Below are 115,343 nucleotides of genomic sequence, written 5' to 3'. Positions count from 1 at the left end.
CGTCAAGTAGGTTGTAGGCGTGCTGACCACGATATTCATCCAGCGTTTCGGCCACCTTATGTTTGGCCGGAGTGACAATGTTGTGCCAGGTGGTACCGTCTGGCAGCGCGACGCGCTCTTCTAGCGGGCCGTCAGCGTAGATGGTGTCTCCGCTATGCAGGAAAAAGTCAGGCTGAACGCGGCGCATCGTTTCATAGATGCGCATGCCGCCTCGTGATTCATCAATGCCCCAGCCTTGGCCCACGTTATCGCCGGACCATACAAAGCGTACGTTCCGCTTTGTCTGCGGTGGCAGTCGCAACTGGCCACTCAGTGGGGCGCTGAAGATGCCGGGCTCTTCCAGCGATTCGAAACGAACACGGTAGTGCAGAGGACCATCACCTTGCAGGCGATGGCGCACGTCGAGCTTGCCGGTGAAGTCGCTTGCCTTGAGTACATCGGGGCCGGCTAACGTCAAGGCGCCCTTGAAATCGGGGCGCTCGGCGATGTCGACCCACATTCGCGCTGGACGGTCGGCGCGGCTCCAGAGGATCGCACCGTCGGTACGCATGTCGCCGCTCATCACGCCTTGGGCGGTAATCGGGCGGCGCGACTCGGCGATGACGATTGCCGGGGCTCCCAATAGCGTACCAGCACTCAAGGCGGTACTTGTCCAAAGGGCTCTGTTAAGAAAATTGCGTCGGGTCATGACCACGGCAGCGCATCCTTGCGGTTATTGTATTGCTCAGCACTCTAGCGAGGCTATATGACATTGCGCTGACAGTTCATTGATCCCCTCCTGGGCCTGAACTGTTTCGTACACGTTCTAACAGACAAGATGTTTTTGGGGTTTTACGTTCAAGCTTCTATGCTGAAAGTGACGCAGCGATCAAAGGCTGGGTTAACGGTCATTGCGCAGGGAATGCGAATGGCAAATAAAGGGAATGCGCCCAAACGGCAATGGGAAAAGGAGATAAGCGATGAGCTTTATTTTATGGTTGATTATTGGTGGTCTCGCGGGTTGGATTGCCGGCAAAATCATGCGCGGCGGTGGTTTTGGTGTCATCGGTAACATCATTGTCGGTATCGTTGGCGCAGTGATCGGTGGGGCAATTTTTGGTTTGCTGGGGCTTTCAGCCAACGGCAGCATCATTGGTTCGCTGGTTACGTCCGTGGTGGGGGCGGTCGTGCTGCTCTGGATAGTTTCCCTCATCAAAGGTAAAGGAAAGGTCTAGCGTGCGGTGATGAGCTAAATTTTTGCCGCTAGGCTTGTAAAAACGCCCGCTTCAGAATTCTGAGCGGGCTTTTTTATATTGACAAGCAGGCTCAATATAAAAGCTATGGAATTTTTATTCCTGATTATTTTCTTTAATGAATATCTTCAATAATCCAGATATGACGAACCAATTATTTTTCCTGCTAGAGCCGATATAGAGTGTCGCTCGCCCACGATCAAGGCTTATTAGTAGAGGAAAAAATGGCCGAAATCATTCGTTATACTACCGCTAACGGCGCACCCGTTCCCAACGACAATACCAGCATCACTGCCGGCCAGAATGGCCCGTTAACTTTTGACAACTGGCGCCTGTTCGAGAAGCTCGCCCATTTCAACCGTGAGCAGATCCCTGAGCGTGTCGTGCATGCACGCGGTAGCGCCGCTTTCGGTACCTTTCGTCTGACGCGTGACCTGTCTGATCTGACCATCGCCAAATTTTTGCGTGGTGTAGGCAAGGAAACGCCGGTCGCACTGCGCTTCTCGACAGTGGCGGGCGGCCAGGACTCTGCGGACAATATCCGCGACGTGCGTGGTTTTGCCGTCAAGTTCTATAGCGAAGAAGGCAACTTTGATCTTGTCGGCAATAACACGCCGGTCTTCTTTATTCGCGAGCCGAGCAAGTTCCCCGACTTCATCCATACCCAGAAGAAGGATCCGCGCTCTAATCTGCCCAGCCAGCAGAATCAGTGGGAGTTCTGGGCCAACCACCCGCAGTCCTTCCATCAGGTCACGATCCTCAAGTCCGACCGCGGCATTCCCTACAGCTACCGCACCATGCACGGCTTCGGCTCTCACACGCTGAGCCTGTACAACGACGCGGGCAAGCGGGTATGGGTCAAGTGGCACTTCAAGACCAACCAGGGCATCCGCAACATGACGGCCGAGGAGGCGCAGGCGCTGCCGGCCAACCATCACCAGGCCGATCTGTTCACCCATATCGAGCAGGGCGACTTCCCGAGCTGGACGGTCAAGCTGCAGGTCATGAGCGAGGAAGAGGCGCGCAACTACCATATCAATCCGTTTGATCTGACCAAGATCTGGCCGCACGCCGACTTCCCGCTGCTGGAGATTGGTCAGCTCGAGCTTAACCGCAACCCGGACAACTATTTCGCCGAAGTCGAACAGCTGGCCTTCAGCCCGTCCAACTTCGTGCCGGGCGTCAGCGCCTCGCCAGACAAGGTCCTGCAGTCACGCCTGTGGTCCTATGCCGACGCGCATCGCTATCGCTTGACCGTCAACTACCAGCAGATTCCGGTCAACCAGCCGAAGTGCCCGGTTAACAACTATCAGCGTGATGGTTTCATGGCCGGTACGCAGCTCGGTGGTGGACAGGGTGGTCAGTATTCACCGACCAACTTCTACCCCAACGACCGTATCGAGCAGGGCGCACCTGCACCCGATGCCAGCGTTATTGAACCACCGATGCCGCTTGAGCAGGACGCTTGGGTTGGCTATTACGACAACGCCGAAGAAGACAACTTCTCACAGGCTGGCAACCTCTACCGGTTGTTCGATGAAGGTGAGCGTGATCGCCTCACCAGCACCATCGCCGCCGACCTGAGCGAGGTGAACGAGAGCGTGCGTCAGCGCATCATCGCCCAGTGCTATGCCGCAGATCGTGATTATGGCGAGCGCGTCGAGACCAAGCTCAAGGCGTTGACTGCCTGATTAGGCAATCCTGATAAGGCAATAAGAAGGGAATAAAACAGGCGGAATTGACCATCCGCCTTGTTTGGAAAATAGAAGCCGCCGGGTAAATACTCGGCGGCTTTTTTATGTGCAGAAGAAACTAGGGGAATTGCAAGAACCGAAACGGAGTGTCTACCTTAAACAAATGATAAGAAATCATCATACAAGTGATGTTAGAGCATCATCACGCATTGGGGTGAAGCGAAGTTGCCATGACGTTTAGAAGAATACCGCACGGATAGCGCTGACTAAGGCCGGGGACTAGCGGCGCTGAACGAGCCACATAATATAAATCAAGGAGTACGATCAATGGCAGATAAGCCCATCACTCCATCCAACCGTGATGAAGCGCACGACACAGAGTTCAAGACCAACGAAAATAGCAAGGTAGACGGGCTCGACAAGTACCGCAGTGATGCTACCGGCCATGACTTGCGCACTAACCAGGGCGTGCGTATTGCTGATAACCAGAACTCGCTTAAGTCCGGCGCGCGCGGCCCGACGTTGCTGGAAGATTTCATCCTGCGCGAGAAGATCAACCACTTCGACCACTAACGCATCCCTGAGCGCGTCGTCCATGCCCGTGGTTCCGGCGCACACGGCTATTTCCAGCCTTACGAGAACGCGGCGCAATACTCCAAGGCTGGACTATTCCAGGATCCCAACAAGAAGACGCCGACCTTCGTGCGTTTTTCCACTGTTCAGGGGCCGCGCGGCTCCAACGATACAGTGCGCGATGTACGTGGCTTCGCGACCAAGTTCTATACCGACGAAGGCAACTGGGATCTGGTCGGCAATAATATACCGGTATTTTTCATTCAGGATGCGATCAAGTTTCCCGACTTCGTTCACGCGGTAAAGCCTGAGCCGCACAACGAGATACCGCAGGGGCAGTCGGCCCACGACACCTTCTGGGACTTCGTGTCTCTGGTGCCTGAGACGGCCCACACTGTGCTTTGGACCATGTCCGATCGTGCTTTTCCGCGCAGTTATCGTTCGATGGAAGGCTTCGGCATCCACTCCTTTCGTCTGATCGATCGGGAGGGCAAGTCGCGCTTCGTCAAGTTCCATTGGAAACCGGTCAGCGGCACCTTCTCATTGCTGTGGGACGAGGCACACAAGCTGTGGGCGGACCCCGACTATCACCGCCGTGACTTATGGGAGGCGATTGAGAAAGGCGATTACCCTGAGTTTGAGTTCGGCATTCAGGTCATCGAGGAGGAAGACGAGCACAGCTTTGATTTCGACATTCTCGACCCGACCAAGATCATTCCCGAGGAAATGGTGCCGGTCATTCCCATCGGCAAGATGGTGCTCAACCGCAATCCGGATAACTTCTTCGCCGAGACCGAGCAAGTAGCGTTCTGTCCGGCCCACATCGTGCCGGGTATCGATTTCTCCAACGATCCGCTGCTGCAGGGACGCCTGTTTTCCTACAACGATACCCAGATGTCACGTCTTGGCGGGCCCAACTTCCACGAAATTCCCATTAATCAGCCCGTCTGCCCGACTCACAACAACCAGCGCGATGCGCTTCATCGCCAGACGATCAACACTGGGCAGGCGTCTTATGAACCCAACTCGATCGACGGTGGTTGGCCGCGTGAAACGCCGCCTGGGCCGGAAAATGGCGGGTTTGAATCCCATTACGAGCGGGTAGATGCCCACAAGGTACGCGCACGCAGCGATTCCTTTGCCGATCATTTTTCCCAAGCGACCCTGTTCTGGAATAGCCAGACCGATGTAGAGAAAGAACATATTATCGAGGCCTACAGCTTCGAGCTTTCCAAGGTCAAGCGGCCGTGGATTCGTGAGCGGGTGATCAAGGAAATCCTGCCCAATATCGATCTTGAACTGGCGCGTCGGGTAGGCGAGAACCACGGCATCGAGGCACCGACGCAGCCTACAGCGACGCCGGCTCAGCTTGGCAAGAGTTCATGCCAGGACTCGCCAGCGCTGAGTTTGATCCGTGCGCGTAAGCCCAAAGGTATCAAGTCGCGCAAGGTAGCGATTCTGATCGCCGACGGCGTTGATGGTGAGCAGGTCGAGGCGCTGCAGCGCAAGCTCAAGGACGAAGGTGCCGAGGGTATATTGATTGCGCCAAAAATGGCGCCGATCAAGACACTGAATGGCACAACATTAACGCCCGATGAACTGTTGAGTGGTCAGCCTTCGGTAGCGATGGATGCCGTTTTCGTCCCGGGCGGTCCTGATAGCGTTAGAGCGCTCTCTGCCGCTGGGCTCGGGCGTCACTATGTCCAAGAGGCTTATATGCACCTCAAGGTAATTGCTACCTTGGGAGAAGGACGCCAGCTCCTGGCCGATGCTGGTCTGCCGACAACAGAGGAAGGGATACTTAACGGGGCTTCTGCGGACGATATCTTTAGCGAATTCGTCGAGGCGTTGTCTCAGCATCGCATCTGGTCACGTGAAGCTCAGGCGGCAAGCATATCTGCCTGATTGATATAGGTCAGTAGAACGAACCCCGGCTATCAGCCGGGGTTTTTGCGTTTATAGGGGATTGGATGAGATAGCCTTTATTGCGAGTAACGGCGCAATCGGAGTGGACGAAAAGACATCATCTAAGTATGTTGCAACCTCAATGCCATGATCCACATAGGATGTTGGCTGAGCGGCAACACTGAAGGATATCCATTATTCGGGCATATGCCTTTTAGGCTGTTCCGAATGATCACAGAGCGATAATAAGTAGATTAGACGCTCAATGATTAGAGAGCGCCCTATGGCAGTAGAACAACCAGTGGCAGCAGCCAACGTGACAGCAAAAAAAGAACGTTTCATCGGGCTCGAGTGGTTGAGGTTCGGTCTCGGCCTTTACATTGTTATCTTTCATACTCTGCATAATTATCCGCAGGTGCGAGGATGGTCGCACTATGTCACCGACGTGGGATTCTTTTCGACCAGTGCCTTTTTCGTGCTGTCGGGGTTTCTGTTGACGCATGTCTATCTCGACGCCAACAAGCAGCTGCGCGAGCCTGCCCATCATTTTCTGATCAAGCGCTTCTCCAACCTGTATCCGATACATGTTGGCTCATTTCTGCTGACAATTATCGTCATGACGGCACTGCCATGGCTGGCCATCACACCGGACGATGCGGCAACTTCATTTCGCTTTGTGATCTATGACGTCAACAATGGCATGGGGCAGGCCGATCCTAAAGTGTTGCATCATATGCTCGATAACGGTGAGCTGGCGCTCAACTTGTTTTTGAACCTGTTCATGCTGCACGCCTGGAACCCGCTTTATCTGACCTTTAATCCACCGTCCTGGTCGATCTCGGCACTGTTTTTCTTTTACTTGACCTTTCCCTTTCTAGCACCACGGCTGACGCGGCTGAAACAGCAGATCCCATGGATTGCTCTGGTCAATGTCATCTACCTGATCCCGGTGCTATACGTGATTGCAACCACCGATTATGGCATGCCGGAAACGGGTATCTTGCATCGCAATCCGATTATTCGTCTGCCCGAATTCATTGCCGGTATCCTGCTCTGCTCGCTGTATGCCCACCGCCGCGATGCCGGCAAACGTTTGACATGGGGCGGTGCGCTGGGGTTGATTGCATTGATTGCGGTCGGTATTGGCGCCGCCACCTATGCATTGCCGCGCGGGCATGAGTGGTACTACCTGATGCATGATGGCCTGCTATTGCCGTGTCAGCTGGCGCTGATTTATCTATGCGTATTTATTCCGTCGCCGCGTAGTGCAGGCTGGCGACGCTGGGCCGGGCGGCTAGGGGGGGCGTCGTTGCCGATGTTCGCGCTACATGTGCCGCTATACATCATCTTCTCGCGCATGGAGATGGTGCTGTCGGGTAATCCTGCACAGTGCTTCAGCGACTTCCGTGGCTGCCTCGACGCTGCAAACGGTATTTCTGTTGCCTGGTACCCGCTGTTTCTTTTACTGACCGTCGCGTTTTGCATCGTCTTTCAGGAGCAGTTTGTGGTGCGCCTTCGTAAATGGCTGCAGGCCACACTGATCAAGAAGCCGTATCGTGCGGATCATACCGAGAAGATGGAAAGGGCTGAGCCGCGCAGCTGAGGTCTAGCCTTGATGCGCGAATGAAAAAAAGCCCCGGTTTTGGCCGGGGCATTTCATTACATGGCTATGCCGCGATCAGAGCGTCAGTTCTGCCAACGACGCTTCTATAATGGCAAGGCCTTCCTCGAACACACCATCGGATACGGTCAGCGGGACCAGGATACGAATCGTATTGGCATAGAAGCCGCAGGACAAAAGGATCAGTCCCTTTTCGGCGGCACGCTGGGTCAGCGCTTTGGTCAATGCTGCTTCTGGCTCGTTACTTGTGCGATCCTTTACCAGCTCAAACGCTGCCATGGCGCCGACGTGGCGGCCGTGAGCAACGTTGGGGAAACGCTCTTCCCAGTGTTTAAAGCGTTCAGCCAGGCGTTCGCCGAGCGCGACGCTCTTGGCAAGAATATCTTCTTCTTCTATCGCCTCGATCACGGACAGTGCCGCCGTGCAGGAGACCGGGTTGCCACCGTAGGTGCCGCCCAGCGAACCAGGGCCGGAAGCATCCATGTACTCGGCCTTGCCCACCACAGCGGCGAGAGGCATGCCGTCGGCGAGGCTCTTGGCGGTGGTCAGCAGATCAGGTACGACGCCGGTATGTTCAATAGCAAACAGCTTGCCGGTACGTGCGAAGCCGGACTGCACCTCGTCGGCGATCAGTAGAATGCCGTGCTCGTCACACAGTGTACGCAGCGCCTGCATGAAAGCGGGTGAGGCCTGGTAGAAGCCGCCTTCGCCCTGAACGGGTTCGATCAGAATCGCAGCGACGCGGTGGGCGGGCACGTCGGTCTTGAACAGTTTATTCAGTGCATTGAGGCTGTCTTCATCACTGATGCCATGATAAGCATTGGGGAAAGGCGCGCGAAATACATCGCCCGGCATCGGCCCGAAGTCGTGCTTGTAGGGCAATACCTTGCCGGTCAGCGCCAGCGTCATCATGGTGCGACCATGAAAACTGCCGTCGAAGGCGATCACGGCACTGCGGCCGGTGGCCGCACGGGCGATCTTGACCGCATTCTCAACCGCTTCGGCACCAGAGTTGACCAGCAGAGCGCGCTTTTCACCTGCGCCGGGTACCCGCTCGCACAACTTCTGACAGAGCTGAACATAGGGCGCATAGGGAATAACGGTGGCACAGCTGTGCATCAGCTTATCGATTTGCGCATGTACCGCTTCGACTACCTTGGGATGGCGATGGCCTAGATTCAAGACGCCAATACCGCCGGCAAAATCGATATAGCGGTTGCCCTCGACATCCCATAGTTCGGCATTCTCGGCGCGCTCGGCGAAAGCCGAAATCATGTGGGGGGCACCTTTCGCGACGTAGCGTGCCTTCAAGTCACTTAGTTGTTGATTGTTCATGCCACCTCTCCTTTGAAAAGACAGGGCGCCAATGCCGTGGCATCATGCCAGCCCGCCGAGACAGACGTATTGCTGTTTGTATCGAAGTCAGCGCGGTGAGCTCATCACATCAGGGAGAGAGGGTCCATGGCTCTCTGTGTCTGTGAGCTACCGAGTCGTGCCGGTGTGGTTGGGTTCAATCTTTGATTGCCCGCATCCACGCCATATTCGTGATGTGACAGATGCTTTATAACCGCAGGCCTGCAGACGGATGCAAGTTCAAACGTAAGGACCTTGCCGTTTAACGTAAAGGCTTGTCATGCTCTTTTTATCATAAGGGCACAGCGACGTCAGGGACGCGCTTATGTTCAATCTTCTAGACATGATATTGATTATTTAAAACGAACGAGATTGTGTGGCGCAAGCGAAAACAGCCGTGAACGCTTTAGGTTCAAGGGAAGAGTTTTAGCTACAATAAGTGGCCGTTTCTACAGAAGAGGTGAGGTTTGGACGATGCGTTAAGGGCCTGGTGGGCTCATGAGCTGACGTTTCTCGGCTGGGAAGGGCACGACCCGATACGCGCATTGACGTCCGTGCGCGCGAAGGCGCGTCTGAAGCGTTTCGATATTGGTGATCGTGGTGAGCTAGCCTGGCGTTTGATCGAGATGGCTAATGATCCCCGCTGTCGCCGAGAAACACTCGAACTTCTTGCGCTGGGCGGTTGTGTGGGCTGGCTCAGCGAAACGCGCATTGTGTCCTGGCTCAACTATCTTCGATATAAACAGTCCGCGAGCGAGACGCTTTGGCCTGACGCACCGGTCTGGCGGGCTCGTGCGGCGTTTGCTCCTATGATCGAAAATTCATGTGACGTTCAATTCGATTGGCCCGACGTGCAGAACTGGCTGATTGACGTGTGGGATATTCGTGAACGTGATGAACTGATTCGTATCCTTTTGTGGTTGGCATCGCAGGGCCATCGCTATGGCTGGGATATCGACGCTGAGCGACTCAAACGCAGCGATGAGAGGACCCGGCTGGCTTGGCTCTCCAATCAGACCGATGGAAAGGCGTATGGCCATATCCTGCTCGATTATATCAAGCAGGAACAGCCTCTTGATTGGGCCGCGTGGGACTGGTTGCGTCTGGTTGATCTCGCCTTTGCGGGGCTGGTGCAGGGTTGGCTGAATGATGATGAAGCCTATGCTTTTGCAGCGCATGGCGTGGAGTTGCTCCAGCAGCGTTATCCCGAATGGAATGACGTCGCGATCGCCTATCAGCGCGGACGCAGCCTGTTTGAAGGGCGTGATCACCTGGCTTCCTTCGATGATGATTGGGGATTATTGCTCAAGGCGGAGACAAGTCCGTGGGCGATGCCATTAAATAAGTTGCTCGATGAGGCGACACGTGAGGCATCACATCAGCTGATAAAGCAGTGGCGTGCTTCTTCCTATCATTGGCTACTGGCGATAGCGTCAGTGCGTGAACCGGATCTGCTGTACCGTCAAGGTATTGCCATAGTTCCTGACCAAGCCCGTCAGGAGGATGTACGCACCTACCTGAGCGAGAATCTTGAGTGGGAGCTGGAGGAGGGCATTGCCGGTCTTGCACGCTTTTGGTTGCCGGGGCAGGCGCATCATCTTAACCAGCTGGCGGCCGATGCCTCTCGCCAGGTACTACCTACGCTGAAGACACCGTTCGGTTCGATGGATGATGGCGTGGCGATTGCCGTACGCGATGGCTTAAAGCGCTGCGCTTCTCATGCAGCAACGATTTACATGGCGGAGAAGTATGCTTTTTATCTGCTCATGATCAGTGATAGCCGAGCCTATCCCGAACAGGACCTGACGCCGCTTTTTGATAAATTAGCTAGTGTGTTGAGCCGCTTTTACGGCTCGTCGCATCGGATGCTTGAAGCCTGGGTGACTTGGGAGATGGCCCTTCCCGATAGCGAAAACGATTCTTTAGTGGCCGATATCCTTTGGCATCTCGACGATCCAGGCAGTCTATTTCACTGGCTAGACTGGCATGTGGCCGGTTGGGAGGAGCCTGGACCTCGACCGTCGCTTTCCACGTTCACGGCGTTGGCATTGGTTGGCCCACTGAATGCTCCGGTCTGGGCTGAGCCTATGCCTCAGGCGGGGAAGCAGGACGAGGAAATCAGGGAGTGGCTCGATAGTCACTATGCGTTGCATACGCCTCATAGCCTCAAGTCGTTTTTGGACTTTTTCATTGAGGCCGGTGATCGTCAGGAGTATCAGATCAATTACGCGCCCTATACGCTCAACAAGCGCCGACTTGAGGAGGAAATCGCGATACTGGAATCCGGCAATCGCAGTGAAGATGAGCAGGTGCATCTCGAACGCCTCAGGCGCGTCCGTGATAATGATACTCACTGCAACGATACTGATATGGCCGCCTGGGATATTGCCCAACTGGTCGATCTTGCTGTTGCCGGGCGTCAACTTGACTGGCTTACCCCTGAAGAATTTCATGCCTACCTTGAGCATGCACTGGCGCTGACGAGAAGACATTATGGCGGCTGGCATGAATACGCCCGTGGGCTCTATACAGGCTATGCGTTTTTCATGATGGATATGCCAGACCGAGCGCGCATCCTTCATGAGTTCAGGCAGGCTCTGAAATCGTGGTTAAGCGGGGCTCCGCCACTCTCCGGCGCGTGGTCAACGCTCGATTTTCCCGGCGCCCTGGCCAGCCGTTGGCCGCCTGTGCACATCGATATGCTACCTGGCGATGCAAGGACATTGCATTAATCCTACCTTTTGTTGAGAAAATTAGTTTTTGTGTTTTGCCTTTCTCATCTTATGATGCTCGACTTAAGTGCTAAGTAACTGAACTGGGTCGAGTTGATGAACTGCTTTTAGCGACATCAAGAAGCCGGTGGGGAAGCACACCCTATGCTTCCATTAATAAAAAAGGTAAAGCAATAATGCGCCGATTTTATGGCTGCTGCCTGCTTCTGTTGTTGCTGTCAGGCTGTGCAGCCCAGCAACCGGATATGCAGAACGATTATTACGCGGTAACAATGCCTTCGCTTTCGACGCTCAAGACGTCGAAAGCGAAGGCCAAAAGACAAACCCCGACCCTGCAATCGCTCAACGACACGGGGTCAATGAGAGATATTCGCAAGACACTGCTGAGTGAATTTGATGCTTGGGCAGGTACGCCTTATCGCTTGGGTGGCCAGTCCAAAGTCGGTGTCGACTGTTCGTCGCTAGTGCAGCAAGTCTATCGCGATGGGTTTGATATCGAACTGCCGCGCACTACGACAGGTCAGGTATTGCAGGGCCGGCGTATCGATAAAGCGGCTTTAAAGCCAGGGGATCTTGTCTTTTTCAAGCCCTCTCGACGCTACCGCCATGTGGGAATTTATGTAGGAGAGGGCTATTTCCTGCATGCTTCCAGCTCGCAGGGCGTCAAGCTTTCACGACTCGATAATCCGTATTGGAGTCAACATTACTGGCAGTCGCGGCGGCCTTTGGATCAAACGGAGCTGGCGATGCGCTCCCTGGCACAGAACGATTCCTAAAGCTCATCCAGCCAAGCTCTAACAACGCCCATCGGCTACATTGATGGGCGTTTTTGATAAAGGGGGCAGGCGCTGGTGGATGCAAAAGCACAACTTTCAGTTCACGTATTGTGCTGAGAGGCTAATTCCCGTCTACAAGGCATTGCTGTAGGCCTTTATTGCCGCAGTGGGATTGCACGCTGGCAGGAAGGTAATTTGCTGCAGCGCTAGCCTTCCTCCAGCTTTTATATATGCGCTACTTATCTGATTCGCCCTTTCCCGCTAAGTAATATTTTCAGCGTGTTACCGATTCGCTAGCGCGTAGGATTACGAGGAGCTTCTGAATGCTGGATAAATGGTTTAATCATCTCTTCCAGCCGTTTCTGCGTTTGCTGGCGCGCCATTCAATCGCGTGGCGTATCACGCCAACCGGCGTCACCATTACGGGGTTTTTTATTGGAATGGCGGCTTTGCCACTGTTGATATTTGATTATTATCAAGCGGCTCTGGCGACTATTCTGGTCAATCGCTTCATGGATGGGCTCGATGGTGCGTTGGCACGAATGCTCGACCGTGCCAGTAACGCAGGCGGCTTTCTTGATATCTGCCTCGATAATATCTTTTATGCCTCAGTCGTTACCGGGTTTGCATTGGCTAATCCGATGCATAATGCACCTGCAGCAGTAATTCTGCTTGCTGCGCTCATTGGCACCTCAAGCACGTCACTCGCTTTTTCAGCGTGTAAAGTACGTTGGCTTGAACGGCCAAAGCTCAGCTATCGAACGCTTCATTACCTGGATGAGTTGACACGAGGAACGGGGAAAATCGCTTTCTTGATAGCCTTTTGCCTATGGCCTGCTTACTTTGTTCAGATTGCCTGGGGATTTTCTGCGCTCTGTGGGTCCGTAATCGTGGCACGGATTATTGGTGGGTACCGCACGCTAGTAAGAATTGACCTTAAAGGACTGAAGTAAAGTGAATGCTCGTGGCAGCGATTGGTGAAGTAATGCATGCAGGATGATGGGCAATAGTGCAGAAGAGCATAGGGCATACATAATAAACAAAAAAGGCAACGCCGCAGCGTTGCCTTTTTTTATCTATCTAGCCATCACGCTTAGTGATGATGACCGTCTGGACCATGAACGTGGCCATGCTCCATTTCTTCCGGTGATGCTTCACGAACTTCTTCAATACTGACATCAAAGTTCAGCGTTTCACCTGCCAGCGGATGGTTGCCATCGACAGTAACCGTATCACCTTCCAACTTGGTTACCGTGACCAGCAGCGGGCCACCTTCGGTTTGGGCTTGGAACTGCATACCGGGTTGAATCTCTTCAACACCCTGAAACGCATCACGCGGTACTTCCTGTACAAGTGCGGGCTGGATCTCGCCATAGCCTTCGGCGGGTTCAACGCGCACCTGAAGCTTGTCTCCACTCTGACGACCGGCCAGTTCCTTTTCCAAACCTGGAATAATATTGCCCGATCCGTGCAGGTAGGCGAGCGGCTCGCGGCCTTCAGAGCTGTCCAGCACTTCGCCTGCTTCGTTAGTCAGGGTGTAATGGAAAGCGACTACGGCATTTTGAGCAATTTGCATAACTGGGCCTATCAAGATGTGCATGTAATTTAAGGGTAGCGCGTTAACGCCAGGGTTGTCAGGGCATCGCTATCAAATAGTAGTCGATTTGGTACCTTTGACTGGCCCTTCCAAGCGCATTGCCTATGGAGATGGCTCCGCCAGACTATTTTTCAAGGGTAGGGCGCTTTAAAATTTTAAAATCATCTAAAAATAGCGCTGCTGCCTGTCATGTCACCAGACGTGATTGAGGTTGCACGCCGATATGAGGCGCAGGTAATCTTTCTTGCTGGCATCCTTATGAATGGAGCAGCTCTCGGCTAAATAACATGAATTATGAAATACTTACTGTCACGCCGTTCGCCCAGAACTGTACGCTGCTCATCTGTCCTGAAACAAAAGACGCCGCCATCTTCGATCCCGGTGGGGATGTGGAAAGTATTCTCGCCGTGATACGAAAAAAGGGCGTAAACGTTACGCAGATTCTGCTCACGCACGGGCATATTGATCATGTTGGCGGTGTAGTCGAGCTTAACGAATACCTGCATGTGCCCGTTATTGGCCCTCATCGCGATGATGCGCCACTGATCGAAGCCCTTGCCCAGCAGGCAAGTATGTTCGGCTTTCCCATGGTAAAAACCTTTACGCCCGATCGTTGGTTAGAGGAAGGGGATAGCATCAATGTCGGTACACGTCGTCTTGAGGTGTATCATTGCCCGGGCCATGCGCCTGGGCATGTGATCTTCTTCGATCGTGCAGCCCGGCTGGCGCAAGTGGGTGATGTACTGTTTAACGGTGGCATTGGACGTACTGACTTGCCTGGCGGCGATCATGCGTCACTGTTACGTTCCATACGGGATAAGCTATGGCCATTGGGCGATGACGTTACCTTTATTCCCGGCCATGGCGCTATCTCGACGTTTTGTGAAGAAAGGCGCAGCAATCCATTCGTCTCGGACTCTATACTTGGCCCAGGACGATAGAAATTACCTTACTATAAGCATCCTAGTGTGTTTGGAGACGTGAAATGACAGTAGCTCTAGTGTGGATTATCGCTTTTGCAATTTTCTTCTTTCTAGCCCTCAAGGGATGGGAAGGTGGCTTTGGCCATTTCGTTAAAAGCCGCATTCCGGCGGCACTCCAGGTCGATGATAATGACCGCTGGCTGTGGAGTGCAGCCGTCGGGGTGCTTGGCGCCACGCTTATCATCCGTCCTGTCTCGATGATCCTGACACTGATCCTGATTGCTATCATTGCTTTTGTTGTGAAGCTGGTCATGACTTGGGCGCTGAAAAAGATTCACTAAGCGTAACGTTACGCTCGCCAGCTTTGATCATCATAAGCTGGATAAAGAAAGCCCCGCCATTGGCGGGGCTTTCGGTTTTCTGGCGAAGTGCTGAGCGTTGATACCTCAGCGCTACCGGTTTTATTCGATGCTATCGAATTCAGCGGTAACTTCCGGTTGAGGCTCGCCGCTCACCAAGCTCACTATCACTATAGCGAGATAGGAGAAGATCACGCCGGGTACAATTTCGTAAAGATCAAAAATTCCGCCGGAAATCTGTGCCCAGATAACGACTGTCACGCCGCCGACAACAATGCCTGCCAGCGCGCCCCAGCGGTTCATGCGGCGCCAGAAGAGCGACATGATCAGAGCCGGACCGAATGCAGCGCCGAAACCGGCCCAAGCGTAGGAAACAAGATTGAGCACGCTTGAATCAGGGTCGAGTGCAAGGCTATAGGCAATGGCGGCAATCAGGACAACAGAAATGCGGCCCACCCACATCAGTTCCTTCTGCGAGGCTTGTTTGCGGAAGATTGCTTTATAGAAATCATCAGCTAGCGCCGATGAGGAAACCAGCAGCTGCGAGTCAGCTGTCGACATGACGGCGGCAAGAATCGCGGCCAGAAGGATGCCTGCGACCAGCGGATGGAAAATGGCATTGACCATCGCCATGAACACGGTTTCGCTATCTTCAAGTACACCCGGCATGTACACAAGCCCAGTGAAACCGATAGCCACGGCACTAACGAGTCCGAGAGCTGACCAGATGACGGCAATACGACGTGCCGTAGGAATATCATCGGGGCTTCGTATTGCAGAGAAGCGTGCCAGAATGTGTGGCTGACCAAAGTAACCCAGCCCCCATGCCAATGAGCTGACAATGGCAATCCAAGTCAGGCGCTCACCCGTGGCCGCGTCACGGAACCATTCGAGCAGCAATGGATTTTCCGCCTGAACGCGGGCGAAGGTAGTGGATATGCCCATTTCGCTCATGGCTACGATCGGTACGATGACCAGCGCTGCGGCCATCATCAGGCCCTGAATCAGATCGGTCCACGAGACTGCGAGAAAGCCACCGAAGAAAGTGTAGGAAATGATCGCTAACGTGCCGATGGTCAGGGCGGTAGTGTAGTCGAGTCCGAATACGGTATTGAATAACTTAGCGCCGGCGACCAAGCCTGAGCTGGTGTAAAACAGGAAGAACAACAAGATGAACAGCGCTGAAATGACGCGAATGGTATGTGAATTATCGCGAAAGCGGTGCTCAAAGAATTCCGGCAGTGTCAGCGAGTTGCTGGCAACGAAGCTATAGACACGCAGCCGGCGCGCAACGATCAGCCAGTTCAGCCACGTCCCGGCCAGCAGACCGATGCCGATCCAGGCGGCCGATAAACCGCTGATATACGCCGCGCCGGGTAGACCCAGCAGTAGCCAGCCGGACATGTCTGAGGCACCGGCCGAAATGGCTGAGGTCCAGGGCCCTAGCGAGCGCCCACCAAGAATATAGTCGGAAAGATCACTGGTGCGTTTCCAGGCATACAGGCCGATGCCCAGCATAAGCAACAGATAGAGCGCGAACGTGATGCCGATAGAAAGGCTGTTCTCAACCATTGTCATGTTCCTTCAGTTTCTTATTGTCGAGCGCCGTCATAAGACGGCGCTCCCGCTGATGACATTCAACTCGAATGTTGTCGCAGCCTCACTCAATCGCCGAGCGCGAGCAGGGACGCATTGCCGCCAAGTGCGGCCGTATTGATGGTACGAGTCTTCTCGGTGATAAAGCGTAACAGATAGTGCGGCCCGCCTGCTTTGGGCCCCGTTCCGGAGAACCCTTGACCACCGAACGGCTGTACACCCACCACCGCGCCGATGATATTGCGATTGACATAAACATTGCCAACTCTAATACGCTCGGCGACATGGCGTGAGAATGATTCGTTGCGGCTATGGATGCCGAACGTCAGCCCGTAGCCTTTAATATTGATGGTGTCGATCAGACGATCGATCTCGCTGCTCTTGAAGGTGGCGACATGCAGGATCGGGCCGAACTGCTCGGTTTCGAGTGCTTCGATGCCATCGACCTTGAACGCGGTCGGCGCGACGAAGGTACCTTGCCGCATCGTTTTTTCATCAACAGGTGTCTGATAGATCAGACTGCCGGCTTGGGTGAGCTTATCGATGTGCGCCTGCAGGTTCTTGCGTGCTTCTTCGTCGATGACAGGGCCGACATCGGTGGCTAAATCGGTTGGGTCGCCAATGCGAAGCTCGGCCATTGCCCCTTTGAGTGTTTCAAGCACGCGTTCGGCAACGTCTTCTTGAACGTAAAGCACACGCAAGGCTGAACAGCGCTGACCGGCACTTTGATAGGAAGACTCGACTACATCGGCGACTACCTGCTCGGGCAGCGCGGTGGAGTCGACGATCATCGCATTGAGGCCACCGGTTTCGGCAATCAGTGTCGGCAATGGCGCGTTGTCACGATTAGCGAGAGATCGGTTAATGATTTGCGCGGTATGGGTCGAACCGGTAAACGCAACGCCGGCAATGCGGCTGTCAGAAGACAGCACCGAGCCGACAGTAGGGCCATCGCCGGGCAGCAACTGCACCACATCACGCGGCATGCCAGCTTCATACATCAACTCGACAACGCGATGAGCGACCAGCGAGGTCTGTTCGGCTGGCTTGGCGAGCACGGTATTGCCGGCAACAGCGGCGGCGACAGTCTGGCCACAGAAGATCGCGACCGGGAAGTTCCAGGGGCTGATGGTGGCGAATACACCACGGCCTTGTAGCTCAAGTTCGTTGGATTCACCGGTGGGGCCGGGCAATGGCGTCGGCGCGCTGAACAGTTCACGCGCCCGGGCTGCATAGTAGCGGCAGAAGTCGACCGCTTCACGCACCTCGGCGATGCCATCGGTGAGTTGCTTGCCACCTTCACGTGAACATAATGCCATCAACTCGGCGATATGGGTTTCCATTAGATCGGCAAAGCGATCAAGGATAGTGGCGCGTTCATCGGCGGGAGTCGTGCTCCAGCGTGGGAATGCGTTCCAAGCCACATCAATGGCGCGTTGAGCCTGTTCCTTGCTGGCCCACTGAACAGTGCCGACGTGTTGGCTATGATCGTAAGGGCTGACCACCTGCTGAGTCAGTGCCTCGTCATCGGCGATCTCGAAGGCGACCAGCGGTTTGGCATGGTAGCTGGTCGTCATGAAGCGGTTCATATCGTCGATGAGGGGCTGGTACTGGCTGCGAATGTTCAAGTTGATCCCCTTCGAGTTCTTGCGCTGCGCGCCGTAGATATCAACCGGTATGGGAATATTGGCGTTGGCGTAACTCGCATACTGATTTAGCGTCTCGACGGGATGAACGCATAGCGTCTCGACCGGAACACGTGGATCGACCAGTTGGTGAACGAACGATGAGTTGGCGCCGTTTTCGAGCAGGCGGCGTACCAGATAGGGTAGCAAGTCCTTATGAGCGCCGACCGGGGCATAAATGCGGCAATAGGTACCCTTGGGCGTACGTGGCAGGGCTGCTTCGTAGAGCGCCTCTCCCATGCCATGCAGGCGCTGGTACTCGAAGGGGCGGTTCTTCTCGGCAGCAATCTCTACGATCGCACTGATGGTATGTGCGTTGTGCGTGGCGAACTGCGGGAAAATCCGTCCCCGGGTATTATCAGAGAGCAGGTAGGTGGCACAAACCAGGTAGGAGACGTCAGTACATGCCTTGCGAGTAAATACTGGATAGCCGTCGACACCGAGCTGCTGTGACTCCTTGATCTCGGTATCCCAGTAGGCGCCCTTGACCAGGCGGACCGGAATGGCATCGCCTTGCTGGTCGGCTACCTTGGTCAGCCATTGCAGCGCAGGCAATGCTCTTTTGGAATAGGCTTGAATGACCAGGCCGAACTTACCCCAGCCACGGGATTCCTCGGCCTCGTAAATGGCCTTGAATACTTCAAGCGATAGCTCAAGGCGGTCAACTTCCTCGGCATCGATGGTCAATGCCACGTCACGCTCGCGCGCCATTTTGACTAATTCACGCACCACGCCGACCAGCTCGTCGAGCACCTGCTCCCGACGGGCGAACTCGTAGCGTGGATGCAATGCTGACAATTTGATCGAGATTGAGGGCGCCGGGGTAGTGGCGGCTAAACGCTGGCTGGTTTCACCGACATTTTCGATTGCACGGGCATAGTCATTGAAGTAGCGCTTGGCGTCTTCACGCGTCAACGCTGCCTCGCCGAGCATATCGTAGGAATAGGTGTAGCCCTTGTCGAACAGGGGCTTAGAGCGCTTGAGGGCCTCGTTCATATCACGGCCAAGCACGAACTGACGGCCCATGATCTTCATCGCCTGCATCATCGCACTGCGGATCACCGGCTCACCCATACGGTTGACCAGGCGGTTGATGAAGTTGGCCGGTTTGCCGTCGCGAGGATGATCAAGCTTGATCACGCGCCCGGTGGTTAAAAGCCCCCAGGTCGAGGCGTTAACGAACCATGACTCGCTCTTACCGAGGTGCGCTTTCCAGTCAGCAACGCCAAGCTTATCCTCGATCAGCGCATCGGCTGTGGCCTTGTCGGGGATGCGCAGCAGCGCTTCCGCCAAGCACATCAGCAGCACCCCTTCCTGAGTATCAAGGCTGTACTGCTGCAGCAGCTCATCGATACTGTCGACGGCGGTATCCATAGCGCGTACTTCACGTACCAGTTCGGCTGCTTTCTCGCCAATACGCTTGAAATCGCGTTTGTCGACATCAAGCAATTTGACTAGCTCGCCGACGTAGGCGTTTTCATCGACGATGTAATGTTCACTGAGGGTTTTGAATTGTGTATCGAGATCGCGCTGCCATGTGGCGGCGTCCAGCATTTGCTCGTGTTTCAACATGATTGGCTTTCCCTTCGCAGCCCGCCACGAACACTCACCGCTGTGTGTAGGCACAGACGATTAAGTAATTGAGACTTTTTATAGGTCGTGTTCGTGAAGATGAGTCAATATGCCGCGCTAGGCGAGGCAAGTAATGCGAATGTAGAGCGAAGCCTTTACCGCCGTCTTGTCAAAAATACGGGATTACATGTCAAAACGGCGGATGTAGTGAAATAACCGCTAGGCGAAATGCAGCATTCTCGCTGGCTGACGTAAGGCGCTTGGTGGGTGACCGAGGTGTCGGCGAAAGGCATGCGAAAGCGCGCTTTGATTGGCGAAGCCGGTACGTTCAGCGATGGTAATCAAGGGCAGCGAGGTACTCTCAAGCAACTGCTGCGCTGCGTCCAGACGTTTGCGCAGCACGTATTGATAGGGGGACAACCCCGTCTGCTGGCGGAACACTTCACTGAAATGGGCGCTGCTTAAGCAGGCTTTGCGTGCAAGATCGTCAACGCAAAGCGGGGCGTCGAGGTGGGCCTCGATATAAGCATCGAGCATGGCAATGTCGAGGCGTGAGCTGGAGGATGTGAGGCGCTCATGCAATCGATTGTGTAAACCATTAAGTAAGGTGGTGGCGAGCAGATCACTCGACGCCGAGCAGAGGTTTTCCCGACTGAGTTCAAGCACCATGAACTGCAGATACTGGCAAAGATTGTCGTCCAGTTCGAAATAGCCAGGCTGGTCGAACAGCCGCACATGGTGACGATACAGCCCTGATAGGGCGGGTGCATCATCAGGCAGGTCGATAATCAATTGCCGGTTTTCACCAATGCCTTCATAGAAATGTTCGCTGCCGGCGGGCACGAAGCAGCCGCCACGCACTGATAACATGCCGCACTGCCCATCGATCTCGAACTCAGCCTGTCCCGTCAAGCCGATCACAAGCTGATGATGATCGTGGGCATGATGACAGCAGACGTTATCGAGGGGCGTCAAACGAATAGCACTAGTGAGAGATGAGGACATGGGCATCTCCTGAATCAAACATCGTTATTGTCTTGGCCCCGCTCAGCGCATCAGGAGCGTGCCTTGAGTGCCTGACGGGCAGCGAGATGATCGCGTATTGCGGCCAATTCCTCCAGCCCCTGGTCTGAAAGCAGCTTCTTGTTGCGTTCGTACATCCACGGCGTACCGTATTCTTCCATGATGTGCTGACAGCGGCGCCGGATATTTTCCAGATACGGATCATGACGAATCGGATAGCCGATAACCATATTCCACTGGTTTTCATTGATCTGCCTCGCAAGGACGCCATCAAGCAGGGTCAGCATATCCTTGGCTTCAGTGCGATAACGCGGCGTACGCGACAATAAAAGCGCAGCGATGGTGAAACCGCAAACTACAAGGCAAACAATGAAGGTCAGAAGATAGATCGCCATGATGTGCCTGTTTGATGAATGGTCGGCGAGTATAGCATGGCGGTTCTTTCGTCGAATCTGGACCCGCCGTATCTCTATCCCCATCAACGTGGTTGTCTGACGGGGGATAGCCTGATTCAGAGTTGTACCGAATCGTTTTTACCCTGCTGAAGCAACAGCCTTACACGCTTGATGCGATGGCGCTCAACATCACGCACTTCAAGCCGCCACGGTGGGATTTCAACACTGGCCCCGATGTAAGGCAGGCTTTCAAGCCGGTCGAGTACCAGCCCGGCAAGCGTAGTGTAATCACGCCCTGGTGGCAGGGGCTCGGGCAGTGATTGGTTAACGTCAATGATATCTTCACTGGCATCGATATCGAAGCAGCCTTCACCGACAGCGCGGATACTTGGTGCGGTAATTTCACCTGGTTCGGGCAGCTCTCCGGCGATTTCCTCAAGGATATCGCTCTTCGTTGCAATACCTTCGAGCGTGCCGAACTCGTCAACCACGAAGGCCAGAGAGGCACGTGAGACCCGAAACTGCTCGACGGCATCGACAACCGATACGTTTTCGAGCAGCACCAGCGGATGCCGAATGAGAGCTTGAATGTCTAATGTCTGCTGTTTTAACAGTGCTTCAAGCAGACTCTTTTTCTCCACCATGCCCAGCGGCGCATCGGTTTGCCCATCACGAATGACAATCAGCCGGGAATGCTCCGTACCGAGCAGAGTGGCCACCTGCTGTTCGTATGAATGATCAATGTCGAGATAGTCGATTTCACGGCGCTGGGTCATGATCGCCGTGATCGGTTTGTCTGCAAGTGACAATACACCTTGGATCATGCGCCGTTCGGCGGGATCAAATAGCACCGCCGGGTCATGGTGGGGGCCGCTCACGTTAGCCTGACGAGAGGTGCTCAGCGTAATGCCCGAACCACCGATCAGCCGCATGATCGCTTCGGCTGTGCGGGTGCGTCGACTGCCGGTCCGGTTCTGCTCCTTACGATAGTTGCGTCGTCTTAGCTCTTGCAGTGCCTCGATCATAATCGAGAATCCGATCGCACCGTAAAGATATCCTTTGGGGATATGAATGCCGAAGCCTTCGGCTACCAGGCTAAAGCCGATCATCAAGAGAAAGCCCAGACACAGCAGAATGATCGTCGGCTGACTACTGACAAATCGGGTCAAGGGCTTGCTGGCGAGTAGCATCAGGCCCACGGCAATGATCACGGCCACCATCATGACCGCCAGGTGATCGACCATGCCGACGGCGGTAATCACTGAATCGATGGAAAATACCGCATCGAGGGCAACAATCTGTGCGATCACAATGCCAAAGGCGCTATAGCCGTTTTGCTGCTGATTGCCATGCGCCGATCCGGCATCGAGATGTTCGTGTAACTCGCTGGTCGCTTTATAAAGTAAAAAGAAACCGCCAAGAATCAGAATAAGATCACGGACGCTGACAGCATGGCCAAACAGGGCGAAGAGCGGCTGTGTGAGGTTGATCAGCCAGGAGATACTCGCCAGCAGGATAAGGCGCATGCCGAGCGCCAGCGTCAAGCCGAGCACGCGGGCGCGATCCCGCTGTTCTGGCGGTAGCTTGTCGGCGAGGATGGCGATGAAAATCAGGTTGTCGATGCCGAGCACGACTTCGAGAACGATCAGGGTCAACAAGCCAGCCCAGACGGTGGGGTCCATTATCCATTCAAACATGATGGATCACCGCGGTGGCGTTACCACTCAAGGGCGCAGTCACCGTAAGGAAGGTTAACGATGTCGAGATGCGACACGGCCCTTCGAAGGAGGTAGCCAAACAGGAAGTCTCATGTAACGGGGAAGGCAATAGTGTATGAGGCAGCTCCGCTAAAAAGAAGATCACTACGCATAAAAAATATTGTTCAAGGGTTACGCAGAATACTGATCAGCATTGAGATAGGGGGCTTTTATATCTACGTACAGTTATTTCTATTTTTTGCAGGATTTCTTTGCAGGCTTGGGCAATACAGCCAAAAAAAGCGCCCGCTTGATAGCGGGCGCAGGTCGTTCAGGAATTTAGATATTAATCTTCAGTCACTTCATCGGCTGTCTTTACGCGCATACGGCGGCGCAACATGGGGCCCACGATGTAGGGGGTAATCAGGCCAATGATGGCGATTGCCCAGATGGCAATTGATAGCCAGCTGCTCCACAGCACTGCCCAGTCACCATCGGAGAGCATCATCGCGTGACGCAGATTCTTCTCCATTTCTGGCCCAAGCAGTAGGCCAAGGATGACCGGTACCAGTGGAATCTCGATCTTGCGCAGGATGTAACCCAACACACCAAAGAAGATCATGAAGTACAGGTCGAAGGCCGAGTGACTGATCGAATAGATCCCGACGATAGCGACCAGCGTGACGATCGGCATCAGGTACTTCGGCGGCACCGACAACAGCTTGACGAAGATACCCACCATTGGAATGTTCAACAGCAGCAGCAGGAAATTGCCGACCAGCAGGGCAGCGATAACACCCCAGACAATTTCGGCATGCTGTTGAAACATCAGCGGTCCCGGCGTGATGTTCAGTGATACCAGCATGGCGAGCAGTACGGCTGTGGTACCACTGCCCGGGATACCCAGGGTCAGCATCGGTACCAGCGCACCATTGGCAGCCCCGTTGTTGCCCGATTCCGGTGCGGCAACGCCCTTGGGATCGCCTTCACCGAAACGATTCTTCGAGCCGAGCATACGCTTTTCGATCGTGTAGCTCAGGAAACTGCCCAGCGATGCCCCTGCTCCCGGCAGAACGCCGGCAACAAAACCAACCACGCCACCGCGCAGACTAGTGGGGATGATCGCTAGGATCTCCTTCCATTTGATCTTCAGCTTGTTGACCTTGATGGTCTCATCGCCATCGCTGATACGACGTTCGATGAAAAACAGAAGTTCGGAGATAGCGAACAGGCCCACAATGGCAATAATGAAATCAATGCCTTCGTAGAGTTCGAGAATATCGAAGGTATAGCGTTGATTGCCGGTCGAGATGTCGATGCCGATCGTTGACATCATCAAACCCAGTGCTGCGGCGAGCAGCGTTTTCATCGGATTCTTGCCGGTAATGCCGCCTAACGTGGCAAAGGCGAGCACGAACAGGGCGAAGTAATCGGCCGGGCCAAAGGTCAGCGCAAATTTAGCCAATGCCGGCGCCAACAGAATAAGACCGATACAGGCCACCAGACTGCCAATGAACGAGGCCACAGCGGATATCGCCAGCGCCTCGGCAGCCTTGCCCTGCTGCGCCATGGGATAACCGTCGAGACAGGTCATCATCGCCGGCTCATCACCAGGAATGTTGAGCAGAATCGAGGAGATACGCCCGCCATACATGGCGCCTGAGTAGACCGCTGTCAGCATGATCAGGGCCGATTCGGGCGGTAGTCCCAACGTAAAGGCGAGCGGAATCAGGATGGCCACGCCGTTGGCCGGGCCAAGGCCGGGCAGAGCACCAATCAGCGTGCCGAGAAAGCAGCCGATGAGAGCGAGCAGCAGGTTCATGGGCGTCAACGCAACCCCGAAGCCCTGCATCAGATAATTAAGGGTATCCATGCGTTAAAACTCCAGCACGCCCAGCGGCAATGTCAGCTCAAGCCCATAGTTGAACAGCACGAATGTCACGATCGCGCTGATGAGCCCGGTCAGGAAGGCGGGAAGCAGCTTGGCGCCCATGCGCCAGCACAGCACGCCTACCATGAGTGTCGTGGCAATAATGAAGCCGACAGGCTCGAGCATCAGGGTATAGATGATCAGCGCCACGATGGCGACCACGATCTCGATCATCGTCTTGCCCCATGGCCAGCCGTTATCGGGGTCGGGACGGACGATCAGATAAAGGCTGGTCAAGCCAAGCACTATGGCGAGCACAGTAGGAAAGGTTTCAGGGCCTATCGCTTCGGCACCGCCGAACGGCTCAGGAAACTGCTGGGCCTGCCAGCCGTACGCGACCGCCAGCAGGAGCATCAGAATGCCAAAGATACGATCATTGAACGTCATGATCATTTCACCAGTCCGATTTCCTGAGACAGGCTATGAATGTCATCGACCTGCTGATGAACGTAATCGGTAAATTCCTGACCGGACTTGTGAAACGGCATCAAGCCATTTTGCGTCATGATCTGTTTCCAGGCATCGGTCTCATAGACTTGATCAAGCGTCTTTACCCACCAGCCATAAACATCATCGGATACGCCGCTAGGCACATAAAACCCGCGCCAGTTGGGCGCTACGGTGTTGATACCCTGCTCCTTGGCGGTCGGCAGGTCGGCGAGCTCCCCTGGTAGACGTTCATCTGACAGCACGGCCAGCACTTTCAGGTCGCCGGACTGGATAAAGCCCATCGATTCGGAAACATCCCCGGTAAACGCAGCGACATGGCCGCCCATAACCTGGGTAATTGCCTCACCGCCGTTGTTGTAGGAGAGGTACTTGATCTTGCGCAGGTTGTCGATGTCGGCTGCCTTGGCTACCTGGAGCACCTTGAGGTGATCCCAACCGCCAAGCGCACTGCCGCCGGCAAACGACACCGAGCCGGGATTTTCCTTCAGCGCGGCGATTAACTCATCAAGGGTGCTATAGGGCGAGTCCTTACCGACGGCGATGATGCCGTAATCCGCGCCCAGTGCTGCGGCCCACTTGACCATGTCAGCATTCATGCCGGGAAACTGTTTCTGCGCCAGGCGGGTCGTGGTGGCAGTACTGGCTGCAACGATCAGTTGCTCATCGTTTTTGCGCTTGCTGACAGTATGAGCAAACGCTACGCCGCCGCCTGCACCCGCCATGTTGGTGGTCTGCACACTGGCGGGGACCATATCCTGCTGTTCCAGTACCCGCCCAACGCTACGGCAGGTGAAATCCCAGCCACCGCCCGGGTCAGAGGGTGCGAGGCAGTCGATCTTGCCGGAAGGTTGGAAGGCAAGCGCAACGCTGGCACTTAACGTAAGGGCCGTTGCTGCAATGAGACTAAGGGAGGTCTTGGCGCGCATTTTCATTCCTCTGCGGGTCACTAAATTTATTCGCGTAAATAAACCTTACAGTTAAGTAAGCTTTATTTTTCAGTAACTTGGCTACATTCGCCTTTGAAGCGGAAAGTAAGGAGTGGCCTGCAAAGGGTCAACGGCTCCTTTAGTCTCTTAGACTAAAGTTTATAACGTTTTCAAGGGCATAGCGCTTTGTAAAAAAACGGCAGTCACATAATCAAGATGGGCAAATGCGGCTTGCTATGAATCATTGACTGAAGCCTTGTCAGTGCAAAAATGTTCGTGTCACGGCATGATGTCGAACTTTATTTAAAACCGAACAATATTTTGGAAATCCCATGCATGACTTTCTAACGCGTCTTCCCAAGATCGAGCTTCATCTTCACATTGAGGGCTCGCTTCAACCGGAAATGATGTTTGCCTTGGCTGAACGTAACGGTATCGAGCTGCCCTACAGCGACGTGGATGAGGTGCGCCGCGCCTACGATTTTCAGGATCTGCAATCGTTTCTCAATCTTTACTATCAAGGCATGAATGTGCTACGCACGGCCGATGATTTCTTTGATCTGGCTTGGGCCTATTTCCAGCGCTCCCACGCCGATAATGTACGGCATAGTGAGTTCTTCTTCGATCCACAGGCACATCTGGCGCGTGGTGTTTCACTTGATGTCCAGTTCGAAGGACTCAACCGTGCTCGTCAGCGTGCCGAAACTGAGTTGGGGATCACCAGTGCCATTATCCTCAGCTTCCTGCGTGATCAGTCAGAAGAGAGCGCAATCGAGACGCTTGAAGCCGCGTTACCGTTTCGCGAGCATTTTATCGGCGTTGGGCTTGATTCCGCTGAACGTGGCAACCCGCCTTCAAAGTTCGAACGCGTATTCGCACGAGCTGGCGAGCTTGGCCTGCATCGCGTTGCGCATGCAGGTGAAGAAGGACCGGCAGCCTATATAAAGGAGGCGCTTGACCTGCTCCATGCTGAGCGTATCGATCATGGGGTGCGTTGCCTTGAAGATGAGTCTGTTGTTGCTGAACTCGCAAAAAAACGTATTCCGCTAACGGTCTGCCCGCTATCGAATGTCTATCTTAAAGTTGTCGAACGGATGGAAGACCATCCGCTGCCGAAGCTGATCGAGGCTGGACTGTGTGTCACGCTCCACTCCGATGATCCGGCTTACTTTGGTGGTTATATGGGAGCGAACTTCACGGCCGTTCAGAACGCTTTCAATTGGCCGAATGAGACCTGGATTCAACTGACCCGCAACGCTATCGAGGCATCATTTATCAGCGATGAACGGCGTAAAGCATTGCTCGCCGAGCTGGATGAGGTGGCGCAAGACGCGGTATGAGCGAAATGAAATAATTACCTAATAGCTGCGAGTATATTCAGGGCCGCGCAATGCGCGGCCTTTTTTATCTAGTGGCACGACTTCTTTTTTGAATGTTAAAGCTGTACACGTGAATGCCGATACACACCGTTGGGGTTAAAAATTCAATGTATCGAAGGGAGAGTCATCATGGATTTAACCGTCAATGGTACGGTCAGTGAAGCATTGGCCATGCAGCAAGCTCAGACTATTGCCAGCGCACAAACGAAGGTATTGAAGATGTCCATGGATGCCCAGGCGGATCAAGTCACCCAATTGATGGCCTCGGTATCGCCCACGGCGCAGTTGGCCACAGAGGGCGCTGTCGGTACCCGTATCAATACGTTTGCCTGATCGTCTCGATGCCCTGAGTAGGTTTGATGCATATTTAAGTCGGCCATGATTGGTCGGCTTTTTTATATCTGGAGAAGTAATTATTTGACCGCACAAAAATAAAAACCCCGCCGAAGCGAGGTTTGATAGGGCTTAGATCAGGCGCTGCATTAGCTCGAAACGCCCAGCACCACATGCGAGGCCTTGACCACCGCCGTAGCCTCAGCACCCACGTGCACGCCCAGTTCATTGACGGCTTTCCGGGTGATCATGGCCTTGATTTCGCTGTCACCGCCCAGAGCAATGACCACCTCAGAGTTGACCGCACCATCCTGAACGGTTTTTACCGTGCCCTTCAGGCAGTTGCGTGCCGACAGACGAATGCCGCTGTCCTCAGTCATCACCATTACCCAAGGTGCCTTGATCAGCGCAATCGCTTCGCCACCTTCGACGATCCCCAGCTGTCGAACACTTTCCATGGTCACGATGGCCACCAGCGGCTGCCCACCGGGAAGCTCAAGAGTCACCTCGGCATTAACCGCCCCGGGCTATACGTGTCGAACGGTACCGCGAAATACATTGCGTGCGCTGATCTTCATAGTTATCTTCTGGATGAGATTTGCTCTTCGTTCCTAGCTATAAAGATCTAATTATCTGGCAGGCATTAGTATCAAATTATGCTAATAAATTTCGTATGTCCATTGATGAAAGTCATAACTTTTAGCTGATTTATCAAGCTTTTGAGAGAATTTATCAAAGAACTCTGATTAGGTATTAGGAGGCTAATACACAGTCCGTCTCGGTAGGGTTATTGGCATCCCCATCATCACTTCATATATCACTGAAAGTTCGATGGTACCGATTGTTTTCACTTCCACTTCCTTCTTCTTATCTTCTGAAAGTGAGCTGGAAGTGAGTATGTTGCCTCTATGGCACGCTGAAGCTCGAGCATCAGCCATTGAAAGGGTTAGATGTGCCTGTGCAGCCGTTATGAACTTGGCGTGATCGAAGTGATAGGATGGCTTATCGCCGCTCTTAGCCTTGGTGGCGCTCCACTGTGGCATTGACCGTAAGAGAACGCTTACATTTGCCAGAGATGAGGCCTGACATAACCAAGGTGATCGACCAACTATTAGATTCTTTAGCTTTTCTGCATTCGGACAGCGATTAAGGCTCCCATTACATGCTGAAGAGTAAGCCACCTAAAGAAAAACCGCCTCGGTGGCAGGTTAGGGCCTCTATGCAATCTACTAAGATGCATGCGCTAGGTTATCTTTCGAATAGCCGACTCCATTAGATAGCCGCGACTTCGGCTGCGCTGCGCTTTTCTTTATCCTCTCCTGTGCATGCCCATACTAGTGCAATAATCCAGCCGATAAGAGTCCATCCAAGGAAGAAGTTCAGCAGCCCGATCGCCGCCGTATTACGCTTTCCTCTCGCGTTTGCGACGATGGTTGGAATGAAAAAAATCGCCACTGTAATACCGAAATAAATCGAATCCATGCCGTTACCTCACATTTGGTAACTTGATGTTACTCTCTAAAATGTATAGGCAAAGGCGTAATTAAGACCAGTTTTCCATCGCTTCTTTGCTAGACTGCTCGGACGAGAAAAGAGCTATTTTTCTTCCGCTGCCTGAATTGCTAGATAGACGCAACGGTTGCTTCGGCCTCTTCGTGTGTTGGAGCTTCCACTTCTTTCTTCTCGGCCTCTGAAGGTGGATGTTTTGTCTCTATGGCGCGGACGTGCGACATGACGATGATCAAGTGGGACGAAATCGATATGAAACGTCGCAATCTGATTGTGAAAGGGCGCGGTACCAATAAGTCGCAAAAGGTTCTTGTCGTCTGACTAAACGAGGCAGTGATAGAAGCTTTGGAAGGAAGGCGGTCATACAAATATCAATACTGCCCTGAATCCGCCGTGGGAGTTCTGCCGGAAAAATGGCAAGTGTGTGCAGGATGTGAAGAGGTCTTTTGCTCCAGTGAAGAAGGAAGCCGGTATTACCGATTTCAGAAAGCATGATCGGTGACACAGCTTTGCATCCTGGCTTGTTCACAGCGATTTGCCGCTCACGTTGGTAAGCAAGGCACTCAATCACTTGTCGATGCGGACAACAGAACGATACTCACACATCAAGCAGAGTGCTATTCAGGACAATGTGGATAAGACCGGAGCGTCACGTGTTGGTCACGTGAGAAGGGCTGTAGAGGAAGATCAAAACATCAGCTCTGTAAGATGCTGATGAATAAGGAGAAATGGAGCGGGCAAAGGGATTCGAACCCTCGACCCTCAGCTTGGGAAGCTGATGCTCTACCAACTGAGCTATACCCGCTCGACGACGCCCATCATAGAAGGGTGTCTGAATCATGGCAAGCAGTCGTATCATCTTCCTTGCGTTAAACTTAAGAATAAGTTTTTTTGTACTTACAGGAAACTAACAGCACTTTGTCCTGTCAGAGGTAGCAAGACGTTCTTCTTCAGTCGCTGAAGTGCGCGTCTTGGTTTACTGTTCCTTATAGGCCGCTCCACGTTGGGCGGCTTTTTTATTGCCGGTAAACGAGATGGTCTTGTGTCGTTATTGACCTGCCTGTTTTCGTTGTGAGGTATGGTTGGGGTGGTTAAACAGCGTTGGAAATCTATACTCTAGAATGAAAGTAGGAAGAAGTGATCAAATGTCTCTGCCTGCTTTAACTATTTAATAAATGCTGTCCGCATTGAAGACGGCATTTTTGCCCTAATATGAGTTGTTAGGACATCACCGTCGAGGAGGGTTTGGCATGAATGCACGTGATTACCTGGCCAAGCAGGGGATCTATCTCGACAAGGAAGAAGACAAACCGAATACGCTGGAAGAGAAAGCATGGCAACGTGCTCGCAACGCTGGTCATGAGCGGCCGCGTTCAGGGACGCCTCATGACTGGGAAGACTGGGAGCAATATCATGCTAGGCTTGGAGGAGAGAGCGGTTCGTTGGAGCAAAAGTTCAATGCCGACGCTCATGGAAAAACTTCAGCCACGCGTAAAGACTGATATTGTGCGGTAGTGCACTACCAAGCATCTAGAGTTAATAAACAAGGAGGTTTACATGGATATTATTCGTATTATTTTGGCTATTCTCTTGCCGCCGGTGGGCGTGCTGATGCAGGTAGGGATTGCCAATAAGCATTTCTGGATCAACATCGTATTGACGCTGTTTGGCTATATTCCAGGCATCATCCACGCTATCTGGGTGATCGCAAAATATTGATCATCGGAAGATACTCTTTTCAGAAAACCCGGCTGACCAGCCGGGTTTTTTTATGACTGTTCGCTAGTAGTGGATGCCGCTAGATAGCGGTAATGCAATCGTTCATTTTTACGCGGCCCGGTAATGGTCCAATCAAGATGAAAGCCATCGCTATCTATGGTCAGCCGCGCTGCATACAGGTCATCAACACAGACGTGGGCCTGATCGCTGATAAGTACATCGCCATCGTTATCACTAGTAACAAGATCGAATAACCATACTGCCGCATCGGCTCCGCGTCGCTCATGATGCAATGAGACGCGGTCGGCAAAAAATGACCAGCGATAAACATTACTGAACGGTATGGTTTGACTGGGTTGCGCACTTTGCAGTGCAAAATGACCGCTTTCATAAAAGCGTACGATGTCACCGTCATGTTCGATTCTGACACTACCTTCGCCACGCCCGGCCCAGTCAGTTTTAGAGCCATCTTCTGGCGCGGAAAGAAAATAAAAACGCTGGATGGTTAACAACAGCGTCCTTAGCCGTATAATCGCGGTCAACTTAAATTCTCTTCTTGGTTGACTAATAATGGGTTATTTAATCGGCGTCACGTTACTGTGGTCGTTTTCCTTCAGCCTGATCGGCGTCTACTTGGCCGGCCAGGTTGATAGCTACTTCTCGGTACTGACGCGTATCGCGCTTGCCTGCCTGCTCTTTCTGCCATTTCTTCGTCCTAGTCTTATACCGGGCCGTATCAGGCTGGCGCTGATGGCGATTGGCGCAGTGCAGATCGGTCTGATGTATATCTCTTATTATGAATCGTTTCTGATTCTGACCGTGCCGGAAATTTTGCTTTTCACGGTATTCACGCCCATCTACATCACCTTGATCAATGATGCGCTGGTAGGGCGCTTTTCGCCCTTTCATCTACTGACGGCCTCGATTGCCGTGTTTGGCGCCATGGTGCTTAACTATCAAGGCGTTAATGAAAACTTCTGGAAAGGATTCTGGATGGTGCAGGGCTCGAATATATGCTTCGCTATCGGTCAGGTGGCCTATCGTCGTCTAATGGCGAAGGTCAAGCTGGAGGCCTCTCCTTTCAATATCTTCGGCTGGTTTTATATCGGCGCCTTGATCGTCGTCGTGCCGGCTTATCTACTGTTTGGTGACTTCAGCAAGCCCGCTACCACACCGCTGCAGTGGGGCGTGCTGCTGTGGCTGGGAATTGTTGCCTCGGGGCTGGGTTATTACTTCTGGAATCAGGGGGCCTGCAAGGTAGATGCCGGTACCCTGGCCATCATGAACGATATGCTCAAGCCGGCTGGGCTTGCTGTCAATCTGCTGATCTGGAACCACGATGCCGACCTGCCACGCCTGGCATTGAGCAGCGCTATCATCATTTTCGCCCTGGTGCTTAATGAGTGGTGGACACGCCGTTACGGGGCTTATGCCCGGCTGACGTGATTACCCTCTTCATCTTGGGTGAAATGATTAGCAGCAGCCGCACTCCTTGGCTGGAGCGCGGTTTGCGATGCGCTGGCGCAGCTGTTGAATGAGTACGCCAAGCGTCATTACGGCCAGCACGATACCAGCGCCAATTGTCAGCCAGGCGGGAATCAGCGTCTCGCTGGCGGCCAGCTCAGCACGAAGATCAATAGACCACAGCGAAACAAGCATATTGGTCAGATAACCGAACGCGACGGCGACACCAATGACACCGGTCAGATAAGCACATAGCGTACGCGTGCCCAATTCCCGACGGACAATGCCGAGCGTGGCGATATTGGTTGCTGGTCCCGCCAGTAAAAAGACCAGTACTGCGCCTGGAGACACGCCTGCCAACAATAAGCCGGCGGCAAGAGGCGTAGACGCCGAGGCGCAGATATACATCGGCACGCCAATGAGTACCATGACCAGCATGGCAGCCCAGCCATGGCTGATGCGGGCAAGGAAATCATCAGGCACGAAAGCGACGACCAGCGCGGAAAAGGCAATCCCTACGATGAGCCAGAGTGCAATATCGGCAAACAGATCATCATAGGCAAAACGAAGCCCGCGCCGAGCGCGTGAGAATACTGACGGTGCCGTGCCTACAGATGCGGTGTCTGCGTTACTGGAGCAACAAGACGAAGCAGACGCCGATGAGCCTTTTGAACTGCAACATGATGACGTCGCTTTTGCTGGGCTACCGCAGGATGCTGCTGATGAAGACTCACCACAGCAGGAAGTTGTCAGCTGAGTCGAGCCGCAGCACGATGAGCCCTTTGATTGAGCGGTCGAGGAGGTAGCGCACGTTGAACTTGTGGTTGGGGACCATGTCGCTACGCTGGCATTTGCCTTGTTCGCTGCGGGCTCCTCTTTCTGGACCGTTTCATCCTTGGCCCACCACAGCGTCAATGCAGCGGCACTCAAGGCAGAACACAGCGCGGCAGCAATGCGGATAATGGTAAGAAACGGGCCCAGCAGGGCATAGGATATGGCGATCGAATCCACCCCTGTTTCCGGCGTTGAGACCAGAAAAGAGGTTGTTGCACTCCTGGAGGCACCGGCTCGGCGTAGTCCCACCGCGGCAGGAATAACGCCACATGAGCATAATGGTAAAGGCGCACCGAGCAGTGCAGCCTTGATGCTTGGCATAAACCCACGGCCACCAAGATGGCGCGCTAGCTGAGCACTGGATACGAAACTATGCAGTGCGCCCGCAATCATAAGGCCAAGTAGCAACCAGAAGGCGGCATCCAGCCATAGCGACAAGAAGGCACGGCCGAAATCAATCAACATGGTCATGAGTCGTTTCCGGGCGAGTTTCGCCTTCGGCGAAGGCGGTAAGAATGGAGCAGTGCGCAGCCGAATACGGACCGCCACAGCAGGTCTGCGTTAACTGCGAGAGCGTATCGTGCATCAGCTGGAGTTCATGCATGCGCTGTTCAATGTCACGGCGCTTGGCCTCGGCAAAGCGTTTAACTTCAGCGCAGGTATGCGTGTCGCGTTCACCTTCAAGCGACAACAGCTCTCGAATTTCATCAAGTGTGAAGCCGACAGTCTTGGCCCGCAGGATAAAGGCAACCCGCCCGACGTTACTGGCCGGATAGAGCCGATAACCGTTATCGGCGCGCTGAGGTGCGGGCAGCAAGCCCTGGCGCTCATAGTAGCGAAGCGTTTCAACACTCACGCCGCTGTAGCTGGCCAGTTCACCGATTTTAAGCATGTCGAATTTCCAGAACTGCCAAATATGACCACAGCTTAAACCCTAAAGCTAACTACAGGGTCAAGGGGCATCTGACGCATTCTCGTATCAATCATCATGTAGTGACCGGCGCCGAGGGCGACGCCGGGGAGGCAAGGGGACAACGCTTGGCCAGCGGTCGGCCACTATCATGGCCCGGGCCATGCGCTGATGCTCATCTTCAATGGCGATCTGCACGGGAAAGTCAGCGGCGGCGAAATGAGCCTTGAGCTCATCTTCGAAGGCACCGACATCGATAAGATTTTCACGTCGAGGTAGGGCCAGCCAATGGGGTTTGTTCATCCTCACGGCGCGGCGAATGCGTTTATGACTGCGATAGGCAGGCCATGCGTGCCAAGGCAGCCAGTCGCCACGAAGGTGATGAGCTGTGGCGCCCTGCGGTGCGGCGATGTCTGCTGACGGGTTTGACGGAGGGGAGGACCATGGATAGAACAAGACGCCCAGTAACGCCAGACGTTGATGCGGCAAATCTGGCCTGTCACTTTTTTCGTCCCCGTTCCTGTCTCCAGCAATATAGTCACTCAGTGCTGGTTGAAGATAGTCGTGCCTGAGCATCGGCAACTGATGATCAAGCAAATGAACATGCTTGAGCGCGAGGCTGTCGATACCGCCAGCACCAATCCAGCGGCTTTGGGCGGTGGCTGGACCGGGGCCGTGCGGTAGGCCAAGATAAAATTTGATCGCGACTTCGAGATGCGTCGGCAGGGCGTCCTTACCTTCCCGATAGAGAATATCCAGCTCGCCCAAGGTACGTTTGCCATCGTAAACCGCTAGGTTATGCGTCAGTAGTGTACTGCCGGGGGCTTGAGAAAGTAGCACGTGCCATAATTGTTCGTGGTAATGCCCCAGCCGCCGGTTAAGGCTATTTGACAAGGTATCTTCGATCATCAGCGGATCGCTTTCCAGCGTATCGAGCCAGGCGGTAGGTTCGCTCAGGCCAAGCTCGTATGCGGTGGGGCGGCCACGGTAGCGTGTCTTGATCAGCGCCGGAGCATTGAGCAACCAGGCGAGATCGCGCACCAGTGGGTGCCGGTAGCGCTCGAGGTCGATGGAGATGCCGGTCATGCTCGTGTTTGCCCTCGATATCATTAAGTCCGCATAATGCGGGCCCACGCAGGATTTTGGAAAAGCGCATGGAGCAATTCAAGACGATCGGTTTGATTGGCCGGTTGGGTAGCGCCAAGGTCATCGATACGCTGGAGCGGCTGATTCGCTTTCTCGGCGAGCGCCAGTTGGATGTCATCATTGATGAAAGCCTGGCAGCGGCGCTGTCCGATCATGGCCTTCCCCTAGCAGAGCGCGAGGCATTAGCCGAGCGCAGCGATCTGGTGATTGTCGTCGGCGGTGATGGTAGCTTGCTCGGCGCGGCACGGACAATGTGCCGAACCGGAACGCCCGTACTGGGTGTTAATCGCGGGCGTCTGGGGTTTTTGACCGATATCTCGCCCGATGAGGTCGAAACGCGAGTGGGTGAAGTGCTCGATGGCAACTATGAAAGCGAGCAGCGTTTTCTCCTTGAAGCTGAAGTCTACCGCGATGGTGAGCTGGTCGGTACTGCAGATGCCTTGAATGATATCGTCACTCATCCCGGCAAGGTGGCGAGAATGATCGAGTTCGAGCTGTTCATTCAGAACCAGTTTGTCTATAGCCAGCGCTCTGATGGGCTGATTGTCGCCACGCCAACTGGCTCGACCGCTTATGCGCTGTCCGGTGGCGGGCCGATTCTGCACCCCAAGCTGGAGGCGATGGTGCTGGTGCCGATGTTCCCGCATACGCTGTCGAGCCGCCCACTCGTTATCGACGCTGCCAGCGAGATCCGCATTCATATCGGTGATGCCAATGAAGCCGATCCGCATGTCAGCGGCGATGGTCAAACACAGATTGTGTCGAAGCCGGGCGATGTACTGATCATTCGCCGCAAGGCACAGCGCCTGACACTCTTTCATCCTCTTGGCCACAACTACTTCGAGACCTGCCGCAGCAAGTTGGGGTGGAGCAGTCGGATGGGAGATTGAGGAGGGCTCGAAACATGACACTTGCCAGTGGCCTTGACGGCTACGATTTGATCGGTGATGTGCACGGGTGCGGGGCGACACTCGCGGTGCTGCTGGAAAAAATGGGCTACACGCAGTGCGATGGCATCTATTGTCATCCACGCCGTAAGGTGATTTTTCTTGGCGATCTTATTGATCGCGGGCCTCATGTCCGGCAGGCGCTGGCGATCGCACGGCGTATGGTAGAAGCCGATCAGGCCCTGATCGTGATGGGGAATCATGAGCATAACGCGCTGAGCTATTTTCATCGTGCCGAATCCGATGACGATGACAGTGAATGGCTGCGTCCCCATACGCCACGCAATCATCGGGTGATCAAGGAAACGCTGGATCAATTTCAGCAGCGGCCCGAAGAGTGGGAAGACTATCTGGACTGGTTCATGACCATGCCGCTATGTCTTGAGCGGGATGGTCTGCGTGTCGTGCATGCCTGCTGGGACGAGGCGCTGATCAGGCCCTTTCTGGAACGTTACCCTGACGGCCGGATTGACTATGCGTTCCTGAAATCCTCCGCCAGCAAGGGCTCCTTCGCGCATCGCGTGATGGACAGGCTTACCCGCGGCGTGCAGGTCACGCTGCCTGAGGGCGTCGTCATTCGCTCAAGCGACGGGTTTACGCGCCATGCATTTCGCGCCCATTTCTGGGCGCAGCATCCACTGACCTATGGTGATGTGGTCTTTCAACCCGACAGCCTGCCCGATGATCTCGAAGCGCGTGCATTATCTGCGCATGAGCGCTCACAGCTGAGCTATTACGGCTTGGATGAGCCACCACTGTTTATTGGCCATTACTGGTGTGAAGGCATACCCGCATTGCCGGTGCCCAATATTGCCTGTCTTGACTATAGTGCGGTGAAGTATGGCCGGCTGGTAGCCTATCGTTGGGATGGCGAAAGCAGGCTCGATGCTGACCGATTTGTGTGGGTACGTGTGATGCCTGATGAGCAGTCGCAAAAAAATTTTAGAGAATTTGATCTTTTGTAGGAACTTTTGAAAAGGGTTGCCGTCTGAGTAAGTGTTCCCTTGAATGATCCCTTGCTCTTGTCCGGCGGCCTTCCGCCGGACTTTTCTTTGTGCGTCTGTTTTGTAAGCAATCCGTTGCTTGATGGATGAGTGCAAGGATACGGTGCTTGCCGTTTTGCAGGACAAGGATTATCTATGCCCAAGGCACTACGTTTTCCACACGATCTCGATTTATCTCCCCTTCGACAGGCACTCTGGGCGCATCGGATTGGGCATCATTTTACCGATGATGACGAAGGCCAGCTGATCATTGTGCTCAGCGATGCACAGGAGGCCCAAGCGCTTGAACTCGTAGCGCGCTGGCAGCGCGGGGAGAGCCTCCAGCCAGAAGGGCCAATCGCCCGTTCGCCAGGTGTGCTCAGGTCAGCCTTTGCACGCGCGCCGGTAACAACGCTCAGTATTATCGTTTGTATTCTCTGTTTCGCCCTGACCGCCATCATAGGTGATAGCTTTCTCGCTGCGATGACCATCGTGCCGATCGGCGTCGAGGGCGAACAACTGGTCTATGGAAACTTGCCTGAGGCCTTGGCGAGTGGGCAGATTTGGCGTCTATTGACGCCGATGCTGCTCCATTTCGGCTGGATGCACCTGATTTTCAATATGCTGTGGCTATGGTATTTCGGTCGCCAGATTGAAGCCTTGCAGGGGCCTCTGCGTTTCATTTTGCTGGTTGTCATCAGCGGAATCATCGCTAATCTCGCGCAATATGCGACCGGTGTGGTGCTGTTTGGCGGCATGTCAGGCGTTGATTATGCCTTGCTGGGTTACGTATGGCTCTTTAGCCGCCTGCGCCCATCCAGTGGTTTCAATATTCCCCACATGCTGATGATCTTCATGCTGATCTGGCTGGTGTTGTGCATGACGCCGTTCGCCGATGTTATCGGTTATGGCAATATTGCCAACGAGGCCCATCTGGGCGGTTTGCTGACCGGTTTGGCATGTGCCTTGATTGCCACTCGGTTTGGACGCAATGCCGGACAGCAATGAGATGGCATGCAAGAGACAAGCATCGGATTTCGAACGTTATCAACCAGGGCGCATGGGCGCCGGACAGGAATCTTCCATGACGGATATGACCTTCGAGAAAATGATTCGGCAGATGACGCCGGAAGTCTATCAAAGCCTCAAACTGGCCGTTGAACGACGCAAGTGGCCGGATGGCCGCATGCTGAGCAGTGAGCAGCTTGAACTGTGTCTCGAAACGGTGATCAAGTATGAGGCCGAACACAAGGTGCCCGAAGAGCAGCGTGTCGGTTATCTTGATCGCCATAGCTGCGGTAGCCACGATGAGGATGGCGAGCATGACCATGCCAGCGATCCGATCAAATGGGTAAATTGATTCGTGCCACAACAGTTGATCAACGTAGCTGAAACAAGCGCACAGGGTACGCTGCAAAAAATGGCGCTTGAGGCGACTGCACCGGTCAGTTATACGCTCAGGCTTGGCACCGAGCGTATTGCCTTGAATCCCTATCTCGACCGCGTAATACATTTGAATTTCACGGGCCGTATCTTGTGTGTGAACTGCGGGCGCAAGACCAACAAGAGCTTTTCACAAGGCTATTGTTATCCATGTTTCAAGAAGCTGGCCCAATGTGATACCTGCATCATGCGCCCTGAAATCTGTCATTTTGCGCAGGGGACCTGTCGCGAGCCCGAGTGGGGCGAGCGGCATTGCTTTCAGCCTCATGTGGTCTATCTGGCTAATTCCTCGGGACTCAAGGTCGGCATCACCAAGCCCTCTCAGTTGCCAACGCGTTGGCTCGATCAGGGCGCTATCCAGGCATTGCCCATTTTTGAGGTGGATAGCCGTCAGCAGTCGGGCATGGTCGAGGCGTTGCTGCGTGAGAAGATCAGTGACCGTACCCAGTGGCAGCGCATGCTCAAGGGGCAAAATGCACCGGTCGATCTGTTAGCCGAGCGTGACGACCTGCTCCGCTATTTCGAGCCGGGCCTGGCACAGTTGCGTGAGCAGTTCGGGGCGCAGTCAATTCGTGAAATCAGAGACCAGGATGTGCTTGAACTCGATTACCCCGTGCTGGCGTATCCGACCAAGGTCGTCTCGCTCAATTTCGATAAACAGTCGCGAGTCGGCGGACGCCTGATGGGGATGAAAGGACAGTATCTGATCTTCGATAGCGGCGTGATCAACTTGCGCAAGTTCGGTGGCTATGAAGTGATGTTCGAAGCGGCCTGAGCAGAAGAGACCCAGGCCGTGTTAGGCGAGTGCGTTATCGTTTGCAGGCAAGGTTGGCGATAGCTACGCCGTGGGTATCTGCCTGCGGCGTTCTTCCATCCGTTGCAGGAACACATCCATCACCCGCGTGTAGAGCGCAGCGCCGAGCACGACGTCCTCGACGCCGACATCGAGATTAGGATTGTCGTTGACTTCGATGACCACTACGCGCTCGCCGCTCTGCTTGATATCGACCCCGTAAAGGCCATTGCCAATCAGCCGCGTTGCCTTGAGCGCGGTCTTGATTACCTTGGCGGGTGCTTCGCTGGGATCAAGCGTATCAAAGCCGCCGCTGCGTATCTTGCCGCCGCTATGGTCATAGATCTGCCAGTGGCCGCGTGCCATATAGTAGCGGCTGGCGAACAGTACCTTGCCGTCGAGTACGCCGATGCGCCAGTCGTATTCGGTCGGCATCCACTCCTGCAGCAGTAGCAACGCTGAATCTTCAAACAGCCTTTTCGCTTCACGTTCGAGCTGATCAAGCGATTCGATCTTGACGATCCCCTTGGAAAACGCGCCATCGGGCACCTTAAGTACCTGCGGAAAGCTCATATGCTGCGCTTTTTCACGCAGATGCTTGAGATCGCCCCGGTTAAGCAGCTGGCCTTCCGGTGCGGGAATACCGCGGGCGCGCAGTAGCGCATGCAGGTAGACCTTGTTGGTACAGCGCAAAATCGAACGCGGATCATCAATGACCACCAGGCCTTCATGCTCGGCACGCTTGGCCATGCGGTAGGTATGGTGGTCAAGGTTGGTCGTCTCGCGGATGAATAACCCATCAAACTCCGCCAGTCGGCCTTCATCCTTGCGGGTGATCAAGCTGACATCAATGCCCATGGCGCGTCCGGCGCGAATGAACTGTTTGATTGCACTCTTGTTGCTGGGCGGCAGCTTTTCCTTGGGATCGACGAGAATGGCAAGATCAAAGCGGTAGCGTCTTCGCGCCGCCGGTGTGCGCCACACCTTGCGTGAATGACGGTTGAGTGCCTTGGCGAAACGGTCCTCTTCGTGCCCCTTCAAAGCCGTCAGCGGTAGCGCCTTCAAGCGTGCTAAACGCCATTCATCATGTTTGCAGCTCAACCGCGCTTCCATCAGTGGGCAGGGCAGGCGTTCGAACAAACGCCGCCCCAGGCGACCAAGCCCTTCGATGTCACTTTCGCCGAAGAACAGGCGAAGGGTGATTTGCTCACCCTGCAGCGCGCCGCGTTTGGCAAGCTCGGCCATCAAGGCGTTAAGCCCATCGAGTTCAAGGTCAATCAGCGCCTTGCGTGACAACTGGCTTAGTGTTTCGACACTAGGCTGTACGCGTTGACCGCGTGCCTGGGCAAGTAACGAGACATAATAGCCGGTGCCCAGGTAGTCGAGACCGCTACACAAATTGATAACGTGCGTTGCGGCGTCGCTATTGCCGGCATTTTCAATGGCAAGGTAATCATCAGCAGTGACGACATCATCGCTGGGATAATAAGGGCGCCAATCGCTTAAACGGTCGACGACGATACGCAGGCGTGACATGGCTCTCTCGTGGGTACGTTCTAGGTCAGAAATGACAGCGTGCCAAAGGGGCATGGCTGCTCTAAATGATGGCTGCTAGCTTGAGCCGAGCAATCGCGATGAGCAAGCATTATAGCTGTCGTTACGCTAAGAAATTATCAAGGCCTGTGGCTAGGCTCACGGGGCTTTACCTGAACTGCATTGACGCTCAGAATGCTGCCGTTTGGATAGTGAGCTGAGATAATGACCAGGGTTAACGTACCGGGCCTGACGTGGAGAATGATGGGATGGCATTAATGTTAAGGCCCGCGGTGCCTGAAGACCTCGGTGCGCTGTATGCCCTTGAGAATATCTGCTTTGGGGGCGACCGTTTCAGCCGTCGCCAGCTCTCCCATCTGCTGCTTCGCGCTAATGCTTATATCTGCGTACTGTACGATGAGTCTGATCAACTCATGGGCTACGGGATGTTATTGTTTCGGCGTACCAGTCAGATGGCTCGGCTCTATTCATTTTGCGTTCATCCCGATGTGCGTGGTGGAGGCAATGGCCGTGTGTTACTTAATGCGCTGGAAGAGCAGGCCATAGCCAAGGGCTGCACGCGTATGCAGCTTGAAGTACGTGCCGATAATCGCAGCGCTATCGCCCTCTATCGCCGTCTAGGGTATCGGGTACTCTATTGGTTGGACGATTACTATTCCGATGGCTGTGCCGGCTGGAAAATGGCCAAACCGCTGGTAACGGAAGCGGCTGAGGCTTCGGCCGATGCGCCAGCCGAAATCTCTTCCTGACGCTCATTCACCCTATTTTTTCTCGTCACTGTTCTTGCTGGCAGCCTTGCTATAGAGCTTGGCGGTCAGCAGGCTGGTACTGCCGTGGATGATCACCGATGCGACCACCACCAAGGTAACGATCGGCCAGGCTATTTCGAAGCCGCCTTCCTTGTGGGCTTGTAGCGCATAGAGAAGAGCAGCGACGCCAATCGGCCCGATCCAGCCGATCCAGGCGGCGGCGGGAGTAGGGCGGAAGTCGCCAAGCAGCGGTTTGATCAGTAAAAATGCCGGCAAGCGACGCAGCACTACCACCAGTACGGCGGCAACGACGACCAGCCAACCCATGTTGACCCACTCCTGCCACGGCAGTAGCAGCCCAAGCAGAAAAAATACCGGTACGGTAAACAAACGCTCCAGAGTGGACTGGATCTCTTCCTGCTTGAGATCTTCGTTCTCCGTCACGGTATGAGACAGGCCGAGGTTGGCGATGAACACGCCGACGATCTCATTCATCTTGAGCAGGTGCAGCCCGGCGAGAATCAACAACGTAAAGGCCAGCGAGAAGGGCAGAATCGTGCTTTCAGACATCAATCCAGCATTGTGGGCTTTTTCCAGTATGCGTCCGGCAATATAACCGAGAACGTAGGCGATAATGGCGGCGAGCACGTTTTCATAGCCAACTGTCTTGAGCAGCCAATGCATGGTATCCAGCGGTGGGCCGCTGTGCAGGCTGAGCCAGATGGATAGTGCCAGCATGACCATCGGGGAGGCGAGGCCGTCATTGATGCCCGATTCGTAGGTAATGGCCTTGCGCATTGAAGCGGGCAATATCTTTTGAGCTTGTTCACCACGTACTACGGTAGACGTAACGACGGGGTCAGTGGGCGTCAGAATCCAGCCGAGCAGGAAGGCCGCAGCCCAGCCAACAGACAATACCAACTGCAACACGACGGTGGTGCTGGCAGCCATCAATATCATCCCCAAGATGACAATAATGGCCAACGCCCGTTTTTGACGGCTCAAAAAGGCCCGATCCATCTGCAGCGCGGCAGAACTCAACGCAAGCGCCATGGTAATACGACAGGCCCACTCCATCAGGGTGGTCGTGTCGCCTAACGATGAGACGGGAATCAGGCCGCTTACGGGTCCTGCCAATACACCAGCAAGCAGCGCAAACTGTACTTCGGTAGCATACCAGTTGCGTATCTTCTTGATGATAAGGCCGTTGAAGATCCAAAGGGCACTGACGCAGAGGACAATGAGCAAGATGTGAGTAGTCATAGTGAAAGCATTATTAGATGAATGAATCGACTCAGCTATCGACCAAGCTGGGCTTAATGGATACTTAATCAGTTTGGTCGGGTATGGGCTATTGTCAATTTCTCAGCCATCACAAGGCGTTATGTCCACATCACACATAGGGCACTGATAACGATAAGCAGCAGCCCCCATCGGTCGCGTCCGGTTATTTTTTCCCGTAGCCAGTGATGAGAAATCAGTAGCGTGAAAAACACCTCGATCTGGCCGAGCGTCTTGACCAGCGCGACATGTTCAAGATTGACAGCGGTGAACCAACCGATCGAGGCGAGGCAACTGGCCAGACTGATACAGAACACCAACTTGGGACGACGATAGACGCGCACCAGCGTAGTGCGGTCACGCCAGCCAAGCCAGGTGAGTAAAACCACCAGCTGGGTCGTAATGGTAAAAAACAATACCCAGGCTGAGGCGTGTAAAAAAGGCAGATCTGTGAGCTGATGTGACGCATGACGTACCCATAGCGTTGTCAGCGCGAAGAACATGCCACTGGCAAGACCAATGACAATGGTAGAGCCATCGGCGATACCCGGCGTTCGTGAACCTTTCATCAGCCAGATCGCGGCGGCGCCGATAATGACTCCAAGCCACCCCAGCGGGGAAAGTGACGCTCCGAAGAACATGACGCCAAGAATGGCGGCCAGCAAAGCCTCGCTTTTAGCAAGGCCAACGCCGGCGGCGTAGCTGCGGCGCTGAAAGAGACGGACCATCAACATGGTAGCGATGATCTGCGACAGGGCGCCGGCGACAATATCGAAGGCAAATAGCGCCGAGAAATGCGGCAATGAAACAGGCTGCCAAGCATGAAGGATTAATAAATAACCTCCCGCCAACGGCCAGGCCCAGAGGAAACGGGCCAGTGTGACACCGAGAGCGCCGACATCGAGGCTCAGCTGCTTTTGAAAGGCATTACGCCATGCTTGCATGAACGCTGCGCCGAGCGTGAAGAATATCCAACTGGACACGAGTCGAGGCCTTGGCAGGGAAAACGAGCAAGGCTATCGGATATCGTTTGGGCACACCAATGAAAAGAGGTGATGGTAATTATTACCGTTGCAACGTCCAAACGAGGTGAATTCTCATGTATAACGGTAAGCCATATGGCCTCTGGTACTTGTTCAAGAGTTTCATTAACGCGGTGTCATGGTGTATTGGCAGTATTTTCCGGGTAAGTATGCGGCCATGACGACGATAGGTGGCTTGATGAAGGACAGCGTATCGGTCGGCACGATCAATAAGCCGAAAACGGATGAAATCCCAGGTATGCGAGAAACCAAACTGGCGAAACGTAAACTACCGCGGCTATTTTGGGTAACGCTAGCGGCGCTATGTTTTGCTATTGCCATAGTGGGCATTTTCCTGCCGTTATTGCCCACCACGGACTTCATGCTGTTGGCCGTTATCTGTGCTTCGAAAGGGTCAAAGCGTTTTGAGCGTTGGATTCGCAACAATCGCCTGGCGGGGCCGATGATCTACGCGTGGGAAAGCGAGCGCGCCATACCGCTCAAGGCCAAATGCCTTTCTATCACCACGTTGATTGCCAGCATCATCATTATCTACGTGCATGTTCACTTTCACTGGTTATTGTGGCTCGCGCTGGCCATTTTGATTCCCGTGGGCATCTATATTGCGACGCGTCCTACGCCTACCGGCACCTGGCAGCGTGAAATGCCGCTTGAGAAACCGCCGAAGTAATCGTTAGCAATAGCGCTAAGAACGCCGCCGTATTGAAAACGGCGGCGTTCTTGTCATTACGTGCAGCCGGTGGATATAGCTGGCAAGTGCACCGTAGGTTCAGGGAATGAATACCGCGCGCAGACAATCGTCGCTCTTTTCCTTGAACATCGCATAACCTTGAGGACCATCCTCCAGACTCATCGGATGCGTCAACAGATAGGAAGGGTCGAGCTCGCCGTTCAGGATGTGTTCGAACAGACGCGAGACATAGCGCTGTCCCGGCTGCTGTCCCGACTTCACCGTTAGTGCCTTGTTGACGATCGCGCCCATCGGGAACTTGTCCATAAGGCCGGCATAGACCCCAAGCACCGAAACGTTGCCGCCTTTGCGGCATGAATAGATCGCCTGACGCAACGCTGCACCTCGCTCGGTATGTAGACGCAGCTGCTGCTTGGCCTTGTCGTAAACCTGTTCAAGCGTATTGTCGGTATGCGCTTCCATGCCGACACAGTCGATGCAGCGATCCGGGCCGCGTCCGCCAGTCAGTTCCAACAGCGCTTCGTGGATGTCGAACTGGGTATAATCAAGACCGATGGCACCGCCTTTTTTCTTGGCGAGATGCAGGCGATCGGCGAACCGGTCGATCGCAATGACGCGCTCTGCGCCCATCAGGTAGGCACTTCTGATCGCCATCTGACCGACGCCGCCGCAACCCCATACGGCTACGGTGTCGCCGGGTTCGATCTCGGCAATGTCCGCACCGTAGTAGCCGGTAGGCACGGCATCGGAGACGAACACGGCCTGCTCATTGGTAATACCTTCAGGCACCTTGAAGACGTTGACGTCGGCAAACGGGACGCGCACATACGTTGCGTGGCTACCCGCATAGCCACCAAAGGCGTGACTGTAACCGAAAATGCCAGCGCAGGGCTGGCCGTAAAGCACCTCCGTCGCCGTGGGGTTGGGATTGGAGTTATCGCAGCAGGAATACTCCTCACGCTGGCAATGGGCGCATTCACCGCAGCCGACAATCGAGACGGTAATGACACGATCGCCGCGGCTCAAACCGGTAACAGCAGAGCCGGTCTCCACCACCTCGCCAAGAAACTCATGGCCGATGATATCGCCGGGATGCATGGTAGGCACGTAACCATCGAGCAGGTGAAGATCCGAGCCACACACCGAAGACATCAGTACCTTGACGATAATATCGCGCGGATTGACGATTTCCGGGTCGGGAATCGTCTCGACACTAAGCTTGTTCGCACCTTGCCAAGTCAATGCTCGCATTACAGTCCTCCTGCCAGTAGCGGTTTATTCTGGGTAGCGTTGGTGGTCAGCTCACCGATTTCCATCAGCTGCTTCAGCCGCCGCAAATCGTTGCGCGCCAGCGTGCCAGGGTCTTTCTGCAAAAGCTTGGCGACCACATGCCCCACCTGACCGCCCGGCGGTTCGTAGGCCATCAGTGTTTGCACTTCAGTACCCAGCCCGTTCGGCGCGTCGCGGAAACTGACCCAGCCGCTATTGCGTATCTGCGCATTGTCGTCTGAGGCCCAAGCGATGTACTCATTGGGCCGTTCTTCTGTAACGGTGGCATCCCATTCGACACTACTGCCGGACGCATCGGTGGCAACCCAGTGCGAATGCTGGTCACCGAATACGTCGATGCGGGCAATATGCGTCATGAAAGAGGGAAGATTGGTGAAATCGCGCCAGAAGCGATAGAGCTCTTCCTTGGGCTTATTGATAGTGATGCTGCTGGAGATGGCTTTGGCTGTCTTCCAATGGTGTTCGCGTGCCACCTGCTTCTCGTAAGGGTTCGGCGTGATCATCTGTTTGGCGCTGCAGTGTCCGCTTGCACCGCGCTGAATCATCAAACCGCCCACGACGAGATGAAGCAGACCCACAAAGCCGCCTTTTCTAAATCCTTGAGTGACGCACATCGCGCCGCCGGCAATAGATGCCGCGCGCTCAAGCCCCTTGACGTTATTGTTGGATGTGGTTCGTGCTGCAACCAGCTTGCTTTCCGAACGTGAACTCGTCATGACTGACTCCTTGTCCTGTTGAGTGTGATGCCACCTGGCATCAACTCCATCACAAAGAGTTTGGCCGCCGTCGCAGATCCGTCAAGGTAGGTTTAGCCACAGGAGTATCGAAGGGCAGGCCGCGGCGTTGACGAATTTCGGCGAGTTGTCGTTGGGCCGGCCCGACTGGAAGTAAAAGAAGGAATGTTTTTGAACTCATGTTTGAATAAAGATAGCCGGGCACGACTGTGCTCCGCTCATGGGTCGCCCACGGTACCAAGGAAAATGCATGTCAGCCCGTTCGCCGTTTGTAAGAAGCCTTTATATTGCGCTGGCCGCACTCTGTTTCGCGCTTGGCCTGGCCGGTGTCTTTCTGCCCCTTTTGCCCACCACACCGCTCATGCTGCTTGCGGTGGCGCTGGCATCAAAAGGCTCGACGCGCTTTGCGCTATGGATTCGAGCCAACCGCTTCGCTGGCCCGGCAATTACCGCCTGGGAGCAAGAGCAGGCAATTCCACGGCGCGCCAAGGTCACGGCGGTTATCATGATTGTGATAAGTGCCGTGGTGATGGCGTTGATAATCGAGGCGCTATGGTTGCGCATCGGTCTGCTCGCAGGGCTTTCAACCATCGCCTTGTTTATCGTTACACGCCGAAGCCCACGCCGCCGTTAACCGCGCCTTTTGAGCATCGCCGGAAAGCGAGCGTAGAATAGGCGAAAGTTCCCCGTACGCGCTGGCAATGGACAAGGAGCCCACATGGCCGAACCGCAAGCAATCTATCTCAAGGACTATCAACCGCCGGCCTACACGGTCGAGAAGACCGAGCTCAAGTTCAATCTCGAGCCGCATGCCACACGCGTTTCGGCTCGGTTGCACATGGTGCGTCATCCCGAGCGGAAGGCAGGGCAGGCGCTCGAACTCGACGGTCATCATCTGGTATTGCAGCGTATCGCTATTGACGGACAAGAGCTGACACCGGGCGAATATAGCATCAGCGATGAGCGGCTAGTGGTCCATCAGGTGCCGGAGCGCTTTGTGCTCGACACTGAAGTGGAGATTGATCCGGCTAATAACACCGCACTTGAAGGGCTGTACGTGTCCAGCGGCATGTTCTGTACCCAGTGCGAGCCGCAGGGCTTTCGGCGCATCACCTATTATCCGGATCGCTCCGATGTCATGGCCACTTTCGTCACTACGGTGATTGCCGACAAAGCCCAATATCCGGTGTTGCTCTCCAACGGCAACCCGATCGAGCGCGGTGAACTGCCTAACGGACGTCACTTTGCCGTGTGGGAAGACCCGCATCCCAAACCGTCTTACCTGTTTGCGCTGGTGGCCGGTGAGCTTGAGAAGATCGAAGATACCTTCACCACCATGAGCGGTCGTGAGGTGACCCTGCAGATATGGGTCGAGCAGGAGAATCTGCACAAGACCGTGTTCTCGATGCAGGCGCTCAAGAAGGCGATGAAGTGGGACGAGGAGAAGTACGGTCGCGAGTATGACCTTGACCTGTTCATGATCGTCGCCGTCAACGACTTCAACATGGGCGCGATGGAGAACAAAGGGCTCAACATCTTCAACAGCGCCGCCGTGCTTGCCAATCCCGAAACGACTACGGACGCCACCTTCCAGCGCGTCGAGGGTATCGTCGCTCATGAATACTTCCACAACTGGTCGGGCAATCGTGTCACTTGCCGTGACTGGTTCCAGCTGGCGCTGAAGGAAGGCTTTACCGTTTTTCGTGATCAGACTTTCTCGGCCGATGTTAATTCGGCGCCGGTCAAGCGCATCGAGGATGTCGCACTGCTGCGTACCGCGCAGTTCGCCGAGGATGCCGGGCCGACCGCCCATCCGGTGCGCCCCGATCACTTCATTGAAATCTCCAATTTCTATACCCTGACGATCTACGAAAAGGGCGCCGAGATCGTGCGCATGCTGTGCAACTTGCTGGGCTGGGAGACCTTCCGCCGCGGTAGTGATCTCTACTTTGAGCGCTTCGATGGTCAGGCCGCACGGGTCGAGGATTTCGTCGAGTCGATGGCCGAGGTCTCAGGGCTTGATCTCACCCAGTTCATGCGCTGGTACGCTCAGGCCGGTACGCCGCAGTTGGATGCCAGCGGGGAATATGACAGCGAGACGCGTGAATACCGCCTGCGTATCAGACAACAGACACCACCGACGCCGGGCCAGCAGACCAAGCTGCCCCTGCACATTCCGGTACGCATGGGCCTGCTCAATGCCGATGGCCGTGATATTACGCTGCATATCAATGGCGAAAATTTTGGCACCGATACCGTGCTGCACCTGCGCGAAGATGAAGAGATCTTCGTGTTCGAAAACGTTGACGCTGCGCCGGTGCCTTCATTGCTGCGCGGCTTCTCCGCACCGGTCAGACTCGACTTCCCCTACACGCGCGAGCATCTGGCATTCTTGATGAAGCATGACAGTGATGGCTTCAACCGCTGGGACGCTGGCCAGCGCCTGGCGCTGGATATCATCGAGGATTTAATCAGCGCCCACCAGCAGGGCGAAGCGATGACCCTCGATGCCAGGCTGCTCGATGCCTATCGCTATCTGCTGACCACACCCACCGACGATAAGGCAGTGCTGGCGGAAATGCTGCGCCTGCCGTCTGAGGCGTACATCGCTGAGCAGCAGGAAACGGTCGATATCGACGCTATCGCTGCGGCGTGCAAGTTCGCGCTCAAGACGCTGGCTCATGAGCTTTATGATGAGTTCCTGACGCTGTACCGCAGCAATCAAAGTGACGCGCCCTATGCGCCGGACGCCGAGCAGATCGCCTGTCGTAGCGCCAAGAACGTGGCGCTCAGCTATCTGGTGGCGACCGAACGGGAGGAGGCGCTTGAACTTGCCCAGCGTCAGGTTGATGCTCAGCACAACATGACTGACGTGCGTGCCGCGCTGACGCTTTTGGCCCATTCCGATCGTGCTGATCTGGGCGACCCGGCGGTCAGAGCATTCGGCGAGCGCTGGGCTCATGACTCGCTGGTGATGGATCAGTGGTTCTCGCTGCAAGTCACGCGGCCGCAAAAGGATGTGCTCGAACGGCTGAAGTTCCTGATGGAGCATGAGGCGTTCTCGATCAAGAACCCCAACAAGGTGCGGGCGCTGATCGGGACGTTTACCAGTCAGAACCGCATTAATTTCCACCGCCTCGATGGTGAGGGGTACAAACTGTTGGCAGACGTAGTGATCGAACTCAACAGACTCAATCCCGACATCGCCGCGCGTATCATCACGCCGTTAACGCGTTATCATCGCCTCGATGGGGCGCGTCAGCAGCTGATGCGCGAGCAGCTTGAGCGTATCCGTAGGGAACCGCTGTCACGCAACGTCTATGAGATTGTCGAGAAGGCGCTGGCCTGATTCATGCCGTGATGCCATGCAAGATTGTCATGCAAGATAAAAACGCCGATCAGCTAGGCTGATCGGCGTTTTTGCACTTATTGCGCGTATAGCAGAGAGGCTATCCTTCGCTTTCGCGAACCTTGCCACGAAAGACCCGGTAACCGAAAGCGGTATAGGCAAGAATAAGCGGTATCAGCAGAACGTACCCGACCATCATAAATAGCTGACTGGAACGATGTGAGGCCGCTTGCCAAATGGTAATGTCGGGAGGAATGATGATGGGAAATAAGCTGAAGACCAAGCCGATCAAACCAAGAATGAAAATCCCGATGAGTTGGGTGAATATCAACTTTTCGTGACGCTTGCCAATCCCGCGAATAATGTTGAACGCCATTGCGCCGATCACTACCGCAACAAGACATAGCCATGGCAGAGCGGGGAAGCTGAGCCAACGCTCGCCGATCCGCTGGTTGGCCAGGGGCGTCCAGATGACAACCACGAACATGCTCAGCATGAACAGTAACAGTAGGGGCCTGAGCAGCCGGTAGCAGCGTTTTTGCAGTCGTCCTTCGGTTTTGGTGATCAGCCAGGCGGCACCTAGCACGGCATAGCCCATCACCAACGCCACGCCTGAGAACATCCCGAACCAGCTGAACCAGTCGAGTGGCCCACCGACATAGTGGCCATCCTCGACCTCTATCCCATAGATCATGCTGCCAACAATCATTCCCTGAATGAAGGTAGCTACGATCGCCGTGCCGCTGAAGCCCCAGTCGTACCAGCGCCGAGTGGGTGTCTTGAAGCGAAACTCAAATGCCATGCCGCGAAAGAACAGGCAGATCAGCATCAGGATCAAGGGCAAATACATGGCGGGCAATATAGTGGCATAGGCCAGGGGGAAGGCGCCGTAAAGTCCGGCTGCGGCGAATACCAGCCACGTTTGATTGCCATCCCAGAAGGGCGAGATGGTCGTCATCATGATATCGCGCTGTTTTTCTTCACTGATGAATGGAAACAGAATGCCGATGCCCAGGCTGAAACCATCCAGGACGACATAGAGGATCAAGGCAAAGGCGATGAGCCCAAACCAGATAACTGGAAAAAGGTCAGTGTCCATAATCTTGCTCCCTATCCTGTTCTTCTAGCCGCGCATGGACGGGCAACGGCTATATCTGAGACGGTGTTCATGGCCGATAACCTCAGGATTTATCGTCGACGCGGTGACTGAAAGGTCGCTTCGGGGGCTTGCCCTGCTTGGCCTCTTCCGTGTCTTCGTCGGTAGGCATCGCTTCGGCCGGTGCCTTCTTGACCATCTTGAAGAATAGGACAGCGCCGAGCACGAAGATCAGCGTGTAGATCGACCACAGCCCGGCGATGCTGGTCAAAAGCGTAGGTACGTCGAAACCTGAATCGCCATTCGCGGTGCGCATCAGGCCGTAAATCACCCACGGCTGTCGCCCAACCTCGGTGGTGATCCAGCCTGCCTCTATCGCGGTGAGACCCACTGGCATCGAGGCTATCATCAAGACTAGAAACCAGCGTGTCTCGTAGAGCTGCTTGCGCCAGCGTAGCCATAGTGAAATGGCGATGAGTGCAGCCATGGCAAAGCCCAGATAAACCATCAGGCGAAACGACCAGAAAACGAGGGGGACGTTAGGACGTTCATTGGGAGGAAACTGCTTAAGCCCTTGTACCTTGCCGGTTAGCGAGTGGGTGAGATAGAGGCTACTGAGATAGGGAATGTCTAACGCAAAAAGATTCTTCTCTTTCTCCATATCGGGCCAGGCGAAGGCGGTCATTGGCATGCCTGCGCGCTCAGGCTCTACTTCCCAGTGTCCTTCCATGGCGGCCAGTTTGGCAGGCTGATGATGGAGCGTATTGAGGCCGTGCATGTCGCCGGCAAAAATCTGCAGCGGGACGACGACGGAAAGCATCCATAATGCGGCCGAGAACATCTTGCGTGCGACCACGTCTCGGCGATTCTTGTACAAGTGCCAGGCCGCTACGCTGGCGACGACAAAGGCGGTTGCAATTAGAGCAGCCAGCGACATATGGACAAAGCGATAAGGCTGAGACGGGTTGAAGATGACGTGCCACCAGTTGACCGGCACGAAATTGCCTTCCTGAATGGCGTAGCCAGTAGGCGTCTGCATCCAGCTGTTTGAGGAAAGAATCCAGAATGTCGAGAGATAAGCGCCGAGCGCTACCATGCAGGTCGAGAAAAAATGCAGTTTGGGGCCGACGCGGCCTTCACCGAAGATCATGATGCCGAAGAAGCCGGCCTCAAGGAAAAAGGCGGTAATGACCTCGTAGGTCAGCAGCACGCCGCTGATTCCTCCCGCCTTGGCGGAAAAACCGCTCCAGTTGGTACCAAACTCGAATGCCATGATCACGCCGGAGACCGCGCCTGCGCCGTAGTTCACAGCGAAGTGGGGGGTCCAATAGTGATAAATGCCGTAATAAATCCTGTTGCCCGTCTTCAGCCACATCGCTTCGGCAAACGCCAAATAGGTCGAAAGCCCGATGCTTAACGCCAAGAAGATGATATGAAACATCAACGTGGTGCCAAATTGCAGGCGGGCTAGATCGACGGCATCTAAACCCAGCATAAACGGGCCCCTTCAGTCATAGTCGTTATCCCTGTCATCCCTGATTCGATGCGGCCGAAAGATCGCTACTCTGTGTTTATTCGTTAACTATTAACCGGGCGATCTGACCAGAAAGGTATTTTTAAGGTAGCTCATATCCTGAGTGTGCCTGACGCGGCCAACGGTTTTGATCCGCTGGCCGCGATGGGTGGCTATATCAGTCTTGCGTCTTCTTGCCGGTAAAATCCGAGATTGGCTTATCGACCGGCTGCTCAAGACGTGCGGCGAATACCTTAAGGCCTTCAAGAATAGGTATGATCGCTTTCCACAGTTGCTCGTCATGCAGCAGTTTCAATGCGCCGGTAACGCCAGGCGCTTCATCGCCGTGCCCTTCATCGGGGTAATTACCGATGCGCTCGAAACAGTCCTTGAGCGCAAAGGTCACCCGGTAGAACTGATTAGGCGGAATCGTGGAAAGCGCCATCATCAAGGCAGACAGGTTCTGCATCGCATTCGTCGAGCCTTCCTTGCATAGCCCGCTGACAATGACTTCAGCCACCTTGGTATTGGCGCCCACGATATCGTTGGCAAAGCGCAAGACACCATGTTCATGCAGGGTCTGCACTAGCCGCTCCAGTTCTTCATGGGCATCCGGCCCGATCTTGGGCGGTGGCGTTTTATATGAAAGACGTTCGGCCATTACGTTCTCTCCGGATGGGATTGATGTTCCGGCGGCTGGACATAATCGTCCTGAACCCACTTGATAGGCGCCTCGGGCCCCTTGTTGGGGGTGCGGTTGCCATAGCGAAAGTTGTTATACGGCAAGGGAGGCGCGCCTTTTTCCCTGGGTAATACTTCCAGCTTGACGGCGGTTTCCTTGTAAGCCGGCGTATCGACGATCGGATCGTGATGCTCGCCGGTGAGGAAATTGAGCCCTGGCTTGACATGGTGGATAGGCACGAACAGCTCGTTGCCTCTGACGCGATCGGTAACCAGCGCTCGGGTCTCGATACTGTCGCGCCGCGAGGTGATACGCACCCAGGTGCCGTCTTCGATCCCACGCTCCTTGGCGAGCTGCGGGCTCACTTCGACGAACCACTTCGACTCCTCGGCGGTGACACGCCAGCCTTGACCGGTCTGGTTGGTCGATTGGAAATGTTCCAGCAAACGACCGTTGTTCAGATTGAGATCATAGTCTGCATCGGGCTGTTCCGTGGGTTCTTGCCACTCGACGGGATAGAGCAGGGCCTTGCCGTCGTCGGTATTGAAGGTGCCATCGGCATAGAGTAGTGGCGTATCGGTACCGTCTTCCTTGACCGGCCACTGCAACGACTTCCAACCTTCGAGTCGTTCGTAGTTCACCCCGGCGAACAGTTTCGAAATACCGGCGCATTCATCCATGATCTGCGAAGGATGGGTATAACCCCAGTCGTGACCCATGCGTGCAGCGAGGTCAGTAAGAATCTGCCAGTCAGGGCGGCTATTGCCGAGCGGCGGCATGACTTCATAGAAGCGCTGAATGCGTCGTTCGGTATTGACGTAGGTGCCTTCCTTCTCGACGCTCGGGCAACCGGGCAGCACCACATCGGCGAACTCGGCGGTATTGCTCATGACGATATCCTGCACCACCATGAACTCTAGGTTTGAAAACCCGGTATGGACGTTCTTGGAGTCGGCATCGGAAACGGCGGTTTCTTCGCCAATAATCATCATCGCCTTGATCTTGCCTTGCGCGGCCCCTTCAACCATCGAGAAGTTATCTTCCCCGACTTCGGGCGACAGCTTGCTCTTGTCGACACCCCAGCCCTTGGCCCAGCGCTCGCGCGCGTCCTCGTCGGTGACTTTCTCATAGCCGGGATAGAACTGCTTGAGACAACCGAAATCACTGGCGCCTTGCACGTTATTGTGGCCGCGCATCGGGTAGCCGCCGGTACCGGGCTTGCCGTAGTTGCCAGTGACCAGCAACAGGTTGGAAAGTGCCGTGCTGGTATCCGCGCCGTGGCTGTGTTGGGTAATGCCCATAGCCCATAAGAGCGAGACACTCTCGGCGCGGCCGATCATCTCAGCGGCATCGATCAGCTGCTGCTTGGGGATACCGGTGACTTCTTCGGCGTACTCCAGCGTGAACGGCTCAAGCGACTGACGGAACTCCTCGACCTGATTGACCTTGCTGTTAAGGAACTCCATATCAGCCAAGTCGTTGTCGAACATGTAGCGCGCCAGCGCCGAGGCCCAGACCATGTCGGTGCTGGGTTTGGTTCGCATGAAGATATCGGCGCGCTCGGCCATTTCATGCATACGTGGGTCAGCGACGATCAGTTTCTGACCGTGCAGCTTATGGGCGGCCTTGATCTTCGAGGCGATGACAGGGTGGTTCTCGGCGGTGTTGCTGCCGACGATAACGATCACTTCGGCTTTTTCAAGGTCGGTGATTGAGCCGGCGTCCCCGCCATGGCCGACAGTACGGAACAGTCCCTTGGTGGCCGGGTTCTGACAATAACGCGAGGAATTATCGACGCTGTTGGTGCCGATAATCAGGCGAGCAATCTTCTGAGTCAGATAGGCTTCTTCATTACTGCCTTTACTGGAGCCGATGAAGCCGACGCTGTTGGGGCCGTATTTTTCACTGGTTTCCTTCAGGCGACGCGCGACCAGATCAAGCGCCTCATCCCAGCTGGCTTCGCGGAACTTGCCATTTTCGCGAATCAAGGGCGTAGTCAGGCGGTTTTCACTGTTGACGAAATCCCAGGCAAACTTGCCCTTGATGCAGGTCGAGATGCCATTGGCGGGCGCGTCAACCACCGGCTGTACCTTGAGAATCTGGCGATCGCGGGTCCACATTTCAAATGAACAACCAACCCCGCAATAGGTGCAGACCGTCTTGGTGCGCTTGATCTCCGGCTGACGCCAATGCATGTCCATCATCGAGATGCCGGTAATAGGCGTGGCGCCGATGGTGTTCTCTAGCGTTTTGATCATATCGATCATCGGACGCTTGAGCGTGTCGGGCATCGACGTGAGCGGGCCGGCATCGGGCTGCATGGTTTTTTCCAGCAGCGCGTTACACGGGCAGACGGTGACACAGTGGCCGCACTGTACACAGCTCGATTCATCGATCGGACTGCCGCCGTCCCACAATACGCGCGGATGCTCCATGGAGTAATCGATGGAAAGCGTCTCGTTGACTTCAACGTTCTGGCACGCCTCGACACAGCGACCGCACAGGATGCACTGATCGGGATCGTAGGTATAGAAAGGGCTGGTTGTGTCCTTTTCATAGGGCTTGCGCTTGAATTCATAGCGCTGGATGGGGATGTCCATCTCCGCCATCGTATTGTGCAGCGTGCAATCGCCGGTGTTGTGCTCGCACACTGTGCAATAGAGCTCATGCTTGGAAAGCAGGCGATCCATGCCTTCGGTGCGCGCGGCCGTGGAGTGCTCGTCCTTGCTGGATATCTCAAGCCCCTCAGCGCTGCGAATCGTGCAGCCGCGCTTGAGTTCGCCATCAATCTCGACCCAGCAGGCATCGCAGGTTTCAAGCGGACCTAAAGCACGGTGATAGCAGACATGAGGCAGGCTGATGTCGTGTTCGGCGAGAAAGTCGATGAGCGGTGTATCTGCTTTGCCGGTGACACGCTCCCCATCGAAAATGATCGTACAGTCCGTAGTCTTGGTCATTGAAGGGGTCTCTATTGATGTCCTGGCCAACGTCAGGGATCAGCCGGGTCTTATCTGTTTTGTAACCCGTCGGCCCTGCGCTGAGCCCGGCCAGACGGTGAAGTCCTTGTGAAGCGTAGTCGGGACGTTACTATTACGCCCCTTTCTCTTGTTTGAACCTTAATAAACGTAGTCAGGGCTATCTTGGCCTGCAAGGCGGGTCTGGTATCGAACCATGACATTTGTTGGCGCTAATATTGGCGGGTGGCGCAGCATGCAGAAAGCATTAGAAAGGTGGGCGTAGAGGGCTTTTAAGTAAAATTAATTAGGGCAGCTCACCTGACGGGAAGGGCGCGATCACTCAGCACTTGACGCAGCACGAAGCTGGAATGCGCGCCGGTGACGCCCTCGATGCGAGTAATATGTTGCAGTAGCAGGCGCTGATAGTCGTCCATGTCTTCTACCATGATCTTGAGCTGATAGTCAGCTTCCTGACCAGTGATTAGCAAACATTCCTGGACTTCAGGCAGGGCGGCAATTTTGGCTTCAAAGTTGGCAAAGCGCTCGGGTGTATGCATGTCCATCGAGATATGCAGCAGTGCCATCAGGCGATAGCCGAGCCGCTTGGCATCGACCAGCGCCCGGTAGCCGGTAATCATTCCCGTTTCCTCCAGTGCCCGCACCCGACGCAGACACGGCGAAGGAGAAAGACCCACCTTTTCGGCCAAGGCCTGGTTACTTATGCGTCCGTCGCGCTGCAGTACTTCAAGAATATGGCGGTCGAAGCGATCAAGGGTGGAGGCGATATCGTCAGAAGCCATAAGGGCGCAATAATCTCGCTGCAAAAAAGAGATAATGAGTGGTTTGTAGCGCAATAGTGCGGATTGAACATTGAATTGGCAATTACCTGCGCGAGAAATAGCGCTAGACTGTCACTGTCGATTATCGCCGCTCACATAAAGGTGGCGCTTTTATCACTATTCATCAGCCGTTATGGCTGACGAAACGCTTTGCCAGGATACGCTCATGACTGCCTTCGACCATCGCAAATATCGTCCCACGCCGCGTGTGCCCGCATTTGATCGTCAATGGCCTGACCGCGACCTCGAGCGCGCCCCGATCTGGGTCAGCGAGGACCTGCGTGACGGTAATCAGGCGCTGCTTGAGCCGATGAGCGTCGAGCAGAAGAAACGCTTCTGGCACTTGATCATCAAGGTCGGCATCAAGGAAGTGATGGTTGGTTTCCCCTCCGCAAGCCAGCCCGACTATGACTTCGTACGCTGGTTGATCGAGGAAAACCAGATTCCTGATGATGTCACCATTGCCGTGCTGGTTCAGGCGCGTGAACATCTGATTGAACGCACCTTTGAAGCCTTGGTTGGCGTCAAGCGCGCGATTATTCACCTTTACAATTCGACCTCGACGGTACAGCGCGAGCGCGTATTCGAGATGGACCGTGCCGGTATCACCGAGATCGCTGTCAACGGTGCGCGCTGGATCAAAGAGCAGGCTGAGCGCTATCCCGAGGTCGATTGGCGCTTCCAGTACTCACCGGAAAGCTTTTCCAGCACCGAAATCGATTTCTCTCTGGCAATCTGCGAAGCGGTAATGGATGTCTGGCAGCCGACGCCGGAGAAGCGCTGCATTCTCAATCTCCCCACGACAGTAGAAGTGGCGGGCCCTCATCATCACGCTGACCAGATCGAGTATTTCTGTCAGCACATCAGCCGCCGCGACTGCGTGATTATCTCGGTGCACACCCACAATGACCGCGGTGGTGCGGTGGCTTCGGCTGAGCTTGCATTGTTGGCGGGGGCCGAGCGCGTTGAAGGCACGCTGCTGGGTAATGGCGAGCGCACCGGCAACATGGATATCGTCACTCTGGCGATGAATCTCTACAGCCAGGGCATCGACCCCGAGCTTGATCTGGCCAACCCCGATGAGATTGTCGAGGTGGTCAATGCCTGCACCGGTCTGCCGATTCATCCACGCCACCCCTGGATCGGCGAAATGGTCTACACCGCCTTTTCCGGCAGTCACCAGGACGCGATTCGCAAGTCGCTCAAGAAGCAGCGCCCGGACGAGCCGTGGCAAGTTGCCTATCTGCCGATCGATCCGCGTGACATCGGTCGCGATTACCAGGCGGTGATTCGCGTCAACAGCCAGTCCGGCAAGGGCGGCATGGCGTTTCTGCTTGAGCGGGATCATGGCATCAGCCTGCCGCGCTGGATGATGCTGGCTCTGGCACCGCATGTGCAGGCGGCGAGCGAGCGCGTTTCCGGTGAACTTTCCAGTGATGCGATCCGTGACCTGATGTTCGAGACATTCACCCGTGAAGCACCGCTGACGCTGGTGGACTATCGTTTGGCGCGTGGTGCTGAGGAAGGGCTGAACATTACCCTGCGTGAGGGGGATGAAACGATCAAGCTCGCGGGCGAGGGGAATGGCGCGATGTCAGCATTCATGAATGCCTGGCAAGAGCATACCGGACAGCGCGTCAGCGTAATCGACTACAGCGAACATGCGCTTGGCGAAGGCAGCGAGGCCAATGCCATCGCTTTCGTGCAACTTAACGTCGAGGGCCAGCGTATCTGCGCCGTAGCCCAAGACAGCGATACCGTCAGTGCGTCATTGAAGGCGATGATTTCGGCAATCAACATTGCCCGCGACACCAGTGAGCGAGGTGAGCGCTCCGGACTGGCCGCGCTGGTCGAATAAAGCGTGATGCGCTAATGGTGATGCGCTAATGGCAAAGAAAAGTTAGGTAAAAAAAAGCCCGCTGCCACCGCAGCGGGCTTTTGTTATGACCAAAACACACAGGGTTGTAACATCAATTGATCAGGCTGCTTAACACTAGCATACCGATGATCAAGCGGATGACACCGCCAACAATGGCGCGACGCAGAAAGGCACGTACGGCGCTATAGAGAAACAGCAGCCCAATGGCCAGCGCCACCAGACTTAAAAGTGAAGAACTCATGCCCAGCGAACCGGTGAGCCCCTGAACGAAGCCATCTATGGCGCCAAACAGGTTACCGAACACGCCTGAGAACAGCCCAACGATAAAACGGATGACGTCGCCGAGCTTTTCGCCAAGCCAACTGAACGTATCTTCTGCGTACATGGACGCTCCATTGAGTGAGACGCGGAGCTCAAGAGGGCGCGAGTGCCTCCGAGCCGGTGCAGGCCTGCACGTTTAGCCAGGCGATCTCTTCTGACCAGATTTCCGGCTCGATAGTTTCGAGGATCATCGGAATGTTTTTAATCCGTGTATCGCGCATGATCGTCGTGAACGCCTCAAGGCCGATATTGCCTTGTCCCAGACTGTGGTGACGATCAACGCGGCTGCCTAGCGTGGTTTTGGCATCATTGAGGTGCATGCCGCGCAGATACTCGAAGCCGACCACGGCGCCAAACTCGTCGAGCGTAGCCTCGGCTGCCTTGTGGGTGCGCAGGTCATAACCGGCAACAAACGCATGGCAGGTGTCTATGCACACGCCGACTCGGGATTTGTCCTCGACTTGCTCGATGATTTCAGCGAGGTGCTCGAAGCGAAACCCGAGGTTACTGCCTTGCCCCGCAGTATTTTCAATTACCGCAGTAACGCCGCGGGTCTGGTCGAGTACTTCGTTAAGTGACTCAGCGATGATTTTCAGGCAATCCGACTCGCTGATCTTACGTAGATGGCAACCGGGATGGAAATTGAGAAGTGTCAGGCCGAGCTGCTCACAGCGCTGCATTTCATCAAGAAAGGCGGCACGCGATTTGGCCAGTGCCTCCGCCTCGGGATGGCCTAAATTGATCAAGTAACTGTCATGGGGCAGGATCTGCTCAGGGCCATAGCCGTACTTGCGACACTCTGCCTTGAACGCATTGATCGTCGCCTCGGTCAGTGGCTTGGCGTGCCATTGACGTTGATTTTTGGTGAACAGGGCAAAGGCTGTCGCCCCGATGTCATGGGCGCGTGCAATAGCTTTGTCGGCACCGCCGGCCGCACTGACGTGGGCTCCTACATATTTCATGGCATAGTCGATCGATGTGTTAAGCAAGGGGCCATTATGACAGGTGAGAGCGGTGGGCTCCATTAGTGCTGCGCGTTATACATGAACCAAGCCGCATTGCTGGCCGACGCCTGCCCCGTTCTGCGTAGTCTATCCTTTCATGCCGCGCTAGATTGTTTAAGCGCGAAGTCGAACGTGAAAAGCCATGATAGACAGCGGCTGGCGTCATGTCGGCTTTGGGGACATGGCCCGGCGCGATGGAAGCGAATCAACAAGGAGGGTAGGCGTGCGCGAACCCGATGGTAGTCACCGCTTGAGTGAATATGCCCGTAAGGTATGGATCTCCACCGGTATTATCGCTTTAACGGTAATGCTGTTGCTGGTGGTCTGGTTTGGCCTGGAGATACTGTTGCTGGCCTTCGCGGGGCTACTCTTGGCGCTGGCGCTTTCCCTGCCCGCCAGCTGGTTAGGCCATCATAGTTTTCTCTCCCAGCGCTGGGCACTGGTCATTGTCTTGATCGCTATCACGGGGTTGTTCACGCTGTTTTGTTTCAATTTCGCGTCCAATATCACCCAGCAGTTTCAGCTATTGATGCAGGTCTTGCCGAATTCTCTCTCGGGACTGGAACAGCAGATGCACGGCTGGCCGCTCGGCGATCAATTGCTTGATCAGGTCGAGCAGTTTCAATCCGGTGGTAACGTCTTCAAAGGCTGGTTTTCACGCTTCGAAATGGTCTTTTCTTCCACGTTCGGCGCGGCATTCAATATCGTCTTCATTCTCTTTATCGGCCTGTACGTTGCCTTCGAGCCCGGTACTTACGAGGCCGGACTGCTGCAGCTCGTGCCTGCCCGGCAGCGCAGCGGTACGGCCGACCTGCTCGAAGAGATCAAGCACAAAATGGCCTGGTGGCTAGTGGGGCGGCTCGTCTCGATGAGTGTGATCGGCGTTCTAACCGGGCTGGGGTTGTGGTGGCTGGGTATTCCCATGGCCTTTTCACTCAGTCTGCTGGCGGGGCTGTTGGTCTTTATTCCCAACGTCGGTCCGATTATTGCGGCAGTTCCGGCCCTACTGGTGGCTTTCTCTCAATCTACGAGTGCGATGTGGCATGTGCTGGTGCTGTATATCGCGGTGCAGACGTTGGAAAGCTACCTCATCACGCCCTATGTGCAGCGGCGCGTCGTTAAGATGCCGCCTGGACTGCTAATCACGCTTCAGGTCGCTCTCGGACTGGTATCCGGTGCGGTGGGACTGTTGATGGCGGGGCCGCTGCTGGTGTTGCTGATGGTGCTTATCAAGCGTCTTTATGTGGAGAACTGGCAGGGTGAAAAGATGTCAAAAGAAGGCGGATGAGCAGGAGAAAACGCCAGAGCATGACGCAACGATCTCGAACTGGCGCTGGTTGCCTGCTGATTCGGTCATGTGGGGTTATCAGGGCAGAGATACATTTCGTTAATCTTTTTCTCCGCTCTCGGCCTGTCAACACTGCCATATTTTTCTACGCTGCATAAAGCTAGTCGGCTAATGGTTGGTCCATGGCTTTATTCATCTACAAGGAGGTAGGCAGGTTATGGCGAGAATACTTTGTGTTTTATATGACGATCCCATCGATGGGCATCCCACCGATTACGCCCGTGAAGATATTCCCAAGATTGATAAATATCCTGATGGGCAGACTGCGCCTCAGCCCAGTGCGATCGATTTTACGCCTGGCGAACTGCTGGGTGATGTATCGGGTGAGTTGGGGCTGCGCAAGTTCCTTGAAGACAACGGCCATGAATTCATCGTCACCTCTGACAAGGATGGAGAGGATTCAGAATTCGAGCGTGAGCTGTCGGAGGCCGATATCGTCATCTCTCAGCCGTTCTGGCCAGCTTATCTCGATGCCAAGCGTCTCGAGAAAGCGAAGAAACTAAAGCTGGCGATCACCGCTGGTGTCGGCTCCGACCACGTCGACATGGACGCAGCGGAAAAGCACGGGGTCAAGGTGGTCGAGGTTACCCAGTCCAACAGCATCAGCGTTGCGGAGCACGTGGTAATGCTGATCCTGAGCCTGGTGCGCAATTTTGTTCCGTCCCATCAGTGGGCGGTCGATGGCGGTTGGAATATTGCCGACAGTGTAAAGCGCGCCTACGATTTTGAGGGCATGAAGGTGGGCACGCTGGCCCTGGGACGGATCGGCTTTGCGGTACTCAAGCGGCTCAAACCGTTTGACGTTGAGCTGTATTACAACTCCCATCATCGTCGCCCGGAAGACCTTGAGAAAGAGTATGGCCTGACCTGGTGCGAGAATATGGAAGAGCTGGCCAAGACCTGTGACGTGATTACGCTCAATGCGCCGCTGACCAAGGAAACCAAGCATATTGTTGACGCTGAAATGATCAGCAAGATGAAGCGTGGCACCTATCTGATCAACACGGCGCGCGCCGAGCTGTGCGATCGTGACGCGGTAGTCGAAGCACTTGAAAGTGGCCATCTTGCGGGTTATGCAGGTGATGTCTGGTATCCGCAGCCTCCGGCCAAGGATCATCCTTGGCGGACCATGCCGCACAACAACATGACGCCTCACGTTTCGGGCTCGACGTTGCCAGCCCAGGCGCGCTATGCCGCTGGTGTGCGTGAGATCCTCGAGGCTTATTTTGCCGGTCAGCCCATTCGCGAGGAGTATGTAAAAGTAGGCGATCCTGATTGATGATCAGATTCCAAGGCACTAACGACAACGCCCGGCATGGCCGGGCGTTGTCGTATCTGATGCTGCAATCAATACATCATTCCTTGTGACGCAGGCCATGCTTGCCAGGTTTCTTTTGTTGGATATGCATGTCGTTGCGAATCTGGGCATGACTGATCAGCGCGAAAATGAAAGTGCCGCCGATAATGTTGCCTAATAGTACCGGAATACCGAAGCGGAACAGTGCTGAGGTCCAGCTGGTGTCGCTGTTGAGCACGAGATAGGTGATTTCGGTGGCACCGACAATGATGTGAGTGAAATCACCTATGGCCACTACGTACGTGATAAGCAGAATAATCCATACCTTGGCTTGATCAGCCGAGGGTATGACCCAGACCATGGTCGCAATCAACCAGCCGGCAATGACGCCTTTGGAAAACATCTCCCATGGCGAGTTTTCCATGACTTTATGACCGATAGAGAGAAAGGCGTGGTGTGTCTCGCTATCAAACATCGGCATAAAGGTAAACGTGGTGGCGGCCAATCCTGAACCGATGACATTGCCAAGCAATACCACGCCCCATAGCCGCATTAAAATACCGAAATTATTGAGCGTAGGGCTGCTCATCACCGGTAGTACGGCAGTGACAGTGTTTTCGGTAAAAAGCTGCTGCCGAGCCAGAATGACGAGAATAAACCCTAGTGTGTAGCCAAAGCTGTCCACCAGAAAACCAACGTCGCTGTCAGGCAGGTGAGCCTGTAAAAGCCCTTTGGCGACCATCGATGAACTCATGGTGATACCAGCGGCGATCGCCGACCAGAGCAGGGCGAAGCCGTCACGTTCAAGCTCTTTTTTTCCATCGGCACGAATGCGCTCGTGAACTGCGGCTGCTTGTGAAGGCAAGCTTTTTTCGTCCGGTTCACCTTCTTCCTGTTCGCTTTCCTCGCCTTTTGCTTGCTCGGTTTTTTGCTGAGATGACACATGATTGTCATCTTCTTGTTCGCGGTTTTTCTCTTCTTCTGTCTTGTCCAGCTTGAGGCCGTCGTTAGCCATAATGTTTATCCTCAACCATCCTTGGTAGTCGCAACCTGGCCGCTACAATTGCCGCGATCTGTCACGCTGGGTATAGAGCGATAGGTATATATCAGACGGATGCCCTGTCAAACAGCCAAGGCGTCTTGTCGTCGGCTTGATTATAAAATGGCGATACGATGCCTTGTCATTATCGTTCATTAAGAGGAGTGCGACATGATGCGGGCCTTAATCGAGCGCTACGGTTTAACCCCTCATCCCGAAGGTGGCCATTATCGTCAGGTGTATCAGGCCTCACAGTCGGTTTACTCCACTGCGGCATGTGATCAACGTGCCGCAGTGACCCACATCTATTTTATGTTGATGCATGGTGAGGTTAGTCGCTTTCACAAGGTTCTTCACGATGAGTTATGGCACGTCTATGAAGGAGCGCCTATTCGGCTCATCCGATATCAGCAAAGCCATGTGGAGGAAACAGTGATTGGCGCTGGTTGCGGAGATTATTGTGCGGTTGTGCCGGGTGGATGCTATCAAGCGGCTGAATCGACGGGAGACTATACGCTGGTAGGATGCACGGTGGCGCCGGGGTTTGAATTCGACGATTTTTCCTTTTTAAGTGATGCAGCGGATGATGCACTACCGGTCGACATGCATCATGCTGTATTGCACCGTTTTTTATGAAACTGACGATAGCGATGATTCGCAAAGGCAGGAGAGACGGTTAAGGTAGCCGTCCCCGTACATCAGGAGTATCACGTGTCCGTTTATCGCGCTCGTTGGCTAATCGCTCTGCTGATTGGCTTTGTCATGCTGACTCCCATGGGGGTGGATATATATTTACCTTCGCTACCTGACATGACACGTGACTTCGCGCGCTCGACGAGTTCGTTGCAGGTGACCATTACGCTGTTTCTGTTCACCGTAGGTTTGGGGCAACTGCTGATCGGGCCGTTATCTGATCGTTTCGGACGCCGTCCCGTTGCGCTCTGGGGTGCAGTCGCTTTTGCTACAGGTTCTCTGTTGGGAATGATGGCGCCCACGCTTGAATATTTATATGCCGCCCGTGTGCTGCAAGGAATGGGGGCGTGCGCTACCTCTGTCGTGGCCTTCGCTGCGGTGCGTGATAGCTTCACGCCAACGCAAGGCGCCAGGATTTACAGCTATCTAAATGGAGCGCTATGCACCATCCCGGCACTGGCACCAGCCATCGGCGGGACATTGGCCATTGCTTTCGGTTGGCGCAGCACGTTTGCTTTCATGGTGGCGTTTGCGCTTGGTGTGCTGGCATGCGCTTATGCCCAATTTGGCGAAACACGTACTCAAACGGGACACCAAGATGAGGCGCTTTATCACTGGCGGCGCTATGCCCCCATGCTCAAGAGCTTCCGCTTCCTATACTTTGCCTGCGTTGCCCTGACGGGGATGGCCTTGATCCTGATCTATGTCGCGACGGCGCCGGTTGTTCTGGTTGATCAACTGGGTTATTCCGAGTTGGCTTTCAGTGGGTGGTTCGGTGCCAACGCGGTGGTCAACATCGCCGCATTCATGTTTGCACCGCGGCTGATTGGCTGGGTTGGCAGGCTCGGAACGGCCCAGCTTGGGCTGATTGTCATGCTGCTTTCCGGTGCGCTGCACGCGGTAGCCGCCATATGGCTGCCGCTGTCGGCATGGGTGTTCATGTTGCCGATTGCAGTGCTATCCGTTGGTTTCTCGTTTGCGCTGGGCTCGGTAGTGAGTCTGGCGCTTGAACCTTTTCCTGATCGGGCCGGTACCGCGGCGGCATTGGTAGGTGTCTTTCAGATGAGTGGCGGGTCACTGCTAAGTACGCTGATGGTCAATTTGCCGGTAACGCCGCAGTGGGCCATGGCGCTTGTCTCGTTGCTCTTTATTCTACCGCTCGCAATATTGTCTGGCCCGCTTGCGCGACGTTATAACGTCTACGCTGAATAAGCTATCAAGTAGTGCGATAAATCATATTGATAAAATACAACCCTAACGCAGGTACGGTGAGCGCTTTTGAATATAGAAAGCCGCAATAAACTGATGTAATAACTTCTAGGCTAAGCGAGGCAATTGCTCCGACAGGGATACCTATAATCGTTATCTGTCGGGTATATTAATTGCAGGGAAATGCGCTTCGTAAGCGATGAAGCGCTGTCAGTACCAGTCAGGTGAAGGATAATAATTCAGTAGAGTTTGCTATCTGAAGTAACATTGCGACAACAAAAAACCAACTAAAACATAATGTTGCTTTGCCTAGTCAAAGTGGGGCTAAATGACTAAAGCGGATGGTTAAGCCAGAAGTTAATTCAGGAAATTATGTAGTAGGGCCCAAGCTGTAGATGTCTTGTCGGAATAATAAAATTCTGCGAATCTCAGATTTTTTAAACGGCCCTCTTTTAAGGACGTTCGTGAGGAGTTGCTAGTGACTTCCAGTCATGCTGATGTATCGCGTCGAAGTGCTTCGATGCCTTTCAAACGGTTTGCTGCCGTAACAGTAGGATTTGCTGCCATGCTGGCGGCACAAGCTGCATTCTCGTTTGGCTTTGAAGATGTTGCCGAACAGGCTAAGACCCTTTCACAGCGCGGGTATAACGCGCCACAAAGCAATCTTTCCGACCCGCTAAGTAAGCTCCAATATCAGGATTATGCCAAGATCAGCTTCAAGAAGGATCATGCGGTCTGGGCCGATCAGAATTTGCCCTTCACGCTGAGCTTCTTTCACGAAGGGATGCACTACAATACGCCGATCAAGGTCAACACCATCAACGGCGAGGATGTGAAAGCGGTCAAATACAGCCCGGATGATTTTAATTTCGGTGATTTGAAGATTGACCCAGAGGCACTCAAGAACCTTGGTTTTGCCGGCTTCAAGATCAATTACCCCATCAATAGTGAGCGCAAGGAAGAAGTCATGGTCTTCCTGGGTGCGAGCTATTTCCGTGTGGTAGGAAAGGGGCAGCGTTACGGCCTGTCCGGGCGGGGATTGGCCATCGATACGGCGCTGAGCTCAGGTGAAGAATTTCCACGCTTCAAGGAGTTCTGGGTAGTAAGACCTGAGCCTGACGACAAGTACCTGACTATTTATGCGCTACTTGATTCTCCTAGTGCGACCGGAGCCTACCGTTACATCCTGCGTCCGGGGGATGATGCAGTGGTCGATGTTCAGTCGCAGATCTACCTGCGCCGTGAAGTGACCAAGCTAGGCATCGCGCCATTGACCAGCATGTTCTTGTATGGACCGAACCAGCCGTCACCGTCGGTTAACTACCGTCCGGCGATTCACGATTCCAACGGGTTAGCAGTCAATGCCAGCGAAGGCGACTGGGTATGGCGTCCGCTGGTTAATCCCAAGAAGCTGGCGGTAAACTCTTTCCAGGCAAACAATCCTCGCGGATTTGGCCTGCTGCAGCGCAGCCATAATTTCCGCGATTATCAGGACCTGGATGATCGCTATGACCTTCGTCCCAGCGCATGGATTGAACCTCAGAATGGATGGGGTGAAGGTCAGGTCGAGCTGGTTGAGATTCCGACGCCCAACGAGACCAATGATAATATTGTTTCGTTCTGGCGGCCGACAACCTCACTGCAGCCAGGGCAGCCGATCGACTTCAATTACCGGATCAATTGGACGACGAACGAAGCCAAGTTCCACAATCCGGATCTTGCCTGGGTAACCCAGACATTGCGTTCGCGGGGCGAAATCAAAAAGACCAATCTAGTCCGCGAGCCTGATGGGACGACATCGTTTGTTCTCGACTTCGTTGGTCCAGGGCTCAAGGCGCTCGCACCGGACGCCAACGTTACCGCCGATATCAGCATGGGCGATAACGGTGAGCTCGTCAGTTCAAATGTCGAACGTAACCCCGTGTTCGGTGGTTATCGTCTCGAACTGCGTATGAAGCCGAAAGATCCTGCCAAACCGATTGATACGCGCGCTTTCCTGAAGGATGGTCAAGGCCAGCGGCTATCGGAAACATGGAGCAATATGCTGCCATCTGATGCGTGATCATACTCTTTATTACAGTCCTGCTCGGGATTACCTGGAACGCTTGGCGTTCCAGGCCCGCGAGCTAAGCGCCCGACGTGAACTGCTGGGCCTCGCCGAAGAAGATCAACCGCTTTTCAAGGTGCATGAAGCGCTTGGCAAGCGGTCAGTGCCACAGGATGATCCGGCTAGCGCCTCGGTGTTGCGCCGTCTTGAATTAGCCTATGGTTCTTCTCCTTTAGCTCCGCCGGAGATTTTGGCGGTCGATACCGAAGGCCGTGCATGCTTGAAATCGATGCCGCCCATTGCGCGTACATCGATGGCGCCGCGGCCCTGGACGACCAGCCCGCTCAAACGTGTGATCAAGGGCGTGCGTTTGCGTCTGGGGTTGCAAAAAGCCTGGACACGCAAGTCTACGGCACCTAAGCCGCCCGGCCGACCGCGCTGGCAGAAAGTCGGCATGATTCGACGATATATCCTGCTGCTACTGGTGATTTCGCAAAGCGTCATGGCTGTAGGATACATGACATCAGTTTTGCCTTACCAAGGCCAGCAGCCGCTTGAGCTTGCCGTTATTATTCTGTTTGCTTTGCTGTTCGCCTGGGTGTCGGCGGGATTCTGGACGGCGCTCATGGGGTTCTTTCAGCTTATGAAAGGACAGGATCGCTACAGTATTTCCGCATCCAGTATCGGTGATGAGGAAATTGAGGAAGATGCTCGTACCGCGATTGTCATGCCGATCTGTAACGAGGATGTGCCGCGTGTCTTTGCCGGCTTAAAGGCCACCTATGAATCAGTCATGGCGACCGGGAGCGGAGATCGTTTCGATTTCTATATCTTGAGCGACTCCTATGATCCCGATATCTGCGTGGCGGAAAATCATGCCTGGCTCAGGTTATGCCGTGAGGTCAAAGGCTTCGGGCGTATTTTCTATCGTCGTCGGCAACGGCGGGTGAAGCGCAAGAGCGGCAACATTGATGACTTTTGCCGTCGCTGGGGTGGCAACTATCGTTATATGGTCGTACTCGATGCCGACAGCGTGATGAGCGGCAGCTGCCTGAAGCGCCTCGTCCAATTGATGGAAGCCAACCCTAACGCGGGTATTATCCAGTCAGGGCCGATTGCCTCGGGCAGCGAAAACTTCTATGCCCGTATGCAGCAGTTCTCGACCCGTGTGTATGGGCCACTGTTTACCGCTGGCCTGCATTTCTGGCAGCTAGGTGAGTCGCACTATTGGGGCCACAATGCCATCATTCGTGTCGCGCCGTTCATGCATTACTGTTCCTTGGCGCCCTTGCCGGGGCGGGGCTCGCTCTCTGGTGAAATTCTGTCTCATGATTTCGTCGAAGCGGCGCTAATGCGTCGTGCGGGTTACGGCGTATGGATTGCCTACGATCTGCCGGGCAGCTATGAAGAAATGCCGCCCAATCTGATCGATGAGTTACAGCGCGACCGGCGTTGGTGTCAGGGCAACCTGATGAACTTCCGGCTGTTTCTGGTCAAGGGCATGCATCCGGTGCATCGCGCCGTGTTCCTGACCGGTGTGATGTCGTATCTCTCGGCGCCTCTGTGGTTCCTGTTCCTTGTCCTGTCGACCATCTTGCTGGCCGTGCATACGCTGACCACCCCGGATTATTTCCCCGAAGCGGGGATGATGTTTCCGCGTTGGCCTGAGTGGCATCCCGGAAGGGCAGTGGCACTGTTCTCGGCAACGTTGACTTTGCTGTTTTTGCCGAAGATCCTGAGCGTTGTGCTGTTGTGGTACAAGGGTGCCAAGTTCTATGGTGGTGGGTTCAAGTTGCTATGTAGCATGGTGCTTGAGTCGATCATTTCGATGCTGCTGGCACCGGTCAGGATGCTGTTTCATACCCGATTTGTCGCTGCTGCGTTCCTGGGCATTCAAGTAAAGTGGAAGTCACCTTCCCGTGAGGGAAGCGAGACCCCCTGGAGCGATGCTGTTAAGCGCCATGGTTTCCAGACCTTGTTGGGGATTGTCTGGGTCATCGGGGTATCCTTGCTTGATCCGCGCTTTTTATGGTGGCTGTCGCCGATTGTGGGTGCGCTGATTGTCTCCATTCCAGTGTCGGTACTGACCAGTAAGGTTGGGCTGGGGCAGGGGGCATTCAGGCAGCGCCTGTTCCGGATACCCGAAGAAACTTGGCCGCCGCGTGAACTCCGTCGCACCAAGAAATATCTGGCGGTCAATAAAGCGCGCCCACCGGCGCCTTCGTTTGTACAAACTGTCGTTGACCCCGTCGATAATGCATTTGCTTGTGCGATGGGGACTGCTCGACATGGCAAGTCGGAGGCAATCGAGTCGCGGCGTCAAAGCATAGTGCGGCAGGCGTTGGTAGGAGGGCCAGCCAAGCTAGATAACAAAACGCGCCTGCTGTTGCTTGATGATCCGATCATGCTCTCCAGGCTGCATTATCAGGTTTGGGACCGGCATGAGACCTATCCTTCCTGGGTCGATGACGCTTATGCTGAAGAACCGCCGGCCAAGTTCGCCCTGTAAGTCTTCGGCCCCGAGCTTAGCTGGTTAACATGTTGAGCTAATCGGCGCTCCGAGTGGCATACTTGGAGTGTCGGTTGCTGTGGGATGTTAGATAGAGAGTTGCTCTGATAGTGCTATAAATTAAAAAGCTCCGCCTGTTAAACAGACGGAGCTTTTTGTTTAGTGCTGATATGACGGACTGCGTTATTGCTTACTGCTCGTGGAAATTACGACCTGCTGTCGTTTCCTTGATCACACCGGCACGGATCACGAAGTCGCCGAAATATTCACCCTCTTCGCGTTCCTTGGCGTAGCGATGAATCAGCGGTGTCAGCTCGCCAAGAATAGTGGCTTCATCAATATTCTCACGGTAGAGCTTGTTCAGCCGCTGACCGGTGAAATTGCCACCCAAGTAAAGGTTGTAGCGCCCGAGTGCCTTGCCAACGAAGCCGATCTCGGCCAGGTAAGGACGTGCGCAGCCGTTGGGGCAGCCCGTCATCCGCACAACAATGGCGTCGTCGGATAGCCCCGCATCAGCCATAACAGCATCGAGTTTGTCGAGCAGCGAAGGCATATAGCGCTCGCTCTCGGCCATCGCCAGCCCACATGTTGGGAAGGCAACGCAAGCCATTGACTGACGGCGCAGCGGGGTAGTGGTGCGGACCATGTTGTACTGCTCGATCAGTGCATCGATTACAGCACGCTTGTCTTCTGCGACGTTGGTGATGATCAGGTTCTGGTTAGTGGTCAGCACGATATCGTTGTCGTGGATCTTGGCGATCTCACGCATACCGGTCATCAGCTGACGGTTCGTCTCGACGAAATCAGCGATACGGCCATTTTCCACATACATACCGTAATGCCACTGACCGTTTTCACCCTGATACCAGCCGTAGCGGTCACCGTTATTGTCGAACTGGAACTCACGCGGCTCTTCTAGCGCGTAGCCGAGATAGCTTTCCAGCTCGGCACGGAACCATTCTGGGCCGTGATCATCAACGGTGTATTTCATCCGCGCATGTTTACGGTTACGGCGATCGCCGTTGTCACGCTGAACCAGCATGACCTTTTCGGATACATCAATGACTTGATCCACGGGGCAGTAACCAATGACATCACCGGTACGTGGGTACGTCGATGGTTCACCGTGGGTCATACCCATGCCACCGCCAACGCTGACGTTGAAGCCTTTGAGTTCGCCATTTTCAACATGAGCGATAAAGCCCAGATCATGCGCGAAGACATCAACATCATTTTCGGGCGGAATCGTTAACGCAATCTTGAACTTGCGTGGCAGGTAATGCTTGGTATAAAGCGGCTCTTGCTCTTCCGGACCGCCAGCAACGCGCTCTTCCCCGAGAAAAATTTCATGGTAGGCACGGGTACTCGGCAGCAGATGAGCGCTGATATCACCGGCCAGCTCGTACACCTGACGGTGAATCGACGATACATGCGGATTGGCCGTGCTGATCACGTTACGGTTAACGTCACCACAAGCCGCAATCGTGTCGAGCATGGCCTCGTTGACGGCCTTCAGGTGCGCGCGCAGGTTGTCCTTGAATACGCCGTGATACTGGAAGGTCTGACGCGTGGTGATGCGCAACGTGCCGTTGGCATACTTCTGTGCCACATCGTCAAGCTTCAACCATTGATCGGATGTCATTACGCCGCCCGGCATGCGCAGGCGGACCATGAAGGAGTAAAGTGGCTCAAGCTTCTGCTGACGGCGCTCGTTGCGCACGTCACGGTCATCCTGCATGTAGAAACCGTGAAACTTGGTCAGCTGGGTATCGTCTTCAACGACCGCGCCTGTTGCACGGTCGGCCATGCTTTCCATCAGCCTGCCACGCAGATAGTCCGCACCGACCTTCAGCTTTTCATTGGCTGCAAGTTCATCAAGCGAAACATCGCGCAGCTTCTCGATAATATTGGTCATGATTAATACACGTCCCGCTGGTAGCGCTTGGCTTTCTGCAAGTCGCGGATATAGTCCGCAGCGGCGTCTTCGCTGCGTCCACCCTGTTCACGTACGACATCAATCAACGCCTGATGAACATCGGCAGCCATGCGTTCGCCGTCGCCACAGACATAGAAATGGGCGCCTTCTTCTAACCAGGCATAGATGTCGTGCGCATTTTCGCGCATACGATCCTGAACATAGACCTTTTCCTGCTGGTCACGTGAGAAAGCCACGTCAAGACGGTTGAGCAGGCCTTTTTCACGCCAGTTCAGCCATTCGGTCTGATACAGGAAATCGCTTCTGAAGCGCCGATCACCAAAGAATAGCCAGTTCTTGCCTTCGGCACCCATCTCTTCACGCTCCTGCATGAAGGCGCGGAACGGGGCAACACCCGTGCCTGGCCCAACCATGATGATCGGAGCATTGGAGTCAAAGGGAAGCTTGAAATTCTTGTTACGATCGATATAGATCGGCACGTTGTCGCCTGGTTGGATGCGGTCGGCCAGATAAGTACTGGTTACGCCATTGCGCAGTCGCCCATGTGCTTCGTAGCGCACGATCCCGACGGTCAGATGCACCTCGTCGGGGTTGGCATTGAGGCTTGAGGCGATCGAGTAAAGCCGCGGCGGCAGCTTGCGCAGTGCTCGGGTAAATTCCTGCGCATCGAGCCCCTCGACAGGGAAGTGCTCAAGAACGTCGATGATATGGCGACCGTAAAGCCAGTCACGCAACTCATCGCGAGCATCTTCGCCCAGCAGGCGGCGCAATTCGGCAGCATCCGAGACTTCTGCCCAGTGCTCCAGAAATGGACGTGTCAACGTCGTGACTTCGAACTCAGACAGTAGTGCGTCACGCAACCGCTTGCCTTCGCCAAGATCATGCCCGGCATCCATGCGCAGCGTTTCGATCAGGCTATCAACATAGGCAGGATCGTTCTGCGGCACAACGCCAAGGGCGTCACCAGGCTCGTAGGTCAGTCCCGAGCCTTCAAGTGACAACTCGATATGGCGGGTTTCCTTGTCGGATCCGCGCCCATTGAGGACGACCGCGTCGAGTACTTCAGCCTGGAAAGGATTCTTTTTCGAATACTGAGATGTTTCGGCGGGCACAGCGCCACCTGACATCGCCATGCCGGCGTTTGCCGCGGCATTACTGCCGGCGCCGGAGAGTTCAGCATAACGGTCAAGAACTGACTCAATCCATGCTTCAGCAGGTTCGTCGTAATCGACGTCACAATCCTGACGATCGAAGATACGTTCGGCACCCAGTTCAGCAAAGCGAGCATCGAGATTCTTGCCGACCTGACAGAAGTGTTCGTAGCTGGAGTCACCAAGCGCCAGTACGGAAAAATGCACGCCATCAAGCTTTGGTGCCTTTCGACCGTACATCAATTCATAGAAGCCCTGCGCAGTATCGGGCGGTTCGCCCTCACCTTGCGTGCTCACTACGATCATGAAGTTGGTGACGTTCTTGAAATCCTTCTTGTCGAAGTCGGCCATGTCGGCCACTCGGACGTTGAAGCCGTGCGCACGGGCACGGTCGGCGGCCAGCTCGGCGACGCCTTCGGCGTTACCTGTCTGGCTACCGTAGAGTACGGTGATTTCGGTTACAGCGGTGGATGATGTCTCGACTGGGGTCGATGGAGCAGCGGCAGCGCCGCTGGCATTCATTCCAGCGAGATACCCACTCAACCAAGTCATCTGATTAGCGTTCAGGGTAGCCAATGCTTCATTGAGCTGGCGCGCCTGATCGGCGTTCAAAGGACTGTTGGTATCGAGTAGGGGGCCTTGTGACATCGGGATTTCCTCATCTCGTCCCTGGGCAGGGGAGCATGCTAGCGGTCTACCAAAAGAATTAAAAGGTATAAATTTTAATGTGTATATTACATTAAGGAATTAAGCGACTGACAGGAAAAGGCAATATTTTACACCATCTGCCCGCACCCCTGAACTCTCACCCAGGCTCTTTTGAAGCCGCAATCGGTGAGCGATCTACGCTACGTACCTTTGACGGTCAGGTATTGCCCGTTAACCATGCGGCGTAGTTGATATAGCCTGAGCATGGCACAAGCAGCAAACCGCAAATTTAACATACCTTCCGCCAGCGTTCTTTATCCGATCAAGCTTAATGGCAGCAATTGGCACGTTAGTTAATAGATAAATTTTTTATACCGTTATCTTGTGTTTTAAATAAAAGGTATCAAAATCAAACATTGATGACAAAGTAATAAGAAGAGGCAAAGCCCTGTGAATGAGGTCGTCAGGCTGACGCCGGAACACGATGCGTTACCAGTATTAGCCCACTGGCATTTCGTTCAATGGGGTTATCTGCGTCCCGGCACCAATTGTACGTTGACATTGGCCGAACTACGTCGTGAATGCACGTCACAAGTAGTTCCTTCTACCTATGCGGCCATGATCGACGGACAGCCAGTGGGCAGCGTTCAGCTGCTTGCCTACGACATGGATCTGCGCCCCGAGTGGTCGCCGTGGCTGGCGTCGGTGTTTGTGGTACCCCAATACCGACGGCGCGGCATTGCCTCACAGCTGGTACGTCATGCTGAAAAGGTGGCGTTCTCGACTGGCATCGATACGCTTTATCTCTACACGCCTGACCAGCAGACTCTCTATGAGCGGCTCGGCTGGAGGCGTCTGGAGAATGTTGGCTGGTGCGGTGAGCGCGTGACCGTCATGGTCAAGCAGAGCCGCCAAGGAGAGCAACCATGACCGATGCCTGCGGTGATGCAATGAAGATCGTACGGCTGACGCCTGATCACCCTGCGCTGCCGGTTATTGCGCAGTGGCATTTCACTCAGTGGGGTCACTTGCGTGCCAATGACAGCGAGGCAGCTGTACTGGAGCGGCTGTGTGCGGCCTGCACATCAACCGCTGTGCCTTCGACCTACGTAGCGCTATACGGCGAGACGCCAGTGGGCACGGCCAGGTTAATCGAATACGACATGCCTGATATGCCGCGCCGTACGCCGTGGCTGGCGGCGGTGATCGTCGCGCCGAAGTATCGCCGTCGTGGCATCGCCTCGCGGCTGGTACGCCATGTCGAACAGGTCGCTTTCGCTGCCGGCTACGTGGCGCTTTATCTCTACACACCCGATCAGCAGCGTCTTTATGCTCGACTTGGCTGGCAACAGCTCGAAGAGGACGATTATCGCGGCCAGCGGGTCACCGTCATGCGTCAGCTGGCGCCACATCTCGAGGCGAAGCGTCAAGCGGCGGGCTAGTCGCGCGTGGCGATATCGAGACCCTCGCTGGTGACCTCGGCGAGAAAGTCGATCTCGTCGTGCTCGATTACATAGGGTGGCATCCAGTAGATCACATTACCCAGCGGGCGCAGCAGCGCGCCGCGCGACATGGCGTGCTCGAAGACTCTGAGGCCACGTCGTTCCTGCCAGGGGTAGGGCGTCTGGTTGACCTTGTCCTTGACCATCTCGATGGCCACCACCATGCCGGTCTGACGCACATCGCCAACCTGTGGATGATCTCGAAACCCGCTGGTGACACGCTCGATATGATCGCTCTTGGCGCGGTTGGCGTTGATCACATCGTCCTGTTCGAAGATATCGAGGGTTGCCAGCGCCGCCGCACAGGCAAGCGGGTTGCCGGTGTAGCTGTGTGAATGGAGGAAGGCGCGCAGAGTGGTGTAATCATCGTAGAAGGCGTTGTAAATCTCATCGGTGGTCATCACCACCGACAGCGGCAGGTAGCCGCCGGTTAATGCCTTCGACAGACACAGGAAGTCGGGGCGGATGGCGGCCTGCTCGCAGGCGAACATCGTGCCGGTACGACCGAAACCGACCGCGATCTCGTCGAGAATCAGATGCACGCCGTAGCGGTCGCAGGCCTCGCGCAGCAGTGTGAGATAGAGTGGCGGATACATGCGCATACCGCCGGCACACTGGATCAGCGGCTCGACGATCACCGCGGCGAGCTCGTGATGATGACGGGCCAGCGCCTCTTCCATATGGGCGAACATGGCGCGGGCGTGAGCATCCCACTGTTCGCGCGGCAGGCCGTAGCAGTCCGGCGCGGGTACCTTGAGTACGTCGAGCAGCAGCGACTGATAGGTTGCGGTATAGAGTGCGACGTCGCCGACCGCCAAAGCGCCGAGCGTCTCGCCGTGATAGCCATTGGTGATGGTCAGAAAGCGCTTCTTTTCGTCGCGCCCGACGTTGCGCCAGTAGTGATAGCTCATCTTCAGCGCCACTTCGATCGCCGACGAGCCGTTATCGGCGTAGAAGCAGTGCCCGAGCCCGTCGGGAGCGAGCCGGCCGAGACGCTCGGACAGCTCGACAACCGGCTGATGGGTGAATCCCGACAGGATTACGTGCTCCAGGGTGTCGAGCTGTTCGTGGATACGCGCGTTAATGCGTTCATTGGCGTGGCCGAAGATGTTGACCCACCATGAGCTGACCGCATCGAGGTAACGATTGCCTTCAAAATCCTCAAGCCACACGCCCTTGCCGCGTTTGATCGGTGTAACCGGCAGGGTTTCGTGGTCCTTCATCTGTGTGCAGGGATGCCAGAGGCTGGCAAGGTCGCGCTGCATCCAATGGGCATTGGTCGTCATGATTTCTCCGTGAGCGTCGTGGTAGTACGGTTCTCGCCCAGTAGCACATCGAGTGTCAGATAGGATGCGATGGCGTCAGACGCCGGCGCTGGTAAGTGGGGCACGACGCCGAGGCACGGTGCCGGTAACCAGTGATCGAGCGAAGCCAGATTGTCATCGAGACGCGCGGTATGCGGCTCGATCACGTTGCCTACCCAGCCGGCCAGTTCGAGGCCGTCATGCGCGATCGCCTCGGCTGTCAGCCGCGCGTGGTTCAGGCAGCCAAGCCGCACACCGACAACCAGAATGACCGGCAGCTTCAGAACATTGGCGAGATCGGACAGCGACTCGGTATCGTTGAGCGGCACACGCCAACCGCCAGCGCCTTCGATCAGGGTGAAGTCTCTTTGATGGTCCATTAAGGTGCGCATCTGGACGGAGAGATTCTCTACCGTCAGCGCCACCCCAGCTTCTCTGGCAGCGAGATGCGGGGCGATAGCGGGGGCGAGAGCGATGGGGTTGAGCGCGGCGTAATCGAGCGCGGGGTGACATTCAGCCTGCAGCGCAAGGGCGTCATCGTTGCGCAGACCTGCAGGCGTTACGGCGCTGCCGGAGGCGACCGGCTTGCCGGCAGCGGTGGTTAGGCTACGTATGCGAGCAGCATGGAGTAACGCACAGGCGATGCGGGTCTTGCCAGCATCGGTGTCGGTTCCGGTAATAAAGAAAACATGTGAAGTCATGGTGAAGGTTTCAGCGGTTTTTTTAATAACAGGTAGCAGGCGTGATAAGTCGTGGGCAGTCCGGCCGGGGTGCGAAGCGGTTCGTAGCCTTTACGCAGGCACATCAGCCGCTGGCGTCCGGTCAGGCCGGGCGTGCGGCCGGCGTTGATGTTGTGAGCGCCGATCGCTTTCAGCTCACGCATCATCGCCTCAGGCGTGGCGTGATGAATGACATGGCGCTGGTATTGGTGCATCACAGGCGTTAGTGATGAGCATGCCACGCTCGCCTCGATCGTCTCACGGCTCAGGAACTCATTGACGTGTACGAATGGGTCGATATCTTGCCACAGCGCTTTTAATTCATGCAGTGTGCCATCGCCCAGCGTGGTGAACGCCAGCCAGCCGCCAGGCCGCAGCACGCGGGCTGCTTCGGCAAGAAATACATCCAGTCCCGCGCACCACTGCACGGCCAGACTTGAGAAAACTAGCCCCATGCTTTCGGCTGCGAGCGGCAGGCGTTCGGCGTCGCCCTGCAGCCATGTCGTCGCTTCGGAAGTATGCTGGCGCGCGTGAGTCAACATGCCATGGGCCAGATCGAGCCCCAACATGGCAGCACCGGGAAAACGTTCGGCCAGTTGACGGGTAAAGTAGCCTGTGCCGCAACCGACATCGAGCACGCGTGCGGGAGCGAGTCCGACCGGCAGCCGCTCCATGAGGGCATGGCCGATGGTGCGCTGCAGGTGGGCGGCATCGTCATAAGTCGTCGCCGCGCGCGAGAAAGATGCCGCGACGCGGCGTTTGTCGACACTGATGATGCCGTTCATGGTCTGCCCGTCGCAGGTAAGTTCGATACTTGGCGGTGACGGGTAATGAAGTCGACAATCAAACCGGCCGTTTCGGCGCTGCGCTCGATAGGGAAGCCGTGACCGCTGTCATCAATCAAATGTGTTTCCCCTGCTGAACCGAGCAGTGCTGCAATGGCATCACGGGAGGTGGCGGGCACCAGCATGTCGTGCTCACCGAAGAGATAGCACTGTGGCTGGGTGATCGTGGCGATCGCATCAAGCAGTTCCAGCTTGCCGAGCAGCGCCAGGCTCGCCGAGGCCTGGTCGAACGGTGTGTTGAGCAGCGCAGCGAACAGGCGCTTGCCGAGGTGGCGGCCATCATGACCGCCCTGGGCAGTCAGCAATGCAAAGCGCTTGAGCGTTGCCTGCGGTGTATGGGCGAAGCTTGACGTAAACGAGTCGAACGTCTCGCGTACCATCGCGCTTACCCAGCGTGGTTGGGCAACGAAACTGGCATTGACCCCGAGCGCAACCAGCCCGCGAGCGCGTGAACCCCGGCGCGCTGCAAGCGCCGTAGCGAGCATGCCGCCCAACGACCAGCCGCCGAGCCAGACGTCGTCGGGCAGGGCATCATCAAGGGTGGCAAGCCAGGTCGAAACGTTACTGGTAGTGAGCGGCGGATAGGCATGACATTCGACGTCAAGCCACGGTGCCTGCGTACGCAAGTCGTTGATCAATGGTTCAAGCGGTGGGCAGCCCAGCGCCCAGCCGGGAAGCAAAATCAGGCGTTCATTCATGAGATTTCCTGATCGGTCGAAGACAATGAGTGCGGATAAATTTCGCCATTAGTCATCAGGCGATGCCAGTGCATCACCAAGACATCAAGCAATCGATCGATATCAGCATAAGTGTGGGCGCTGGAAAGCGAGATGCGTAAACGTGCGCTGCCCTCGGGTACGGTCGGTGGCCGTATTGCACCGACCAGGATACCGTCGCCTTCCAACGCCCGGGCCAGCGTCAGCATGGCAGCGTCATGGCCAATGAGTAGCGGCTGGATTGGCGTGGGTGATGTCATCAGTGGTAGGCCGAGGTGATGCGCGCCGCGTCTGAAATAGGCGATCAAATCGTGTAAATGATGGCGTCGCCCAGGCTCCTGACGGACGATCTCAAGGCTTACAAGCGTTGCCCAGGCCAATGCCGGCGACAGGCTGGTGGTATAAACGTAGGGGCGCGCGAATTGAATCAACCCTTCAATCAACGTGTCGCTACCGGCCACGAACGCGCCCTGAGTGCCTAACGCCTTGCCGAGCGTGCCGACCAGCACTGGGACGTCATTTTGATCGAGGCCGGCCTGTTCGAGGCTGCCGCCACCGTGGTCGCCGAGCACGCCGAGGCCGTGCGCGTCATCGATCATCAAGTCAGCTTGGTGGCAGCGGCAGGCGTCGCTGAGCGCGGCTAGCGGGGCAATATCACCATCCATGCTGAATACGCCATCGCTAACCACCAACGTCGTTTTGTCGTCGCTGCTGTTGGTCAGCAGCGTTGCAAGATGGGCTGCGTCGCCATGGCGATAGCGGGCGAAGCGAGCGCCAGCCAGCTGTGCGCCATCGAGCAGCGAGGCGTGATTGAGACGGTCATGCAGTACTCGGTCGCCGCGTTCAACCAACGCACCGATCGCGCCTAGATTGGCCTGATAGCCACTCGAAAATAAAAGTGCCCGTGAACGTCCGGTCAGCTCGGCCAAGGCATGTTCCAGCCGCTCATGGGCCTCGCTGTGGCCGTTAACCACGTGCGATGCTCCACCGCCGACGCCGAAGCGGCGCGCGCCTTCGGCTAATGCCTCGGCCAGACGTGGATCAGCAGCCAAGCCGAGATAGTCGTTACTGCAGAAAGCGAGCACGTCACGACCATCGATACGACAGCACGGCGCCTGCGGCGTTTGCAGCAAACGGCGCTGGCGGTAGCGTTGGCGCGCGTGGCGTCCGTCCAGACGGGCTCTCAGTTTTTCTTCTATTATCATTGTTCAGTGCGGCATCGTGGCATCAGTGGCCAGCGCCGGCATGCGCTGTTCGGCCAAGGTCTGGTCGATGGCAGCGGCATAGGTGGCGTCGTCAAAATCCTCGCGGGTCTCGGGGTGCAGGCCGAGACGCTCGAACAGGGCGCGGTCGTGTGCGGCCTGTGGGTTATCTGCCGTCAACAGGCGTTCGCCGTAGAAGATAGAGTTAGCGCCGGCGAAGAAGGCCAGCGCCTGCATCTCATCGCTCATGTCCTCGCGACCCGCCGCCAGACGCACGTGAGATCCCGGCATCAGAATGCGCGCTGCGGCGAGAGTGCGGATGAATTCGATCGGGTCGATGTCGTCGACATGTTCCAGCGGCGTGCCCTTGATGCGGATCAGCATGTTGATTGGCACGCTCTCGGGGTGCTCGGGCAGGGTAGCGAGCTGGTGGAGCAATCCGGCGCGATCGTCGGCCGACTCGCCCATGCCGAGGATGCCGCCGCAACAGATTTTCATGCCGGCGTCGCGTACGTGGGCCAGTGTTTCGAGCCGGTCGGCATAGGTGCGGGTGGTGATGATTTCGCCGTAGTATTCCGGTGAAGTGTCGAGGTTGTGGTTGTAGTAGTCGAGCCCGGCTTCGGCCAGCGCACGGCTTTGCGTCTCGCTGAGCTTACCTAATGTCATGCAGGTTTCGAGCCCCAGTGCCTTGACGCCTTTGATCATCTCTATCACGTAGGGCATGTCCTTGGTACTGGGATACTTCCAGGCCGCTCCCATACAGAAACGCGTTGCGCCGACCTGCTTGGCCTTGACTGCTTCCTCCAGCACGCGTTCAACCTTGAGCAACTTCTCCTTTTCGAGCCCGGTGTTGTAGTGGCCTGATTGAGGACAGTACTTGCAGTCCTCCGGGCACGCGCCGGTCTTGATCGATAAGAGGGTCGAAACCTGGACGGCGTTAGGATCGAAATGCTGACGATGCACACTCTGAGCGCGAAATAATAAATCATTGAAGGGTAGCGCTAGCAGTGCGTTGATTTCCTCGCGCGTCCAGTCATGGCGAATAGTGGTCATGAGCGTCCTGTTAACTTTTTAATAGTTCAAGGTTGATAGTTCATGACCTTACTGCGTGGATGCTTGCTGTCAACCAATTTTTAACAATTAGGTTTACAGCCATGACGAGATCCGGTCGCTAATGGCACAGGCCGACATATCTGTAGTCACGATTGAAACGCGCTAATCTAATAAACGAAAGATCATTGCGTTAGGTCGAGATAACTGCGATTTGAACAAGGATAGTGACGCCGAATGGATACACTTTTAGATAGCGAAAATGTCATGATTGTCATTCATCTGGCGGCCGCATGGGTGGCCGGTAGCTTGATCGGGTTGGAGCGTAGTTTCCATGGCCGGCCGGCTGGCTTTCGTACTCATGCGTTGGTTTGTGTGTCTTCAGCGTTATTGTCATTGGTGATGACGTATCAATGGCAATGGCTGGGTAATGATGTCCCGGTGGAGACGATAAGGACCGACCCGACGCGTGTGGCTCAGGGCATCATGACCGGGATCGGCTTTTTAGGTGCAGGGGTTATCTTAAAGGAAGGGTTGTCGGTACGCGGGCTGACTACGGCTGCGTCAATCTGGATGACCGCCTCGATTGGCATCCTCTACGGCGTAGGCTTTTGGTTTCCCGCGGTGTTGAGCACGATCGTCACTTTGATAACTCTGGCGCTGTTTCGGCAGATCGAAGCGCATATGCATAGCCAGGTATTTGCCACGCACACGCTGCGTTTCCCCAATCAGCAGGTACCGGACGAAGCCTTTGTGCGCACATTGATGGCAGAGCATGACTTCAAGATCATGAGCATGAGCTATCACATGAGCCACAGTTCCGAGACCTTTGAATATCAAATGATGCTGCGTACGTATCATCGTGACAATTTGACGCGGCTAAGCAAACGGCTGATAACACTGGAAGGTTTGGCCGGCTTCCGCCTGGCGCCCGTCTCGGGGTGAGGTGCTACGCTTGATTCATGATTTTTCCTACCCATAGTCTTTCCCAGGCCGAGGCGCGGCGTATTGCGCTGGCGGCGCAGGGATTCGCCAATCCGCCTCCGGCTGCCGTCGATGAGCGTGCGGTTGAGCAGGCATTCGCTCATATCAAGCTGGTGCAGATCGACTCGGTCAACGTGCTGGTGCGTTCGCATTATCTGCCGTTGATGGCTCGGTTAGGGCCTTATGCTACCGAACTTATCGATCATCTCGCTTACGGCGAAAATCGCCGTTTATTTGAATACTGGGGGCATGAAGCCTCACTTATTCCCGTTGAGTTCTTCCCCCTGTTGCGCTGGCGGATGGAGCGTGCGGCGCGCGGAGAGGGTATTTACAGCCGGCTGGCCCGTTTCGCTGAGGAAAGAGGCGATTATATCGAGTCAGTATTTGATGAACTTGTAAGGCGAGGCCCATTGTCGGCACGTGAGCTGAGCTCGGGTGGGCCAGGGCGCGGCAGTTGGTGGGGATGGAGCGACGGTAAGCGGGCGCTGGAATATCTGTTCTGGGCCGGACGAGTGACGACTGCGTATCGGCGCGGATTCGAGCGGGTCTATGAGCTTACCGAGCGGGTCTTGCCACAGCATGTACTGGCGGCTAAACCGCATGATGAGGCTACGGCCCAACGCGAACTGATGCGTCATGCCAGTAAAGCGTTAGGTGTCGCGAGCGAACTCGATTTGCGTGACTATTTTCGTCTTTCGGCGTGTGAAGCCAAACGATGCCTTCATGAGCTGATCGAAGACGGGGCGCTTACGCCTGTTGAGATTGAAGGCTGGTCGAGTGCGGGCTACTTAGCCGCTGAGGCACGATCACCTAAGTCGATCGATGCAGAAGCTCTGTTGTCACCCTTTGACTCGCTGGTCTGGCAGCGTCAGCGCAATGAGCGCCTGTTCAACTTTCACTACCGTCTGGAGTTCTATGTGCCGGCTGCCAAGCGTCGCTATGGCTATTATGTCCTGCCGGTTTTATCTGGAGAAAACTTGGTTGGCCGTGTTGATCTCAAGGCAGATCGTCAGGCACGTACGCTAAGGGTTATTTCGCTGCATGCCGAGAATGGAGTTGATGATACAAGGCTTACAGAGGTGCTGGCACGTCTGTTGATCCCCTTAATGGCCTGGTTGAAACTTGATCGTATTAATGTCGTTCCGGGCGGTGCCTTGGCTGCATTGATCAAGCACCATTGCCCTGACCGGTAATGTTTTTTAGCGGGCAATGACGTATCGTTACACTTAACACAGGCAAACTTTTGGAAACTGGAAGCGCGTTTTCGTTTCCCTGTTTCATATGATGTTTCAAAGAGGAAGCGGCGCGTGACCATACGTCTTATTCTCAACGGTAAATCCGCTGGAGAACCTGAAGTCCGTGAAGCGGTAAAATGTATTCGTCACGGTGACGTAGACCTTGAGGTAAGGGTTACTTGGGAAGACGGGGACGTGATTCGTTTCATTGAAGAAACGCACGGTAGCGGTATCGAGCGTATTGTTGTTGGCGGGGGAGACGGTACCGTACATGAGGCTGTTAATGGACTGCTGAAGCTTGATCCTGAGCGCCGTCCTACATTAGGCATCATCCCCCTTGGTACGGCCAACGATTTCGCTAGAAGCGCGGGGATCCCGCTCGACCCGGGTGAAGCATTGCAACTGGCGATAAGTGGCGAGGCGCATTGTGTCGATGTGGGCTGCCTGAATGGCATCGCATTTCTCAATATGGCCTCAGGAGGATTCGGTGCCAAAGTAACCGCCTCGACCCCCTCTGGCCTTAAGAAGTTGCTAGGAGGTGGCGCTTACTCATTAGTGGGTGCCATGCATGCCTGGCGCTTCCAACCGTTTTCGGGACGTTTAGAGCTAACCGATATCAAGCAGTCATGCTCTCTGATCGTCTTGGCGATAGGCAATGGTCGTCAGGCCGGTGGCGGGCAGGAGTTGACGCCTCATGCCAAGATCAATGATGGTCTGCTTGATGTCATGGTAGTCGAGGCGTTTAGTCTTGCTGACATCGGACAGGCCGTCAGAGAGCTGGATCGGTTGGAGGGGCAGGGCCGCTTCGTACGGTATTTTCAGGTGCCTTGGGTCAACTTTGAAAGCGATAAGCCTTTGCCGATTAATCTGGACGGCGAAGAACATGAATTCGAGCATATTCATATCGAATGTATCCCTGGGGCAATTTCACTTGTGCTGCCGTCGCCGTGCGACTTGTTGAGCTAGGGATTACATTTAATCCGATACATTCTTTTTGGGTTTATAAGCGAGCAGGAGTAGGACATGGATGATTTTATGCGTGCAGCTTTTGAACAAGCACAGAAAAGCTTCGATGAAGGGGGCATCCCGATCGGTTCGGTCATCGTCCATGAGGGTTCGATTATCGGGCGTGGGCATAACCGCCGCGTTCAAAAAGGCAGTGCAACTCTCCATGGTGAGATTGACGCCTTGGAAAATGCAGGCCGTCTAGCCGCAAGTGTTTATCGTGAGAGCGTGTTGTATACCACGCTGTCACCCTGCCCGATGTGCTCCGGAGCGATAGAGCTATATGGCTTCAAAAAAATAGTGGTAGGTGAAAACCAGAATTTCATGGGCGCCGAAGATCACCTTCGCAGCAAGGGCGTAGAGGTGGAAGTAATACACAGTGCCGAGTGTACGGAGCTTATGGCGCGGTTCATCCAGGAAAAGCCTGAACTATGGTATGAAGATATTGGGCAATAACTGTTGAGCGCTGGCTTTCTTTATTCGCTTAATCACCTTTCATTGGCTAGTGTGCTTATAGAGGCAATTATTGTTTAACAGTCATGCGAGAGCTAAATCATTACGGTTATTTAGCATTTAAGGAAAAGAGTGATTCGTACAGATAGCTCATTAAGCATGGAGGTGGCGAATGAGTAAAAAAATTCTGACAATTTCTGGTTTGATGGTTGCGATGAGTTTGGGATTGTCCGCTTGCGGGGGCGATGATGCCGACGATATGCAGGAGCAGGCACCGTCAGGAAGTGCAACGCAGCAGGAATCTGAGCAATCTACAGTTGACGGCGCAGCTGAACAGGCAAAGCAGGCCCATCAAAACGCGCAAAACATGAATAATGCTGGTGCGGGTACCACTGACTCTACATCACCGGCGGGGGCAAGTACTGCTGATCCCCAGGCAGGCACTATGGAAGAGAATTCTCAAGGTTCGACGGGGAGTTCAACGACAAGTGCGACAGCAGGCGGTAGTGTAAGTGAAGGCGAGGCTCAATCGGTGCCCGAAGATGATGTACGTGCCAATAATGGCACTTCCAATACTATGAGCCGGGCTGAACACGCCGAACAGATGAATAATCCTGCCAATAATACGGGTGGCAAGAGCGACAGCCAGCAATAAGTACAAGGCTATACAATCAATTCAAGCCTCTTATAATTAATTATAAGGGGCTTTTGTATATCTAAAATATGAGTAAAAACTAAATAAGTTATTAAGATAATAGTCATAGAAAAGCCCGCTCCAAGGCGGGCTTTTACGTCATCAACGCATTCTGGAATTAGTTGACGAGTTTGATATTTGCGGCCTGAAGACCTTTCTTGCCTTGAGTTACTTCAAAGGACACTTTCTGACCGTCCTGAAGTGACTTGAAGCCATCAGCCTGAATTTCGGAGAAATGTGCGAAGAGGTCATCGCCACCATCATCAGGAGAGATGAAGCCGTAGCCTTTAGTGTCGTTGAACCACTTGACAGTACCAGTTGCCATGTCGATTTCCTTGCAAACTAATAATGATGAGCCGTAGGCCCGATAATGCGTTGGGCTTACTGGGGAATGACGCTCGGAAATCGAAAATTCGACCGCTACTTACGACATTCTACCTGCAAACCTACGCGTGCAGCATTCGCCACGTAGTTTGGGTCGTCCGACGTGATTTATGACGCCCATGCGTGTACGTACTATGCTGGCAAGAGCAAACATAGAGCGAAAAGCAGTGCAGGTCTAGAATGTTGATGTGGTAAAAGCCGATACTGCACATATTTGGTTTTATCTATGGACAAAGCGTTATCAATATACTGACAAACCATGCAGTTTTATAGACTAAAGTTGAATATTTATTGATGCCAATTAAAAAATAACGCGTCTGGAAAAGCCCATCATCGCGGAGCGATCAATACCGGAGAGAGTAATCCTTCTGTATTTTAAATAAAAATTCATCAATGAGCGCGCTTGTTCGTTGCGCTTAATGAAAAGTGAACAATCAAAAGCGGCAGTATTGTTGAGAAGCCTATGAATATAGAGCGTGTTATGGATGACATAATTCTGCCGAAAGATTGGCGGTGGGCAACGCAAGAGAATGATGTTGTTTTTGCTAGAACATTAATTCGTCAGACGATGTCACCGTATTGGCGTCGTCGCGGCATGGTTTTCAATACCACGTTATTTATGCGCCAGTGGGTCAAGCTGACGGCAGCTATTATTGAGCGTGATGAAACCGCGGTAGGGGTAATTGCTTGGGAAAATGAGCCTCGCGTTGCTTACTTGCGAGAATTCCATCTTGTCGAGAGCTATCGTGGACAAGGCTTGGGCATGCAGGTATTACAAGACTGGATTAATCTCCAACAGAATCAAGGTGTCGAGACGATGTATCTGAAAGTCTTTGCTGATAATCCTGCTCGACGTCTTTATGAAAGGGTAGGGTTTCGACACGCAAAGAACTTCGAAGAGATTGATGGTTTACTGGGCATGCAACGCAACCATGCTTGAGCTTTATGTTGACCGCCTCCATTATCATTCTTTCAGTTGCTATGGTTACGCTTTGTAAAAACACCCATAGCGGTATGTTTAGAGGTTAGGAGAGCTTTTCTTGAGCGATAGTATCAGTGTCTCTAATGACACCCATAGCAAGCTGATGGGATATATTCTGTGGATACTCGGTTTCACCGGGGCACACCGCTTTTATTATGGTAAGCCCGTGACTGGAACCATCTGGTTTTTCACCTTTGGCTTGTTTGGTATCGGCTGGTTGATTGACCTGTTCCTTATTCCTTCCATGGATCGTGAGGCCGATTTGCGCTTTCGTGCCGGCAGCACAGACTATTCAGTGTCCTGGATACTGCTTACCTTCCTGGGCTTGTTCGGAGTGCATCGGATGTACATGGGGAAATGGATAACAGGCGTTATCTATCTCTTCACAGGTGGTCTATTTTTAATAGGCATTCTCTACGATTTCTGGACATTGAATGACCAGATATCGCTAAAGAATACGCGTCGTGACTGAAGGAACCGTATGGATACGCTGGCCTTCAGGGATATAACCAAACTTAAAATTTCAAGGATGAACATCTTATGGCCTCGGAGTCCAAGGGCGTTATTTTCGCGGCAATGGGCGGAAACCTGCTTGTAGCTGTTACGAAGTTTGTAGCTGCAGGTATGACGGGCAGTTCCGCGATGCTTTCCGAAGGTATTCACTCCGTTGTGGATACCGGTAATCAGGTGCTGCTGTTATTGGGCATGCATCGCGCTAAACGCCCTGCCAGTCCACAGTTTCCTTTCGGCCATGGCAAGGAGGTCTACTTCTGGAGCTTCGTGGTGGCTCTGTTGATCTTTGCCATTGGGTCGGGGGTGTCACTTTATGAAGGTGTGATACACATTCTTGACCCCGAACCGATAACGTCACCCCTGGTGAATTACATTGTTCTGGGACTGGGTATTCTGTTCGAAGGGGCTTCCTGGGCCTTTGCCTTGAATCAGTTTCGCAAGACAAAGGGAAAATGGGGTTATGTCGAAGCGGTTCATCGTGCCAAAGATCCTTCCATGTTTGTCGTAGTGTTTGAGGACTCGGCAGCATTGTTGGGCTTGTTAGTGGCCTTGCTGGGCGTTTTTCTCAGCCAGTGGACAGGTAATCCGTTATTCGATGGCCTTGCTTCGGTAGTGATTGGCTTGATCCTCGGCGGAACAGCCATCTGGCTGGCGATTGAAACCAAAGGGCTTTTGATTGGTGAAAGTGCTAACCAGCGTGTTGTTGAAGGTATCCGTACTTCTGCTGGCAAGGCCGAGGGTGTCGAGAAGGTCAATGAAGTGTTGACCATGCACATGGGGCCCAACTTCATTCTTGTAAATCTAAGTGTCCGTTTTGCCCGCAGTACTACTGCCGAGCGTATCGAGCACTCGATTGTTGAACTCGATCGAGCCATCAAACAGGCCTATCCTGATGTGAAACGTATATTTGTCGAAGCAGAATCACGGGCAGGTGTTGATACTACTGGTATGGAACCGAGCGCAGATAGCCGCTAGCGTATTGACAACAAAACTACACTAATCAGGGATAAATTGTGAGTAGAGAGCGTGCCAATCTGACTAGCCTTCTTGACCAGCTTGAAGATAGTGTCGAAGGAAAGAAGGTGACCCTCGGTGAGGTTATCGATATTTTTGAAGCCCGAGGTTTTGGGCCGCTCTTGATTATCCCCGGATTAATTGCAGCTATACCGCCTATTGGTGCCATTCCTGGTGTGCCTAGCACGTGCGGTATATTGATCGCGTTGATTGCCGTGCAACTTATCTTCGGGCGCAAGTCGCCATGGTTGCCTTCAAAACTCAGTAACGTTTCCTTCAGCCGTGACAAGCTGAAACGTTTTACGGGTAAGGCTAAGCGAGTTACGAAATGGGTGGATAAATTACTGAAGCCTCGTTTCAAGGGGCTTACGCATGAAGCGGCTAAAAAAGTGATTGCGTTTATCGCTGTCCTGCTGGGCTTGTCGATGATTCCACTGGAGCTAGTCCCTTTTGCCGGCGCGATTCCGGCCTCGACGCTGGTTCTGCTGGGCTTGGGGCTGACAGCCGAAGACGGTCTGCTAATCGTCATTGGTTTTTGTGTCGCCTTGTTCGGTTTTGGCGGCGTCCTTTTCGGGGTGATATAGCGCAGTGATGATGTCATTGCCAAAAGGCATCGTATAAAGGGCGCGCCTGTAAGCGCGCCCTTTATATTAGTGCGGTCAGCTACTTCAATCGTTAGTTCTTGAGTGAGCTGTTGTAAGCGCGATCTCGCTCGCTATCATTTAGCATCGCCACTGCCTGCGTTTCTCCTCGTGATAGGCTGTCAAAAATGGCACGATACGACAGCACCGCCTGAACATATTCTCGTGTCTCGCGATAGGGAATGCTTTCGACAAACAGATCAAATGGCTGATCGTTCTGGGCGAGCCAACGATCGACACGCCCCGGGCCAGCATTATAAGCGGCGGCTGCGGCGATGCGATTGCCCTGGTAGCGATCAAGCATGGACTTGATATAGGCGCTACCCAGGCGAATATTTATCTCGGCATTGTCCAGGCTGCCTTCACCGTCATAAGGTATGGACTCCTTCTGACTGACATGTCGTGCGGTAGCGGGCATCAGCTGCATTAAGCCGCGTGCGCCCACCGGTGAAACCGCTTGGGTGTTAAACGCGCTTTCACGACGAGCAATCCCCATCAGGAAGTAGGGGTCTACTCCTCGCGCCTGGCCCCATTTAACGAAAAGTGGTTCATAGGCGTGGGGAAACCGCCAGCTCAAGGCGTCCCAGCGCTTGCTCTTGATCGAGGCATAAACCGTCAAGTCATACCACTGCTGAGAGAGGGCGTAAGCAGCCAGAGCCGGAATGTCCTCAGCGCTGCTGCGTCCTACCAGAGCATACCATTCGCTGCGTGCCAGCCCTGGCTCATTTATGCGATAGAGTGCCTTGATGCGGCTTATTACCGGCAGCGCGGCGACGTGTTCTCGCTGTGCATCATTAACGCTGATCACTTCCTGGTTGAGCGCATAAGGCACTTTAAGCTTATCGGCGGCGGCGAAGCCAAAGAAACTGCGCTCATTAGCCGCGGCGGCGTAAGCCTTACGCGCGGTCGTGTCATCGCCAAGCTGTTCAAGCGCGCGTCCCAGCCAGTATTGCCAGTGTGCTTCGGTGCGAATGCTGTTCGGCATACGCCTTACCCAATCGAATACGCCACGCCAGTCACGGCTAGCGAGCGCATTTCGCACACGTAGCTCAAACAGGTCGTCATCATTAAGGCGTGGCAGTACTTGATCGACCCAAGCGCTATTAGCGTCTACATGGCGTACCAGTGAATAGAAGGCTAAATCATGCTCGATGGTATGACGCTGTTCGTCACTGATAGAGGCATTAGCCGAGAGACGTTGCCAGGCAGCCAGCGCAGCCTCGGTATTGGCACGGGTATAGTTATACATGGCAGCGCCGTAGAGCTGTGGTGATGCTTCCCCACCGGGGCCCAACGTTCGGGATATGGCAGTAATATGGGAATAATCATTTTTGAGCAGCTCATAAGCATCAACTGCGTTTGCCCAGTCCGCGCTGAGCTGCTTGGCGAGGTAGTCAGCCAGCCCTGTTTCGTCATTTTCCCAAGCCATCATCATGCGCCGCCAGACATCGGCATCATCAATCTTGCCCAACGTGCGTAACCGATCGAAGAGGGGGTCGCAGGCATCAGGTTGAGATTTACCCACCAGCCATAGCTGCCGGCCTCCCAGTGCTGCGCGCTCGGGGTTCTGGTCAAGTAGCGCCGTATAGTAATAACACTGACGGATGGCGCCGGAGGGTTCTCCGTCGCTGACTGCCAGATAGGCATCGAAACGGTGTGCCTGACCATAGCGAACCTGCGCGACGCTGCGCATCCATTCAGCGAGTGGTGAATCAGCGTAGCGCTTGATAAAGCTTACGATTTCAGCGGGTGCAACTTGCGGCAGGCGATCTTTGAGTTCGTGATATTCGACGTAGCCGACCAGTACGCTATCGTTGATTGAGGCATGGTCGATACGGTTCCAATCTTTCTGGCGCGCAGCATCGAGGGCCTGGCGTAGCGCGCCATCATCGGCGAGTACAGGAAAAGCTGCCACCAACCCAAACGTTACGAGGCCAGCAAGCAGGGTGTTAGAAAATTTCAATCGACGTGTCACCCAATATCTCCTTTCGATGGCCGGGCACGTAAAAACAGTATTGCTGTCATAACTATGTCTGGCGCGCATCCTCGCATTAGGCATGGATGTTTTTATAGTGTCTAAACTTAATGTCATCGCCGAGAATGGCAATCAGCTCATTGTAAAGTAGGGGAACCGTTATGAAGGGTGGAAAAAGACGTAATCTTCTGGGGCTTCTTACCGGAAGAGGGCATGTCATCCTGCGCATTATCAAGGCGCTTAAAACTTTCTTTCCGATGATGCTCGACTGGAAGCGTGGCCGTTATCGGCCCCTGCCGAAAAAAGCGGTAGGGCTGATGGTGCTGGCGGTGCTTTACCTTGTGTCACCGTTTGACCTGATCCCTGATTTTCTTCTGGGCTGGGGATTTATCGATGATGTCCTGATCAGCGGATGGCTGCTGGCCAAGCTGGATGAAGAGCTCGATCCATATCGACAGTGGCGCAAAATGCAAGCGGCCAACTAACAGAGCAGAGCACAAGATAAGGGGGCACTATCGGTCCGTTGATGACAGTGTTGATAAACGATCAACAAATCATCGGACTGAAAGGGCACTCCCTTGAAAAACAAGCGTGATCCCCCATTTAACAGTGGCATGTCCCCAGGCAATTTGAACCGGGGCCGTTATCTCATTATTTATGCCATGAGGGATCAGGACCCATGACGACCGTTGCTCAAGAGCAGACGCTTGGTTTTCAGACCGAGGTCAAGCAACTTCTGCATCTGATGATTCATTCGCTGTACTCGAATCGGGAGATTTTCCTTCGCGAGCTGATTTCAAACGGGGCCGACGCGTGCGACAAGCTGCGTTATCGTGCGCTCGATAACGATAGCCTATATGAAGGCGACTCCGAACTGCGTATCGAAATCGAACACGACCGTGATGCCCGGACAGTGACGATTCGCGACAATGGTATTGGCATGAGCCGTGAGGACGTCATTGCCAACTTGGGTACGATTGCGCGTTCAGGTACGGCAGAGTTCTTGAAGCAGCTTTCAGGTGAGCAGCAGAAGGATGCCAAGCTGATCGGTCAATTCGGCGTTGGTTTTTATTCCGGATTTATCGTTGCCGATGAAGTTGTGGTGCGCACGCGCCTGGCCGGTACGGCACATGATGAGGCGGTGGAGTGGCGCTCCAGAGGCGAGGGTGAATTTACCATCGCCACCATTGATCGGGCCGAGCGTGGCACGGAAATCGTGCTGCATCTCAAAGAAGATGCGCTTGAGTTCGCTGACGATTACCGCCTGAAGGCATTGGTTCGTAAATACTCCGATCACATCGATGTACCGGTGCGCATGCCGGAGAGGAAGGAAGGCGATGAGGCGGAAGTCACGGTTAGTTGGGAAACCGTCAACGAGGCGCAGGCGCTGTGGACGCGTGCCAAGAGCGATGTATCCGATGATGAATACAAGGCCTTTTATAAGCACGTTTCGCACGATTATAGCGACCCGCTAGCCTGGAGCCATAACAAGGTCGAAGGCAAGCTGGAATATACAAGTCTTTTGTATGTGCCGGCGCGTGCGCCATTCGATCTATATCAGCGTGATGGTGCGCGTGGACTCAAACTCTATGTACAACGCGTCTTCATTATTGACGACGCCGAGCAGTTCCTGCCGCTTTATCTGCGCTTCATCAAGGGCGTGATTGATTCCAATGATCTCTCGCTTAACGTCTCGCGTGAAATCCTGCAGCAGGATCCGCAAGTCGAAAAGATGAAAAGTGCACTGACGAAACGTGCACTCGATATGCTCAAGAAGCTGGCCAAGGATGATAACGAAGGTTATCAAAATTTCTGGAATCAGTTTGGTAGCGTATTGAAGGAAGGTCCCGCTGAGGATTTCGCTAACCGCGACAAGATTGCCAGTCTGCTGCGTTTTGCCTCTACCCATACGGACAGTGCTACCCAAAATGTCAGCTTGGCAGATTACGTTGCACGCATGAAGGAAGGGCAGCAGAAGATCTATTACATCATTGCTGACAGTTTCAACGCTGCACGTCATAGCCCGCATCTTGAGATTTTCCGTAAGAAAGGTATTGAGGTTCTCCTGTTATCCGATCGTGTTGATGAGTGGCTGATGAGTCATCTCAATGAGTTCGAAGGCAAAACGTGTGTTGATATCGCCAAAGGCAATCTTGATCTTGGTGAAATCGAGGGCGAGGAAGAAAAGCAGGCCCAGGAAGAAACTGCAAAGGCTAAGGAGGGACTGGTTAACCGTCTGAAGGAGGCGCTTGGCGAGAATGTACAAAGTGTCCGAGTAACGCACCGACTGACGGATTCGCCAGCGTGTGTGGTACTGCCTGAAGATGAAATGGGTTTTCAGATGCGCCGACTAATGGAGGCAGCAGGCCAACCGGTTCCTGAGGTTAAGCCTATTCTTGAAATCAACCCCGAGCATGCGTTGACGAGCCGTCTGGAAGCAAGCGAAGGTGATGGTTTCAACGATCTAGCCCATATCTTGCTTGATCAGGCGATCATTGCCGAAGGCGGTCATCTGGATGATCCCGCCGCCTACGTTAAAAGGCTCAACGCGATGCTTGCAGGCTAATCGTTGCCACTAAGATTGTCGGCCCAGCTTAATGCTGGGCCGATAACGTTTTAGCCCTGTCGCTGCTTGAAAGATGACTAGCCAAGGTAGGCGGCGGAGGTAAGGTTTAGACAATATTGTGCAACAATTCGTATTTTCGCCGAGCGTTGAAACCAATCGCTACCAATCCAGGCAAATTCTGCTAGCCTAGCGATACCTTCTAACCATGAGAACGTAACTCATGACACGATCGTTTCGTCCATTGACGCTCGTGCTAACGTTATTTCTGTCCAGTGCTCCTTTTCAGACGCTTGCCGATCAGACACTTACCGATAAAGTGTTTACCGGGCAAGCGCCTGCTGAACAGTTTCAGATGCCGGACCTACGCGCTCATCCTGCCGGTCCAGAACGCAAGGTCGCCTTTTTCAATCTGCTCATCCCGCTGATTGAACAGGAGAATGCGCGCATTAATGCCGATCGTGAGTGGTTGATGGCCATGCGTGACCACGGTGTCTGGAATAATGGCTCCCGTCAGCGTTTAGCATCTATCTGCAAGGAGTACGGCATTCACTGTGACAGTGAGAATGACGTCAGCTGGAACCGTTTGCTTGCTCGTGTGGATGTACTGCCGATGCAATTGGTACTGATCCAGGCAGTCGAAGAGTCCGGCTGGGGCACTTCCCGTTTTGCCCGTGAGGGTAATAACCTGTTTGGTATTCGTTGTTTTGGTGAAGATTGTGGCATTGGCCAGTTAGGTTCCAGCCGCCGTTACCAGAGCTTTGCCTCTGTACAGGAGGCGCTGCAGGCGTATGTCAATAACATCAATTCTCACAGTGCTTATCAAAAACTACGTGAGCGCCGAGCGGCGTTAAGAGCAAAAGGCCAAGTAGTCACTGCACTTGCCTTGATTCCTGCGCTGGGTAAATACTCTGTGCGGGGTGATGCCTATCTGTCGGCATTACAGTCGTTGCTCGATACCAATGCACCGCTGATCGAACGCCTGCGTGATCAGGACGACGACGCCGTTTAAACAAGCAATACTAATCAATGCCTTACCGCTGCGGCTTTAATGCCGCAGCGTTTTACTTTCTACGCTGTGCCTGCGTCTTTGCTTCCGTTAAGGCGTCGGCCAACAGATTCTTGCGCTGAGGCCGTGCGGAGTGCGATTGATGAGCATCAATGTCGCCTGTTGCCGCCTGGTCAACTCATCCACAATCGCGAGTCCCAATCCGCTACCAGAAATACGCTGTTCGTTGGCACGATGAAAACGCTCCGTCACTCTGTCGATCATGTCCGCGGCGATGCCGGGGCCGTCATCAAGCACACAGAAGGAAGGGCGGCCCTCATAGTGTTCCAGGCGTATTTCGATAGTTCCTCCGTCAGGCGTATAGCGCAGCGCGTTATCGATCAGGTTGCGCAGTAACACGCCGACTTCAATCGGATTGGCGCGGACATGCAATTGTGTCATGCCATCCATCTCCAAGGTTTGCTGACGTGCGTTGGCCAAGGGCCAGAGTTCGCTGGCCAGCTGTAGCGCAATAGGGTAGATGTCGATGGCTTCCATCTGTGTCTTGGGCGCGCGTTCGAGCCGAGCAAGGGTCAGAAGCTGCTCGACCACCCGTTGTAGGCGTTCGATCCCGTAGCGTGCCTTGATTAACGATGGGCGCGACTGCGCCTCACTGGCCTGGGCATTGTCGAGATGAATCTTCAGTGCGGCGAGGGGAGTACGCAGTTCATGTGCGGCATCGGCAGTAAACCGACGCTCTCGTTCAAGTGCCATACGCAAACGGTCAAGAAAAGCGTTCAGGGCGTGCTGCAGGCCGCTGAGCTCAATGGGGGCATCTCCCGCTAGAAGCGACAGATCCTGATCATGGCGTTGCATGACTTGGTGTGACAAGGCATTGATAGGGCGCAAGCCACGTTGGATCACCAGCCAGATCAGAAGGGCAGCAAAAAGCAGGGTGAAGAGATCGGGTATGCTGTTACTCATGGCAATCTTGCTGGCCAGTTCATGCTGAAAATCTTCACGTAGCCCTGTTGAAATCCATATCTGCTCTGACGCATCGTACATGCTGAAGACGCGCCAGCGATCACCGTCATATTCTACCCAGCGGTACCTATGGCCGTCGGGTGTGGGAAAGACGCCAGCATCATTCCATTTGGCGCTTATCATGCGCGGTGAGCCGTCCTTGTTCCAGATGCCCATCGACAGCATGCGCTCTTCGCTGATATAGCGCTTGGGTTCGACAGTACGCTTGAGAGTCTGATCTTCTCCACTGTCACCGGGCATACCGTAATAGCGCGCCTCGTGGTCGGGCAGAGTCAGACGGTCGGCGAGTCTGCGATAGTCTGCGGCGCTCATGTTCTCATCGAGCATGCTGGAAACGATACGCGCCCATTGCGCCAACTGCGCATCAAATATTTCCTCCATCTCATGCTCGGTAATGAAGTATGCAGCAATCAACGACAGGCCAGAGCCGAGGACAAGGATAAGGAGCAATCTGCGAATCAGGTATTGGCGAATCGACCTCATGTCAGGCCATCGTCCAGGCGATAACCGATACCGCGCAGGGTGATGATCAATCTGCTATCGAGCTTCTTGCGCAAGTGATGAATGTGAACTTCAAGCGCATTCGATTCCACTTCATCCTGCCACCCGTATAGCAGCTGCTCCAAGTGAGGGCGTGTGAGCACCTGTCCGGCATTGCTGGCCAGTTCAAGCAGCAAGGCATATTCACGCCGTCCAAGCTTGATGGGCTCGTTGCGCCATACCACTTCATGGCGAGCATCGTCGATGGATAGCGGCCCAACGCTCAGCTTCTGCGTTGCTCTGCCATTGGCACGACGAATGACAACGCGCAGCCGTGCGAGCAGTTCCTGCAGTTCAAAGGGCTTGAGTAAGTAATCATCGGCCCCGGCGTCTAATCCCAGGATGCGGTCTTCAAGGCTGTCTCGGGCGGTGAGGATGATCACGGGCACGCTTAGCTGCTCACGCAAATGCTTGAGTACCTCCATGCCATCCATGCCGGGTAAGCCAAGATCAAGGACAACCGCTGCGAAACTGTCGGTTTCAAGTGCGGTAAGGGCCTGCTTGCCATTCGTTAACCAGTCGACGGTATAGCCTTCGCGCTTGAGTGCTGTTTCTACCCCGTCACCTAAAAGAGGGTCATCTTCCACTAATAAAATACGCATCTTGTCGCCTCTTGGTAAAAGCCACCTTCATAATAACGTGACGATGCGCCAATGCGCGCCGCCAAGCATGAAGAATATGGCTTAACTCCGTATTAACGCGGGGCTACGGCTACTGTTTTAAAATGACGTATTGCACTGTGTATGGATAGCAATGAGCGGACATGGTTAAACTTTTGTCCACATGACGTTCAATAGCAGCTATACATGATGGCAGTGCGCAGTGGTTGATGGTTAATATGGCTTTGCTTGAAGAAATATTTTGCCAGCAGCAAGGCGCAATATGATAAACGGTCAGCCATTGCTGACCGTTTTGCTTTCGTTTCGTTAGAATGTACATCCATGTTCGATATCGGAAGGCATCATGACTGATGAGTCTCGACGCAAGGCGTCTACGACTTCCCGGATTGCCGTGCTGGGCGGCGGCAGCTTCGGTACTGCACTAGCCAGCATTTCGGCAACCAACGGCGCACGTGTTCGGCAATGGATGCGTGATCCAGAGCTGGTAGCTGGCATTAATCATGACCACGTCAATCATCGTTATCTTCCCGACTTCACTATTCATCCTGCCGTTGTGGCCTCGACCGAGCTTGCATGGGTACTCGAGGACGCTGAACTTGTCCTGGTAGCGATTCCTTCAAAGGCATTTCGTGACGTGGTACGCGCCGCCGCGCCTTTTCTGCATAACGATCAGATACTGGTTAGCACGACCAAGGGGATCGAGGAGGAGGGCTTCAAACTCATGAGCCAGATTCTGATTGAGGAGACGGGCAATCCTCATGTCGGCGTTCTGTCAGGCCCTAACCTCGCCTCCGAGATCGCTGAGAAACAGCTTACTGCGAGTGTCATCGCCAGTGATGACGCGGCTACGCGAGTGACGGTACAACACGCGTTGGGTTGTGATTATTTCCGTCTCTATGCCAGTAATGATCGTTATGGCGTCGAGCTCGGTGGGGCATTGAAAAATATCTACGCTATTGCCGTTGGCATGGCGGCAGCACTAGGCATGGGAGAAAATACCAAAAGCATGCTCATGACCCGAGCGCTTGCAGAGATGGGCCGCTTTGCTGTGGCGCAAGGGGCTAATCCCATGACCTTTCTTGGCCTTGCCGGAGTCGGTGATCTGATTGTGACGTGCTCGTCGAATCTGTCACGTAACTATCGCGTCGGCTATGCCATCGGTGAGGGCAAGACGCTGGATGAAGCCATTGAGGCGTTGGGGCAGGTAGCGGAAGGGGTCAATACGGTACGCTTGATGCATGACAAATCTCGACAGGAGTCGATCTACATGCCACTGGCGAGTGGGTTGTATCAGGTCATGTTCGAAGGGGTGGATGCGAAGATGATGGCGCTGATGTTAATGCGCAATGAGCAAAGTAGTGATGTCGAGTTCACCCTGTCTCGTGAAGAGGCTACTCGCGCTCAACATCATGCCCAGCAGGGCTCTAAATTGAACCAAGGTTTATAGGAAACCACATGAAACTATTCATCATGCGTCATGGCGAGGCCGCCACGGGTACACCGGATGCCAAGCGTCCACTGGATCTCACCGGTCAGCAGGAAGTGGCCAGCATGGCTGCCTGGTTTGAATCTTATCTGTCGCAGGATGAATGTCGGGCGCTCAGGGTGGTGTCGAGTCCTTATGATCGCGCCCAGCAAACGGCACGCATCATTGCCCAACAGCTGCATGTCGATGAGATCATGGCGTTACCCTTGATCACACCGGATGCGCCTGTCGATGCGGTAATCGAATGGTTGGCTGAACACATCGATGAGACGCCCTGGCTTGTCGTCAGCCACATGCCACTGGTCGGTGATCTCGTCGGTCGATTAGTTGATGGAGGTATGCAGGCACGTCTACCGCTAGGTACTGCCGATGTTGTCGCGCTGGAAGCGGATGTCTGGGCGGCAGGTTGCTCCACACTCAAGCAGCATGTGACACCGGCTACCGCTGCGGCTATTTGAGATAAGGCAGGAGAAGCGTGCGATGGGGTATATCGTTACCAACCGGGTATTGGTCATCGATGAATATGCCGAGGAATTCGAGACGCGTTTTCGCAAACGTGCCAGCGAAGTCGACAAGCAACCAGGCTTTGTTGCGATGCAGGTATTGCGCCCGCAGGGAAACCAGGCGCCTTATGTGGTAGAGACAGAATGGGAGGACCAGCAAGCCTTCCGTGACTGGGTAAATAGTGACGACTTCAAAAAGGCGCATTCGAACCCGATGCCTAAAGAGGCGTTCCGTGAGGGTGGTGGCATTGAGCAGTTCAATGTCATCATCGAGGCACATCGCTAAGCGAGCCAGTAGTCTCTACGTCCAAGGGCCAGTTCCGTAAAGGAACTGGCCCTTTTCCATTATGTGGTGCCAATCAGTTGCAGGAGAAATACGCCAGCGGTAACCGTAAGGCTTGAACCAACAGTTGTGATGGCAATGATGTTAGCGGCTAGTTTAGCGTTACCGCCCATGGCCTGTGCCATGACAAAGCTCGATGCAGCCGAGGGACTGGAAAAGTAGACGAACAGCAAACCGAGCTGGGCGTCCCTGAAGCCCACCAGCCATGCGCCTGCTGTTGCAAGTAGCGGTAACCAGAAAATCTTTATCCAACTGGCGCCCAGCGCCGTGCTACTTGACTCGCGAATAGCCGTCATCGATAGCGTCCCGCCGATACAGATCAGGGCCAGTGGCATCGTAACATTGGCAAAATAACGGCCTGAGGTGTGTAGCCAGGTCGGTAGTTGCAGGCCCAGCGATGAAAATAGCAGCGCGGCGACTACCGCAATGATGAGGGGGTTGGTAATGATATTTCTGACGATGCTTTGCCAACTGGCGCGCTTGCCGGGCTGATAGCTTGATAACACGATGACGGCGAGAATGTTGTACAAAGGTATCAGTACGCTCGCCAGAATGCCGCCGACTGAGAGGCCATAGTCGCCATACATGGTGCCCGCCAAAGCAAGGCCTAGGATGCTGCCATTGCCTCGGAATGCACCTTGCACATAGACCCCGCGATCGGCTCGGTCGATGCGCTTGACTGCCCACGCCCAAGAGATTAGAAATGCGATCAGCGTAGCAAGCGCAAAGTAGATCATCAGGCCAGGAATCAGCGCAGTCGTCAGGTCGGCATCAATGATACTCAGAAAGATCAACGTTGGCAGGGCGCCACGGAACACCAGCTTCGAAGCCGTATTGATAAATGAATGATCAATCCATTTGAGATATTTCAACGCCACGCCGAGCAGTACCATGGCAAAGACCGGTATGGTGGCATTAAGCGTTTCGATAAAAATGTTGAGCAGGTTCATGGTGCCGTTATCCCGGTAATGTCATGAAGGCGTAAGCCAATGCGGCGATGACAACGATGAAAAACACGGTATTACGGCGACGATTGTTGCGGCGTGGCGGTGACACACATTCTCCCTAGCATATACTTAGCGTGAAAAGTAAGACATGGTAATCCTATTACGTGAGCCGCGCCTAGCAGCGCTAACGCTACACAACTCGATCAGTTCGAATACTCTGGACTAAGCGGAACAATTGATGAATACATGTACCGAGCCGCGATCAATTTCTCTCGTCGATGGGCGTCTTGCTGCTCTCGTATGGGGGCGTGATGATGCGCCCACCTGGCTTGCTCTGCACGGCTGGCTAGATAACGCGGCAACGTTTTCACGCCTGGCACCGCTGCTCGTTAAACAGTTGGACATCCGTATCGTGGCGATCGACTTTGCCGGTCATGGTCAGTCGGAATGGTTACCGCCCCGTGTTGATTACGCCTTGTGGGATTATATTCACGATGTTCTTGATGCGCTCGATGCGCTGAAACTGGAGCGGGCTACGCTGCTGGCACATTCGTTGGGCGCGATTGTGGCAAGCGTGATGGCAGGAACGATTCCTGAGCGTATCGAGCGGTTGTGGTTGATCGATGGTCTGGCCGGGCTGCTGACAACCTCCACTGAACATACGGTAGTGCAACTGCGTAATGGGATATTGGGCGCACGGCGCAGGCCTTCGACACCTCCGCGCTATGAACGATTGGAGGATGCGATCAATGCACGAGTGGCGGGTGCTGTCACGCCGCTTGATTACGATACGGCAGCGCCACTGGTCGTACGAAATCTCGAAGAGCATGCCGGCAGCTTTCGTTTTCGTACCGACCCACGTCTGCTGCGTCCCTCTCTGGTGCGCTTCACGCCGGAGCAGGTTGACGTGATTTTGGCAGCGATTGAAGCCCCGGTCGGACTTATCGAAGCGGAACAGGGGATATTAGGCAATAGGCCGCATGGCGTTAAAGCACGTGCACAGGTGCGTCATTTAGCACGTCATGTGTTGCCGGGTGGCCATCATCTTCATCTTGAGCGTGGGCATGTGGCGCGTGTTGTCGACGTTATCGTTTCTGCTTACGCTGGCTCAGCGTGACGTCTAGTAGGGTAGTACCTTAGCGGGTGCGACGTAGCAGGACATAAACCGCACCGGTGCCGCCATCGTTGGGTGTTGCCGAGCAGAAGGCCAATACTTCGGGCAGCTCACGCAGCCATGCGTTAACATGGCTCTTGATCACCGGGTAGCGGTTCTGGCTTAGCGGATCACTGGCCATCGTCGTCCAGGCCTTGCCATGAACTACTAGAACGCAGCGGATACGCTCAGCCCGTGCCTCGTGAAGAAAGGTTTCAAGCTGCAAACGAGCCTCATCAATCGTGTAGCCATGGAGATCGAGACCTGATTGCCATTCAATGTCGCCGCGTTTCAGCTGCTGCACGGTACGGTAGGGCAGATCGGGCAGGGCGAAGAACAGCGATTCGGAGGGGCGCACGGGGTCAACACGGCCGTCACTGGTACGTGAACTCGGGGTGTCTGAGGATGCTGTAATGGCGGCCTGTCGGCGGGCGTCTAATGTGTCTCTGTCGCGCTGCGTATGCACAGGACGCCCTGTGTCGGCGCGGTTATGCCTGATCGGTGTTACGCCAGCGGCGCGCAGGGCCTGACGAAACAGCGAGATATCATCGATATCTTCGTTGTTCCCATCATCGCCGTTATCGTGACGATTGCCACTCATGCCCGCTCCCGTTGTCCATTGGCCACTCTATGCGGCTCAAGTATAGAGACTTGTCTGCTGCTGTGAACCCTTGGTCTTCATACGAAGACGTATCGTGCTGTCGCCGCTGGGCCGCGCCGGGTTACACTAGTCTCACATAGGGTCATGAATTCAGTTTAGGGAGCGCACGTGTCTAACGCCTTGTCCCCCCTCGATACGTTGGGTATCGATGACGATACGCTCGTTGCCGAACTTGTAACGTTGCGTGATTGTCTGCGCTGGGCCACCAGCGTTTTTCTAGCCCATCGCCTGTACTATGGTCATGGTACCGACTCAGCGTGGGACGAAGCGGTCAGTCTTGTGCTCGGTGCATTGCATTTACCGCATGATGTCGATCCCGGTGTACTCGATGCGCGGCTGCTAAATGTAGAGCGGCATCGCATTGTTGCGCTGGCGCGCGCGCGCGTCGAGACACGCAAGCCACTGCCTTACCTGCTAGGCGAGGCATTCTTCGCTGGCTATCCGTTCAACGTTGACGAGCGCGTATTGATCCCGCGCTCGCCGATTGCCGAGCTGATCGAGCACGGTTTTGCGGCCTGGTTCCCGGAACGCGAGCCGCGTCGTATTCTCGATTTATGTTCAGGCTCAGGGTGTATCGGTATTGCGGCGGCGCTAATGCTGCCGACCAGCGAGGTGATTCTTTCCGATGTCAGCCCAGAGGCGCTTGAGGTTGCCAGGATCAATATTACGCGCCACGATGTCGGCACCCGAGTCAAGGCGGTGGTCTCTGATCTATTCGAGGGCCTCGAAGGCCAGCGTTTCGAGCTGATCGTTTCCAACCCGCCTTATGTCGATGCGCGCGATCTTGCCGCTATGCCTGCAGAGTTTCGCCATGAACCCGCAATCGCACTGGGTTCGGGGGATGACGGGCTCGATCTGGTGCGCCGTATGCTGCGCCAGGCGCGTGAGTATCTCAGCGATGATGGGGTGTTGATCGTTGAGGTAGGGAATTCGGAACGTCATTTGATCGAGTCATTTCCCGAAGTCCCTTTTCTCTGGCTCGAATTCGAACGCGGTGGCCATGGTGTCTTTGCGCTGACGGCCAGCGAGCTTGAAACATATGCGCCGGCCTTCGCCTGAGCGCGCAAATCCATGACCTTTAGCGAGTTGTCGTTAGTCAGTCAGGAACCCCGACATGTCCGGTAATACCTTCGGCAAGCTTTTTACTGTTACCACCTTCGGCGAGAGCCATGGCATCGCACTAGGCGCTATTGTTGACGGCTGTCCCCCGGGGCTTGAGCTTAGTGAAGCGGATCTACAGCACGATCTGGACCGCCGCCGTCCCGGCAGCTCGCGCCATACGACTCAGCGGCGTGAGCCTGATCAGGTGCGTATTCTTTCCGGTGTATTCGAGGGTAGAACCACAGGTACGCCCATTGGCCTTTTGATCGAGAATACCGATCAGCGTTCCAAGGACTACTCCCAGATTAAGGATCAGTTTCGGCCAGCGCATGCTGATTACACCTACCACCATAAATATGGTGTTCGTGACTATCGTGGTGGTGGCCGTTCCAGCGCGCGGGAAACCGCAATGCGCGTTGCCGCTGGCGCGATTGCCAAGAAGTTTCTGGCCAGCCATGGCATTCAAATTCGTGGGTACATGAGCCAACTGGGTCCGATCGAGATTGAGTTCAGGACATGGGAAAGCGTCGATCAGAACGCTTTTTTCAGCCCTGACCCCGACAAGGTGCCGGAGTTGGAGGCCTACATGGATCAACTCCGGCGTGACCAGGACTCGGTAGGGGCCAAGATTACCGTGGTTGCCGAGGGCGTGCCGCCGGGGTTGGGCGAACCGATCTTTGACCGCCTCGATGCCGAGCTCGCGCATGGTCTGATGAGCATCAATGCGGTCAAGGGTGTGGAAATCGGTGCCGGTTTTGCCAGCATCGCCCAGCGGGGCAGCGAACACCGTGATGAGATAATGCCGACAGGGTTTCTCTCCAATAACGCAGGCGGGGTGCTGGGAGGAATCTCATCGGGTCAGTCCATTGTCGCCAGCATCGCGCTTAAGCCAACCTCGAGTATTACTACACCGGGGCGCTCGATCGATGTCTATGGTCAGCCCGTTGAGGTCATCACCAAGGGTCGTCACGATCCTTGTGTAGGCATTCGTGCCACGCCGATCGCTGAAGCAATGATGGCACTCACCTTAATGGATCACTTTTTGCGCCACCGCGCTCAGAACGCCGAAGTCGTCGTTGCAACGCCACGGCTTAGATAAATAAACAGATAACGAAAAAACGCCGCCCGCAATGATGCGGTCGGCGTTTTTGTACCGCTAAACGTGGTGTTTAGAATTGCCAGCCCACGCCGAAGTAATATCCCCATCCGGTCGAACGCAGATGGAAGGCGCCTTCGCCGAAGTCGGCCTCGACATCATCCTTCCACTGTCCGCCGTTATGGAAGTAGCGCGCTACGCCCATAAACCGCAGATGAGTGAAGGAATAAAGCAGTACGTTAGTGGCTACCACCGCCTCGTTTGTGCGCATGGGCCCTGCATCATCGCGCAGGTCGGAGCCGAAGTCGTAATTGGTGAAGCCGACGTAGGTCAGCGATGCGCCATTACTGAATTGACCTAACGGCCATACATACTTGGCCTGAGCGCGATAGCCATCCCAGGAATTCTCGTTGGCCGCGCCATAGTTTTCCCACTGATAGCGCTTGTAGAGATTGAACGACAGCGCGACCGGGGTATGGGTATCAATATCGGTCCCGAACCCGGCATAGAGCGTATTCTGGCGTGAATCGGAATTATGTCCCCAGTCGAAGATATAATCGACGGCAAAGAACCACTCCTTGAACGGGCCAACACTTAGGTCTTTTCCTGTTATGCCATCGATTGACAGGCGTGGCTCCAGTTCTGTGAACAGGGGTGAACCATCATCCCAGATGCCGGTATCGTTGCTGTTACCGATGCCGAAAAACTTTGGCAGATCGACATAGCCATAGAGCTCTAACGGTCCCTTGCGGCCAAAGAATTCATACTCAAGATAGATGTCATCGACCGGCTGTGGCCCGAAGCGAATGTTCTTGTCACCGATGATGGTCAGGTTCTGGTTATACCAGTCGGACAGATATTCGCTGCGCGGTTCATCTTCGGTAATTTCATAGCTGGCAGTCTCACCTGAGGCCGTGTCAGCCCTGCCTTGGGCGGTGCTCTCCTGGGCCAGTACCGCCGGTGTCACACTGAATATGCTATACAGCGACGCGACGGCGAGAGTTGAAGAGAGCGTCAGGGATTTTTTGCCACTATAGAAAGAAGCGTTGTGTTGTTCTCTTGAAGGGGTCATGTCGAGTCCGTTTTTATAGTCATGGTGAAACTAATGTTTCACGGGTTGTTGTTATATGCGAATCAGCAGATCGCCTTTGCTACATTAACGATATCCTGTTGTTGTGCAACCGTTTCGTAATGCTTATGTCATGTTTGCACTGCACGTGCCTGCTCGAGCAGCTTGATCATCGAGCGCGCCGCGTTAGAGAGCGTGCGGCTACTATGAAACAGATAGCCCAGCGGGCGCTCGATGGGAAGATGCTTTATCGGCATTATGCAGAGTTCATCGTCGATCATCGTCTCGGGCAGTACGCTCCAGCCCAAGCCGATACCCACCATCATTTTCAGCGTCTCAAGATAGTTAGTCGACATCGATACGCGCACTTTTAGGCCCTCGCGTAGAAAGGTCTCGATGACGATGCCACGGGTAAACGTTAAATGGCCTGGGAGCACGGCATCATGTTCCGACAGCGCCGCGAGGGGTAGTTGTGTGCAGTGTGCTAAAGGATGATCACGGCCGCACACGAAGCGCAGTTGATCGGTCCACACTGGCACAACCACAAGATTAGGGTCGGGAGAGGGCGCCAGGGTGACCACGGCGAGTTCGAGGCTGCCATCGAGAACGCCGGCGTAGGCCTGTTCCGAATCGAGAAAGCGTATATCCATTCGTACATCGGGATGCTGCTGGGTAAACGTCTTTAACACTGGTGGCAGGCGGTGCAAGCCAATATGGTGACTGGTCGCTAGCGTCAGGCTGCCGCTGATTTTCCCATTCAGGTTGGCGAGCGCCCGCTGCGTGTCATCGAACATCACCAGTATTTGACGAGCACGCGGCAATAGCATGCGCCCAGCTTCGGTGAGCCCTATCCCGCGGCCAATTCGGTCGAACAGTCGGCTGCCGATCTGGTTTTCGAGTACTGCAATGCGCTTGCTTACGGCCGGCTGGGTTAAAAATAACGCCTCGGCAGCCTGAGAGAACGAGCCGCTGTCCACCACAGCGAGAAAGGCACGCAGGCTTTGTGTATCCATTTATTTTATTCCTACCTGGAATGCGTTTTATAAAAAACATGAATTTGTTTTATGGTAACACGACGCGTAAGCTGACTCCCATAGTGACCGGGATATGCTTCACATCAGCCGGTCAACACTGGAAACATTCGTGTAAGGTATTTTTTATAACCGACGATATTGTCCGGCTTCATCAAGAGCGCCCTCAGAGCGCTTGGCCAGTAGGCCCTAAGCTAGGCGAGGAGTAACGAAATGGCAGGCCAGACCCTTTATGACAAGCTGTGGTCGTCGCATTTGGTGCAATCACGCGACGATGGAACGGCACTGATCTACATCGACCGCCAGCTGCTGCACGAGGTGACATCGCCGCAGGCCTTTGAGGGACTGCGTCTTGCTAACCGTCAGCCGTGGCGTCTTGATGCCAATATCGCCACTGCCGATCACAACGTGCCAACCACGTTGAAAGAGCGGGCGGCAGGCATTGCCGGAATCAGTGACGATGTTTCGCGCATTCAGGTACAAACTCTGGACGATAACACTCGCAGTTTCGGTATCGAGGCGTTCGGCATCGGCGACGTGCGTCAGGGCATCGTTCACGTCGTTGGCCCCGAACAGGGCGCGACGTTGCCCGGCATGACCGTGGTCTGCGGTGACTCGCACACTGCCACGCATGGCGCCTTTGGCGCGTTGGCCCACGGTATTGGTACCTCTGAGGTCGAGCACGTGCTCGCCACCCAGTGCCTGATCCAGCGCAAGATGAAGAACATGCAGGTGCGTGTCGAAGGCAAGCTCGGCCAGGGTGTGACCGCCAAGGATATCGTTCTCGCCGTGATTGGCCGCATCGGCACTGCCGGCGGCACTGGCTATGCGATGGAGTTCGCTGGCAGCGCGATCCGCGATCTGTCGATGGAAGGCCGCATGACGATCTGCAATATGGCGATCGAGGCCGGGGCCCGCGTCGGCCTGGTCGGTGTTGACCAGACTACTATCGACTATATCAAGGGCCGCCCATTTGCCCCGAGTGAGGAGCACTGGGACGCGGCGGTATCCAGCTGGCGTCATCTGGTATCTGATGATGATGCTCATTTCGACCACATCGTTGAACTTAAGGCCGAAGAGCTCGAGCCACAGGTGACTTGGGGCACCAGCCCTGAGATGGTTACCGGTGTTTACGGTGAAGTGCCCGATCCTGCCGCGATTGATGACGAAACGGCTCAGCGCGGTGTGATTCGCGCGCTCGAGTACATGGGGCTCAAGGCGGGACAGAAGATTACTGATATCAAACTCGACCGTGTGTTCATCGGCTCGTGCACCAACTCACGTATTGAAGATCTACGTGAGGCTGCCAAGGTGGCCCGCGGCCGACGTGTGGCGAAAAGCATCAAGCAGGCCATGGTGGTGCCGGGTTCCGGTCTGGTCAAGCGTCAGGCTGAGGCAGAAGGGCTCGACAAGATTTTTCTCGATGCGGGCTTTGAATGGCGTGAGCCGGGCTGCTCTATGTGTCTGGCAATGAATGCTGACAAACTCGGTGCTGGGGAGCATTGCGCTTCGACCTCGAACCGTAACTTCGAAGGACGTCAGGGTTACGGTGGGCGTACCCACCTGGTCAGCCCGGCGATGGCCGCTGCCGCTGCGATTGCGGGCCACTTCGTTGATGTGCGCGAATATGATCCGCGCCCCGACATGGCCAAGAGCGCCTGATCGGCCCGATTTCAGGAGAGATACGATGGAAAAATTCATTCGCAAGCTCGGTCTGGTCGCGCCGCTTGATCGCGCCAATGTGGATACTGACTTGATCATTCCCAAGCAGTTTCTGAAGTCGATCAAACGCACCGGTTTCGGTCCAAACCTGTTTGATGAGCTGCGCTACCTTGACGAAGGCTATCCTGGTCAGGATTGTTCAAATCGGCCGGTCAATCCCGAGTTCGTGCTCAATCAGCCGCGCTATGAAGGGGCCAGTGTGCTACTGGCGCGCAAGAACTTCGGCTGTGGCAGTTCGCGAGAGCATGCGCCCTGGGCGCTTGAGGATTTTGGCTTCCGCGTCATCATCGCGCCAAGCTTCGCCGATATATTTTTCAACAACGCATTCAAGAACGGCCTGTTGTTGATTACGCTTGATGAGCAGACGGTAGACCGCTTGTTCAAGGAGGTTGAGGCGACGCCGGGCTACAAGCTCGACGTTGATCTGATCGGGCAGACCATCACCACGCCGAGCGGCGAGCAGATCGCCTTCGAGGTGGACCCGTTCCGCAAGCATTGCCTTGAAAATGGTTTGGATGATATCGGCATCACCCTTGAGAATGCTGCGGCTATTCAACATTTTGAGCAGCGTCACAAGGCTGAAAATCCTTGGCTGTTCAGAGGCTAAGTGGCTCTTTTGCTTAAAGGAAGTACTGAGCGCAGGCTCAGTGCTTTCCAACATGAACAACAACAACGCTGGACACACCCCACAGGGATGACCTCGCGCACGGAAGCGCCTCACATCTTTGCCCTGGCTACGGCCGGGGCGTAAAAATAGCTGATAGCATCGAACAGGAAACGCAATGAGCCGCAAGATTCTCGTATTGCCGGGTGACGGCATCGGTCCTGAAATTACCGCTGAGGCCATCAAGGTGCTCGACGCCTGTCGGGCCGCCGGGCTTGATATTGAGCTGAGCGAAGGCAAGGTGGGGGGCGATGCGATTGACGCCACCGGCGTGCCCCTGCCCGACGAGACCCTTGAAGCGGCCAAGGCGGCTGATGCGATTCTGCTTGGTGCGGTCGGCGGGCCGAAGTGGGACAAGCTAGAGGACATTTCCAAGCGTCCCGAAAAGGGGCTGCTCGGGCTGCGCAAGCATCTCAACCTCTACGCCAATCTGCGTCCGGCGCTGCTCTATCCGCAGCTTGCCGAGGCTTCAAGCCTCAAGCCCGAGATCGTCTCAGGGCTCGACATCATGATCGTGCGCGAGCTGACCGGCGGCATCTATTTCGGCCAGCCACGCGGGATCGAGCAGCGCGACGACGGCACACGCTACGGCTATAACACCTATGTCTACGATGAACATGAGATTCGCCGTATCGGCCGCACCGCCTTCGAACTGGCGCAGAAACGCGGCAAGAAGCTGTGCAGCGTCGATAAGGCCAACGTGCTGGAAGTGACAATTCTGTGGCGTGAGATCATGAATGATCTTGCCCGTGACTATCCCGACGTTGAGCTGTCGCACATGTATGTCGATAACGCGGCGATGCAGCTGGTACGCGCGCCGAAGCAGTTCGACGTGATCGTTACCGGCAATATGTTCGGCGATATCCTTTCTGACGAGGCGGCGATGTTGACCGGCTCGATTGGCATGCTGCCTTCGGCGTCGCTTAACGAGCAGGGACAGGGCATGTACGAGCCGTGCCATGGCAGCGCACCGGACATCGCTGGCCAGGGGCTTGCCAATCCGCTGGCAACGATCCTGTCGGTGGCGATGATGCTGCGCTATTCGCTCGCTGAGTTTGAGCTGGCCGAGCGCATTGAACAGGCGGTCGGTGACGTGCTTGATCAGGGGCTGCGCACCGCTGATATAGCCTATGCCGGAACGCAGCAGGTCTCGACCAGCGAGATGGGCGATGCAGTAGTCGCGGCGTTCAACAAACGCTGATCCAGCTGCCGACGCAAAAACGGCAGTGCTTTCGGGCACTGCCGTTTTTGTATCGGGCTAGCACTAGAAAATTAATATGCAAGGACGTTGAAGCGTTTTGAGCTAACCCAGGGCTGCAGGATGATGCTTATCAGGGCTGCACTGAAGATAGTCGACGTCATTTATATAATATTTAGTTATGGTTTGTGTTTTATATATGCGTTAAAATTTATGCATTAGAGGTGATCGGTTCATGCATTCAATGATCACTTGTGTATGCAAAGCATCAGCATGATTTAAATCGTTTAGACAACATGGAAAACCAGAGGCTCGAAGCCAAGCGTAATCTGAACAATAATTAGGCAAATATGAACGGCCTGAAGTTGAAACTAGGCGCGCCAGTATTCTCGGTTATCAAGTGGGTGCCTGCGATACGAATCGTTGGTGCTTCAAACGAACAGAATCCAAAGGGGGCTTGATATGTTACGAGTAGGTTTCGTCGGGTGGCGCGGTATGGTGGGTTCCGTGCTCATGCAGCGTATGCAGGAAGAAAGCGATTTCAAACACGTTGAGCCTGTCTTTTTCTCGACATCGCAGGTGGGTAAGCCCGGTCCTGATGTCGGCGTTGATACGCCGGCATTGAAAGACGCCTTCGATCTTGAGGCGCTCAAGCAGTTGGACGCAGTCGTTACCTGTCAGGGCGGCGATTACACCAATGAGGTGTACAAACCTCTGCGCGAGTCGGGTTGGAAAGGTTACTGGATTGATGCGGCAAGCACGCTGCGCATGGATGACGAAGCCGTCATCGTCCTCGATCCGGTCAACCGCCATGTCATTGATGAAAAGCTCAAGGCAGGTGTCAAGACTTTCGCCGGTGGTAACTGCACGGTCAGTCTGATGCTGATGGGACTTGGCGGGTTGTTCGAGGCGGGACTGATCGAGTGGATGACGTCGATGACATATCAGGCGGCTTCCGGCGCAGGGGCGCAAAACATGCGTGAGTTGCTGGGCCAGATGAGAGCGCTCGGTGATGCAGCGAAGCACCATCTCGACGACCCAGCCTCAGCGATTCTCGACATCGACCGTGAAATCACCACGGCAATGCGCGGCGACATGTTTCCGATCGAGCAGTTCGGCGCACCGCTTGGCGGCAGCCTGTTGCCTTGGATCGACAAGGCAATGGACAACGGCCAGACCAAGGAAGAGTGGAAGGGCGGTGTCGAGACCAACAAGATTCTCGGTAATAACGCCACCCCGATCCCCATTGATGGGCTATGCGTGCGAATCGGTTCGATGCGTTCACATTCTCAGGCTTTTACTATCAAGTTAAAGCACGATGTGCCGATGGATGAGATAGAGGATCGCATCGCGCGCCACAATGATTGGGTCAGTGTTGTTCCTAACACCAAGGAGGCGACGCTCAAGTCGCTGACGCCCGCCGCTGTTACCGGCACGTTGAACGTCCCAGTAGGTCGTCTGCGCAAGCTGGCGATGGGCAATGACTATTTAACTGCCTTTTCGGTCGGTGACCAGCTGTTGTGGGGCGCCGCTGAGCCGCTGAGACGCATGCTGATGGTGCTACGCGAGCATCAGGGATAACGGTTTCCGTCCTGCTGCAAAACGCCTCCTTCGGGAGGCGTTTTGCGTTTTAAATGCACAAATATCGTCAGCGGATGACGGTAGTATCGAAGGTAAGCGATGCGGTAAATGCGCGGATAGCGGCGGTCGCCTATGGCACGTTATCGTCCTGCGCTGAGCACATACAAAGGAACGTTGGGATGCGTCAGCTATATCGCGGGCTGTTCATGGCGGGTGCTTTAGCATTCGCTCAAGATATTTGGGCGCTGGGGCTGGGATATCCTCAGGTGTCTTCTCATCTCAACGAGCCTTTACAGGCCCGCATAGCTCTGCTCGATACTCAGGGAATGAGCCCTGATGAAGTCAGGGTTTCCCTCGCCGATGATGAGGCTTTCAACGCGGCTAAGATTGCCCGCAGCGCCGCAGTCGATACGCTACGTGTAAGCGTTCGCAAATGGGGCGGGCAGCTTGAAATCGTGCTTGAGGGAACGCATCCGCTACGTGAGCCCTATCTTGAGGCGATGCTTGATGTGGCATGGCCTCATGGTCAGTTGCGTCGTCAGGTCACCTTACTGCTCGATCCGCCGAAAAATGTCGCTCACCAGACCCAAGAAACGGTGACGTCTTCAGGGCAGTTCCTTGGCCCGCGACCATCAATGTCATCGGTGAGCCAGCAAGCTGAGCCGCAGCCGCAGCGCGACACTACGCCTTCGCATCTTGATCGCAGTACACCAAGGGGGAATGCAGCTGATGTCGAGTTAGCCGCACTAGCTCGGCGTTTAGACAAGCTTGAAGCGAAGTTCAATGAGCTGGAGCGTCAAAGCGCTGTCCCAAGTACCGATTCTGATCAGAAGCCAGCCGCTGAGTGGATAGCACCACTCGCTGCTCTGGAGCAGACGCAACAACGCCTTGACGATCAGTTGAACGAGCTGGCCACTCGACAGCAGGTGTTTGATGAATACATCGCTCAGCAGATGCCGCAGCAGGCGAGTGAAACGCCCCAGCAAGCCCCGCCTGCGGCGCAGATCAGCAGTGAACCATCTCTACATAAACTGTGGCAGCCAGTCACCGCTTGGCTAAGCCCGTTAATCATTATTTTGACAGGTGGTTTGCTGGTCATAGTGGGGTTTTTATTGATACGCCATCAGCGTGCTCGTCACGACGATATATTGCCTATGGAATTCAATGATCCAGCGCTGGACAGAGAGGCAGTGGAGAGCAATGAACTGGACAAGAGAGCAATAAAGGGCGGGAAGCTGAGCAGTCATGCGTCGGATGGAGTCATGGCATCAGCAGTGACGGCATATGTCGGAGCAGGTTCAGATGTCATGCTTGATACGATGAAAAAGGCAGAGAGCTTGGCTGATACCTCGTCTGGCCTTTCTACAGCGGTGGAAGTTGAAAGCCGCAGCGACGATATCGGCGATAGCATGCTTGTTGTCTATGAAGATATCGAGCCGGAAGAGGCCCTGTCTAAGTACCAGAATGCTACGGAGTCAGCACACAATCCGTCGACAGCCTTTGACAAGCTTGGCGCTGAGGCGATGACTAATGTGCAGGACTTGAGCGCTTCCAAAATTCAGATTCATGGTGATTGGCAAGTGGATGCTATGGTTCTGGCCGCAGAAGATCCTGTCACGCAGGGGATTGACCCTGAGCAGGGTATGAATGCACATGAGTTTGAACTCTCCTTTGAACCTGGCCCGCTTGCGGAGAGTCACATGACCAGTGCTGCTTCATATCAAATGGAACATTCAACATCTTCTCAGGCGGCTGCCTTCTCCCCATCTCTTGATGATGTAGCGCTGGATGAACCCCTGACATTTACGGCGGAATCGGATACGGATGCGTTTTATAGTGGGCTTGATAACACCTCTGAGCACGTTGATGTTATTGGCAAGGAAATTTTTCCTGCCAACTGGTCATTTGAAGAGGTGGCATTCGAAGCGCTTGAGCAGGATAATGATGGCCTTGACGGAGAAGCCGCTCGTGATGAGCGATTGATCCGAGCTCATGTACTGCTGGATGCCGGCAATACCGATGCGGCACTGATACTGCTGCGCCAGATTCTGGACGAAGGCCCCGATATCGCGCGTGAGGCGGCTCGTCTTCTGATCAATCGTTTTGACGTGCACCACCCGGATTGAACGCCTTTATTGAATGTCTCTCTTTTCTCTGTTGGATGAACGGACTCGACGCGCGGGGCGCATCGCACTCGGCGTTGAGTATAACGGTGCAAGCTATTATGGTTGGCAGCGACTGAGTCATGGTCCGTCGATTCAAGCTGCACTCGAAACAGCGTTGGCCAAAGTCGCCTCGCAGCCGATTACTGTCATGTGTAGCGGGCGCACCGACAGCGGTGTCCATGCCACGCGTCAAATCGTCCATTTTGATACCGAAACTCCCCGTACCCAGAAAGCATGGGTCATGGGCGTCAACGCCAATCTGCCCAGTGATATTGTTGTTCATTGGGCACACTTTGTGCCTGATGATTTCCACGCACGTTTCTGCGCGCTGGCGCGTCGTTATCGCTATGTGATCATGAACCGTGCCACGCCGTCAGCGCTAAGCTGCCATGACGTGACTTGGCATCGTACGCCGCTCGATGAGCGGCGTATGCATGAGGCCGCACAGGCGCTGATCGGTGAGCATGATTTTTCCGGCTATCGCGCAGCAGGTTGTCAATCGACCTCGCCATGGCGGCATGTCCATTTCGCCGAAGTGCGCCGTTATGGCCCGCTGGTGGTGATCGATATCCAGGCCAACGCCTTTCTGCATCATATGATTCGCAATATCGCGGGCGTGCTTATGGCGATTGGAGACGGTAGGCAGGACATAGGCTGGTGTCGGGAGATACTTGAGCATGGTGTGCGCGCCCAGGGCGGTGTGACCGCACCTGCACAGGGGCTGCATTTCGTCGATGCACGCTATGATGATCACTTCGGCCTGCCGGAAGAGCCGCTCGGTCCGGATGTGTTGTTGTTTACCGGCGAGTGGAGTGGTGAACGTGCTGTCCCGGAAGGGACCTATGTACGCCAGCGCCGGCTTGCCTGCGAGCAGGCTTTCAAGGAGGAAACATGATGCGCACACGTGTCAAAATCTGTGGGCTGACCCGCGCAGAGGATGTCGATGCTGCTGTTCGTGCCGGGGCCGATGCCTTGGGCTTCGTGCTCTGGCCGGGCAGTCGGCGTGCGCTTGATCTCGATACGCTCAAAGTACTGTCGGCACGGGTGCCGGCGTTTGTGACCAGAGTCGGCTTGTTCGTTGATCAGGATGCCGAGACCATTGCGAGCTGCACGCCTTTTTTGGACATGTTGCAGTTTCATGGCGACGAGCCTCCAGAAGAGTGTCAGAGCTACGGCCGGCCGTGGATGAAGGCGGTGCGGATGCGCGATAATATCGACCTGCACGCCGAGGCTGAGCGTTATCGGGGTGCTCAGGGAGTGTTATTGGATGCTTTCAAGCCGGGTGTCCCCGG

At 54.7% G+C, this 115,343-nt stretch carries 102 protein-coding genes, 1 tRNA gene and 2 pseudogenes (2 of these 105 running past the window's edge); 57 read left to right on the top strand and 48 right to left on the bottom strand.

Annotation, left to right across the window (positions count from 1 at the left end; genetic code table 11):
- A protein-coding gene (locus C3Z11_RS07350) for an alkaline phosphatase D family protein (protein ID WP_106477754.1) crosses the window boundary here: on the bottom strand, positions 1-688 show its start. It extends 887 nt beyond the left edge of the window; the window shows 688 of its 1,575 coding nt (coding positions 1-688); the start codon lies at positions 686-688; its stop codon lies beyond the left edge, outside the window.
- 271 nt (positions 689-959) lie between these two features.
- Between C3Z11_RS07350 and C3Z11_RS07345 the strand changes: the two genes are divergently transcribed.
- The 4 genes and pseudogenes from C3Z11_RS07345 to C3Z11_RS07330 all read left to right on the top strand — a co-directional run bounded on the left by C3Z11_RS07345 (position 960) and on the right by C3Z11_RS07330 (position 7,007).
- On the top strand, positions 960-1,214 hold the full coding sequence (locus tag C3Z11_RS07345) for a GlsB/YeaQ/YmgE family stress response membrane protein (protein ID WP_106477291.1): 255 nt from the start codon (positions 960-962) through the stop codon (positions 1,212-1,214).
- A gap of 242 nt (positions 1,215-1,456) precedes the next feature.
- Positions 1,457-2,923, top strand: coding sequence for a catalase (locus C3Z11_RS07340; RefSeq protein ID WP_106477290.1), 1,467 nt, complete (start codon positions 1,457-1,459; stop codon positions 2,921-2,923).
- A 330-nt stretch (positions 2,924-3,253) separates the two neighbouring features.
- Positions 3,254-5,404, top strand: a pseudogene (gene katE, locus C3Z11_RS07335) (catalase HPII).
- 283 nt (positions 5,405-5,687) lie between these two features.
- Complete coding sequence (locus C3Z11_RS07330) at positions 5,688-7,007, top strand: acyltransferase family protein (protein WP_106477289.1); 1,320 nt, start codon at positions 5,688-5,690, stop codon at positions 7,005-7,007.
- A 75-nt stretch (positions 7,008-7,082) separates the two neighbouring features.
- Here the strand turns inward: C3Z11_RS07330 and gabT are convergent, their stop codons facing one another.
- A complete protein-coding gene (gene gabT / locus C3Z11_RS07325; protein WP_106477288.1) occupies positions 7,083-8,360 on the bottom strand; it encodes a 4-aminobutyrate--2-oxoglutarate transaminase in 1,278 nt (425 codons plus the stop codon).
- 485 nt (positions 8,361-8,845) lie between these two features.
- On the opposite strand from gabT, the gene C3Z11_RS07320 reads away from it, so the two are divergent.
- The 3 genes from C3Z11_RS07320 to C3Z11_RS07310 all read left to right on the top strand — a co-directional run bounded on the left by C3Z11_RS07320 (position 8,846) and on the right by C3Z11_RS07310 (position 12,839).
- Positions 8,846-11,110 carry a DUF1266 domain-containing protein gene (locus C3Z11_RS07320; protein WP_106477287.1) on the top strand — a complete coding sequence of 755 codons (2,265 nt, stop codon included), beginning with the start codon at positions 8,846-8,848 and terminating at the stop codon, positions 11,108-11,110.
- Between the two features lie 176 nt (positions 11,111-11,286).
- Positions 11,287-11,886: a C40 family peptidase gene (locus C3Z11_RS07315; RefSeq protein WP_106477286.1), complete on the top strand. Its 600-nt coding sequence runs from the start codon at positions 11,287-11,289 to the stop codon at positions 11,884-11,886.
- A 323-nt stretch (positions 11,887-12,209) separates the two neighbouring features.
- Complete coding sequence (locus tag C3Z11_RS07310; RefSeq protein ID WP_106477285.1) at positions 12,210-12,839, top strand: CDP-alcohol phosphatidyltransferase family protein; 630 nt, start codon at positions 12,210-12,212, stop codon at positions 12,837-12,839.
- Positions 12,840-12,979: 140 nt separating this feature from the next.
- Here C3Z11_RS07310 and C3Z11_RS07305 read toward each other — a convergent pair whose 3' ends face one another.
- Entirely contained in the window at positions 12,980-13,462 is a 483-nt protein-coding gene (locus C3Z11_RS07305; RefSeq protein ID WP_106477284.1) for an FKBP-type peptidyl-prolyl cis-trans isomerase, read from the bottom strand.
- Between the two features lie 308 nt (positions 13,463-13,770).
- Between C3Z11_RS07305 and C3Z11_RS07300 the strand changes: the two genes are divergently transcribed.
- The gene (locus C3Z11_RS07300) at positions 13,771-14,424 is read left to right on the top strand and encodes an MBL fold metallo-hydrolase (protein WP_106477283.1); all 654 of its coding nucleotides are present in this window, start codon (positions 13,771-13,773) and stop codon (positions 14,422-14,424) included.
- Positions 14,425-14,468: 44 nt separating this feature from the next.
- A complete protein-coding gene (locus C3Z11_RS07295; RefSeq protein WP_106477282.1) occupies positions 14,469-14,747 on the top strand; it encodes a hypothetical protein in 279 nt (92 codons plus the stop codon).
- Between the two features lie 120 nt (positions 14,748-14,867).
- Here C3Z11_RS07295 and putP read toward each other — a convergent pair whose 3' ends face one another.
- The 8 genes from putP to C3Z11_RS07255 all read right to left on the bottom strand — a co-directional run bounded on the left by putP (position 14,868) and on the right by C3Z11_RS07255 (position 26,039).
- Entirely contained in the window at positions 14,868-16,337 is a 1,470-nt protein-coding gene (putP, locus tag C3Z11_RS07290) for a sodium/proline symporter PutP (protein ID WP_106477281.1), read from the bottom strand.
- Positions 16,338-16,429: 92 nt separating this feature from the next.
- The gene (putA, locus tag C3Z11_RS07285) at positions 16,430-19,618 is read right to left on the bottom strand and encodes a bifunctional proline dehydrogenase/L-glutamate gamma-semialdehyde dehydrogenase PutA (RefSeq protein WP_106477280.1); all 3,189 of its coding nucleotides are present in this window, start codon (positions 19,616-19,618) and stop codon (positions 16,430-16,432) included.
- A gap of 219 nt (positions 19,619-19,837) precedes the next feature.
- Positions 19,838-20,623 (bottom strand): helix-turn-helix domain-containing protein, encoded by a 786-nt coding sequence (locus tag C3Z11_RS07280; protein ID WP_106477279.1) that lies wholly within the window; start codon positions 20,621-20,623, stop codon positions 19,838-19,840.
- A 50-nt stretch (positions 20,624-20,673) separates the two neighbouring features.
- Entirely contained in the window at positions 20,674-21,036 is a 363-nt protein-coding gene (locus C3Z11_RS07275; RefSeq protein WP_106477278.1) for a hypothetical protein, read from the bottom strand.
- A 116-nt stretch (positions 21,037-21,152) separates the two neighbouring features.
- Positions 21,153-22,733 (bottom strand): TerC family protein, encoded by a 1,581-nt coding sequence (locus C3Z11_RS17255; protein WP_106477277.1) that lies wholly within the window; start codon positions 22,731-22,733, stop codon positions 21,153-21,155.
- A gap of 346 nt (positions 22,734-23,079) precedes the next feature.
- Positions 23,080-24,606, bottom strand: coding sequence for a tripartite tricarboxylate transporter permease (locus tag C3Z11_RS07265; protein WP_106477276.1), 1,527 nt, complete (start codon positions 24,604-24,606; stop codon positions 23,080-23,082).
- 3 nt (positions 24,607-24,609) lie between these two features.
- A complete protein-coding gene (locus C3Z11_RS07260; RefSeq protein ID WP_106477753.1) occupies positions 24,610-25,050 on the bottom strand; it encodes a tripartite tricarboxylate transporter TctB family protein in 441 nt (146 codons plus the stop codon).
- Positions 25,051-25,052: 2 nt separating this feature from the next.
- Positions 25,053-26,039, bottom strand: coding sequence for a Bug family tripartite tricarboxylate transporter substrate binding protein (locus C3Z11_RS07255; protein WP_106477275.1), 987 nt, complete (start codon positions 26,037-26,039; stop codon positions 25,053-25,055).
- 332 nt (positions 26,040-26,371) lie between these two features.
- On the opposite strand from C3Z11_RS07255, the gene C3Z11_RS07250 reads away from it, so the two are divergent.
- Together C3Z11_RS07250 and C3Z11_RS07245 are read left to right on the top strand one after the other, a co-directional pair.
- Positions 26,372-27,379, top strand: a complete 1,008-nt coding sequence (locus C3Z11_RS07250; protein WP_106477274.1) for an adenosine deaminase — start codon at positions 26,372-26,374, stop codon at positions 27,377-27,379.
- 168 nt (positions 27,380-27,547) lie between these two features.
- Positions 27,548-27,751, top strand: coding sequence for a putative motility protein (locus C3Z11_RS07245; protein ID WP_106477273.1), 204 nt, complete (start codon positions 27,548-27,550; stop codon positions 27,749-27,751).
- A gap of 149 nt (positions 27,752-27,900) precedes the next feature.
- Here the strand turns inward: C3Z11_RS07245 and C3Z11_RS17015 are convergent, their stop codons facing one another.
- From C3Z11_RS17015 to C3Z11_RS07230, 4 genes and pseudogenes are all read right to left on the bottom strand, one after another.
- Complete coding sequence (locus C3Z11_RS17015; RefSeq protein ID WP_394810203.1) at positions 27,901-28,155, bottom strand: TOBE domain-containing protein; 255 nt, start codon at positions 28,153-28,155, stop codon at positions 27,901-27,903.
- A pseudogene (locus tag C3Z11_RS17010) lies at positions 28,135-28,263 on the bottom strand (TOBE domain-containing protein); the annotation flags it as partial. The pseudogene C3Z11_RS17010 and the gene C3Z11_RS17015, both read right to left, overlap by 21 nt.
- A 760-nt stretch (positions 28,264-29,023) precedes the next feature.
- A complete protein-coding gene (locus C3Z11_RS07235) occupies positions 29,024-29,233 on the bottom strand; it encodes a superinfection immunity protein (RefSeq protein ID WP_106477272.1) in 210 nt (69 codons plus the stop codon).
- 756 nt (positions 29,234-29,989) lie between these two features.
- A tRNA-Gly gene (locus tag C3Z11_RS07230) sits at positions 29,990-30,065 on the bottom strand.
- 445 nt (positions 30,066-30,510) lie between these two features.
- Between C3Z11_RS07230 and C3Z11_RS07225 the strand changes: the two genes are divergently transcribed.
- Positions 30,511-30,762, top strand: coding sequence for a hypothetical protein (locus tag C3Z11_RS07225; RefSeq protein WP_106477271.1), 252 nt, complete (start codon positions 30,511-30,513; stop codon positions 30,760-30,762).
- Between the two features lie 55 nt (positions 30,763-30,817).
- Positions 30,818-30,979, top strand: coding sequence for a YqaE/Pmp3 family membrane protein (locus C3Z11_RS07220; RefSeq protein ID WP_106477270.1), 162 nt, complete (start codon positions 30,818-30,820; stop codon positions 30,977-30,979).
- Positions 30,980-31,029: 50 nt separating this feature from the next.
- Here the strand turns inward: C3Z11_RS07220 and C3Z11_RS07215 are convergent, their stop codons facing one another.
- A complete protein-coding gene (locus C3Z11_RS07215) occupies positions 31,030-31,521 on the bottom strand; it encodes a DUF6314 family protein (protein WP_158700943.1) in 492 nt (163 codons plus the stop codon).
- A gap of 28 nt (positions 31,522-31,549) precedes the next feature.
- On the opposite strand from C3Z11_RS07215, the gene C3Z11_RS07210 reads away from it, so the two are divergent.
- Complete coding sequence (locus C3Z11_RS07210) at positions 31,550-32,425, top strand: DMT family transporter (RefSeq protein ID WP_106477268.1); 876 nt, start codon at positions 31,550-31,552, stop codon at positions 32,423-32,425.
- Between the two features lie 27 nt (positions 32,426-32,452).
- Here the strand turns inward: C3Z11_RS07210 and C3Z11_RS07205 are convergent, their stop codons facing one another.
- The 3 genes from C3Z11_RS07205 to C3Z11_RS07195 all read right to left on the bottom strand — a co-directional run bounded on the left by C3Z11_RS07205 (position 32,453) and on the right by C3Z11_RS07195 (position 35,273).
- Positions 32,453-33,748 carry an SO_0444 family Cu/Zn efflux transporter gene (locus tag C3Z11_RS07205; RefSeq protein ID WP_262927286.1) on the bottom strand — a complete coding sequence of 432 codons (1,296 nt, stop codon included), beginning with the start codon at positions 33,746-33,748 and terminating at the stop codon, positions 32,453-32,455.
- The gene (gene zntR, locus C3Z11_RS07200) at positions 33,732-34,169 is read right to left on the bottom strand and encodes a Zn(2+)-responsive transcriptional regulator (protein ID WP_106477267.1); all 438 of its coding nucleotides are present in this window, start codon (positions 34,167-34,169) and stop codon (positions 33,732-33,734) included. Before zntR ends, C3Z11_RS07205 begins: the two co-directional genes overlap by 17 nt.
- A gap of 87 nt (positions 34,170-34,256) precedes the next feature.
- Complete coding sequence (locus tag C3Z11_RS07195) at positions 34,257-35,273, bottom strand: DUF1853 family protein (RefSeq protein ID WP_158700942.1); 1,017 nt, start codon at positions 35,271-35,273, stop codon at positions 34,257-34,259.
- A 68-nt stretch (positions 35,274-35,341) separates the two neighbouring features.
- Between C3Z11_RS07195 and C3Z11_RS07190 the strand changes: the two genes are divergently transcribed.
- The 5 genes from C3Z11_RS07190 to C3Z11_RS07170 all read left to right on the top strand — a co-directional run bounded on the left by C3Z11_RS07190 (position 35,342) and on the right by C3Z11_RS07170 (position 39,481).
- Positions 35,342-36,223 carry an NAD(+) kinase gene (locus tag C3Z11_RS07190; RefSeq protein ID WP_106477265.1) on the top strand — a complete coding sequence of 294 codons (882 nt, stop codon included), beginning with the start codon at positions 35,342-35,344 and terminating at the stop codon, positions 36,221-36,223.
- Positions 36,224-36,237: 14 nt separating this feature from the next.
- Positions 36,238-37,245, top strand: coding sequence for a metallophosphoesterase (locus tag C3Z11_RS07185; RefSeq protein ID WP_106477264.1), 1,008 nt, complete (start codon positions 36,238-36,240; stop codon positions 37,243-37,245).
- 174 nt (positions 37,246-37,419) lie between these two features.
- On the top strand, positions 37,420-38,271 hold the full coding sequence (locus tag C3Z11_RS07180) for a rhomboid family intramembrane serine protease (protein ID WP_106477263.1): 852 nt from the start codon (positions 37,420-37,422) through the stop codon (positions 38,269-38,271).
- 76 nt (positions 38,272-38,347) lie between these two features.
- Entirely contained in the window at positions 38,348-38,623 is a 276-nt protein-coding gene (locus C3Z11_RS07175) for a YeaC family protein (RefSeq protein ID WP_106477262.1), read from the top strand.
- Positions 38,624-38,683: 60 nt separating this feature from the next.
- Entirely contained in the window at positions 38,684-39,481 is a 798-nt protein-coding gene (locus tag C3Z11_RS07170; protein WP_106477751.1) for a DUF2797 domain-containing protein, read from the top strand.
- Between the two features lie 63 nt (positions 39,482-39,544).
- On the opposite strand, the gene C3Z11_RS07165 is transcribed toward C3Z11_RS07170, so the two are convergent.
- Complete coding sequence (locus C3Z11_RS07165) at positions 39,545-41,035, bottom strand: RimK family protein (protein ID WP_106477261.1); 1,491 nt, start codon at positions 41,033-41,035, stop codon at positions 39,545-39,547.
- 275 nt (positions 41,036-41,310) lie between these two features.
- Here C3Z11_RS07165 and C3Z11_RS07160 point away from each other — a divergent pair, with 275 nt between their 5' ends.
- Positions 41,311-41,802, top strand: a complete 492-nt coding sequence (locus tag C3Z11_RS07160) for a GNAT family N-acetyltransferase (RefSeq protein WP_317450658.1) — start codon at positions 41,311-41,313, stop codon at positions 41,800-41,802.
- A 12-nt stretch (positions 41,803-41,814) separates the two neighbouring features.
- On the opposite strand, the gene C3Z11_RS07155 is transcribed toward C3Z11_RS07160, so the two are convergent.
- Together C3Z11_RS07155 and C3Z11_RS07150 are read right to left on the bottom strand one after the other, a co-directional pair.
- Positions 41,815-43,065, bottom strand: a complete 1,251-nt coding sequence (locus tag C3Z11_RS07155; RefSeq protein WP_106477259.1) for a cation:proton antiporter domain-containing protein — start codon at positions 43,063-43,065, stop codon at positions 41,815-41,817.
- 119 nt (positions 43,066-43,184) lie between these two features.
- Entirely contained in the window at positions 43,185-44,066 is an 882-nt protein-coding gene (locus C3Z11_RS07150; RefSeq protein WP_262927285.1) for a DMT family transporter, read from the bottom strand.
- A gap of 217 nt (positions 44,067-44,283) precedes the next feature.
- On the opposite strand from C3Z11_RS07150, the gene C3Z11_RS07145 reads away from it, so the two are divergent.
- Positions 44,284-44,796 (top strand): YbaN family protein, encoded by a 513-nt coding sequence (locus tag C3Z11_RS07145; RefSeq protein WP_262927284.1) that lies wholly within the window; start codon positions 44,284-44,286, stop codon positions 44,794-44,796.
- Positions 44,797-44,895: 99 nt separating this feature from the next.
- Here C3Z11_RS07145 and C3Z11_RS07140 read toward each other — a convergent pair whose 3' ends face one another.
- Positions 44,896-46,068, bottom strand: a complete 1,173-nt coding sequence (locus C3Z11_RS07140) for a zinc-dependent alcohol dehydrogenase (protein ID WP_106477258.1) — start codon at positions 46,066-46,068, stop codon at positions 44,896-44,898.
- Positions 46,068-46,823: an SRPBCC family protein gene (locus C3Z11_RS07135; protein ID WP_106477257.1), complete on the bottom strand. Its 756-nt coding sequence runs from the start codon at positions 46,821-46,823 to the stop codon at positions 46,068-46,070. The genes C3Z11_RS07140 and C3Z11_RS07135 overlap by 1 nt, the downstream gene beginning before the upstream one ends.
- Positions 46,824-47,091: 268 nt before the next feature.
- On the opposite strand from C3Z11_RS07135, the gene C3Z11_RS07130 reads away from it, so the two are divergent.
- Positions 47,092-47,475: a YbaN family protein gene (locus C3Z11_RS07130; RefSeq protein ID WP_106477256.1), complete on the top strand. Its 384-nt coding sequence runs from the start codon at positions 47,092-47,094 to the stop codon at positions 47,473-47,475.
- Positions 47,476-47,559: 84 nt separating this feature from the next.
- Positions 47,560-50,190 (top strand): aminopeptidase N, encoded by a 2,631-nt coding sequence (gene pepN / locus C3Z11_RS07125; protein WP_106477255.1) that lies wholly within the window; start codon positions 47,560-47,562, stop codon positions 50,188-50,190.
- Between the two features lie 100 nt (positions 50,191-50,290).
- On the opposite strand, the gene cydB is transcribed toward pepN, so the two are convergent.
- The 5 genes from cydB to C3Z11_RS07100 form a co-directional block, all read right to left on the bottom strand.
- Entirely contained in the window at positions 50,291-51,289 is a 999-nt protein-coding gene (gene cydB / locus C3Z11_RS07120; RefSeq protein ID WP_106477254.1) for a cytochrome d ubiquinol oxidase subunit II, read from the bottom strand.
- An 82-nt stretch (positions 51,290-51,371) separates the two neighbouring features.
- A complete protein-coding gene (locus tag C3Z11_RS07115; protein ID WP_106477253.1) occupies positions 51,372-52,781 on the bottom strand; it encodes a cytochrome ubiquinol oxidase subunit I in 1,410 nt (469 codons plus the stop codon).
- Between the two features lie 196 nt (positions 52,782-52,977).
- Positions 52,978-53,460 (bottom strand): DUF1641 domain-containing protein, encoded by a 483-nt coding sequence (locus C3Z11_RS07110; protein ID WP_106477252.1) that lies wholly within the window; start codon positions 53,458-53,460, stop codon positions 52,978-52,980.
- Positions 53,460-56,438: a formate dehydrogenase subunit alpha gene (gene fdhF / locus C3Z11_RS07105; protein WP_106477251.1), complete on the bottom strand. Its 2,979-nt coding sequence runs from the start codon at positions 56,436-56,438 to the stop codon at positions 53,460-53,462. The genes C3Z11_RS07110 and fdhF overlap by 1 nt, the downstream gene beginning before the upstream one ends.
- Positions 56,439-56,752: 314 nt before the next feature.
- Positions 56,753-57,238, bottom strand: a complete 486-nt coding sequence (locus tag C3Z11_RS07100; protein WP_106477250.1) for an Lrp/AsnC family transcriptional regulator — start codon at positions 57,236-57,238, stop codon at positions 56,753-56,755.
- 205 nt (positions 57,239-57,443) lie between these two features.
- Between C3Z11_RS07100 and C3Z11_RS07095 the strand changes: the two genes are divergently transcribed.
- Positions 57,444-59,135 (top strand): 2-isopropylmalate synthase, encoded by a 1,692-nt coding sequence (locus tag C3Z11_RS07095; protein ID WP_106477748.1) that lies wholly within the window; start codon positions 57,444-57,446, stop codon positions 59,133-59,135.
- Positions 59,136-59,247: 112 nt separating this feature from the next.
- Here C3Z11_RS07095 and C3Z11_RS07090 read toward each other — a convergent pair whose 3' ends face one another.
- Positions 59,248-59,541 carry a hypothetical protein gene (locus tag C3Z11_RS07090; RefSeq protein ID WP_106477249.1) on the bottom strand — a complete coding sequence of 98 codons (294 nt, stop codon included), beginning with the start codon at positions 59,539-59,541 and terminating at the stop codon, positions 59,248-59,250.
- A gap of 28 nt (positions 59,542-59,569) precedes the next feature.
- A complete protein-coding gene (nfo, locus tag C3Z11_RS07085; RefSeq protein ID WP_106477747.1) occupies positions 59,570-60,439 on the bottom strand; it encodes a deoxyribonuclease IV in 870 nt (289 codons plus the stop codon).
- 265 nt (positions 60,440-60,704) lie between these two features.
- On the opposite strand from nfo, the gene C3Z11_RS07080 reads away from it, so the two are divergent.
- Both C3Z11_RS07080 and C3Z11_RS07075 read left to right on the top strand, forming a co-directional pair.
- Positions 60,705-61,769, top strand: coding sequence for an AI-2E family transporter (locus tag C3Z11_RS07080; protein ID WP_158700941.1), 1,065 nt, complete (start codon positions 60,705-60,707; stop codon positions 61,767-61,769).
- Positions 61,770-61,986: 217 nt separating this feature from the next.
- Positions 61,987-63,108 (top strand): NAD-dependent formate dehydrogenase, encoded by a 1,122-nt coding sequence (locus C3Z11_RS07075; protein ID WP_106477247.1) that lies wholly within the window; start codon positions 61,987-61,989, stop codon positions 63,106-63,108.
- A 76-nt stretch (positions 63,109-63,184) separates the two neighbouring features.
- Here C3Z11_RS07075 and C3Z11_RS07070 read toward each other — a convergent pair whose 3' ends face one another.
- Complete coding sequence (locus C3Z11_RS07070; protein WP_106477246.1) at positions 63,185-64,141, bottom strand: formate/nitrite transporter family protein; 957 nt, start codon at positions 64,139-64,141, stop codon at positions 63,185-63,187.
- Between the two features lie 195 nt (positions 64,142-64,336).
- Here C3Z11_RS07070 and C3Z11_RS07065 point away from each other — a divergent pair, with 195 nt between their 5' ends.
- From C3Z11_RS07065 to mdoH, 4 genes are all read left to right on the top strand, one after another.
- Entirely contained in the window at positions 64,337-64,801 is a 465-nt protein-coding gene (locus tag C3Z11_RS07065; RefSeq protein ID WP_106477245.1) for a cupin domain-containing protein, read from the top strand.
- 75 nt (positions 64,802-64,876) lie between these two features.
- Positions 64,877-66,070, top strand: coding sequence for a multidrug effflux MFS transporter (locus C3Z11_RS07060; RefSeq protein ID WP_262927283.1), 1,194 nt, complete (start codon positions 64,877-64,879; stop codon positions 66,068-66,070).
- Between the two features lie 475 nt (positions 66,071-66,545).
- Entirely contained in the window at positions 66,546-68,129 is a 1,584-nt protein-coding gene (locus C3Z11_RS07055; RefSeq protein ID WP_317450657.1) for a glucan biosynthesis protein G, read from the top strand.
- Positions 68,122-70,623 (top strand): glucans biosynthesis glucosyltransferase MdoH, encoded by a 2,502-nt coding sequence (gene mdoH, locus C3Z11_RS07050; protein ID WP_106477244.1) that lies wholly within the window; start codon positions 68,122-68,124, stop codon positions 70,621-70,623. Before C3Z11_RS07055 ends, mdoH begins: the two co-directional genes overlap by 8 nt.
- Positions 70,624-70,813: 190 nt before the next feature.
- Here mdoH and C3Z11_RS07045 read toward each other — a convergent pair whose 3' ends face one another.
- Together C3Z11_RS07045 and C3Z11_RS07040 are read right to left on the bottom strand one after the other, a co-directional pair.
- Positions 70,814-72,538, bottom strand: coding sequence for an NADPH-dependent assimilatory sulfite reductase hemoprotein subunit (locus C3Z11_RS07045; RefSeq protein ID WP_106477243.1), 1,725 nt, complete (start codon positions 72,536-72,538; stop codon positions 70,814-70,816).
- A 2-nt stretch (positions 72,539-72,540) separates the two neighbouring features.
- Positions 72,541-74,358: an assimilatory sulfite reductase (NADPH) flavoprotein subunit gene (locus C3Z11_RS07040; protein WP_106477242.1), complete on the bottom strand. Its 1,818-nt coding sequence runs from the start codon at positions 74,356-74,358 to the stop codon at positions 72,541-72,543.
- Positions 74,359-74,808: 450 nt separating this feature from the next.
- On the opposite strand from C3Z11_RS07040, the gene C3Z11_RS07035 reads away from it, so the two are divergent.
- A complete protein-coding gene (locus C3Z11_RS07035; protein WP_106477241.1) occupies positions 74,809-75,288 on the top strand; it encodes a GNAT family N-acetyltransferase in 480 nt (159 codons plus the stop codon).
- Positions 75,285-75,800: a GNAT family N-acetyltransferase gene (locus tag C3Z11_RS07030; RefSeq protein ID WP_262927282.1), complete on the top strand. Its 516-nt coding sequence runs from the start codon at positions 75,285-75,287 to the stop codon at positions 75,798-75,800. Before C3Z11_RS07035 ends, C3Z11_RS07030 begins: the two co-directional genes overlap by 4 nt.
- On the opposite strand, the gene C3Z11_RS07025 is transcribed toward C3Z11_RS07030, so the two are convergent.
- Genes C3Z11_RS07025 through bioB form a run of 6 tightly spaced genes read right to left on the bottom strand, consistent with a single transcriptional unit; the run spans position 75,797 to position 81,699 of the window.
- Positions 75,797-77,125, bottom strand: a complete 1,329-nt coding sequence (locus tag C3Z11_RS07025) for an adenosylmethionine--8-amino-7-oxononanoate transaminase (RefSeq protein WP_449577910.1) — start codon at positions 77,123-77,125, stop codon at positions 75,797-75,799. The two genes, C3Z11_RS07030 and C3Z11_RS07025, sit on opposite strands and share 4 nt — an antisense overlap.
- Positions 77,126-77,142: 17 nt before the next feature.
- On the bottom strand, positions 77,143-77,865 hold the full coding sequence (gene bioD, locus C3Z11_RS07020; protein WP_106477239.1) for a dethiobiotin synthase: 723 nt from the start codon (positions 77,863-77,865) through the stop codon (positions 77,143-77,145).
- Positions 77,862-78,668, bottom strand: coding sequence for a malonyl-ACP O-methyltransferase BioC (bioC, locus tag C3Z11_RS07015; protein WP_106477238.1), 807 nt, complete (start codon positions 78,666-78,668; stop codon positions 77,862-77,864). Before bioC ends, bioD begins: the two co-directional genes overlap by 4 nt.
- Positions 78,665-79,426 carry an alpha/beta fold hydrolase gene (locus C3Z11_RS07010; RefSeq protein ID WP_106477237.1) on the bottom strand — a complete coding sequence of 254 codons (762 nt, stop codon included), beginning with the start codon at positions 79,424-79,426 and terminating at the stop codon, positions 78,665-78,667. Before C3Z11_RS07010 ends, bioC begins: the two co-directional genes overlap by 4 nt.
- Positions 79,423-80,649: an 8-amino-7-oxononanoate synthase gene (gene bioF / locus C3Z11_RS07005; protein ID WP_106477236.1), complete on the bottom strand. Its 1,227-nt coding sequence runs from the start codon at positions 80,647-80,649 to the stop codon at positions 79,423-79,425. The genes C3Z11_RS07010 and bioF overlap by 4 nt, the downstream gene beginning before the upstream one ends.
- 3 nt (positions 80,650-80,652) lie before the next feature.
- Entirely contained in the window at positions 80,653-81,699 is a 1,047-nt protein-coding gene (gene bioB / locus C3Z11_RS07000) for a biotin synthase BioB (protein WP_106477235.1), read from the bottom strand.
- Between the two features lie 234 nt (positions 81,700-81,933).
- On the opposite strand from bioB, the gene C3Z11_RS06995 reads away from it, so the two are divergent.
- The 5 genes from C3Z11_RS06995 (at position 81,934) to C3Z11_RS06975 (ending at position 86,028) form a co-directional block, all read left to right on the top strand.
- Positions 81,934-82,641: an MgtC/SapB family protein gene (locus C3Z11_RS06995; protein ID WP_106477234.1), complete on the top strand. Its 708-nt coding sequence runs from the start codon at positions 81,934-81,936 to the stop codon at positions 82,639-82,641.
- Positions 82,642-82,658: 17 nt separating this feature from the next.
- Positions 82,659-83,873 (top strand): winged helix-turn-helix domain-containing protein, encoded by a 1,215-nt coding sequence (locus C3Z11_RS06990; protein WP_106477233.1) that lies wholly within the window; start codon positions 82,659-82,661, stop codon positions 83,871-83,873.
- 114 nt (positions 83,874-83,987) lie between these two features.
- Positions 83,988-84,881 carry a lipid kinase YegS gene (yegS, locus tag C3Z11_RS06985; protein WP_262927281.1) on the top strand — a complete coding sequence of 298 codons (894 nt, stop codon included), beginning with the start codon at positions 83,988-83,990 and terminating at the stop codon, positions 84,879-84,881.
- 57 nt (positions 84,882-84,938) lie between these two features.
- A complete protein-coding gene (locus C3Z11_RS06980) occupies positions 84,939-85,376 on the top strand; it encodes a nucleoside deaminase (RefSeq protein ID WP_106477232.1) in 438 nt (145 codons plus the stop codon).
- Positions 85,377-85,545: 169 nt separating this feature from the next.
- On the top strand, positions 85,546-86,028 hold the full coding sequence (locus C3Z11_RS06975) for a hypothetical protein (protein WP_106477231.1): 483 nt from the start codon (positions 85,546-85,548) through the stop codon (positions 86,026-86,028).
- A 157-nt stretch (positions 86,029-86,185) separates the two neighbouring features.
- Here C3Z11_RS06975 and C3Z11_RS06970 read toward each other — a convergent pair whose 3' ends face one another.
- Positions 86,186-86,392: a cold-shock protein gene (locus tag C3Z11_RS06970; protein ID WP_106477230.1), complete on the bottom strand. Its 207-nt coding sequence runs from the start codon at positions 86,390-86,392 to the stop codon at positions 86,186-86,188.
- A 540-nt stretch (positions 86,393-86,932) separates the two neighbouring features.
- On the opposite strand from C3Z11_RS06970, the gene C3Z11_RS06965 reads away from it, so the two are divergent.
- The 4 genes from C3Z11_RS06965 (at position 86,933) to C3Z11_RS06950 (ending at position 89,544) form a co-directional block, all read left to right on the top strand.
- Positions 86,933-87,391, top strand: coding sequence for a GNAT family N-acetyltransferase (locus C3Z11_RS06965; protein ID WP_158700940.1), 459 nt, complete (start codon positions 86,933-86,935; stop codon positions 87,389-87,391).
- A gap of 145 nt (positions 87,392-87,536) precedes the next feature.
- A complete protein-coding gene (locus C3Z11_RS06960) occupies positions 87,537-87,905 on the top strand; it encodes an NINE protein (RefSeq protein ID WP_106477742.1) in 369 nt (122 codons plus the stop codon).
- 68 nt (positions 87,906-87,973) lie between these two features.
- Entirely contained in the window at positions 87,974-88,921 is a 948-nt protein-coding gene (locus C3Z11_RS06955; protein ID WP_106477228.1) for a cation diffusion facilitator family transporter, read from the top strand.
- Positions 88,922-88,959: 38 nt separating this feature from the next.
- The gene (locus C3Z11_RS06950) at positions 88,960-89,544 is read left to right on the top strand and encodes an exopolysaccharide biosynthesis protein (protein ID WP_106477227.1); all 585 of its coding nucleotides are present in this window, start codon (positions 88,960-88,962) and stop codon (positions 89,542-89,544) included.
- A gap of 91 nt (positions 89,545-89,635) precedes the next feature.
- Here the strand turns inward: C3Z11_RS06950 and C3Z11_RS06945 are convergent, their stop codons facing one another.
- Entirely contained in the window at positions 89,636-91,576 is a 1,941-nt protein-coding gene (locus C3Z11_RS06945) for a transglycosylase SLT domain-containing protein (RefSeq protein WP_262927280.1), read from the bottom strand.
- 161 nt (positions 91,577-91,737) lie between these two features.
- Here C3Z11_RS06945 and C3Z11_RS06940 point away from each other — a divergent pair, with 161 nt between their 5' ends.
- The 3 genes from C3Z11_RS06940 to C3Z11_RS06930 all read left to right on the top strand — a co-directional run bounded on the left by C3Z11_RS06940 (position 91,738) and on the right by C3Z11_RS06930 (position 95,151).
- Positions 91,738-92,061 (top strand): YkvA family protein, encoded by a 324-nt coding sequence (locus tag C3Z11_RS06940; protein WP_106477225.1) that lies wholly within the window; start codon positions 91,738-91,740, stop codon positions 92,059-92,061.
- A 194-nt stretch (positions 92,062-92,255) separates the two neighbouring features.
- Entirely contained in the window at positions 92,256-94,142 is a 1,887-nt protein-coding gene (htpG, locus tag C3Z11_RS06935) for a molecular chaperone HtpG (RefSeq protein ID WP_106477224.1), read from the top strand.
- A gap of 220 nt (positions 94,143-94,362) precedes the next feature.
- A complete protein-coding gene (locus tag C3Z11_RS06930; protein WP_106477223.1) occupies positions 94,363-95,151 on the top strand; it encodes a protein bax in 789 nt (262 codons plus the stop codon).
- An 87-nt stretch (positions 95,152-95,238) separates the two neighbouring features.
- On the opposite strand, the gene C3Z11_RS06925 is transcribed toward C3Z11_RS06930, so the two are convergent.
- A complete protein-coding gene (locus C3Z11_RS06925; protein ID WP_106477222.1) occupies positions 95,239-96,654 on the bottom strand; it encodes an ATP-binding protein in 1,416 nt (471 codons plus the stop codon).
- A complete protein-coding gene (locus C3Z11_RS06920) occupies positions 96,651-97,313 on the bottom strand; it encodes a response regulator (RefSeq protein ID WP_106477221.1) in 663 nt (220 codons plus the stop codon). The genes C3Z11_RS06925 and C3Z11_RS06920 overlap by 4 nt, the downstream gene beginning before the upstream one ends.
- A gap of 361 nt (positions 97,314-97,674) precedes the next feature.
- Between C3Z11_RS06920 and C3Z11_RS06915 the strand changes: the two genes are divergently transcribed.
- The 3 genes from C3Z11_RS06915 to C3Z11_RS06905 are packed head-to-tail and all read left to right on the top strand — an operon-like array spanning position 97,675 to position 99,606.
- A complete protein-coding gene (locus tag C3Z11_RS06915; RefSeq protein WP_106477220.1) occupies positions 97,675-98,778 on the top strand; it encodes an NAD(P)H-dependent glycerol-3-phosphate dehydrogenase in 1,104 nt (367 codons plus the stop codon).
- Between the two features lie 8 nt (positions 98,779-98,786).
- Positions 98,787-99,275, top strand: coding sequence for a phosphohistidine phosphatase SixA (gene sixA, locus C3Z11_RS06910; protein ID WP_106477219.1), 489 nt, complete (start codon positions 98,787-98,789; stop codon positions 99,273-99,275).
- Positions 99,276-99,297: 22 nt separating this feature from the next.
- Positions 99,298-99,606, top strand: a complete 309-nt coding sequence (locus tag C3Z11_RS06905; protein WP_106477218.1) for an antibiotic biosynthesis monooxygenase family protein — start codon at positions 99,298-99,300, stop codon at positions 99,604-99,606.
- Positions 99,607-99,665: 59 nt separating this feature from the next.
- On the opposite strand, the gene C3Z11_RS06900 is transcribed toward C3Z11_RS06905, so the two are convergent.
- Positions 99,666-100,613: an AEC family transporter gene (locus C3Z11_RS06900; protein WP_106477217.1), complete on the bottom strand. Its 948-nt coding sequence runs from the start codon at positions 100,611-100,613 to the stop codon at positions 99,666-99,668.
- A gap of 235 nt (positions 100,614-100,848) precedes the next feature.
- On the opposite strand from C3Z11_RS06900, the gene C3Z11_RS06895 reads away from it, so the two are divergent.
- Positions 100,849-101,727 (top strand): alpha/beta fold hydrolase, encoded by an 879-nt coding sequence (locus C3Z11_RS06895; RefSeq protein ID WP_106477216.1) that lies wholly within the window; start codon positions 100,849-100,851, stop codon positions 101,725-101,727.
- Positions 101,728-101,746: 19 nt separating this feature from the next.
- Here the strand turns inward: C3Z11_RS06895 and C3Z11_RS06890 are convergent, their stop codons facing one another.
- Positions 101,747-102,364, bottom strand: coding sequence for a Smr/MutS family protein (locus C3Z11_RS06890; RefSeq protein ID WP_106477215.1), 618 nt, complete (start codon positions 102,362-102,364; stop codon positions 101,747-101,749).
- A gap of 168 nt (positions 102,365-102,532) precedes the next feature.
- On the opposite strand from C3Z11_RS06890, the gene prmB reads away from it, so the two are divergent.
- Both prmB and aroC read left to right on the top strand, forming a co-directional pair.
- Positions 102,533-103,483 (top strand): 50S ribosomal protein L3 N(5)-glutamine methyltransferase, encoded by a 951-nt coding sequence (prmB, locus tag C3Z11_RS06885; protein WP_106477214.1) that lies wholly within the window; start codon positions 102,533-102,535, stop codon positions 103,481-103,483.
- Positions 103,484-103,538: 55 nt separating this feature from the next.
- Complete coding sequence (gene aroC, locus C3Z11_RS06880) at positions 103,539-104,624, top strand: chorismate synthase (protein WP_106477213.1); 1,086 nt, start codon at positions 103,539-103,541, stop codon at positions 104,622-104,624.
- A 70-nt stretch (positions 104,625-104,694) separates the two neighbouring features.
- Here aroC and C3Z11_RS06875 read toward each other — a convergent pair whose 3' ends face one another.
- Together C3Z11_RS06875 and C3Z11_RS06870 are read right to left on the bottom strand one after the other, a co-directional pair.
- Positions 104,695-105,693: a nucleoside-specific channel-forming protein Tsx gene (locus tag C3Z11_RS06875; protein ID WP_106477212.1), complete on the bottom strand. Its 999-nt coding sequence runs from the start codon at positions 105,691-105,693 to the stop codon at positions 104,695-104,697.
- Positions 105,694-105,821: 128 nt separating this feature from the next.
- Entirely contained in the window at positions 105,822-106,703 is an 882-nt protein-coding gene (locus C3Z11_RS06870; protein ID WP_106477211.1) for a LysR family transcriptional regulator, read from the bottom strand.
- A 231-nt stretch (positions 106,704-106,934) separates the two neighbouring features.
- Here C3Z11_RS06870 and leuC point away from each other — a divergent pair, with 231 nt between their 5' ends.
- From leuC to C3Z11_RS06835, 7 genes are all read left to right on the top strand, one after another.
- Positions 106,935-108,383: a 3-isopropylmalate dehydratase large subunit gene (gene leuC / locus C3Z11_RS06865; RefSeq protein ID WP_106477210.1), complete on the top strand. Its 1,449-nt coding sequence runs from the start codon at positions 106,935-106,937 to the stop codon at positions 108,381-108,383.
- A 25-nt stretch (positions 108,384-108,408) separates the two neighbouring features.
- Complete coding sequence (gene leuD / locus C3Z11_RS06860) at positions 108,409-109,050, top strand: 3-isopropylmalate dehydratase small subunit (RefSeq protein ID WP_106477209.1); 642 nt, start codon at positions 108,409-108,411, stop codon at positions 109,048-109,050.
- Positions 109,051-109,225: 175 nt separating this feature from the next.
- A complete protein-coding gene (gene leuB, locus C3Z11_RS06855; RefSeq protein ID WP_106477208.1) occupies positions 109,226-110,308 on the top strand; it encodes a 3-isopropylmalate dehydrogenase in 1,083 nt (360 codons plus the stop codon).
- 459 nt (positions 110,309-110,767) lie between these two features.
- Complete coding sequence (gene asd / locus C3Z11_RS06850; RefSeq protein WP_106477207.1) at positions 110,768-111,886, top strand: aspartate-semialdehyde dehydrogenase; 1,119 nt, start codon at positions 110,768-110,770, stop codon at positions 111,884-111,886.
- Between the two features lie 179 nt (positions 111,887-112,065).
- On the top strand, positions 112,066-114,012 hold the full coding sequence (locus C3Z11_RS06845; RefSeq protein WP_106477206.1) for a type IV pilus assembly protein FimV: 1,947 nt from the start codon (positions 112,066-112,068) through the stop codon (positions 114,010-114,012).
- 13 nt (positions 114,013-114,025) lie between these two features.
- A complete protein-coding gene (truA, locus tag C3Z11_RS06840) occupies positions 114,026-114,946 on the top strand; it encodes a tRNA pseudouridine(38-40) synthase TruA (protein ID WP_106477205.1) in 921 nt (306 codons plus the stop codon).
- A protein-coding gene (locus C3Z11_RS06835; protein WP_106477741.1) for a phosphoribosylanthranilate isomerase crosses the window boundary here: on the top strand, positions 114,946-115,343 show its 5' portion. It continues 211 nt past the right edge of the window; only the first 398 of its 609 coding nucleotides appear in the window; its start codon is at positions 114,946-114,948; the stop codon falls past the right edge of the window. The genes truA and C3Z11_RS06835 overlap by 1 nt, the downstream gene beginning before the upstream one ends.

The sequence above is a fragment of the Phytohalomonas tamaricis genome, assembly GCF_003012345.1.
GTDB lineage: Bacteria > Pseudomonadota > Gammaproteobacteria > Pseudomonadales > Halomonadaceae > Phytohalomonas > Phytohalomonas tamaricis.
The sequence above is the reverse complement of the archived record's forward strand: the minus strand, read 5'-3'. Positions and strand labels throughout refer to the sequence as shown.

Bases quoted from the DNA above. Each gene is read 5' to 3' on its own strand.
- C3Z11_RS07345 (WP_106477291.1), top strand. From the start codon at position 960: ATGAGCTTTATTTTATGGTTGATTATTGGTGGTCTCGCGGGTTGGATT.
- C3Z11_RS07340 (WP_106477290.1), top strand. From the start codon at position 1,457: ATGGCCGAAATCATTCGTTATACTACCGCTAACGGCGCACCCGTTCCC.
- C3Z11_RS07330 (WP_106477289.1), top strand. From the start codon at position 5,688: ATGGCAGTAGAACAACCAGTGGCAGCAGCCAACGTGACAGCAAAAAAA.
- gabT (WP_106477288.1), bottom strand. From the start codon at position 8,360: ATGAACAATCAACAACTAAGTGACTTGAAGGCACGCTACGTCGCGAAA.
- C3Z11_RS07315 (WP_106477286.1), top strand. From the start codon at position 11,287: ATGCGCCGATTTTATGGCTGCTGCCTGCTTCTGTTGTTGCTGTCAGGC.
- C3Z11_RS07310 (WP_106477285.1), top strand. From the start codon at position 12,210: ATGCTGGATAAATGGTTTAATCATCTCTTCCAGCCGTTTCTGCGTTTG.
- C3Z11_RS07305 (WP_106477284.1), bottom strand. From the start codon at position 13,462: ATGCAAATTGCTCAAAATGCCGTAGTCGCTTTCCATTACACCCTGACT.
- C3Z11_RS07300 (WP_106477283.1), top strand. From the start codon at position 13,771: ATGAATTATGAAATACTTACTGTCACGCCGTTCGCCCAGAACTGTACG.
- C3Z11_RS07295 (WP_106477282.1), top strand. From the start codon at position 14,469: ATGACAGTAGCTCTAGTGTGGATTATCGCTTTTGCAATTTTCTTCTTT.
- putP (WP_106477281.1), bottom strand. From the start codon at position 16,337: ATGGTTGAGAACAGCCTTTCTATCGGCATCACGTTCGCGCTCTATCTG.
- putA (WP_106477280.1), bottom strand. From the start codon at position 19,618: ATGTTGAAACACGAGCAAATGCTGGACGCCGCCACATGGCAGCGCGAT.
- C3Z11_RS07280 (WP_106477279.1), bottom strand. From the start codon at position 20,623: ATGTCCTCATCTCTCACTAGTGCTATTCGTTTGACGCCCCTCGATAAC.
- C3Z11_RS07275 (WP_106477278.1), bottom strand. From the start codon at position 21,036: ATGGCGATCTATCTTCTGACCTTCATTGTTTGCCTTGTAGTTTGCGGT.
- C3Z11_RS17255 (WP_106477277.1), bottom strand. From the start codon at position 22,733: ATGTTTGAATGGATAATGGACCCCACCGTCTGGGCTGGCTTGTTGACC.
- C3Z11_RS07265 (WP_106477276.1), bottom strand. From the start codon at position 24,606: ATGGATACCCTTAATTATCTGATGCAGGGCTTCGGGGTTGCGTTGACG.
- C3Z11_RS07260 (WP_106477753.1), bottom strand. From the start codon at position 25,050: ATGACGTTCAATGATCGTATCTTTGGCATTCTGATGCTCCTGCTGGCG.
- C3Z11_RS07255 (WP_106477275.1), bottom strand. From the start codon at position 26,039: ATGCGCGCCAAGACCTCCCTTAGTCTCATTGCAGCAACGGCCCTTACG.
- C3Z11_RS07250 (WP_106477274.1), top strand. From the start codon at position 26,372: ATGCATGACTTTCTAACGCGTCTTCCCAAGATCGAGCTTCATCTTCAC.
- C3Z11_RS07245 (WP_106477273.1), top strand. From the start codon at position 27,548: ATGGATTTAACCGTCAATGGTACGGTCAGTGAAGCATTGGCCATGCAG.
- C3Z11_RS07235 (WP_106477272.1), bottom strand. From the start codon at position 29,233: ATGGATTCGATTTATTTCGGTATTACAGTGGCGATTTTTTTCATTCCA.
- C3Z11_RS07225 (WP_106477271.1), top strand. From the start codon at position 30,511: ATGAATGCACGTGATTACCTGGCCAAGCAGGGGATCTATCTCGACAAG.
- C3Z11_RS07220 (WP_106477270.1), top strand. From the start codon at position 30,818: ATGGATATTATTCGTATTATTTTGGCTATTCTCTTGCCGCCGGTGGGC.
- C3Z11_RS07210 (WP_106477268.1), top strand. From the start codon at position 31,550: ATGGGTTATTTAATCGGCGTCACGTTACTGTGGTCGTTTTCCTTCAGC.
- C3Z11_RS07205 (WP_262927286.1), bottom strand. From the start codon at position 33,748: ATGACCATGTTGATTGATTTCGGCCGTGCCTTCTTGTCGCTATGGCTG.
- zntR (WP_106477267.1), bottom strand. From the start codon at position 34,169: ATGCTTAAAATCGGTGAACTGGCCAGCTACAGCGGCGTGAGTGTTGAA.
- C3Z11_RS07195 (WP_158700942.1), bottom strand. From the start codon at position 35,273: ATGACCGGCATCTCCATCGACCTCGAGCGCTACCGGCACCCACTGGTG.
- C3Z11_RS07190 (WP_106477265.1), top strand. From the start codon at position 35,342: ATGGAGCAATTCAAGACGATCGGTTTGATTGGCCGGTTGGGTAGCGCC.
- C3Z11_RS07185 (WP_106477264.1), top strand. From the start codon at position 36,238: ATGACACTTGCCAGTGGCCTTGACGGCTACGATTTGATCGGTGATGTG.
- C3Z11_RS07180 (WP_106477263.1), top strand. From the start codon at position 37,420: ATGCCCAAGGCACTACGTTTTCCACACGATCTCGATTTATCTCCCCTT.
- C3Z11_RS07175 (WP_106477262.1), top strand. From the start codon at position 38,348: ATGACGGATATGACCTTCGAGAAAATGATTCGGCAGATGACGCCGGAA.
- C3Z11_RS07170 (WP_106477751.1), top strand. From the start codon at position 38,684: ATGGCGCTTGAGGCGACTGCACCGGTCAGTTATACGCTCAGGCTTGGC.
- C3Z11_RS07165 (WP_106477261.1), bottom strand. From the start codon at position 41,035: ATGTCACGCCTGCGTATCGTCGTCGACCGTTTAAGCGATTGGCGCCCT.
- C3Z11_RS07160 (WP_317450658.1), top strand. From the start codon at position 41,311: ATGTTAAGGCCCGCGGTGCCTGAAGACCTCGGTGCGCTGTATGCCCTT.
- C3Z11_RS07155 (WP_106477259.1), bottom strand. From the start codon at position 43,065: ATGACTACTCACATCTTGCTCATTGTCCTCTGCGTCAGTGCCCTTTGG.
- C3Z11_RS07145 (WP_262927284.1), top strand. From the start codon at position 44,284: ATGACGACGATAGGTGGCTTGATGAAGGACAGCGTATCGGTCGGCACG.
- C3Z11_RS07140 (WP_106477258.1), bottom strand. From the start codon at position 46,068: ATGCGAGCATTGACTTGGCAAGGTGCGAACAAGCTTAGTGTCGAGACG.
- C3Z11_RS07135 (WP_106477257.1), bottom strand. From the start codon at position 46,823: ATGACGAGTTCACGTTCGGAAAGCAAGCTGGTTGCAGCACGAACCACA.
- C3Z11_RS07130 (WP_106477256.1), top strand. From the start codon at position 47,092: ATGTCAGCCCGTTCGCCGTTTGTAAGAAGCCTTTATATTGCGCTGGCC.
- pepN (WP_106477255.1), top strand. From the start codon at position 47,560: ATGGCCGAACCGCAAGCAATCTATCTCAAGGACTATCAACCGCCGGCC.
- cydB (WP_106477254.1), bottom strand. From the start codon at position 51,289: ATGGACACTGACCTTTTTCCAGTTATCTGGTTTGGGCTCATCGCCTTT.
- C3Z11_RS07115 (WP_106477253.1), bottom strand. From the start codon at position 52,781: ATGCTGGGTTTAGATGCCGTCGATCTAGCCCGCCTGCAATTTGGCACC.
- C3Z11_RS07110 (WP_106477252.1), bottom strand. From the start codon at position 53,460: ATGGCCGAACGTCTTTCATATAAAACGCCACCGCCCAAGATCGGGCCG.
- fdhF (WP_106477251.1), bottom strand. From the start codon at position 56,438: ATGACCAAGACTACGGACTGTACGATCATTTTCGATGGGGAGCGTGTC.
- C3Z11_RS07100 (WP_106477250.1), bottom strand. From the start codon at position 57,238: ATGGCTTCTGACGATATCGCCTCCACCCTTGATCGCTTCGACCGCCAT.
- C3Z11_RS07095 (WP_106477748.1), top strand. From the start codon at position 57,444: ATGACTGCCTTCGACCATCGCAAATATCGTCCCACGCCGCGTGTGCCC.
- C3Z11_RS07090 (WP_106477249.1), bottom strand. From the start codon at position 59,541: ATGTACGCAGAAGATACGTTCAGTTGGCTTGGCGAAAAGCTCGGCGAC.
- nfo (WP_106477747.1), bottom strand. From the start codon at position 60,439: ATGAAATATGTAGGAGCCCACGTCAGTGCGGCCGGCGGTGCCGACAAA.
- C3Z11_RS07075 (WP_106477247.1), top strand. From the start codon at position 61,987: ATGGCGAGAATACTTTGTGTTTTATATGACGATCCCATCGATGGGCAT.
- C3Z11_RS07070 (WP_106477246.1), bottom strand. From the start codon at position 64,141: ATGGCTAACGACGGCCTCAAGCTGGACAAGACAGAAGAAGAGAAAAAC.
- C3Z11_RS07065 (WP_106477245.1), top strand. From the start codon at position 64,337: ATGATGCGGGCCTTAATCGAGCGCTACGGTTTAACCCCTCATCCCGAA.
- mdoH (WP_106477244.1), top strand. From the start codon at position 68,122: ATGCGTGATCATACTCTTTATTACAGTCCTGCTCGGGATTACCTGGAA.
- C3Z11_RS07045 (WP_106477243.1), bottom strand. From the start codon at position 72,538: ATGACCAATATTATCGAGAAGCTGCGCGATGTTTCGCTTGATGAACTT.
- C3Z11_RS07040 (WP_106477242.1), bottom strand. From the start codon at position 74,358: ATGTCACAAGGCCCCCTACTCGATACCAACAGTCCTTTGAACGCCGAT.
- C3Z11_RS07030 (WP_262927282.1), top strand. From the start codon at position 75,285: ATGACCGATGCCTGCGGTGATGCAATGAAGATCGTACGGCTGACGCCT.
- C3Z11_RS07025 (WP_449577910.1), bottom strand. From the start codon at position 77,125: ATGCAGCGCGACCTTGCCAGCCTCTGGCATCCCTGCACACAGATGAAG.
- bioD (WP_106477239.1), bottom strand. From the start codon at position 77,865: ATGACTTCACATGTTTTCTTTATTACCGGAACCGACACCGATGCTGGC.
- bioC (WP_106477238.1), bottom strand. From the start codon at position 78,668: ATGAACGGCATCATCAGTGTCGACAAACGCCGCGTCGCGGCATCTTTC.
- C3Z11_RS07010 (WP_106477237.1), bottom strand. From the start codon at position 79,426: ATGAATGAACGCCTGATTTTGCTTCCCGGCTGGGCGCTGGGCTGCCCA.
- bioF (WP_106477236.1), bottom strand. From the start codon at position 80,649: ATGATAATAGAAGAAAAACTGAGAGCCCGTCTGGACGGACGCCACGCG.
- bioB (WP_106477235.1), bottom strand. From the start codon at position 81,699: ATGACCACTATTCGCCATGACTGGACGCGCGAGGAAATCAACGCACTG.
- C3Z11_RS06995 (WP_106477234.1), top strand. From the start codon at position 81,934: ATGGATACACTTTTAGATAGCGAAAATGTCATGATTGTCATTCATCTG.
- C3Z11_RS06990 (WP_106477233.1), top strand. From the start codon at position 82,659: ATGATTTTTCCTACCCATAGTCTTTCCCAGGCCGAGGCGCGGCGTATT.
- C3Z11_RS06980 (WP_106477232.1), top strand. From the start codon at position 84,939: ATGGATGATTTTATGCGTGCAGCTTTTGAACAAGCACAGAAAAGCTTC.
- C3Z11_RS06975 (WP_106477231.1), top strand. From the start codon at position 85,546: ATGAGTAAAAAAATTCTGACAATTTCTGGTTTGATGGTTGCGATGAGT.
- C3Z11_RS06970 (WP_106477230.1), bottom strand. From the start codon at position 86,392: ATGGCAACTGGTACTGTCAAGTGGTTCAACGACACTAAAGGCTACGGC.
- C3Z11_RS06965 (WP_158700940.1), top strand. From the start codon at position 86,933: ATGGATGACATAATTCTGCCGAAAGATTGGCGGTGGGCAACGCAAGAG.
- C3Z11_RS06960 (WP_106477742.1), top strand. From the start codon at position 87,537: ATGGGATATATTCTGTGGATACTCGGTTTCACCGGGGCACACCGCTTT.
- C3Z11_RS06955 (WP_106477228.1), top strand. From the start codon at position 87,974: ATGGCCTCGGAGTCCAAGGGCGTTATTTTCGCGGCAATGGGCGGAAAC.
- C3Z11_RS06940 (WP_106477225.1), top strand. From the start codon at position 91,738: ATGAAGGGTGGAAAAAGACGTAATCTTCTGGGGCTTCTTACCGGAAGA.
- htpG (WP_106477224.1), top strand. From the start codon at position 92,256: ATGACGACCGTTGCTCAAGAGCAGACGCTTGGTTTTCAGACCGAGGTC.
- C3Z11_RS06930 (WP_106477223.1), top strand. From the start codon at position 94,363: ATGACACGATCGTTTCGTCCATTGACGCTCGTGCTAACGTTATTTCTG.
- C3Z11_RS06925 (WP_106477222.1), bottom strand. From the start codon at position 96,654: ATGAGGTCGATTCGCCAATACCTGATTCGCAGATTGCTCCTTATCCTT.
- C3Z11_RS06920 (WP_106477221.1), bottom strand. From the start codon at position 97,313: ATGCGTATTTTATTAGTGGAAGATGACCCTCTTTTAGGTGACGGGGTA.
- C3Z11_RS06915 (WP_106477220.1), top strand. From the start codon at position 97,675: ATGACTGATGAGTCTCGACGCAAGGCGTCTACGACTTCCCGGATTGCC.
- sixA (WP_106477219.1), top strand. From the start codon at position 98,787: ATGAAACTATTCATCATGCGTCATGGCGAGGCCGCCACGGGTACACCG.
- C3Z11_RS06905 (WP_106477218.1), top strand. From the start codon at position 99,298: ATGGGGTATATCGTTACCAACCGGGTATTGGTCATCGATGAATATGCC.
- C3Z11_RS06900 (WP_106477217.1), bottom strand. From the start codon at position 100,613: ATGAACCTGCTCAACATTTTTATCGAAACGCTTAATGCCACCATACCG.
- C3Z11_RS06895 (WP_106477216.1), top strand. From the start codon at position 100,849: ATGAATACATGTACCGAGCCGCGATCAATTTCTCTCGTCGATGGGCGT.
- C3Z11_RS06890 (WP_106477215.1), bottom strand. From the start codon at position 102,364: ATGAGTGGCAATCGTCACGATAACGGCGATGATGGGAACAACGAAGAT.
- aroC (WP_106477213.1), top strand. From the start codon at position 103,539: ATGTCCGGTAATACCTTCGGCAAGCTTTTTACTGTTACCACCTTCGGC.
- C3Z11_RS06875 (WP_106477212.1), bottom strand. From the start codon at position 105,693: ATGACCCCTTCAAGAGAACAACACAACGCTTCTTTCTATAGTGGCAAA.
- C3Z11_RS06870 (WP_106477211.1), bottom strand. From the start codon at position 106,703: ATGGATACACAAAGCCTGCGTGCCTTTCTCGCTGTGGTGGACAGCGGC.
- leuC (WP_106477210.1), top strand. From the start codon at position 106,935: ATGGCAGGCCAGACCCTTTATGACAAGCTGTGGTCGTCGCATTTGGTG.
- leuD (WP_106477209.1), top strand. From the start codon at position 108,409: ATGGAAAAATTCATTCGCAAGCTCGGTCTGGTCGCGCCGCTTGATCGC.
- leuB (WP_106477208.1), top strand. From the start codon at position 109,226: ATGAGCCGCAAGATTCTCGTATTGCCGGGTGACGGCATCGGTCCTGAA.
- asd (WP_106477207.1), top strand. From the start codon at position 110,768: ATGTTACGAGTAGGTTTCGTCGGGTGGCGCGGTATGGTGGGTTCCGTG.
- C3Z11_RS06845 (WP_106477206.1), top strand. From the start codon at position 112,066: ATGCGTCAGCTATATCGCGGGCTGTTCATGGCGGGTGCTTTAGCATTC.
- truA (WP_106477205.1), top strand. From the start codon at position 114,026: ATGTCTCTCTTTTCTCTGTTGGATGAACGGACTCGACGCGCGGGGCGC.